Raw genomic sequence first — 112,207 nt, 5'->3', positions numbered from 1 at the left:
GTCGGCCGTGCAATCGACACAAATGAGCGTACTCAACGCGGGGCACTCGGCACGCACCGAGGTCAGCGTCTCAATGCCGCGCGCATCGACAATCGCCGCAACCGAATCGCTGTCTTGCAGGCGATAGGCCATGGCCTCCGGGCCGAACAATGTTGACAAGGGCATGGCCACCGCACCGAGCTGAAACAGGGCGATCAAGGACACCGCGGCCTCAAAGCGCTGCGGCATCACCATCGCCACCCGGTCACCGGCCTGAATGCCCCGCGCACGCAGGGCATTCGACAGCCGATTGGCCGCATGCATCAGGTCGATATAGCTGTAGCTGGCCTGATGCCCCTCCGCGTCTTCGGACAGAATCGCCGTGCGCTCGGGCGCATCGGCCCATCGCCGGCAGCAGGCGTCGGCAATGTTGAACGTCGGGGGAATTTTCCAGCGATGCGCAGCGTAGCGCTCGGCGTACTGATCATGGACCATGCGCAATCTCCCTCAAGAGCCCTGAACACGCGGCGATGAACCGCAGCGTATCACGCGCGCGCTACGCTAGCCGAGGGCCTCCAGCCGGGCCTTGAGCGCCGCATCGACGCCTTCGATGCGCACCCGCTTGGCGCGCGCGCTCTGACCGCTGACCAGTGTCACCGCACTTTTTGGCACAGCACAGAATTTCGCCAGAAACACAATCAGCGCCGCGTTGGCCTTGCCATCGACCGGCGGCGCAGCGAGACGCAATTTCATCGCCTCGCCATGCAAGCCGACAAACTCGGTGGTTTTGGCACCGGGCTGGATATGCAGGCTGAGCATCAACGTGCTGTCACCATCCGAGCGCAGCCACTCACGCATCAGGAGAACATCATCCCCGAGAAGCCGGCGGCAAAGTTCGACAACAGCATGAGCACCACCTGCAGCAGCAGCAACAGCACCATTGGCGAAATGTCGACATTGGCGATCGGCGGAATCACCTTGCGCAAGGGCCGCAGAAACGGCGCAGACAGGCTGTAGAACAGTGGCGCCATCGGTGCATGCGGATTGACCCACGAGAAAACCGCGGAGATCAGCACAATGCCGATCACCAAATACACCATCATCTTGAACAAGCCGACCAGCCCCACGCCACACGCGCCGAGCAGCAACGCCGCCGGGTTCCCGTCAAGGCTGGCGCCGAAAAGCATCAACTGCAACAAAACCAGCAGTGTCTGGATCGCCCAGGCCGGCACCAGGCTGGCCAGGTCCATGCCAAACAACCCGGGCAAGACCCGGCGCAAGGGCCGAACACACCAATCAGTGGTGGCCAGCACGAACTGGCCGAGCTGGTTGTGAAAACTCACCCGCTGCCACTGCATGAAAAAACGGGCGAGCAGCATCAGCGTCGCGAAACTGGCCACCGCTTCGATGAGAAAGAGAAAAAGATTGGACATCATGAGTTTGTGCTCCAGACCGACTCAGTCGGTGCCCAGGGCATCGCCCAGCGCCTTGCCACGGGCCTCTGCCGCGTCGACCGCACGACCGACCAGACCAAGCAGATCGCCCTCGGCCATCACGGCCAGTGCTGCCGCCGTCGTGCCGCCTTTGGAGGTCACCCGCTCACGCAGCACCGCCGGCCCTTCATCGCTGTCGGCCGCCAGCCGGGCCGCACCCAGCACGGTGCCGATCGCCAGCTTGCGCGCCGTATCGGCATCAAAGCCCTGAGACACGCCGGCCGCCTCCAGCGCCTCGATAAAGTGGAATACATAGGCCGGCCCGCTGCCCGACACCGCAGTCACCGCATCCATCTGGGCTTCCGTATCGATCCAGACAATCTCGCCGACCGAGGCCATGACCTGCCCGACCGCATGTCGCTCAGCCTCGCTCACCGACGCATCGGCAAACAAGCCGGTCACCCCCGCGCCAATCAGCGCCGGCGTATTCGGCATGCAGCGCACCAGTCGTGCATAGCCGCCCAGCCAGCGCGCCATATCGCCCAGACGCAGGCCAGCCGCGATGCTGACCACCACCTGATGCGCCAGCAAGCCAGCCACTGGCGTCAGTGCATCGCGCATCTGCTGCGGCTTGACGGCCAGCACCAGCATGTCGCAGGCCAGTGCCTCGGCATCGAGCGCCGCGTGCGTTTGTACACCGAAACGCTCGCGCAAGCGTGAGCGCGCGTCTTCCTGCAACTCAACCACCGCGATATCACCGGCCTCATATCCCTTGGCCAGCATGCCGCCAATCAAGGCCGCCGCCATGTTACCGCCGCCCAGAAAACAGATTTTCATAAGGAATTCCATGGTGTGAACAGCACAGAGGCCATTCGTTGTAGAAGCATCACGCACGCGCGCCGAAAATGGCGGTGCCGACACGCACCATCGTGGCACCCTCGGCAATCGCAGCTTCGAGATCATGGGACATGCCCATGGATAAAGTGTCCAGCGCCATACCCTCGCCATTGAGCGCATCGCGCAACGCGCGCACCTGGCCAAAACGCTGCTTCAGCACCGACAGGTCATCGGTCGGCTCGGGAATGGCCATCAAGCCACGCAGACGCAAACCCGGCAACACGCTGACCGCCTGCGCGAGCGCGGCAACCTCTTCCGGCGCAACCCCGCTCTTGCTCGCCTCGCCGCTCACATTCACCTGAAGACACACATTCAGCGGCGGCCGCCCCACATCACGCTGCGCCGACAGACGCTCGGCAATCTTGAGGCGATCAATGCTGTGCACCCAGTCAAACGCATTGGCCACGAGGCGTGTTTTATTACTTTGCAGCGGCCCGATGAAATGCCATGTCAATTGCCGCTCTGCCAGCGTTGCCGCCTTGTCCGAACCTTCCGGCACATAGTTTTCACCGAAAGCGCGTTGTCCGGCATCAGCCGCCTCGGCAACACATTCCGCCGGCCAGGTTTTGCTGACCGCGAGCAGCTGAATATCGCCTGGCATACGCCCGCAGGCCTTCGCCGCTGCGGCGATCCGCGCGTTCACGGCTTGCAAGTTGGTTGCGATTGATGTCATATAGAAATCGATTTGCCGTGGGGTCGCCGTAAATCTAAAGATCCCGCGAGAATGGCCGAAAAATTATAGCACCGCGCTTTTTTCGCCCGCGCTGCCCCTTTTTCCACGCTTCCTCGACTACGCCCCCCCATGGACATCACAGAACTCCTCGCTTTCTCCGTCAAGAATCAGGCGTCCGACCTTCACCTGTCGTCCGGCCTGCCCCCGATGATCCGTGTTCACGGTGACATCCGGCGCATCAACCTGCCGGCCATGGAGCACAAGGACGTGCACGCCATGGTGTACGACATCATGAACGACGGGCAACGCAAACACTACGAAGAGTTCCTCGAAGTCGACTTCTCGTTCTCGGTGCCGAACCTGGCCCGCTTCCGGGTCAACGCCTTCAACCAGGAGCGCGGCGCGGCCGCCGTGTTCCGGACCATTCCCTCCAAGGTGCTGTCGCTCGAAGAGCTGAACGCCCCGAAGATCTTCAAAGAAATCTCCGACCAGCCGCGCGGCATCGTGCTGGTCACCGGGCCAACGGGTTCAGGTAAATCAACCACGCTCGCCGCGATGGTCGACTACGTGAACATCAATCAGTACGGCCATATCCTGACGATTGAAGACCCGATCGAATTCGTCCACGAGGCCAAGCGCTGCCTGATCAACCAGCGCGAAGTCGCCCGCGACACGATCTCGTTCAACAACGCACTGCGCTCCGCCCTGCGTGAAGACCCCGACGTGATTCTGGTGGGCGAGTTGCGTGACCTTGAAACCATTCGCCTCGCGCTCACCGCCGCTGAAACCGGCCACCTGGTGTTCGGCACGCTGCACACCTCCTCGGCCGCCAAGACCATCGACCGTATCGTCGACGTCTTCCCGGCCGAAGAAAAAGACATGGTGCGCGCCATGTTGTCCGAATCGCTGCGCGCCGTCATTGCCCAGACCCTGCTCAAGACCAAAGACGGTAAAGGCCGCGTCGCCGCCCACGAGATCATGATCGGCACACCCGCCATCCGCAACCTCATCCGCGAAAACAAGATCGCGCAAATGTACTCTGCCATCCAGACCGGCCAGAATGTGGGCATGCAGACGCTCGACCAGTGTCTTGCCGATCTCGTCCGGCGCAATCTGGTGTCCACCGCCGAAGCGCGCGTACGCGCCCAGAACAAAGACAACTTCGCCGGCTAATCGCCTCGGCAGGCCAAACCACTACTGACCGGAACGCACGATGGAACGCGATCAAGCCCTCAAATTCATGCAGGACCTGCTGCGCCTGATGGTGCAGAAAAAAGGCTCTGACCTGTTCATCACCTCCGGCTTTCCGCCGGCGATCAAGATCGACGGGCGCATCGTCCCGCAGTCGAACCAGATCCTCACGCCGCAACACACCACCGAACTGGCGCGCGCGATCATGAACGACCGCCAGGCCGCCGATTTTGAATCCACCAAGGAATGCAACTTCGCCATCTCGCCGGCAGGCATCGGCCGTTTCCGCGCCAATGCCTTCGTCCAGCAAGGCCGCGTCGGCTGCGTCCTGCGGACCATCGCCCTGACCATCCCGACCATCGACGAGCTCGGCCTGCCCGCCGTCATCAAGGACATCGGCATGGCCAAGCGCGGTCTGGTGATCTTCGTCGGCGGCACCGGCACCGGTAAAACCACCTCGCTGGCCGCACTGGTGGACTTCCGCAACGAGCACAGTTACGGCCACATCATCACGGTCGAAGATCCAATCGAATATGTGCACCAACACAAGAACTGCATCGTCACCCAGCGCGAAGTCGGCATCGACACCGATGACTGGACCGCCGCACTGAAAAACACCCTGCGTCAGGCGCCCGACGTGATCCTGATGGGCGAGATCCGTGACCGCGAAACCATGGACCACGCCATCGCCTTCGCTGAAACCGGCCACCTCTGCCTGGCCACCCTGCACGCCAACAGCGCCAACCAGGCGATTGACCGGATCATCAACTTCTTCCCCGAAGAGCGCCGCCAGCAACTGCTGATGGACCTGTCGCTGAACCTGCGCGCGATGGTATCCCAGCGCCTGCTGCCCATGGTCGGCCGCAAGGGCCGCGTGCCGGCCGTCGAGATCCTGCTCAACTCACCGCTGATTTCCGATCTGATCTTCAAGGGCGAAGTGTCCGAGATCAAAGAGATCATGAAACGCTCGACCGAGTTGGGCATGCAAACTTTCGACCAGGCCTTGTTCCGCCTCTACGAAGACGAGCTGATCAGCTACGAAGACGCGCTACGCAACGCCGACTCGGTCAACGACCTGCGCCTGCAGATCAAGCTCAACAGCAAGCATGGCGACAAGGACCTCAACGCGGGGATTCAGAACCTCGATATTGTGTAAGTGTGAGCCCCCACGCTCGCTGCCCCCCGAGGGGGCGGCGCCTCGCCTTGGGACGGCCCGGCGGCGAGGCGGAGCCCCCACGCTCTCATGGCTTGTCGCCACAACGCCACGCACGAGGCACAGGGCGGCCGTCCAGGCACCTCTCGCGATCAGCGCTCGCTCAGCGCCAGATTCACGCCCAGCCCCGCAAAAGCCGCCGAGAATCCATAGCGCAAATACCGCTGCACCCGCGTCGACTCAATGACTTTTGCGCGAAATGCGTGTGCCACAAAACCATAGGCCACGAACACGGCAAAAGTCATTGCCATGAACACGCCACTGAGCAACAGCAGTTGAGCCAACGGCTGTGCCGCACCTGGTTCAATGAACTGCGGCAAAAAGGCCAAAAAGAAGATCGTCAGCTTCGGATTCAGGACATTCAGCAACACTGCTTTCATCACCAGCGCCCGTGCGCTGGTGCGCGACACGGCGCCGTCCACGGCAAAAGCCGTAGTGTTGCGCCACATCGAATACGCCAGGTAGAGCAGATACACCCCGCCCGCGAACTTCAACACCTGAAACGCCAGCGCCCCGGCATGCATCACCGCGGCCAGCCCGAGAACGGTCGCCAGCGAGTGCGGCACGATGCCCGCCGTGCAGCCCAGCGCCGCGTACAGGCTCGCCGCGCGGCCCTGAAGCAGCCCTGTCGACACGGTGAAGATCACCCCCGTGCCGGGAATGAGCACGACGATCAGGGCGGTGACAAGAAATTCAGCGGTAATCATCCTTGCCGTCCTCGTAAATAGCGTTTACGCCGAAGAAACATCTGGCCGGCGTATCGCCCGCCCTACTGTCGTCGAGCGCCCGACACATGCGCAGCGAACCCCTCGCGGGCATCCTGAGTCAGCGGATCAAACGTACTTCTGCGCTCGGGGCACACCACAATCCCCATGGCCTTTGCCACGCCAGTCAGTTCAACAAGCCGACACGGGTCATCAACATACAAGCGCTGCGGCCGTTGCCCGGCATCCGATTCCGAAGACGCGAGCAAGCGCCTCGCCTCCAGCGCCGACGGCTCGACATCCAGCACGCTGATGAAGGCGTTTCCGTGGATTCGGCCGGTCGCCGCATCCATGATCGCCAACACGTTGAAATCGCCGTCCACGGCGGTTTCGATCGGCACGTCGTTGAGTTGAAACAACACCCATGCCTCGTGCGGTGCAAAGTCTTGATGGGTCATCGGAATCACCTGTTGGCTGGACCTGAGCGTGGCTGACGGGTTGGCGCCCGCCCTACGCTTTCTCTCGCCGATTACTCCCGGCGATCACCTTGTACTCAAACACCCGGCACTCCAGCGCGCCGTTGAACATCGGCGTGCGCTTGGTGGCCTTCAGCTTGATCAGCTTGGGCAGGTCCGGGTCGGCGCTGAGGAAGTAGCAGCGCCAGCCGGCCCAGCGCGCCTTGAGGGCATCGCCAAGCTTCGGGTAGAACTCGGCCAGCTCCGAGGACTCGCCAATGCGTACGCCATAGGGCGGGTTGGCAACCATCACGCCTTCAGCCGCCGGCGGCATGCGCTCGGTCAGCTCGGCCTGCTCCAGCGTGACCTGGTCGGCCAGACCGGCCGCTTCAAGGTTGATACGCGCGCGCTTGACCTGCACGCCCTCACTGTCGGAACCGTAAATCGGCAGCTTGGCCACATGCCGACGACGCCCTTCGGCCGCCTTGCGCATACGGCGCCACACACTCTCATCCAGCGTTTTGAGCGCTTCGAAGCCGAAGCGACGGCCAAGGCCGGGCGCGATGTCGAGCGCAATCTGCGCGGCTTCGATCAAGAAGGTGCCGCTGCCGCACATCGGGTCGAGCAGCGTCTCACCGGGCTGCCAGCCGCTCACCCGCAAAATGCCGGCCGCGAGGTTTTCCTTGAGCGGCGCTTCGACGGCCGCCTGCTTGAAGCCGCGCTTGTAGAGCGGCTCACCCGAGGTGTCGACATACAGCATGGCCTCATCCGTGCTGAGGAAAGCATGGATGCGCACATCGGGATTGGCCGTATCGATGCTCGGCCGAACGCCCTTGATGGTACGAAAGTGATCGCATACCGCATCCTTGATGCGCAGCGTGATGAACTCCAGACTCTTGAGTGGGGAGCGCCGTGCGATGACATACACACGCATGGTCTGCTCCGGCGTAAACCACTTGGCCCAGGTCACACCATAGGCCAGTTTGTAGATGTCCTGCTCGCCGTGATAGCGGCCGTGCGCCACCTGCCACAACACCCGCGTGGCCAGCCGGCTCTCGAGGTTGACAGCATAGGCCAGCGCCCAGTCACCGGTAAACGAGACACCACCGGGCACCTGGCGGATCTTGCCGGCGCCCAGTGCGCTCAGTTCGTCCTGCAAACCGGGTTCGAGTCCCCGCGGACACGGAGCAAAAAACTGTTCAGACATGAGAAATCGACTCAAAAAGGTTTGAGAACAACGAGAAACACCACCACAAACAGCACCAGCACCGGCATTTCATTGAAGACGCGGAACCACACATGGCTGCGCGCATTGCGCCCCGCCACGAAGTGCTTGAGCAAGGTGCCGCAATACACGTGGTAGCCGATCAGCACGAGCACCAGCGTGGTCTTGGCATGCAACCAGCCGCCGCCAAAGCCATAACCAAACCACAACCACAGACCAAACACCACCGCCAATACGGCCAGCGGCGTCATGAAGCGCAGCAGCTTGCGCGCCATCAGCAGCAGGCGCTCGCGCTCGGCAACGCTGTCGGCCGGCACCATGGCCAGATTGACGAAAATGCGCGGCAGGTAGAACAAGCCAGCGAACCAGCTGATGACAAAAATAATGTGCAGGGCTTTAACAACGAGCATGGTGAATCTCAGTGAATGGCGGGTGACACGGCGGCCAGCCCGGATTGGATATCGGGATACATCAGCGGGGCGCGCAGCTCGCGCTTGATGCGCGCATTGTCGATCTGCCGCGACTCCTGCATGAAGGTAAGCGTCAACGGCGAGACACGCTCGGCAATCTGCGTCCGGCTGAGCGGCTCGGGGCGCGGCAGGCCGAAGTGATCGGCCACCGCATTGAAATAGCCACCCATGGTCAAGCGGGTGTTGTCGCAGGCATTCCACACCCGCCCCGCGCCGCCGCGAAACACGGCGATGGCGCACCAGCGTGCCAGGTCTTCGGCATGGATGTGGTTGGTGTGGACGTCGTCTTCGGGTCGCAGGATCGGGTCGCCGCGCTCCAGGCGCGCCAGCGGCAAGCGGTCAGCCGCATAAATGCCCGGCGCTCGCAGGATACCCACCGACACCCCGCATCGGCGTCCGAAAGCGCGCAGCCGTTGCTCGGCATCGACGCGTCGTCCGGCGCGGTCGGAGTCCGGCGACACGGGGCGGGTCTCGCTCACCCAGGCTCCGTGGCAGTCGCCATACACGCCGGTGGTGCTGATATACACCAGCCGGCGCGGCACCGTGGCGCCCTGCGCCAGCGCCGCCACCAGATGCCGGGTGCGCGAATCGTCCGCCCCCTTGCGTGGCGGCGGGGCGGCATGCAGCACCACATCGGCGATACCGGACAGGCGCCGCAGCGTGCGGCGATCATCCAGATCGGCCACCAACACGCGGGCGCCCAGCGCCCGCAAGGCGGCACGATGGCTGTCATCGCGTATCATCGCGATAACGCGAAAGCGCCCGGCCAGCCATGGAATGGCGCGCCGGGCGACATCGCCGCAGCCCACAATCAGAATCGTTCTCATCGCTCCATTATCTCACGCCAGATTTCGTCATGTCCTTTCAGCTCAACATCCTCCCGGGCGATCACGTTGTCGCCATCGCCGAAGACCAGACCCTCCTCGACGCCGCCGCCGCGGCCGGCCTGCTACTGCCCCACAGTTGCCGCGACGGTGTATGTGGCGCCTGCAAGGGCAAAATCCTGGAAGGCACCGTGGACTACGGCCAGCACGGTCCGCAGACCCTGACTGACGAAGAAAAGGCCGCCGGCCTGGCCTTGTTCTGCTGCGCAACCCCCCGCAGCGACCTGAGCATCGAGTGCCGCACGGTCAATCGCGCCGACGACATCCCGATCAAGAAACTGCCTTGCCGCGTGCAGGAGATGACGCTGGCCGCGCCGGACGTGATGGTGCTCAAGGTCAAACTGCCCGCCACCGAGGCCTTTGCCTTTCGCGCGGGGCAATACATCGACTTCCTGCTGCCCGGCGGCAAGCGACGCAGCTTTTCGATTGCCAACCCGCCGAGCAACGCAGACCACCTCGAACTGCATATCCGCCATGTGCCGGACGGCGCCTTCACCGGCCAGGTTTTTTCGACCATGAAAGTGCGTGACATCCTTCGCTTCGAAGGCCCGCTGGGCAGCTTCTTCCTGCGCGAAGACAGCACCAAACCGATCGTCTTGCTGGCCGGCGGCACCGGCTTCGCGCCCATCAAGGGCCTCATCGAGCACGCCATCGCCACCGGGCTGACCCGCCCCATGACACTTTACTGGGGTGCCCGCGACCGCGCCGGCCTGTATCTTCACGACATGGCGTCGGCATGGGCCGAAGCGCATTCCTGGTTCAAGTTTGTGCCCGTGCTGTCCGATAACATTCCAAGTGAGCCATGGACGGGGCGAACCGGACTGGTGCATCAAGCGGTCATGGCCGATTTGCCCGATCTTTCTGGCCACCAGGTTTATGCTTGCGGTGCGCCGGTCATGATTGACGCCGCTCATCAAGACTTCACCCAGCAATGCGGCCTGCCCGACGACGAATTTTTTGCCGACGCTTTTACCTACGCCCTGGAATCGCAAGCCTGACATCATGAGCCAATCCCTGCTGCTGACCCGCGAACCCGTCGTCAACCGCAACCGCGCGATCACCGCCAACCGCCTGATCGCGCATGCGCCGTCGGTAGCCGAGATCGTCGAAGGCCTGCAGCAGTTCGAAGAAGAATGGCCGCGACACCACTCGGTGTTTCTCTCGCTGGGCAAACTTGTTCCGACGGTCGATCTGCTCGACTGGGAGATGCCCGAAAACCTGACCATCGAGATCCCGGCGCCCACGCTGGCTCACCCGAAAGTGCAAGCGCTGCTCCCCGAACTGAAAGCGGCGGGCGTGGGCACCTGCCTGTCCTGGTACACCGCTGACACGGTCTTGCCGCCGGACCTCGACTGGCGCTTTGTGATCATGGACCAGCGCAAACAGCCCAGCCCGCACAACAGCCCCGGCCTGAGCCTGGCCTGGGGCCTCAAGGACACGCCGGCCTTTGACGACGCAGCACACCGCGGTTTCGACGGCGCAGCCGGCTGGTTCTTTCTGCATGGCAACGCCCCGGGCAAGCAGCTGTCGCCCTCCCACGCCCAGCTCGTCCGCCTGCTCAATCTCGTCCGCCACAACGCCGACATCAAGGAGATCGAAGCCGTCCTCAAGCAAGACGTCGCGCTCTCCTACAAGCTGCTGCGCTACATCAACTCGGTCGGTTTCGGCCTGCGCTGCGAGATCCAGTCCTTCCGCCACGCAGTCACCATCCTGGGCTACAACAATCTCAACAAATGGCTGTCGCTGCTGCTGGTCACCGCCAGTCGCGACCCGGCGGCCCCGGCGCTGATGCAAACCTCGATCGCCCGCGGCCGGCTGATGGAGCGTGTCGGCGCGCCCTTCTTCGACAAGGCCGATCACGACAACCTGTTCATTACCGGCGCCTTCTCCCTGCTGCCGGCCCTGCTCGGCACGTCGTTGGGCGATCTGCTGGGCGAAATGAGCCTGCCCGAGTCCATTACCGAAGCCCTGATCAATGACGAAGGCGCGTTCGCGCCCTTCCTCAATCTGGCGCGCGCCTGCGAGCGTTTTGACCCCTCGCGGCTGCAAACGCAAGTCAGCGTGCTCGCCATCGACAACGAGAGCGTCAACCGCGCCCTGCTCGCCGGCCTGCAGTTCGCCGACAGCCTGCAAGCCTGACCACAGCCCGACCACTCGCCAGGCCGCCCCCTCCTTATGGCGAAAGACGGGCCCGTGCGCGCCCGGTGGGCACAGCAACGCCCCGAGACCGCCTCTGGACGCCGCCGCATATCCCATCGTCCCCTGCGACACCTATCACGTCCGGATGAGCGTTCCGCCGTTAGAATTCGGTCTGCTCTATCTTTCACGGTTTTCGCTTCTTGATGTCACCGCCCGTCCTGCCCTTCCGCATGCATCGCCCGAGCCCGCACCCAAACGCGGCCGAAGCCTTGTTGCGCCTGATGGAAGCGGCGGACATCCCGTGGGACACGGTGGCCGAGCATGCCAGCCGCGACGCCGCCCTGTGCTTCGCCCTGCTCTGGCTGCAACCGCTCGACAGCGCCGACACCCGACCGCTGCAAGCCCTGCTTGCCGATCGCCTGCGTCGCGTTGGCGCCCCCCTGCTGCGCGCCTGGCTGCTGCATGCGAGCGCCCACCCAGGCGACATTGCGGTCATGAAAGGGCTGCACCAGCAGGCCTTGCTCACCGCCGAAAGTGCCTTGCACCTGGCCATCGAGAAACGCTACCCACGCCCTGAAGAGGCCTTTCTAGCCGGTCTGTGGTCACACTTGGGGCAGATGAGCCTGCATGCCTCCTCGCCCGACTACGCGCAATTATGTGCGCAATGCGCCACACCCGAAGCCCTCCGCGCCCGTGAGCGCCAACGCTTCGACACCGACCACATCGCACTGAGCGCCAATCTGGCCCATCACTGCCAGCTGCCGCGCCCCATCGTCGACGCGCTGGCCTTGGTCGGCGCCACCGAAGAGCAGCTGCAAAGCGCACATCCGCTGGCCGCCATTCTTCGTGCGGCGCAGTGCCTGAGCGATGACTCACAGCGGATCGACGAAGCGCAGCGCCTCAGTGGCCTTTCCAAAGAGGCCCTGCTCAGCCTGCAAACCGACGTGGACTACCTGTCCAGCCAGGGACTGCAATCGCTCGGCATCGGGCAACCGGCAGGCAGCAACGCTGTGGCGCCGACCAGCGCCTCGCCCGACACCCCCCGCCTGCCGGCCCACTGGCGACGGGTTACCATCGACGGACTGATCCAGGCCGCATTCAACGCCGCCTCTGCCGAGACCGCCGTGCGCCAACTGCAGGACGCATTTCGACTGCTGTTCGGCAAACGCCCGCCGATGTTGTTGCGCGCCAACAGCGAAGTGCTGCTCGCACTCGACGCCACCCATGAGGCCGCGCGTGCGAGCGCAGTCGCCGAGCTCGACTTGCGCCTGTCAGATGAAACCAGCGTGATTGCCCTGGCCATGCGCACCCAGACCAGCACCAGTCACTTCCCTGGCCGAGACGCACCCGGCAGAAGCACCCGCGACTGGCATATCGCCCGCTGGCTCGATAGCGCGGGCATTCTGTGTCTGCCGTGGCACGCCGGCGGCGAACGCGGCGTGGGCGTGCTGGGTATCGATGAGAGTCTCGACATCGCGCCAGACGAACAAAGCCTGATGCTGTCGCTGGTCGCGCACGCGGCGGCCAGCCAGGTGCGCCATGCGCAGCGCCAGGCAGCAGAGGCGCAGCTTCTGGCGACCGCGCGCGCCGAACACCTGGCCAAAGCCCGCCGCATCACGCACGAGGTCAATAGTCCGCTCACCGTCATCAAGAGCTATCTGGGCATCATCAGCCAGCGCGACACCGCTGACACCGCGCTGACCGGCGAACTCGCCCAGGTCAGCAAGGAAATCGACCGCATTGGCGCGCTGCTGCGACGCATGAGTGATCCCGACACGGCCGAGCCAGTCACCACCACCGCCGACCTCGGCGACGTCGTACGCCAGCTCCAGCAAGTCTATGCAGATACCTTGTTCAGCAGCCGCAAGCGCGAACTCGACGTGCGAATCCCCCGCGGTCTGCCCACCGTGGCGATGCCGGCCAGCGCACTCAAGCAAGTCATCCTCAACCTGATGCGCAATGCCGCCGAGGCCTTGCCCGAGGGCGGCCGCCTGAGCATCTCTTCGCCCGGTGTGCTGATGGCCGATGGCGTCCCTAGCCTCGAACTGCGACTCGTCGACAACGGCCCCGGACTACCCGACGTTCGCCTCGGCCGACTGTTTTCGCCGCAGCCGAGCCAAAAAGGCGAGGACCACCAAGGCATTGGGCTGTCGATCGTCAATGACTTACTCCGGCAATCTGGTGCCTATACCCTCTGTCGTAGTCAAAAAAGCACTGGCACGAGCTTCCAGATTTTCATTCCACTAGCCCGCAACGTCTGAATCGGGCATCATCCGACGGGTTACGCTGTCGCCTGGCGACGACGGGGAGATCATGGTCATACCCGGTGAGGCCCCTTTCTTTAGTCATACCCTGTCCGATCGTACGGCGACGCACGAGCGTCCCAGCCGTATTCTGCTGGTCGACGATGACGCCCCCTTGCGTCGCACCCTGCCACATGTCCTCGCCCATGCCGGCCGCCACTTTGAAGAGTGCGGCACGGTGTCCGACGCCATCCGCCGCCTTGAAAACAATCGCTACGACCTGATTCTGCTCGACTACCGGCTGCCCGACGGTTCCGGCCTCGACGTGCTCGACTGGCTTGCCAACGCGGGCCGCACGGAATCGGTGGTGATGATCAGCGGCGAAGACGCCATCGACGCCGCCATTGGTGCCCTGCGCCGCGGCGCCGACGACTATGTGCGCAAGCCCTACCATGTGGCCCAGCTGCAACGCGCAGTGCAAAACGTCTTGCACAAAGCCCTGCTGGAGCAAGCCAACGGCGTCATGAGCCAGCGCCTGAAAAGCTCCGAGCGCCTGCATCGCTATCTGGTCGAAAGCTCACCCGATTTCATCTTCACCCTCAACCCCAGCGGCGCGTTCAACTATGTGAACCCGCGCGTTCAGACCATGCTGGGCTACACCCGCGAGCAGTTGCTCGGCAAAGCCTTCAGCACACTATTGCTCGACGATGACGCCATTCGCGTCGAGGCCTTGCTGCGCGACGCAGCCCGCGGAAAACGGATGCACCCGGTGCTGGAGCTGCGCCTGCGACGGTTGGATGCACAATCGGGCCAACCCGGCACCAGAACCGTCACGGTCACACTCAATGCAGTCCCGATTTCGAATCGTAGCGGCGAGGACGCCAGCCAGGCCCCGGTCGGCATTTACGGGGTGGCCCGCGATATTTCGGAGCGCAAGCGGGCCGAAGAAATCATCACCTTTCAGGCCTACCACGACCAGCTCACCCACCTGCCCAACCGGATTCTGTTCAAGGACCGCCTCGAACTGGCGATCGCCCAGGCGCAGCGCCGCGGCGGACTGCTGGCGGTCATGTTCATCGATGTCGACCGTTTCAAACGGGTCAACGATACCTACGGACACAGCGAAGGCGACCGCCTGCTGCGCGGTCTCGCCGCCCGGCTGAAAGAGACCCTGCGCAAAGGTGACACGCTCGCCCGCCTGGGCGGTGACGAGTTCATCATTCTGCTGCCCGACATCGCCCACGCCGAAGACGCCGAAACCATCGCGCAGAAAATCCACACCGCGCTGAAAACTCCGTTCCAGCTCGAACACGGCAGCTTTCACGCCACCGTCAGCATTGGCATCTCGGTCTTCCCGCGCGATGGCGACGTGGCAGAGCAACTCACCCAACATGCCGACATCGCGATGTACCAGATCAAGCGCGAAGGCAAGAACGGCTTCCGCTTCTACGACCCGGACCTCAACGCGCACTACCGCGAACGTATCGCGCTCGAAGACGACCTGCGCGGCGCCTTGGCCAGAAACGAGTTTTCGCTGCACTACCAGCCACAGATCAGCATGGACTCCGGCAAACTGGTGGGCGTCGAAGCCCTGCTGCGCTGGCAACACCCCACCCACGGGCTGGTCGGCCCCGCCGCCTTCATTCAGGTGGCCGAAGAGGTCGGTCTGATCCGCGACATCAGCCACTGGGTCGTCGATACCGCCACGCGACAACTCGCACGATGGCACGCCCGCGGGCATCAGGCCCTGCGCATGTCAATCAATCTGTCCTCCCACGATTTCGACCGCGACGACACCATCGACCAAGTCGCCGACTGCGTCTTGCGCTGCGGCCTCGCACATGATCGCTTCGAGGTGGAGATCACCGAGCGGGTCATGATGCGCGACACCGACGAGGTCATCGCCCGGATTCGCCGCTTGCGCGATTGCGGGGTCGGCATTTCGATTGACGACTTCGGCACCGGCTACTCCGCGCTCGCCTACTTGCAGAAATTCCCGGTCAGCAGCCTCAAGATCGACCGCAGCTTCGTCGACAATCTCAACGGCGAAGGCACCCAGCCGATCATCTCGGCGATTACCGGCATCGCACGAGGCTTTGGTCTGCACCTGGTCGCCGAAGGCGTAGAACGCCAAGAGCAGGCCCAGCGGCTGCAAGACATGGGCTGCGACATCATGCAGGGCTACCTGTTTTCCAAAGCCGTCACCGCGGGTGAGCTTGACCGCTGGCTCGAAGCGCCCCCCCAGCACATCGAGGCCGAACGGGCGCCACGACCACAATAAGCCGACCCCGACACCAGACAACAAAAAACCAGCCCGAAGGCTGGTTTTTTGTTGGAGCGCCGAATTACTTCAGGCTCAGTACCCAGTCAGCCAATGCCTTGGCTTCCTCGGGCTTCACTTGGGGGTTAGGCGGCATCGGGACCGGGCCCCAGGCGCCCTTGCCACCCTTCATGATTTTCTCTGCCAGCATGGCCGAGGCGTCTGCCTGACCTGCGTACTTGGCGGCCACATCCTTGTAAGCCGGGCCAACCAGCTTCTTGTCGACCGTGTGACAGGCCAGGCAGTTCTTAGCCTTGGCCAGTTCAGCGGAAGCAAAGGCCGGAGCTGCGCTCAGCAGACCCAGGGCGACGGTAGCAGCAACGAGTGCTTTCATCGGAATTTCCTTATCGTTAAGTGGAACCAACACCGGCGGATACTAAACCATGAATCTGGCTTTGCCTACCCGCCCAACTCGTCCGCAAGACGCACCCAGTCGTCTATTGGCGACAGACATTCAACGCCTGAACACACCCAGGCGTTGACATGATTTTCAATCGGCTTGGCCAGCACCGGGGGCAGATCGTCCCGCTCGCCGACCGACAGCACCAATGTCGCGGGATCGGCGAGACTGGCGGCCTGTCTGGCCCAGGCATCGCATTCGCGTTGTGGCCCGCGCAACACCACCACCCGCGGCGGTGTCAGCCATTCGGCCAGCGCCACATGGAGACTGCCATAACCCATCGCGGACTGGCACATGCCAACATAAAACGCCCGCAGGCAAGCTGTGCTCGCCGCCAGATAGCGCGGCTCACCCAGCAGATGTCCCAACTGCTGCAAAGCGCGCGCTGCCACCCCGTTGCCCGAGGGCGTCGCGCCATCGTGACCGGTTCGGGGTCGGTGCAGCAGCACTTCGTGATCAGCGCTGGTGAAATAGAAGCCGCCCGCATTCTCGTCGCCAAAACGCGCAAGCAGTGCATCGGCCAGCAGACGGGCAAAGGCCGCGTCCTCGCTGCGCCATTCAGCCTGCAGCAATTCGACCAGCGCGGCCAGCGCAAAGGCATAGTCGTCGAGATAGCCGTTGAGCCGCGGCTGAGCACCACTCCAGCTGGCATGCAGGCGCTCTCCGTCCCACAGCCGGGTGCGGATGAAGTCCATCGCTGTTTGTCCGGCAACGATCCAGTCGGGGCGATCCAGTAAGCGGCCGGCGCGTGCCAGCCCGTGGACCATCAACCCGTTCCAGGCGGTCAGGATCTTGTCGTCCAGGCCCGGCCGCACGCGCTGGTCGCGCGCCGCCAGCAGCGCAGCGCGCACGCGTGTCAGCGCGGCCGCCGCCAATTCCGGCGCCATGCCGACCTCGCCCGCGATCTCGTCGAGCGGTTTGCGCAAGGTGAGATGCCAGGCATGGCCTTCGAAGTTCGGCATGCCTTCCATGCCGAACACGGCAAGCGCGAACACCCGGTCTTCCGGCGCGACGGCGGCTTTCACCGCATCGCGCGTCCACACATAAAAGCGCCCCTCCTCGCCTTCGGAATCGGCGTCCAGCGCCGACCAGAAGGCGCCCTCGGGCGCACGCATTTCACGCAGCGCCCAGGCGGCCGTGTCTTCGGCGACCTGGCGGAAGCGCGGCTCATCCCAGCACACCGCCGCCTCGGCGTAGAGCGCCAGCAGGGGGCCGTTGTCGTAGAGCATCTTCTCGAAATGCGGAATCTCCCAGCGCTCATCGACGCTGTAGCGACAGAAGCCGCCGCCGAGCTGGTCGTAGATACCGCCTTCAGCCATGCGCTGAAGCGTCAGCCGCACCATCGCACCGGCGCTGGCATTGCCGGCACAACGGTAGCGGTGCAGCAACAGCGTCAGATCGGAGGGATGCGGAAACTTCGGCGCCTTGCCAAAGCCGCCGTTGTCCATGTCGAACGCCGCCTCCATGCCGTCGCAGGCATCGCGCACCGGGCGCTCATCAAACTGATCGGCATCGACGTTGCCCACCCGCGAGGTCTCGGCCAGCGCAGCGCGCAACTGCTGATTCTGCTTGCCAATCGCCTCGCGCTGCGTCGCCCAGCCGGCGGCGACACGTTCCATCAGATCGACAAAGCCGGGCAGACCGTGACGCGGGGAGGGTGGGAAATATGTACCGGTATAAAACGGCGTGCCTTCCGGCGTCAGAAACACCGTCAGCGGCCAGCCGCCGGCGTGGCCCGACAGCATCTGGTGCGCGCTCTGGTAGATGTGATCGAGGTCCGGCCGCTCTTCGCGATCGACCTTGATGTTGACGAACAGCCGGTTCATCACCTCGGCCGTTGCCGCTTCTTCGAAGGACTCATGCGCCATCACATGGCACCAGTGACAGGCCGAGTAACCAATCGACAACAGGATAGGCTTGTCTTCGGCGCGCGCCTGGGCCAAGGCGGCGTCGTCCCACGGCTGCCAGTGCACCGGGTTTTCGGCGTGCTGGCGAAGATACGGGGACAGCTCCTGGGCGAGACGATTGGTCATCGCGATCTCGGCAATAAGACAATGTGCGCCAGTTTACCAAGCGCGCACATTCCCGACAAATTTTGTCGGGAATACCCCTTCGCGGTGAAGGGGTGTGTCACTAAAAAGGGGCGTCCAGCGCCCCCTTCATTTATGTACCCCCCAAGGGCTCAGGTGCCAAGCAAGACCAGCCCAACCCCCGCCATCACTCCGCCCAGCACGCGCTTGACGGCCATCGCGACACGCGACGCCGGCATCCAGCCACCGAGCGCATAGCCCGCGCCGTGCAACACGGCCGTGGCCACGACGAATCCGACGACATAGCTCAGCAAACTCGCGCCGCCCATCTCGGCCACGTGTGCGTAGCCATGGAACAACGCGAACACCCCCACCAGGGGCAGCGCCACCGACGCCGGTAATTTGACGGCCAGCGCGATCAGCAGGCCCATCACCAGCACCGAGACACCGATTCCGCCTTCAACCGCCGGCAGCGCCACGCCCAGCGCGGCAAGCCCCGCGCCGCACAGCATCGCCACGAGAAATCCCAAGGGCAGCCCCCAGCGCGCGCGGCCGGACTGCCGGGTGGCATAGACGCCCACCGCCAGCATCGCCAACAGGTGATCCACACCGCCAAAGGGGTGCGCCAGGCCCGCCGCGAAGTGACCGCCGGCATGCCCGCCATGTGCCATGGCCGACCCGGCACCACCGGCCAGCACGAGAGCGAGAAGAACACGCGATGTCGCCATGACACACCTCCAGAGAGCAAGCAATAAACAAAAAACGTCGTGATACCGAATCAAGATACGTGCCAGACACCCGCGCGGCGCAAAATCAAGTGCTTGCGTCAATATTGCCCCCCGCATGCGGCAAGCGCGCTCCCGGCATTGGCAGGATGCCGAATACTGCGTAACCACCCGCGTCCACGTCAAACGCACCGGCTGCAAGCATCGCGACGACTCTGATACGCTCCCAATTGACGCCACCACAGCGGATGCTTACCGCGCGCAACCGGCGAAACCCAACTGTCGTCAGGAGACCTGATATGCCGACGCTTCACCATGCGCTCATTCTGGCCGGACTGTTCGCCCCGGCCGCCTTCGTCCAGGCCGCCGATCTGCCAGACGTCGACCTGACCCGCGCCACTCAGATTGTGGCCGAGCGTTGCTCGCTCTGTCACGGCATGGATGGCGAGAGCTCGACCGTCAATCACCCCAAGCTGGCAGGCCAGCACTACCAGTACATCGCCAAGCAGTTGGCCGACTTCCAGAGCGGCAAACGCGCCAGCGACACCATGGGCAGCATGGTGGCCGGCCTCACCGCCGACGACATGCTCGCCCTTGGCGTGTATTTCGAGAAGAAGCCCGCCCGCTCACGACGCGCGCTTGACGAAGGGCTGAGCGCCGTGGGCAAATTCATTTTTGATCGCGGCAATGAATACTCCGGCGTCGCGGCCTGTTCGTCCTGCCACGGCGACAAAGGCTATGGCACCGACAAGTTGCCGCGCCTGGCCGGGCAGAACGCGCGCTATCTGGAGACGCAGCTGGAGTCCTTCAACAGCCGCGCGCGGACCAACGACAACGCGATCATGCACACCATTGCCTCCAAGCTCACCGAACTCGAAACCAAGGCGGTGTCGGTCTATATCAGCACGCTGGAGTAAGCGGTGCCAGCGGCAGGCAAGCGGTAAACACCGCCCCGCCAGCGCTCGCGTTGGCGGCCGACAAACGCCCGCCGTGACGCTCGATGATGCCGTAGCTGATCGCCAGCCCCAGGCCCGTGCCCTGCCCCACCGGCTTGGTGGTAAAGAACGGGTCGAACACATGTGCCAGGTTGCCCGGGTCAATACCCGGCCCATTGTCCTCAAAACGCAGGCACACCTGGGCTGAAGCGACGTCCACTTCTGCCGAAATCTGCAAGGTCGGCTGGCCGAGCGTACTGGTCGCATCCCAGGCGTTCTGCACCAGATTCATCATCACCTGCTGCATCTGGCCGGCCGAGCCAATCATCATCAGCGGTGCGGGGATGTCCAGCCGCACCTTGAAATCCTTGCGCGCTGCCTGGCTCACCCAGCGCACCGCGCGCTCGACCACCTCGGCCAGGTCGAACTGCTGCTGCTCGTCCCGATCGATGGCGGAAAAGCGCTTGAGCCCATCCACGATCTGCCGGGTACGCTCGGCGCCTTCGATGGTGCCCTCGATCAGCGGATCGAGATCGTCAAGAATGCGGTCGATCCGCAAACGCGCCCGCTGCTCGGCCAGCTGCTTGGGCGACTGGCCGGCATGCACGGCACCCAGATAGGTCTCCAGGCGATTGGCGTAGCGACGCAGCGCGTGCACGTTGCCCAGAATGAAACTGATCGGGTTGTTCAGCTCGTGCGCCACGCCCGCCACCAGGCGACCGAGCGAGGCCATTTTTTCGGAATGCAGCAATTGCTGCTGTGTGCGTTTGAGGTCGTCATGCGCCTGACGCAGCGCCTGATACGCCTTGCGCAACTCGCCCACCGGGCGACCGGTAACGACCATGCCCATGGATTTGCCCACAGCGTTGAAACGCGGCGTGCAGTTGAAGGACACCGGCACGGCCGAGCCATCGTGCGCCCGCAGTTGCAGTTCGCAGTCGTGCACCTCACGCTCACCGAACACCGTCAGCAACTGGCGCGCCTGATCGCGGGCATCGTCGCCGACAAACAAATCGTAGATGGCGCTGCCGCGCAGGGATTCGGCGCTCTTGCCGGTAATCACCTCCAGCGCCGGATTCACATCTTCGATAGCGCCATCACGCCCGCACACCACCAGGATGTCCGACATCGCGGTGAGCACCGATAGAATGAACTGCTGCGACTCCTCGAGCTTGGCGTTTTTTTCCTCCAGCGCCACCTCGTACTGCAGCAGGTCGGAATAGACCTCGTCCATCTTGTGGATGACATCCATCCACACATCCTCGCCCACGCCAACCAGTTCGCCGGGGTGGCCGGTCTGGCCAACGTCGTGGTCCTTGTCGCCGGGTTTTGCCATGTGCTGATCCCCTGCGTCAATGCACCGTGCACACCATGCACGGGTCGAAAGAGCGCACCACATGCTGCACCGCCAGCGGCATGCCGGCGCCATCGCCCACTGGCGTGCCGATCAGGGCCTGCTCCAGCGCGCCCGGTGTGCCGGCCGCGTCACGCGGGGAGAAATTCCAGGTCGTCGGCGCGATAATCTGATAGTTCTGGATGTGCCCATTGCGCACCACCAGCCAGTGCCCGAGCGCGCCACGGGCCGCCTCGACCAGGCCGACACCGACGCCCTGATCGGGCAGCTCGAGTTCGACACAGAACGGATCGCCCGGCACCAGCTCGCGTACCCAGGCTTCCATCATCGGCACCACCCGCGCGATTTCAAGCATGCGCCCGACCACCCGGCTCATCACCGTGCCACCGCCCTGTGCGACCAGACTGCGCGCCAGTGGATGGCCGTCGACCACTTGCCGTGCCAGCGCGCCGCACTGCACCACCTTGTCGCGCCAACGCGGCGCCTTGCACCACGAGTAGGCATCCGTCTTGTCGGCGTCCGGATGGGTCTCGCCCACCAGCGGATGATGCTTGTCGGCCGAACCGGCCAGCCAGGCGTGCGAGATATCTTCGACGATATCGCGCGTATCCAGCGGGTGGACGGCGCCCACCGTGCTGTCCCAGATGCCCGGCGCAAAGCGGCGGGCGCCATCGATGGAGTAATTGCCATAACTCAGATAGCGCTCCGGCGCGCGACCGAGGCGATCCAGCCCCAGCGTTCTTGACAGGTCGAGAAAGCGCGCCAGATCACCCCGCGCCGGCCCCTTGGCGTCAAACCATGCCCACAGCGCATCTGCTGAATCGAGCGCCGACACCGCCTCCAGCGCATCGCCAAACAGATGCCGCTCCAGCCAGCCGCGGAACTCGCGCAGCAGGCTCAGCAGGCGCACCCGCTCGGCCGGCAGAATCGCCCGCGCCGAACCGCCCGGCTGCAGGCTCAGCGTATGCGGCCACTTGCCGGCCAGCGTGCCCATCAACTGCAGAAAACGCGCGCGCGCCGGCAGCGCCTCGGCCGCCGCCGAGCCTTCGACCGCCTTGAAGCGAGCACACACGGCGTCGAAACCGGGCGTACCGGCATAGGCGTCGCGCGCAAAGTCGGGCATGAAAAAGAGGTAAAAATGGGTGAAGTGATCCGCCATGTTCTCGGCCGACAGCATCAGATTGTTGGCCCGCGCGCCATTGGGCGGCGGCGTGACGCCCGCCAGATCCGCCAGCGCCGCGGCCGAGGCGGCCGACTGCGACACCGAGCAGATGCCGCAGATGCGCGGCACCAGGGTCAGCGCGTCCATGGGCGCTTTGCCCTGCATGATTTGCTCAAACCCGCGATACATCGGCGAATTGACCCAGGCCGCACTGACCCGGCCGTCGGCCTGTTCCAGCGTGACTTCCAGATCACCCTCGACCCGATTGAAGGGCCCCAGCACTTGCCGGCTCATTTGCGTCCCGTCCGGCGGATGGCCGGCGTCACCACGGTGTGATCGGCCGTCGCGTTGGCGCGCACCCGGCGCGGCGTGGCCGACTTGGACAGCGCGGCCAGCGCCACGAACCAGGCCTTGGGCATGTCGGTGGGCAGGCCGATCGGAATGCCGCCGACCTTGGGCGTCTGCGAAAACGGATGGCCGGGCTCCTCGAAGCCCGGCTCGGTACAGCTGATGCAGGCATAGCCGCCGTTGGTGCACGAGCCCTGCCCGTTCCATGGCCGCATATTGCAATCCGCATGGGCCTGGGTGCCTTTACAGCCCATGTGCTCCATCAAACACCCCAGATCCGAGGACTTCTCGGCGCTGGCCTTGAATTCGTAGAACTCGTTGCGCGAGCAGCCGTGATGCACGAGGTGGTCGGCATAGAAGCGCGGGCGGCCGATAGCATCCAGACTATGCTCGCTGACCTCGTCCATCGCCAAGGCGAGCAAGGTGTCGAGCACCCAGCCGGGATGCGTCGGGCAGCCGGCAACATTGATCACCGGCAGGCCGCTGCCGCTGCGGTAGTCTGCCCCCAGCAAGCCGCCACTGGCATCGCCGTCGTATTGCAGGCCGCAGGCATCGGTGGGATTGAACGCCGCCGCGGTCACGCCACCAAAAGCCGCGCAGGTGCCCACCGCGACGGTGTGATGCGCACGCGAGGCCAGCGACTGCACCCAGTCGATCATCGGCCGACCCGTGCCGGCCAGCATGTGGAACCGGCCCGTGCCTTTCGGGCCGCGCAGCAAGGCGCCCTCCACACACAACACGTCAAGCCGCTGCCGCCCTGCCTCGCAGGCTTCAAGCAAGGCGATGACATCGGCCCCACTGGCCTCCGACAAACTCGGGTGCCACAGCAACTCGATGCCACCATCGGCCAGCGTGGCCATCAGGTTGGGCGTATCGGCGCACAGCAAGGACATGGTGCAACCACCACAGCCGCCGGATTGGAGCCAGAGCACGTTCATGGCGCTATTGAATCACAAGGCAGGGGGCCGGACAGCCTTAGTCGGCCGTCTGCTCGCGCTTGAATTGATAGAGCAAGGCCTGGCAACTGGCGCAGGTGACGATGCGAACATTGTCTTCGCCGCCATTCAGGCCGTGCTCGGCGGTTTCGGTAGCGCCGCACTTCTTGCAAGCACGGTCATTACCCACCGCCGCCAGGTAATCGGACCGATCCGGCAGATTACGCTGGGCCTTCATGTGCGCCTGATGCTTGGTCAACACAATGAATGCGGAGATGAACAAGGTCAGGATCAGTACGATCGGAAACGCCATTTCCCATGCCATGGGGGGTCCTCTGAGATTGATTCGCGTGCGCACGATTGCGCTCGTGCACGGTGCAAGAACCACAGGTTACCGGCTTTCGCGCGCACGGGCTTTGCCACAGATCAGCGCGCGCTCACGCTATGACAAGCGCGACCAGCGGTCAGATCCTTGAAAAAATTGTGCAATCCGCCTTTGTGGCGCCTCATAAATCTGAAACAATTCGTTTTTTTCAAGTAAGCGGAAACCTCGTGGAACTCAAACACATCAGCGAACTTGAACGCGCCACCCAACGCGGCAGCGGCGAACTGTTCCGGCTCGGCATGGGATTGTTGTTCATCGTCGGGGTGATCCTGTTTGCAGCCACGCGCGGCATCGGTGGCGAAGTCAACGTGATGCTGGTGGTCGCTGCGGTGGTCGGCGGCTACATGGCCATGAACATCGGCGCCAACGACGTCGCCAACAACGTTGGGCCGGCGGTCGGCTCCAAAGCGATGAGCCTGGGCCTGGCACTGGTCATCGCGGCGGTGTTTGAAGCGGCCGGCGCCCTGATCGCCGGCGGCGAGGTGGTTGGCACCATCCGCAAGGGCATCATCGACGCCAGCCAGCTCCCCAGCGGTCAGGCCTTCGTGTGGGTCATGCTGGCGGCGCTATTGGCCGGCGCGCTGTGGCTGAACATCGCGACCGCAGTCGGCGCACCGGTGTCGACCACACACTCCATCGTCGGCGCGGTGCTGGGCGCGGGTATCGCCTCGGCCGGATTCGGTATCGCCAACTGGGGCACGGTCGGCGGCATCGTCGCCAGCTGGGTGATCTCACCGGTGATGGGCGGTCTGGTGGCAGCCGGCTTCTTGTACTTCGTGAAACACAGCGTCACCTACCACACCGACATGCGCGCCGCAGCCAAACGCTGGGTGCCGCTGATGTTGGCGCTGATGGTGTGGGCGACCACCTCCTACCTGCTGCTCAAAGGTGTCAAGGCCATCGTCAAGCTGAGCTTTGGCCAGGGCATTCTCATTGGCGCCGTCACCGCTGCGCTGAGCTTCTTCATCTTGCGCCCCGTCGTTGCGCGTCAGGCCGACAAACTCACCAACGACAAGGCCGGCATCAAGCAGTTGTTTACGGTGCCGCTGATCTTCGCCGCGGCCCTGCTGTCGTTTGCGCACGGCTCCAACGACGTGGCCAACGCGGTTGGCCCACTGGCCGCGATTGTCGATGTGCTGGGCAGCGCAACCGGTCAGGTTCAAGCCAAGGCGGCGATTCCGCTGTGGGTGATGATGGTCGGTGCCGTCGGCATCGCGCTGGGTCTGGCGCTGTACGGTCCCAAGGTGATTCGCACCGTCGGCTCTGAAATTACCGAACTTGATCAGATGCGCGCCTATTGTATTGCCATGGCGGCGACCATCACGGTGATTATCGCCAGCCAGCTGGGCCTGCCGGTCAGCTCAACCCACATCGCCGTCGGCGGCGTATTCGGTGTTGGCTTCCTGCGCGAGTGGATCAAGAACAAATACGCGCGCATGGAAGACGAGATCAAGGCGCACCACCCGGAAGACGATCAGGGCGCGATCGACGCCTTCATGGTCAAGTTCAACGCCGCACCGGTGGCCGAAAAAGGCCAGATGCTGACCGCGCTCAAGGAGCAGGCCAAAGCCCACCTCGACCCGGCACACTTCTCCAAGCAAGAGCGCAAAGCCCTGAAGCGCGTTTATCGCCAGGAACTGGTCAAGCGCTCGCAGCTCAAGCGCATTGCTGCGGCCTGGGTCATTACCGTGCCGGCCTCGGCGCTCATGGCGGCCATGCTGTTCTTCATGATCCGCGGCATGATGACGCCCTGAGCCACCCCGCCCTGCGCACCACGGGCAGCCCAGGCTGCCCGTTTTTATTTGCCCACGCCCGCCCCGGGCGATCTATCCGGCATACTCCCCTCTGACCTTTCTTGCAGGATCCTGCCCGTGTTCGACCTCGCCGTCATCTTTCTCGTCCTGACCGCCGCCATGGCCTATGTCAATGTGCGCTTCATCCGTCTGCCGTCCACCATTGGCGTGATGGCCATTGCGATGGGCCTGTCGCTGATCGTGCTGGGCCTCGACCGGGTCGGCATCAGCGCGCTGAAGGACTACGAAATCTCGCTGCTCTCCTCGCTCGATTTCTCCGACGTGCTGATGCAGGGCATGCTCTCGCTGCTGCTGTTTGCCGGCGCCATGCATGTCGACCTCAGCGAACTCAAAGCCTATCGCTGGCAGATCGGTGCGCTCGCCGTGTTTGGCACCTTGCTGTCGACTGCCCTCATCGGCGCATCGGTGTGGCTGTTGCTGCCCTGGATCGGGATCGAGCTGCCACTGATTTACTGCCTGCTGTTCGGCGCGCTGATCTCCCCCACCGATCCAATCGCGGTGATGGGCATCGTCAAGTCGGCCGGCGCGCCGAAAAATCTCGAACTGATGATCGCCGGTGAATCGCTGTTCAATGACGGTGTCGGCGTGGTGGTATTCACCGTGCTGCTCGCCGCCGCCACCAGCGGCCAGGCACCCGAGGCCGCCCAGGTCGGCCTTCTGGTGGCCGAGGAAGTCGGCGGCGGCATCCTCTTTGGCCTGCTGCTCGGCGCCATCACCTATCACATGCTCAAAAGCATCGACAGCTACGCTGAAGAGGTGCTGATCACCCTGGCGGCGGTTCTCGGCGGTTACGCCCTGGCCACCCACCTGCATGTTTCCGGCCCGCTGGCCATGGTGGTGGCCGGCCTGATCGTGGGCAATCACGGCCGCGCCATGGCCATGTCGCACAAGACGCGCGAATACCTCGACATGTTCTGGGATCTGATCGACGCCATGCTCAACGCCGTGCTGTTTGTGCTGATCGGGCTGGAGATCGTGCTGATCGAATACGCACCGGGTCTGGCGCTGGCCGTGGCCCTCGTCATCGCCGTCACCCTGCTCGCCCGCCTGGTCGCAGTGGGCGCGCCGGTGGCCTTGTTCCACCGACGCTTCCGCCTGCCCGACGGCGCCTGGAAAGTGCTCACCTGGGGCGGCCTGCGCGGCGGCATCTCGGTGGCCCTCGCCTTGTCGCTGCCGGCCGGCGCCGAGCGCGATCTGGTGCTGGCGCTCACCTACGCAGTGGTGGTGGCCTCAATCTTTGGTCAGGGCATGACCGTCGGCGCCGTGGTGCGCAAGGCCATCGGCCGTCCGGCCGACTGACCCGCGCCACCACTCAGGGCGCCGTGGCGGCCGCCGACAACGCCGACAAGGCCTTGGCAATGTTCGGCACCACCGGGCAGTCACCGGCCTGATGGCGCGCGGCGAGCCATACCGGATCGTTGTAACCGAGCCACACCTGGCCATCGGCGTCTTCCCAGACCAGCGCCTTGAGCGGCAGGTCGATGCCCGCGGTCTGCGCGCACTGCATGAGGGGCGTGCCGCCCTTCGGATTGCCAAAAATCAACAACTCGGTGGCGCGCAGCGTAGCGCCAATTTTCGCCGCGCCAGCGGCGTGGTCGATGCGGGCAAACACGTTCATGCCCTTCTGTTTGACGATGTTTTCCAATCGGTCCATGGTCTGGCGCGCACTGTGCGGGCTCTTCATCTGGATCAGGCCATCGGCTGCCGTGGCGGCAGTGCTGGCAAGGGCGAGGCACAACGGGGCGAGAAAGCGCAAGCGGGTCATGAGGTGGTTCCTGTCGGGGTTAACAGGAGCTTAGACCCGGCGCGACAACCAATCCTTACACCGATGGCATGACTCGCCTCAGCTTTTCTCCAATCCGTAGCGCGACAGCTTGTTGCGCAGCCCCACCCGCGACAGGCCCAGCTCCTTGGCCGCGCGCGTCTTGTTCCAGCGGTGGCGAATCAGGCTCTCCTTGACGATGCGCGCCTCCAGCGTCTCCAACCGCGCTTTCAGGTCCCCGTCCATGCCCGCCAGCAGATTGAGCTCTGCCTCATCATCGGCCTCGGCCGCACGCAACACCCGCGGGCTCAGATCCGACGCGCGCAGCCGAGCGTCGTCCGACAGCGCCGCCATGCGCAGAATCTCGTTGCGCAGTTCGCGCACATTGCCCGGCCAGCGGTAGGCACACAGGCAGGCCAGCACTTCCTTGTCCAGCGGCGCGAAGGCCTCACCGCCCACACTGCGCAGCTCGGCCGCGAAGGCGCTGGCAATCAGCGGAATGTCCATGGCCCGCTCACGCAGCGGTGGCACCCACACCGTGATCGCGGCGAGGCGGTAGAACAGGTCTTCACGGAAGCGCCCGGCCTGCATGTCGGCTTCCAGGTCGCGGTTGGTCGCCGTCACTACGCGCGCATCCACCGGCAGCGGCCGCGGCGCCCCCACCGGACGCACCTCGCCCTCCTGCAGCACACGTAGCAGTTTCACCTGAAAGGCCGGCGTGGTTTCGCCGATCTCATCGAGAAAAATCGAGCCGCCGTCGGCCTGTTTGAACAAGCCCACGCGGTCTTCATAGGCGCCGGTAAACGCCCCGCGCTTGTAACCGAACAGCTCCGATTCAAGTAGCTGGTCGGGCACCGCCCCGCAGTTCTCGGTGATGAACGCCGCCTCGGCCCGCGGGCTGGCCAGATGCAAACCACGCGCCAGCAACTCCTTGCCGGTGCCAGATTCACCCGTCAGCAACACCGGCACATCCAGGCGCGCCACCTTTTCCACCAATGTGCACACCGCGTTCATCGGCGAGTTGGGCGCCCGCAGCAGCGCCGACACCGCAAAGCGCTGCGCCACCGCTGCCCGCTTGCCCGCGACGCGCTCGCGCAACACCGGCTCGGCCACCTTCATGTCCAGCGACAGGCGCTGATTATCGCTTTGCAGGCGATACATCTCGGCCGCGCCATTGAGCGTCAGCAGCAACTGCTCGGGCTGCCAGGGCTTGAGCAGATATTGATAGATGCCCGCTTCGTTGATGCCGGCAATGATGTCTTCCGAGTCGGTGTAGCCCGAGATGATGATGCGCACCGCGTCCGGCCATTTCTCGCGCACCTCAGCCAGAAACTGCACCCCCGAGGCACCCGGCATGCGCTGGTCGCACAGCACGATCTGCACCCATTCGCGCGCCATGATCGCCGCCGCCGCTTCGGCGGAGGCGGCCGTGAACACGGTGAAGTCTTCCTCCAGCGTGCGACGCAGCGCTTCTTGCGAGCGCACCTCATCATCCACGACCAGCACGGTTGGTAAATTCTGACTCATGTCACAACACTCTCTTGTGTGGCCGGCGCCTGCCAGCCCAGATCCCGATGGCGCGCCAGATGGCGCGGCGTCCACGACTGCGGGCTCTTGATCACGAAGTGATAGCGCGCCACGTGATAGCTCGGGTCAAAGCCATAGAAATTGCGCTGCATGTGGCGCAGCTCCTCGGCGCGGTAGTCAGCCAGCGGCTTGGCCGCCTCGTCAACGGCACGGCGGGATTTCTTGTCGTCGATGCGCGCGGACAGCGCCGGATCAGTCGCCAGCGCCGTGGCACGCCTCACCACCTCGGCTTCAAACGCGGCTGGTGTGTCGCCAAAACAATCGTCAATCAGCCCCAACGCCACCGCCTTGCGCGCCAGCAGCGGCAAGCGATCGCCCATGATCTGCCGGCCCACCTCGGCGCCTACGCGACGCGGTAGCAGATAGCTCCAGTACTCCGAGCCAAACAGGTTGCCCATGTTCTTGTAGTGCGGGTTCATCACCACGCCCTCGCGCGCCCACACGACGTCGGCCGCGAGTGCCAGAAAACAACCGCCCGCGCCAGCATTGCCGCGCATCGCCGCGACAGTGAGTTTGTCCGTCAGCTGCAGCAGCGCGAGGCACACATCGTTCATCGCGTTGATGTTGGCCCAGGATTCATCGGCCGGCGATTCGGCCGCTTCGATCACGTTCAAGTGAATGCCGTTCGACCAGAAATCGCGCCCGCCTTCGAGCACCAGCACCCGCGTCCGCCGCTTGCCTGCCGCGCCAATGGCCTCGCGCAGGCGTTCGCACTGGTCGGTGCCCATCGCGCCGTTGGTGAAGTCGAAGCGCAGGAAGCCGACCCGGCCATCATCCGATTCCCGGTAGCCGATCTCGGCGGCGTCGGCATCGCCATGCAGCACCAGCAGCGCGGCGATCTCGTCGGCGAAGGCCAGCGTCACCGGCAACTTGAAGGGGTGATCGCTGCCGCCGCGTTTCACATGACCAATCCACACCGCGCCATCGACCGTCGCACGCAGGATCGCGCCATCGCGCCGCCCCACCACCGCGCCCGGCTGCGCACCAGCGGGCACCGTGCCGGCTTGCGCATCAAACAGATGACACGCCTCGCCAAACAGCGCATCGGCCACACCGGGAAAACCATCAGCCGCGCGGATCTTGGCCAACACCGTGGCGGTCGTGTCGGTCGACCAATCAATCTGCCGATCAGCCTGACGCATCAGCGCGCGCCACTGCCCGCGCGCGTTCGGCCAGTCGCCCAGCGGCACCGGCGACCACGTGCCGGCACGCCAGCCCGCCACCTGCGACAGCGCCTCGCGCACCGCCGCCAGCGCGCCTTCGCTCACTTCAGTGCGGTAAACACTCGCCTTGGGCGCTGCGCGCATCGGGAATTCCCGCGTCGCCCAGACCGGCCCGGCGTCCATCTCGGCCTCAGCCTGCAGTACCGTCACGCCCCACGTGGCCTCGCCATTCATGATCGCCCAATCGAGCGCCGACGGGCCACGGTCGCCGACGATGCCGGGGTGCACGATCAGCGTAAGGTGCTCGCACCAGATCGATTCGGGTACCGCCCGCTTGAGGAAAGGCGCGACGATCACCTCGGGCGCGAACAGCGCCACCGCCTCTTCGGCCACCGAGTCGGCGATATCAAACTCGACCGACACCTCGTGACCGTCCTCGCACAGCTCGGCGAAGAGGCGCTGGGTGAGGCTGTTGAAGCTATGGGTGAGCAGCAAAATGCGCATGGGTCAGGTCTCGAATCGATGTTGGCGGCTTGAAACCCGCCCTACGGGGGAGGTGACGCCCGGGCGCGCCCTTCCCCCTCTGCCGAGCCGAGCGCAGCGGGCCCGGGGCGGATCAAGCGGCTTCGCTGTCTGAGCCCCGGAAGGGCGAGTTTGCGAAGCTGCCCGCCACGGGCTCGCGGAGCGAGGGCAGCCCGAAGGGCCACGGCGGCGGGGGGCGCTTCTTTGCTTCCTTTCTTGTCGCCACAAGAAAGGAAGTCGCCCGCCGGGGCGAAACCCGGCCAACGTCCCTTCGAAGCGAGCACCGTCGCGGCATGCGTCCATCAGCAGATCCTCGGCAACTGCTCGCCCGACAGCCAGTCCACCATGCGCTTGCCGCCGAATCCGGTACGGATCTGGACGAAGCAGTTCGGGTCGATCGTCACCTCGCCGATGCGCGCCGCCTCGCGCCCCAGCGGATGATCGCGCAGCGCCGCCAGCGCCGCGTCGGCGGCCTCGGCCGGCACGATGACCACCAGCTTGCCCTCATTGGCCACATACAGCGGATCAAGTCCAAGCAGCTCGCAAGCGGCGTCCACCTGCTCGCGCACCGGAATCGCTTTTTCGTCCAGCGTCATGCCGACGCCGGACTGCGTGGCGATCTCGTTGAGAGTCGTCGCCAGCCCGCCACGCGTCGGGTCGCGCAACACACGCACGCTCGGCACCGCAGCCAGCAAATCGGCGATCAAACCGTGCAACGCGGCGGTATCGGAGGCAATTTCAGAATCAAAGGCCAGCGACTCGCGCTGCGCCATGATCGCCATGCCGTGATCGCCCAGCGTGCCGGAGACCAGAATCACATCGCCCGGCTGCGCATTCGCACCCGACAGCGACCGCCCCGCCGGCAAGGCACCCACCGCCGTGGTGCTGATGAACACCCCATCGCCCTTGCCCTGCTCCACCACCTTGGTGTCGCCAGTCACCACCGGCACCCTGGCCTCGCGGCTGGCGGCGGCCATGGAATCCACAATGCGCTTGAGCTCCGCCAGCGGAAAACCTTCTTCGAGGATGAAGCTCGCCGCCAGATACAGCGGCCGCGCCCCCATCACCGCCACATCGTTGATCGTGCCGTGCACCGACAGGCAGCCGATGTCGCCACCGGGGAAGAACAAGGGCGACACCACGTGCGCATCGGTGGCCATCACCAGCCGCTCGCCGGGTTCGGGGGCCGGCAGCACGGCGCCGTCGTCGCCCTGGGCGAGATAGTCGTTAGCGAAGGCTCGGGCGAAGATCTCGTCGATGAGCTGAGCCATCGCCTTGCCACCGGCGCCGTGGCCCATGTCGATACGGCCGGTCTTGAGGTCCAGGGGGCGGACGTAGCCCTTTTTGATTTCAGCCATAGGAGTAGGTGGGCGCGTTGCGCCGTGTCGTTGATTCTTGCCCGTAGAACGGGCTGTGCAATTCTTGAGGCGAGCGTTGGCCGGGTCTCGCCCCGGCGGGCGACTTACTTTCTTGCTCGTGCAAGAAAGGTAAGCAAAGAAGCACGCCCCACTGTCGTGGCCCTTCGGGCTTCCCTCCCTCCGCAAGCCCGGGGCGGGCGACTTCGCAAACTCGCCCTGCGGGCTCAGACAGCGAAGCCGCTTTTTCCGCCCCGCACTTGCTACGCTCGGCACGACAGAGGGGAACGGGGTGCCCGCCGGCAACAGCTGGAACAATCGGAGGTTTCGTAGGGCGGGTTGAAACCCGCCCTACGACGCGCCGCCCGAGCGGGCGATGGCGAAGCCGAGCCCGCGTACCCCAACCCCTTCTGTGCCGCCGAACGGAGTCCGGGGGCGGCGGGAATTGTCGTGTCGCTTGTCTGAGCCCGAAGGGCGAGTTTGCGACACGACCCGCCGGCGCCGGGCGCAGAGAGGGGACCGGCGAAGCCGGCGGTACAGCGGGGCGCCTTCTTTGCGTCCTTTCTTGCGCGTGCAAGAAAGGATGTCGCCCGCCGGGGCGAGACCCAGCCAACGTGAATCCGAAGCGAGCACCCAACCAAGCGCCCGGCACGGCTTAAGACACCGCCGCCGACGGCTCGGCCACCACCGGTATATCCCGAAACCGCCCATAGTTGTAGTGCGCCGCACAGGCGCCCTCACTCGACACCATGCACGAGCCCATCGGGTTCTCCGGCGTACACACCGTGCCAAAAATCTTGCAGTCGGTCGGTGTCTTCACGCCGCGCAGAATCGCCCCGCATTCACAGGCCTTGTTGTCTGGCACGGACTTAAAGGCCAGCCCGAACTTGCACTCGGCGTCCCAGTCGGCAAACGCGCGCCGAATGCGCAGGGCCGAGTACGGCACTTCGTGCAGGCCGCGCCATTCGAAGCTGCGACGCAGTTCGAACACTTCGCTGACCAGTGCCTGCGCCTTCAAATTGCCGTCCTCACTCACCGCACGGGTGAATTCGTTTTCGACCTCGGCGCGGCCTTCATTGACCTGCCGGATCAGCATGCGAATGGCCTGCATCACATCCAGCGGTTCGAAGCCTGCGATGACAACCGGCTTGCGATATTCCTCGGCAAAGAAGGCGTAGGGCCGACTACCGATGATGGTCGACACATGCGCCGGGCCAATGAATCCATCGAGCGGCACCGTGCCCAGGTCGCGCACTTCGGGCGACTCCAGAATCGTCATGATCGCCGACGGCGTGAGCACGTGGTTGCAGATCACGCTGAAGTTGGCCAGCCCAATCGCCTGTGCCTGCTTGATGACCAGCGCAGTCGGCGGGGTGGTGGTTTCGAAGCCGATGGCGAAGAACACCACCTCGCGCTCGGGGTGCTTGCTCGCCAGCGCCAGCGCATCGGCCGCGGAATACACCATGCGCACATCGCCACCGCGCGCCTTGGCCTTGAGCAGCGACAGCTGCTCAGAGGCCGGCACACGCAAGCAGTCGCCATAGGTGCACAGGATCACGTCGGGGCGCGACAACACCAGCCGGATGGCCATGTCGATGCGGCCGATGGGCAATACGCAGACCGGGCAGCCGGGGCCGTGGATCATGCGCACATTGACAGGCAGCAAGTCGGTCACGCCGTAGCGCGAGATGGCGTGCGTGTGGCCGCCGCAGAACTCCATGAAGGCGTAGTCACGGCCGGTGTCGGCCTCACGCGCGATGGCCGTGGCGAGCTTGGCGGCGACATCGCCGTCGCGGAATTCGTCGACGTATTTCATGCGCTGCCGGCGGCGATGGCTTGCAGGTCGAGCCCACTTTCCTCAAACAAGGCGAGCGTTTTGGCGGCTTCTTCAGGATCGAGTCTGGAGAGCGCATAGCCGACATGCACGATCACGTAGTCGCCCACTTCAGCGCCGTCAACCAGTGCGAGCGAGATCTCCTTGCGTACGCCACCGAGGTCAACACGGGCGGCGTCGCCGTCGAGCTTTTCAACAATGCGGGCGGGAATGGCGAGGCACATGGTGTGGTCTCCGGGCTCAGGCCATGGCCGTTTGAATGGCGACCCAGGCTTGTCCCAACGCGAGGCCACCGTCGTTGGTCGGTGCCTGCCGGGCACGCAGCACGGTCAGGCCACGCACGGCGAGCCGGCGGCTCAAGCCTTCGGTGAGCAAACGGTTCAGGAAGCAACCGCCGCCAAGCGCGACGATACGCACGCCCTCGCTACGCGCGGTGGTAATCACCCAGGCTTCCAGCGCCGCGATGAGCGTGGCATGGAACACCGCCGCGCCGCGGTGCGCCTCAGCGGTGTTGCGCAAGGCCAACAGCGTCGGCATGAGGTCGAGCGTGTTGTCATGATCGATCTGCCAGCCACCGGGCAGCGCCAGCGCCGGGCCGTATTCGGCCGCAAGGGATTCGAGCCGCATGGCCGCTTCGCCTTCGTAGTGCATCACATCGCACACGCCCAGCAGGCCGGCGGCAGCATCGAACCAGCGACCCATGCTTGTCGTGGGCGGGCAACGCGTGCCGGCGTCGAGCAAGGCGCCAATGCGATCGGCGCCGCGCAAATGGCCGAAGCGCTCGGCGATATGCTCGCTCAAGCCCATCACATGTAGCGCCGAGGCGGCCATGCGCCACGGCTCGCGGGCGGCGCGGTCGCCACCGGGCAAGGCCAGCGGTTGCAGGTGTCCGAGGCGGTCGCACTGCGCGCCATCCACACGCAACAATTCACCGCCCCAAGCGGTGCCGTCGTTGCCCAGGCCGACACCATCGAGCGCGAGCCCGAGCACCGGCTCGTCGACGCCATGCTCGGCCAGCACCGCACCGATATGCGCATGGTGGTGCTGCACGGCGATCAGCGGCAGATTGTGGGTTTCGGCATAGCGGTGCGCGGCCTGCGTGGCATACACGTCGGGGTGCCAGTCGCAGGCGACCCACTCGGGCCGACAGGCCAGCACGGTCATGAGATGCGCAACCGTCGCGTCCATCGCCGTGCAGGTGGCGGGGTTGGAGAGGTCGCCGACATGTGGCGACAAAAAGGCTTCGTCGCCGCGGGTGAGGCAAACGGTGTTTTTCAGGTAGCTGCCAAAGGCCAGCGTTGGCGGGCCTTTGTGTGCCAGGCGAATGGCGGTCGGGGTGTAGCCGCGTGCCCGGCGGATGAACGACGGCGCGCCCTGGGTGAACCGGGCGACACTGTCGTCGCAGCGCACCAGCACATCGCGGTCGTGCATCAGATACAGCTCGGCGATGCCACTCAAGCGGCTGAGGGCTTCGTCATTGTCGATCACCAGCGGCTCGCCGCCGGGGTTGGCCGAGGTCATCACCAGGGCCATCGGCTGCGCTTCGTCGAGCCAGTCGGTGCCAGTCGGCCGGCCGGCTTCGTCATGGAACAGCAGGTAATGCAGCGGCGAGTTGGGCAGCATGATGCCGATCTGGTCCAGATCGGGCGCCACGCCCCACAGGTGCATGTCGGCGTCGCTGTGTTTATCGAGCAGCACAATGGGGCGCTCGGGCGCGTCGAGCAGTTCGGCTTCTTCGGGATTCACGCGCGCATAAATTCGCGCAGAGGCGACACCGGCCACCATCACCGCAAAGGGTTTGTCGCCACGCGCCTTTCGGGCGCGCAGGCGTTCAACGGCCTCGGGGTTGCGTGCATCGCACACCAGATTGAAGCCGCCTACGCCTTTGATGGCGACGATGTGGCCGGTGAGCAGATGCAGCAATGTGTCGGCCACCGGGTCATGCGAGGCGACACGTACGCCATCGGCCTGCAGCAGTGACAGCTGCGGGCCGCAGTCCGGACAGGCGTTGGGTTCGGCGTGAAAACGACGGTGCGTCGGCGCCTCGTATTCGTCCTGACAGGTGTCGCACTGTACGAAGCCTGCCATGCTGGTGTTGGCACGGTCATAAGGGAGGCGGCCGGTGAGCGTGTAGCGCGGGCCGCAGTGGGTACAGTTGATCAGCGCATAGCGCCAGCGCCGATTGGCCGGGTCAAACAGCTCGCTCAGACAATCCGGGCACACCGTGCTGTCGTGGCCGATGGCGGTAGTGACTGCGCCGCCTTCGCTGGGGCGAATGGTAAAGCCGCGGTCCTCGGGCAACGAGACACAGTCAGCACGCTCGACGGTATCGACCCGCGCCAGCGACGGCGCCTCCTTGATCATGCGCGCAAGCAGCGCCGACACATTGCCGGGCGCACCCTGTACTTCCATCTCGACGCCTTCGCCGTCGTTGCGCACCCAGCCGGCCAGATCGAGTTGCTGCGCAAGCCGGAACACGAAGGGCCGAAAGCCCACCCCCTGCACCACGCCCCGCACCCGGATCCGACAGCGCTGGCTGCGATCCGTGAGTGCGTCGGTATTCATCTGTACGGCGCCTTCAATATCCTGCGACAAGCGCATTCTCCTTGTGGTCAGTCTCGTGCCCGCTCGCGGCGGCGGCCAGAAGCCCCGACTCAATCCAGGCCAGCCAGTCGTCAAAACCCTCGCCCGTGGTGGCCGATACGCGGAACACCTTGAGGCGCGGATTGACCCGCAGCGCAAACTCAACCGCCTTGTCGGCATCGAAACTCAGGTGCGGCAGCAGGTCAGTCTTGTTGAGCAGCATCACATCGGCGGCGGCGAACATGTCGGGGTACTTGAGCGGTTTGTCTTCGCCCTCGGTCACCGACAGAATCACCACCTTGTGCGCCTCACCCAGATCGAAAGCCGAGGGGCACACCAGGTTGCCGACATTCTCGATCAACAGCAGACTGTTGTCTGTCAGCGCCATCCGCGCCAGCGCCTGGCCAACCATTGCTGCGTCCAGGTGGCAACCCTTGCCGGTGTTGATTTGCAGCGCCGGTGCGCCGGTGGCGCGGATGCGCTCGGCGTCGAACTCGGTCTGCTGGTCGCCCTCGATCACTGCCACGGCGACACAACTCGACAAGATTTCGATGGTTTTACACAGCAGCGTTGTTTTGCCCGAGCCCGGGCTGGACACCAGGTTCAGCGCAAAAATGCCGCGCGCGGCGAGCCATCGACGATTGGCGTCGGCGAAGTGGTCGTTCTTGCCAAGGATGTCCTGCTCGATGCGTACCATCTCGTGTTGCGACAACCCGGGCGCATGCGCATGGGCCGGGCCATGGCCAAAGTGCATGTGACCATCGTGATCCTGGGTCGGCGTATGCGGTTCAGCCGGCGCGTCTTCTTGGGCCGGTTCGACCGAGACCATCTTCCAGCCCGTCGTCGGCGCACTCTTGCGCTGCGCGGTGCCGCTCGGCCGGCCGATCATCACTTCACCAACGCCACACCCACATACAGTACACATTATGTTCTCCTTGACTCACACGCCGCTGGGCGCGGTCTGCACATCCAGCGCCTTGACCCGCATCTCGGTGCCGCCAGTGGCCTGCACCTGATAGCTGCCACAATGCGGGCAGGGGTCATATAGCTGGGCGATCGCCACGCTTTTCGCGCAAGGCAAACACCACCCGATGCCGGCGATGGCATCAACCTCCATCTGCGCGCCTTCGGCGACGGTGCCTTTCATCACCACCTCGAAGCAAAAACGCAACGCCTCGATTTCCACCGATGACAATGCGCCCACTTCGAGCACCACCGCGTTGACCTTGGTAAAACCTTGAGCAATGGCCGCATCTTCGACAATGCCGCGAATGCCTTCGGCCAGCGACATCTCATGCATCGGCCGCGGTCTCCTCGGTCACGGCCACGTCGTAAAGCACGCAGGGGTCGAGCGCCAGCGCGAGCGCGCGCAGACGCCACTCGGCATAGGCCACGTCGGTCGCCGCCCAGCCGGCGCCTTCTTGCTCGAACACGCCGCCGGGGCGGAAATTCCACTCGGTGGGCGCGACAATGGCGTAGTCCGCCACCGTGTCACCGTCGAGGCGCAACGCATGCAAGAGCACGCCGCGCGCGGTCTCGATGCGGGCCAGTGCCCCGCCCCCCGCCAGCGGTGCGACATCCACCAAGGCCGGCATGTCGTCAGGCAGTGGATGACGCAACCGACTGGCGCAGTCGGACATTTCGACCACGCGCGCAAACAGCCGGGCCGCGATCCGATGCCGCTGCACCACCAGACGCGCCACCAGCGGGTTATTCACATGACGAGCCAACGGGCCGGTTTCGTACGCGTCGCCCGACAAGTGCGGCGCACGGCAATAGTCGGCATCGGGCCAGCCGCCGGGCAAGGCATCGGCAAATACACTGGCGGGCAGCGGTGCCAACAGGGGGACTGGATCTTCCAGCGGATCGCTGGCGCCGGCTTCGATCAGGCGGGCCAGCGCATCGCCGATGCTGCCGCTACGCCGACAGGCATCGGCCATCTCAGACAGATTGCGCGGCTCGCGCAGGGAATTCATGAAGCCGGCCAGCAGTTCGCGGGCGACCAGATCGAGCACCTCACCACCGGCGTCGTAGGCGCTGCGCGCGTCGGTCACCTTATCGAGCCGCTTGAGTACAAAGGCAAAACGGGCACGCTCGGGCTGGCGACCGAACAGCACCGGCCAGTCGAGCATCAGGCGCCACAGGTGCAGCTTGATGGCCTCGAGACTCAGGGCGCGTTCGATCTCGGCTGTCATGACAAAACTGCCGCCACCCGCCACATCGGCCGCCGCCTTGACCGCCACGCCTTGGGCCACGCCGCACAGGCTGAACACCACCGGTGCGAGGCGTGCAGCCTCGTCCACCGTTTTGCCCACCAGTAGTTGCGCCGCCAGCGGGCGGCTGTTTTCGGCGTGCACATCGGTCACACGGCCGCTGCTCAGCGTCGCAGCAAGATGCAATGGTGCGTTCATGCGCTCGCCCTCCGACCCAGTGCGGTGCGCAAGAACGCACGGCGATCAACCGGTGGCGGTGTCGCCTCGGGCGGCGCGGTCAGCAAACCGACGAGCGCAGCATCGGCGACGGCCTCGGCCTCGGCCTGATCGGCAAAGTGATTCACCGGCGAAAACAGCGAACAGAATTGATAGGCGCCCAGGCCGGGCTCCCGGCTCCCCATGAACGTGTAGTCGCCGGACGGAAACGCCCAGTCTTGCGTCTGCCCGACCGACAGCGCGCGAAAGGCGCCCCCGCCGGGCAGCATCAGCAAGTTGATGGTCCAGGGCGCCACCAGCGCCCCGACCCAGTCACCCTGCCAGCGCTGAAACCCGAGCGCCGCCACCGACAAGGCAGAATTACAGATGGGCAAACCGGCCATTCGCTCGTGGTGGATGCGACGAAACACCGCCTCGACCATCGCGGTCGGGTTTGAATCGCAGGCATCTTCCACACAGACCATGTTCACTCCTCGATCACCATGAACTTGTGCCGCGGCGCATCGCAGTTGGGGCAAGTCCAGTGCGCCGGCAGATCGGCAAACGGCGTGCCCGGCGGGATCTGCCACACCGGGTCGCCCTCTGCCGGATCATATACCTGCCAGCAGATGCCACACTCCAGTTTGGCCGCATCGGCAATGCGTTCATTGTCGCCCAGATAGCTGCCTTCAAACATGCTCATCTCCGCTCGCGTTCAATCTTCGCGCAGCGACTCGATCCACTCACCGAGTCGCACGATGCTGTCGGCGTAATCCTCGGCGGCGGCGGGCGCCACATCGGGCAACTCGGTCACCTCGATGGTGTTGAGGATCAGGCTGTCGCTGCTATTGAAGTATTGCACCCACCAGGTGTCGCGCAAGGCGGTGCTCGAAATGCGGCAGTTGCCATAGCCGCGCGAGAGAATCACCACCGGCCCCACGCCGAGGCTGGCCGACAGGTAGCCCAGGTCGTCGGGCGTCATCGGCAGCAGCGTGAGATTGACGATGTGCGCCGGATCGCCGTCGCGGCGGCGGGCGGCGGCATCGATCAACTCGCGCAGCACGGCGGGCGCGTTCATGGCGCCGGCCGGCGGCGGCTGCATCGGAATGCTGCGCGCCGCCGTGGCACGACACGCGGCCACCACGGCCTCGGGCATCGGGCCGGCTTCGACGCGGTCGACGCCGCCCTCGCCCAGCACGCGCCACAGCCCGGCGAACACGGTCTCCTGAATGCGCAGCGGCGCGCCACCGGCCACCGTGGCACTCACCTCGCCCTGACCGAGCGCCTCATTGACCACCGCGCGCACCGGCGCAGGCAGCGCACTCAGATCCACCGACAGGGGCGCACCGAAGCGGGAGGCCTTCATGCGATCACGCAGGGCTTCAAGTTGGGCGATCGCCGCGTCGCGACTGGCCGGGTCGGCCACCTCAGGCCTGCGTGGTGGCATGAAGGCATTCATCTCGCCCGGCGAACCAATGAAGTCGACCGCCTCGTCTTCGTCCTGAGAGCCGGGCCCAAAACTGATCACCGGGAGGGGAAAGTCTTTCATGCGGGCGAACCTCCACAACTGTCAGGGGTGCTGGCACGCACCGGAATGCCGATGCCCGGCGCGCGTTGCACAGGCGACTGGCGCATCCGGTCAATCGCCGGGCCAAAGCTGTCCCAGTCGCGCATGCCCTCAATCGTGCCGACAAACTCGGCGCCGCGGCGGAACAGCAGTGAGGGAAAACGACGAATGTCGTATCGCGCGGCCAAGGCGCGGCTGGCCGCCAGATCGGCCACGGCAGAGATGGGCGGGTTGCGCAGCGTCGCCAGCACCTCGGGTAGCACCACCGCCACGTCCCACACCTCGGGCGCGCGCTTGGGGTCATCGACCAGCAGCACCATGGTGGTGTCATCGGCTTCGATGGCAAACAGATCGGCCACGTCTTCGGTCAGGGTCGGCAGGCTGTGCTGGTCACCGAGTCGTAGCAGCAGTTGCGCCAGGCGGTCCAGATCGGGAGCGAGCGGTTGAGTCATTGTGATGATCCTCTCAAGAAGTCAGGCAATTGGGGTTCGTGATCGAGCAGGTCGGCAAAGGCGGCATCCAGATCAGCCGGCTCGCCGCGCATGACGGCGTCGAGTGCATCAAGCGCCCGCGTGACCGCCTCGGCGCGGTCGGCGTCGATCACCTCGCGCGCAGCGCCGAGAAAGGTCAGCAGCCAAGCGCCGACCGGTTGCGGACCGGTCAGCAGCAAGTCGATCTCGCACTCACGCCCGCGACGGTCGCGGCAACGTGCGCGGTGCTCGCCCGAGGCGACAATCTGCATGGGTTCGCCGATGCACATCTCAGTCCCGCCGGGCGTGAACGCCCCCCCGGGGGGGCTGCGAGCAAAGCGAGCGTGGGGGTCGTTCCATTTCAGTTTGTCTCCGGAAAGAAGCGCACGTCGCCGATGCGGCAAGCATCACGCTCGTCTGGACGGCCCTGCTCGTAAGCGACGCGCGACAGCGCAGAGTCGTCGGCCGATTTCTCACCGGGCTGACGCGCCCTTGGCGTCACACCTCGTGCCGAAAGCCATTCCAGAGCAATCTCTATGGCTTCGGGCACTTTCACGGAGACTTCGGGGCGCAAACTGCCGCCAAAGTCTTCCAGCTCGACGGGCTGCACACCGACCAACAAGAGCGACTCGGGAAAGCGATCAAGCATCCGCGCCGAGGCCAGCACCTCCTGAAAACCGGTCTGGTGCAGACTCATCTTCTTGGCGCCGAGAAACTGCGGTACCTCGTCGCCCTCCACCCGCTTCATGGTGCCAGGCGGCAAGCCATAGTCGACCGCGTCAAACACGAGAAGATGTTTGGCCTCGGTCACAAAGGGCAGCAGGTACAGGCCCTGCGTACCACCATCCAGCACGGTCACATTGGCTGGCAACGCCCACGCCGCGTTCAATGCCTCCACGCAGCGCACGCCGAAACCCTCATCGGCCCACAACAGGTTGCCAATACCGAGGATCAGAATGGAGTCCTGACTGGCCATCGTCTTGCCTCATCGAGTGTCACATGAAGCGTTACAACGCAGAGTTCGTGCCAGTCAGACGTCCATCAAAAAGGTGCAATAGAACAGTGACTTGAAGAAAATGTCGCCCAGACGGCAACGTGCCAATCGTCGCGCAATCGAACACTTAATTAACAAAACGACAAGCCTCTATCCGGTTCGAAATACGCCAGCAGGCGTGCTGTTCATGGGTTCGTGATGGGCGGCTTCTCGCGACACCCTGACCGCCACCACCGCTCAAATCCTGACGGATAGGCTGACCTGCAAAAATTGATCCGAATCAATAACCACACTAATCGAATGGTTACTATCCCGGTCATTCTTTGATGACGTGAAAGGGGATGTGATGCAAACCAAGATGATTGCGGCACTGGTAGCGATGACGGCCTGCGCGCCGCTGATGGCCGAGCAACCCGAGGGCAACTGGATGGTCCGGGCACGGGTCGTCAACATCGACACAGCCAACAAGTCGGATGCCATTCCCGCCCTCGGCGTGGCCGCAGACGAGATCCATGTCAGCGACAAGGCAATTCCGGAACTGGATATCAGCTACTTCTTCACCAAGAACATCGCGGCGGAATTGGTGCTCACCTATCCGCAGGAGCACAACATCTCGGTAGCCGGGACCAAGATCGGCACGGTCCGGGAACTGCCGCCGACGCTGCTGGTGCAGTACCACTTCATGCCTGATGCGAAGTTTCGCCCGTATGTTGGCGCCGGCATCAACTACACCCGCTTCTCCAGCGTCGACCTCAACGTCCCCGGCGTGGGCGACCTGGAGATCGACAAGGACAGCTTCGGTCTGGCGCTGCAAGTGGGCATGGATGTCCAACTGTCGAAGCAGTGGTTCTTCAACGTCGACCTGAAGAAAGTCAAGATGGGCACCGACGTGAAACTGGCTGGCGGCGGCAAGGTCAGCTCGATCGACATCGACCCTTGGCTGTTTGGCATCGGCATTGGCTATCGCTTCTAATCACTGGCACCGACTGACACAGGGGCGCTGCGGCGCCCCTGTTGCTTTGCGCACGTCACTGCGCGGCCAAAACCAATGGCAGCACGCCTTCGGTGCGTTGCGCCGCCAGGACATCGAAGTGCAGCACACGATTGTTGCCCTTCGACTCCGTCTGCGATGGAGGCAACCACTCAAGACGCGCGCGCACCGCCAGTTGCAGAAACGACCGCGCTTCAAAGTCGATAAACAGCAATCCGGCCCACGGGTTGAGTTCAAGATTGCCCAGCGTGTTGAAAAACCGATTGCCAGGATAGTCGGGCACGCTCAAGGTCGCATCCCTGATGCAAACGAAGCCCGCTTCGCCGCCCCGGTGCGACACATCCACCCCGTGCGCCGCCGCGGAGGCGTCTGCCGCCTCGGGGTGAGCGGTAGCAATGAAAAAAGTGTCGGCAGCCGCCACCATGCGTCTGGCATCGGCATCCCAGCCACTCACCACCCGTTTGACGCCTGCCACAATGGGCGCCCATTCGATTCGGCGCGGGTAGATATATTTGGGACAGTTACCGAAGCTCTGAGTAACGCGCACGCTCACGCGACCATCGAGCGCGTCGGCAACCAGACCATTCAACCGGTTACGCCGCCGAGTATGGGCCTCAATGCCGAGCAGACCGATCTGCGCGCCTGGCGTCAGCCGTTCGGCCACGCCCTCGCCAACCACTGCGCCCGCCTGAATATCAAGATGCCGATCGTCTGGCGAATTCATGAAGCCCGGCGCCCCTGCCAGCAGACCGGCACGCGCCTGGCCCTGGGCGTCAAGCACGCCGACCACCACAAATGGCAGTTGCGCGAAAAAAACCTGATGTTGCTCAGGCATGACGCCACGAATAAAGCGCTCGCCAACAGTCAGCGCCGCATCGCCAAAACCGGCGCGTTGCTGTATCGCGCGCTCACCCGCATGAAAGACTGACATGATCTTGAACACTCAAGCCAGCGGCGTGGCTGGCATGCCGACAAAGTGCGGCAAGGCCTCGATGCGCGCCAACCAGGCACACACATTCGGATAACCAGCCAGCCCAACCCCGCCTTCGGGGGCATGGGCGGTGTAGCTGTAGCAAGCGATGTCGGCAATGGTCGGTGCCTCACCCACCAGGAAGGGCGAATCGGCCAACGCTGCATCCATCACCGCCAGCAGCGCGTGGCTGCGCTCGACCAGTGCAGGGTCCGGCTGGTTCTTGCCGAACACGACGTGGATGCGCGCCATGGCTGGGCCCGACGCCAACGGACCGGCCGCCACCGACAACCAACGCTGCACCCTCGCCGCCCCCACGGAATCGGTGGGTAGCCACTGCGCGCCGCCGTAGCGCTTGGCGAGATACACCAGGATGGCGTTCGAATCCGGCAGCGTCAGCGCGCCGTCCTGCAACACGGGCACCTGCCCGAACGGATTCATGGCCAGGAACTCGGGGCGCTTGTGAGCGCCACCAGGCAAATCCACTTCGATATGCTCATGAGGCAGTTGCAGCAGCGACAGGAACAGACTAATTCGATGGCTATGACCGGAAAGCTGCAAACCGTGAAGGCGGATGTCGGTGGCGGCGATTGCGGCAGACATGGTGACGAGCTCCAGTGAACAGACGAACGTCATTGTCGCCGCACCACTCCATGAAATAAATCCTGAAACTTGAACTTGATTACTTCAATTTTCAAAGCAATCATTCGCTCATGGACCAACTCAAACACATGCGAATCCTTGTCGCCATCGCCGACGGCGGCAGCCTCACCGCGGCGGCGCGAACACTGGAGACTTCTCTTCCATCCATCGTGCGCGGCCTCGCCACGCTGGAATCCCATCTTGGCGTACGACTGTTCAACCGCAGCACCCGCCGCATCGCGCTCACCGACGAAGGTCGTCGCTATCTGGCCGACTGTCGCCAAGTGATTGGCGCGGTGCAGGACGCCGAGGCCTCAGTGCGCGCCGACGTCAGCGAACCCACCGGCCTGCTACGCATCACCGCACCAGTGCTGTTCGGCCAGATGTATGTCGCGCCAGCGGTCAATCGCTTTATTGCGCGCTACGACGATGTCAGCGTCGAGCTGATATTGCTAGACCGGGTGACGAACCTGGTCGAAGAAGGCTTCGACGCCGCCATTCGCATCGGAACACTCGCCGACTCCACGCTGGTGGCGCAAACGCTAGGCCTGGTGCGCCAAGCAGTCGTCGCCAGCCCCGACTATCTAGCACGCCACGGCCGTCCCGCCCATCCGCGCGAACTACGCCACGCCGAATGCATTCGCTTTACCGGCAGCCGCGGACCGCACTGGGTCTTCATGGAGGCGGGTCGCCGCCTCAATGTGACCATCGACGGACGACTCAGCTTCAACCTCGTGGCCCCCGGCATCGCGGCCTGCTGCGACGGTCTGGGCTTCGGCAGCTTTCTGTCCTATCAGATCGCACCGGACGTCGCGCGTGGCGCGCTGGAGATCGTCCTGGCCAACTACGAGCTGCCGCCCCGCCCGATCAGCGTGATCTACCCGCATGCCCGCCTGTTACCAGCGCGTACGCGTGCCTTCATCTCGACCATGCGCGAGACCTTGTCCGGGTTTTCAATATGAGCCATCCGCCCTTCGCCAGGCCTGATGCACATCCCACACGGACTGCATGACCATCCACAGTGCCGGGTCGGTGTGAAAGTAACGCCCCAGTCGCAGGGCAGTGTCGGGCGTAAAAGCGCGGCGACCGCGCACAAGCTCGTTCACCCGTCGGCGGGAAATACCGAGCGCACGGGCCAGTGCGTCTTGCGAAATCTGCGCGGGGCGCAGAAAGCGGGACTCAAGAAAATACCCCGGATGCAACGGCGTGCGTCCGGGGCGAAAGCGCCCCGGACGGGCTGCGTTTGCCACCACGCCGGGGTCGAGGGAGGAAAAAGCCGCCACGCAGGCGCTCGCTCAGTCCTTGAACATCCGCCAGCCGCTGATCATGGTGGAGATCAGGCTCTGCCGACTCATGATGTCTTCGCGGATCGCGGCATAAATATGCACCACGGCAAAGCTGACGGTGACCCACATGCCTAACCGGTGCCAGCTATGCACCTGCATGCTGTTGCCACCCACGGCCGTCATCACCCAGCCAAACATCTGCGACGCCCAGCTGCCCTCGCCGAGACCTTCGCCATACAACGCGAAGCCGGTACAGATCATGTACACCGCGCCAACAGTGAAGAACAGAAACATCATCAGCTGCGCGAGCGGGTTGTGGCCGACATACTTCTTGGGCTCTTTCACCAGGAACAGATACCAGCGCAGCTCGTAAAACACCTCGCTCCACCACTTCATGTTCCACACCGGCAGGATGAAAATTTGCCGCGCGTGGTGGTTGCCGACAAAGGCCCAGTAGATGCGGCCGATGAAGCCGATGGCAAAGATATAGGCGGCAGCAAAGTGGGCGAAGCGGATATAACCCATCAAAAAGCTGTTGCTGGCCTCCCCCGGCACCGAGGGCAGCGGCAGGCCGATGAAATAGCCGGTGATGGCGAGTACCGTGATGGCCAGGGCGTTGACCCAGTGCCACAGGCGCAGCGGCGCCTCGTACACATAGACCGCCTTGACCATGCGCGCACTGCGTTCGGCTTCGAATTGATCTTGTTCAGCGAGCATCTTTCTTCTCCTTGGGAGAAAGGTCCCGTAGGGCGGATAGGCAAAGCGCATCCACCAAAAACCGCATAGGTGGGGCACGGGCGGCGGATGCGCCTTTGGCTTATCCGCCCTACGCCCCATCACCCATCACAAATCACCGCACCTTCACCTGCGCCATTTCCTGCCCATCCGGACTCATCACATGCGTCGAGCACGCCAGGCAAGGATCGAAGGAATGCAGCGTGCGCAAGATCTCCAGCGGCTGATCGGCCACCGCCACCGGGGTGTTCATCAGCGAAGCCTCGAAGGCGCCGATCTGCCCCTTGCTGTCGCGCGGGCTGCCATTCCAGGTGGTAGGCACCACGGCCTGATAGTTTTCGATCTTGCCGTCGCGAATCTTGATCCAGTGCCCCAGCGCGCCACGCGGCGCCTCGGTAAAGCCGACGCCCTTGGCTTCCTTCGGCCAGCGGGACGGGTCCCACTTGTCGATGTTGGCGGTGTTGCTGTCGCCGGCCTTGATGTTGGCCATCAGCTTGTCGAAGAAGTAGCGCATTTTATGCGCCGCCCACGAGGCTTCCAGACCGCGTGCCGCGGTGCGGCCCAGCGTGGAGAACAGCGCTTCGAGCGGCAGGCCGAGATCGGTCAGCAGCTTGTCGGTCGGCTCCTTGAACTCTGGGTTGTTCTGCACATAGCCGATGATGTAGCGCGACAGCGGGCCAACCTCCATGGCGTGGCCCTTCCAGCGCGGCGCCTTGATCCAGGAGTACTTGCCCTCTTCGTCCAGCGACTTGATGTTGGTCTTGGTGCCCTGGGTTTTCGGGCCGAGCGCAAAGTTGGGCTCGGTCTCGCCATCCCAGGGGTGCAGGCCTTTGCTCTCGTCGGCGTACTTGTACCAGGAGTGATCGACAAACTCCTGGATCTCCGACGGGTCACGCAGATCGACCTCGTGGATCTTGCTCAGATCGCCATTGATGATCGCCCCGCGCGGCAGCATCAGATTGCTGGCCGAGAAGTCGTTGGCACGGTCGGGAATATCGCCGTACGACAGCACCGACATACTCGACAGGCCACCGCCGTAAGTCCAGTCCTTGTAGAAACTGGCAATGGCTTGCAGGTCGGGCACATACACCTGATCGACAAACTCGATCGTGCGGTCGATGATGCTCTTGACCAGGTTCAGCCGCTCCATGTTGATCGCGCCGACCGCACCGGTGCCATCCATGTTGATGGCGCAGGGCATGCCGCCGACCAGCCAGTTGGGGTGCGGGTTCTTACCGCCAAAAATGGTGTGGATCTTGACGATCTCTTTCTGGAAGTCCAGCGCCTCCAGGTAGTGCGTCACCGCCATCAGATTGGCTTCGGGCGGCAGCTTGTAAGCCGGGTTGCCCCAGTAACCGTTCATGAAGGGGCCGAGCTGGCCCGATTCGACAAACTTCTTCAACCGGTTCTGGATGTCGCGGAAATAGCCCGGCGAGGACAGCGGCCAGTTGGAGATGCTCTGCGCCAACGCCGAGGTCGCTTTCGGGTCCGCAGAGAGCGCGCTCACCACATCCACCCAGTCGAGCGCATGCAGGTGATAGAAGTGCACCAGGTGGTCATGCACCTGCAGCGTGAGCTGCATGAGGTTGCGGATCGAGTTCGCATTGTCGGGGATCTCGATGCCCAGCGCGTCTTCCACCGCGCGGCAGGAGGTGAGCGCGTGGGTGCCGGTACACACGCCGCAGATGCGCTCGGTAAAGGCCCAGGCGTCGCGCGGGTCGCGCCCTTTCAGAATCACCTCCAGCCCGCGCCACATGGTGCCGGTCGACACCGCGTTGCGAATCACGTTATTGTCGTCGAGGTTCACCTCGACCCGCATATGCCCTTCGATCCGAGTGACCGGATCGACCACCACCCGCTTGCCGGTGTTGTCGAGCTTGAAGCCCTGCGTCTCATACACACCCATGATCAGTCCTCTCCCTTCGGCGTATCGATGCCCGTCTTCTGACGAGCGCGGGCCAGCGCGGTGACGGCGGCGTGCGCGGCCACCGAGGCCCCCACCACCGCAGCGGCTGTGCCACCCACCTTGTCGGCATTGGCCTCAACGCCGAACTGCTTGATGTCAGTCACCCGGTCATAGAACGAGCCCTTGTCCCAGAAACCATCTTCCGAGCAACCAATACAGCCGTGGCCTGACTGGATGGGGAAGGACACGCCGTCATTCCAGCGCACCGTCGAACAGGCGTTGTAGGTGGTCGGGCCCTTGCAGCCCATCTTGTAGAGGCAGTAGCCCATGCGCGCCTGGTCGTCGTCCCATTCTTCAACGAACTGGCCGGCGTCGAAGTGCGGGCGGCGATAGCACTTGTCGTGGATGCGCTGGCCGTAGAACATCTTCGGCCGCCCCTGGCGATCCAGCTCAGGCAGCTTGTCGAAGGTCAGCATGTAGGTCACCACCGCCGTCATCACCTCGGCGATCGGCGGGCAACCCGGCACCTTGATGATCGGCTTATCGAAGATCACCTTGTGCACCGGCGTCGCCCGCGTCGGGTTCGGCTTGGCCGCCTGCACGCAGCCCCACGAAGCACACGACCCCCAGGAGATGATCGCCTTGCAATCGGCGGCGGTCTCCTTCAGCTTCTCGATGAAAGGCCGGCCACTCTGGATACAGAACATGCCGTCTTCATTGAGCGGCGGGTTGCCCTCCACCGCCAGGATGTAATTGCCCTTGTACTTGCGCTTCACCTCTTCGAGGATCGCCTCGGCCTGATGCCCCGCCGCCGCCATCAGCGTGTCGTCGTAATCGAGCGACAGCATCGACAAAACCACATCCTTGGTCAGCGGATGCGCCGAGCGGATGAATGACTCAGAGCAGCAAGTGCACTCCAGCCCATGCAGCCAGATCACCGGCGTGCGCGGCTTGGTCTCCAAGGCATGTGCGATCTTCGGCGCAAAGGCCGAACCCAGCCCAAGCGACGTAGCAGTCAGCGAACAGAACTTGAGAAAACTGCGGCGCGTAATACCCTGCCGGCGCAGTACCTCGTAAAAGGTGTCGGTCATCGGGGTGTCTCCCTCGTTGGTCTTCTTGACCCCGCCCGCGGGCGCGCGGCGGAACATCGGGAATCACCATCACAAGAAACATGCCAAAGGTGTCAAAACACAAAAAAGCCATATGTATCAAACACATTTCGCACACACCATGCGCCACACCTCCAGGCAAACTGGAAAGCCGGTTTCCACCCCTCACCAAACGGTGAGAACCCACCGCCCGCAAACAGAGCCATACCCTGTAGGACCGGATACATCCGGCCACCGACTGAATCGCCCCTCTCCCGGTAGACGCTTCGCAGCCTTAAACTCAGGCATGGAAAGGAGGTGTCATGAGCAACAAGCGGTATCCGGAAGAGTTCAAAATTGAAGCAGTCAAACAAAAAGGGGCGGCAAACACCTTGCCACCCCCTCCCCATCAAGCACGGTTGAGCGCAATCAATGCCTGGACGTCGCCGCCAGTAGTGCGCCCGCGGTCACAAACAAGCCCCCGAACACCCGGTTCTGCATGCGTTGCGCGCGCACGTCTGCGAGCCACGGACGAAACCGGGTAGCGAGCAGCGAATAGCACGACATGACAAATACATCGACCACCACGGTGGTGGCGCACAGGATGAAGAACTGCAGCCACTGGTTCCCGGCCGGGTCGATGAACTGTGGCACCAGCGCGGCCATGAAGATGATGGCTTTCGGGTTGGTGAGGTTGATCAGCACGGCGGTGCGGAACAGGTGCTTGACCTCGATCGCAGTGGTGGTCGACACCGGCTTGCCCGCGCTGCGCCATTTCTGAATACCCAGCCAGATCAGGTAGGCCGCGCCGCAGATTTTCAAAATCAGAAACGCCGTCGCCGAGGTGGCAAGCACCGCGCCCAGACCGGCTGCGACAATGGCCAACTGGATGACCAGCGCCACCTGCAGGCCGGCGATTGTCTGGAGTGACATCCGGTAGCCGTGGCGCAGGCCGACGCTCATGGTCACCACGGCGCCGGGGCCCGGGGTGACCGAGATGACGATCGATGCGACCAGAAAGGCCAGCCAGATGTGCCATGCCATGCGTGCTACTCCAAAATTTTCAGTTGCCGAATCGTCGGCTCGCCTTCAACAATGCACCGAAGCTCAATGGAGAACAAGATGCTGACTGTTTATGGTTGCCCCAACTCCCGTTCGCTGCGCGCCGTGTGGGCGCTTGAAGAAGCGGGAGCCGACTACGACTATGTGTTCGTCGATTTGTTCAAGGGGGCCGGGCGCGCGCCCGATTTTCTGGCCATCAACCCCGGCGGCAAGGTGCCCGCGCTTCGTCTGGAAGACGGCAGCATTGTCACCGAAACCGGCGCGATCGCGCTGTGGGCGGCCGAGCGTTTTCCTGCCTCCGGCCTGTTGCCGGCCGACGCATCCGAGCGGGCACAGGCTTACCGGTGGTTGTGCTTCGGCCTGACCGAGCTGGACCAGGCGCTGTGGACCATCGCCAAGCACCGTTTTGCGTTGCCCGAAAAACGCCGTGTGCCGGCCATCGAAGATACGGCGCGTTGGGAATTCGAGAAGGCAGCCGCCTTACTCTCGGCCCGCCTTGAAGCCTGGTCATGGCTGGCCGGCGCGCATTTCAGCATTGCTGACATCATTGCCAGCCACTGCCTGGCATGGGCGAAATCGGCCAAACTGTCTCTGGAGGGCACTACATTACCCGCCTATCTTGAACGGTGTCTGGCTCGCCCGGCGGCGCAGCGTGCGCTGGCGCGCGAAGCCGCTGCAAAAGGAAAAACTCAATGACACCGACCACCGCACTGGCCCTGGCGGGCGCAGTTTTCGTTCTGGCGGTCACGCCTGGCCCGGCCGTCGCCAGTATCACCGCGCGCACGCTGGGCGCGGGTCTGGGCGCGGCGCTGTGGCATGTGGCCGGCATCGCGATGGGCGACATCGTGCTCATCGCACTGGCCTGTCTGGGCATGAGCACGCTGGCGCAACACTACGGCGAGGTGTTTCTTGCGGTGAAATGGATCGGCGCGGCCTATCTGATCTGGCTCGGCATTGGTGCCTTTCGCAGCGACGACACGCCGCCGGCCGAATTGCCGATCCGCCCGCCGACCGGTCACCACAAGGACGCGCTTGCCGGATTGTTGACCACACTGGGCAACCCGAAGCCGATCCTGTTTTATGCGGCGTTTTTGCCGACGTTTGTAGATCTGGCCAACATCACCGCCGTCGACTTTGTGCTGGTGTGTGCCATCGCCTGCTCGATGGTCTTCATCGTGCTGGCTGGCTATGCCCTGCTGGCCGCGCGGGCGCGCCGCTTGTTGCGCGACCGCCGCACCGTGCGCGCCATGAACCGGGCCTCAGGCGCGGTGCTGGTCGGTACTGGCGTGGTCATTGCCAGCCGTAGCTAGTGCCGGTTCGGCTGGCGGCTCGTCCGACACACAGGGCTTGCCCCAAACAACGCTTTGGTAGTCAAAGCCCCCTTCGATCGTCGGCTTGATGATCGCAAAATAGGGGGAAATATCAAAGTCTCGCGGAGTGAACAGACTGTGGTGGCGCGCCCGCAGCACCTCGGTTTCGCAGGTGTTGCAATACGCCGGGTCGCCTGGGCGCGATGGCCGGGTATATACGGCGGGCAGAATCGGGTACCCGATGCTCTGAAAGGCCTGGGCAATCAAGGTGGAGCAAATCGCGCGGGTCGGCTCACCACTGCCCATTGACAGCAGATTGCGCCGAAAACGCGTCGGCACCGGCGGCGTTGGCAGCAGGTAACGCACCAGATCAAAAATGTTCTTGAGGTCGTACTGGTGGCCGATACGCGCCACCGCGAAGTCGATCAGCGCCAGTCGGTCGGTGTCTGTCAGCCCCACCGGGCGACAGATACGGGTGTGCATGCCATCGTATTTCGACAGCGACACTGCCACCACGCCGTGCTCGGTGTCGGCCTCAATCAAGACCCGCGGATCGCTGTCCGGGCCGGTCACCACGCCGGGGCCGATATACAGCGCCGCATGCGACCAGGTCGACTGGGTGAGGTACTTGATGGCGGCGCTGATGCGCCGGTTGCCTTCGACCAGCAGGATGTCGCCCGGCAACAGCGTTTGCTGCAAACGCGCACCTGAATGCGTGGCCAACGGCGTGTAGGACGGCAACTCGGCATTGAGATAGCCCGCCAGCAGTCGGCCGATGCCTCGCAGTATCCGGTTTGCCATCGACTCCCCTTTGGCTCAGGCGCACGCGGTCACATTACAACGGATCGCGCCACTCTGACGAACGCCGAGGCGCCGCTGCGACGGCGTCGCCCGGCGTGTCGCACCACCCGCAATCGGCGACGAACCGCGGGGTGGGCGAGCGCGGCGGTCACCGGCAGACGCAAACCGCCTCGCCAGCGCGCCTGCGGCAATTCCCCCTCTTGCTGTCGCACCCAAAGCTGACGATGCATCACCGCCATCAACACGGCCTGCACCGCCATCGCCACACCGGCGACGACAAACAGCACCCAGGCCTGGCTCTCGGCCAGCGCGGGATGCAATACATCGCCAAAGATGGCAATCAGCAAGGCGACCAGAAAATTGACTACAGCCACCAGGCCGGCGGCGGCAATCGCCAGCGGCCAGAGCTTCTCCAGCGTGGCTTTGGACGGCTGTTCAGTGGGTGGCATGGGCATGCTCCACGGTCATCGCTTGGTCTTTGTCAGAGGCCGCGCCGGGAGGTAGGTTCCCGCCGAAGCGGCAGGCACGCGATCAGTCGTGCGGGGATCCGCATTCAGGGCCGGAAAAGTCCGTCTCTACGAAGGGCCTTGAACGGTGGGGCCGGATTCATCCGGCCACAGCCGGTCAAACCCGATATCAATCCAAGGCACCGCCAAGCACCGAAAAGAACAAAGCCGCCCGAAGGCGGCCTTGTTGGTAAAGCGCAAACCCCGATCAGCGCTGGACTTGCGTCACATCGCGCACCGCGCCGGTATCAGCACTGGTGGTCAGCGCGGCATAGGCTTGCAGGGCCGCCGAGACCACGCGCTCGCGGCCGACCGGCTTCCAGGCGTCCGCGCCTTTGGCGTCCATCGCCGCACGGCGGGCCGCCAGCGTGGCGTCGTCAATCGCCAGCTTGATGCCACGATTCGGGATATCGATCTCGATGCTGTCGCCCTCTTCGATCAGGCCGATCGCGCCGCCACAGGCCGCTTCGGGGGAGGCGTGGCCGATCGACAGGCCGGAGGTGCCGCCCGAGAAGCGCCCGTCGGTCAGCAGCGCGCAGGCTTTGCCCAGCCCCTTCGACTTGAGATAGCTGGTCGGATAGAGCATTTCCTGCATGCCGGGGCCGCCCTTGGGCCCTTCGTAGCGGATGACGACCACGTCGCCGGCCACAATCTTGTCGGTCAGGATGGCGTGGACCGCGGCGTCCTGGCTCTCGAACACGCGGGCGCGCCCGGTGAAGGTCCAGATCGATTCGTCGACCCCAGCGGTTTTGACGATGCAGCCTTTTTCCGCGATGTTGCCGTAGAGCACGGCCAAGCCACCCTCCTGAGTGAAGGCGTTCGCCTTGTCGCGGATCACGCCGTGGCTGCGATCCATGTCGAGTTCATTCCAGCGGCGGTCCTGACTGAAGGCCACTTGTGTGGGCACCCCGCCGGGCGCGGCGCGGAAGAAGTCGAACACCTTGTTGTCGTGCGCCTGCATCACATCCCAGCGCGCCAGGGCATCCTTGAGCGTCTTGCTGTGCACCGTGTGGGCATTGCTATGGAGCAGACCGGCGCGATCGAGCTCGCCGAGAATGCCCATGATGCCGCCGGCGCGATGCACGTCTTCAATATGCACATCCGACACCGCCGGTGCCACTTTGGACAGACAAGGTACCTTGCGCGAGATGCGATCGATGTCCTTCATGGTGAAGTCGACCCCGGCCTCACGCGCCGCGGCCAGCAGGTGCAGCACGGTGTTGGTCGAGCCGCCCATGGCCACGTCGAGGGTGATCGCGTTTTCAAAAGCTTCGAAGGTGGCGATGTTGCGCGGCAGCGCGGTCTCGTCGTCCTGCTCGTAATAGCGGCGCGCCAACTCGACGATCTTGCGCCCCGCGGTCAGGAACAATTGCTTGCGGTCGGCGTGCGTCGCCACCACCGTGCCATTGCCGGGCAGCGACAGGCCCAGCGCCTCGGTCAGGCAGTTCATGGAGTTGGCGGTAAACATGCCCGAGCATGAACCGCAGGTCGGGCAGGCGGAACGCTCAACGGCCGCGACTTCTTCGTCCGACACACTCTCATCGGCCGCTTTGACCATGGCGTCCACCAGATCGAGCGAGACGACCTTGTTGTCCCACTTGACCTTGCCGGCCTCCATCGGACCGCCGGAGACGAAAATCACCGGAATATTGAGGCGTAGCGCCGCCATCAACATCCCCGGCGTGATCTTGTCGCAGTTCGAGATGCACACCATGGCGTCGGCCGTGTGGCCGTTCACCATGTATTCAACCGAGTCGGCGATCAGGTCGCGCGAGGGCAGGCTGTAGAGCATGCCGCCGTGACCCATGGCAATGCCGTCGTCGATGGCGATGGTGTTGAATTCCTTGGCCACGCCGCCGGCCGCTTCGATCTCGCGCGCCACCAACTGACCCATGTCTTTCAGGTGCACATGGCCCGGCACAAACTGGGTGAAGCTGTTGACCACCGCGATGATCGGTTTTTCGAAATCGCCGTCCTTCATGCCGGTCGCCCGCCACAGGGCGCGGGCGCCTGCCATGTTGCGGCCGGCGGTGGAAGTGCGTGAACGGTACTGGGGCATCGGATTGTCTCCTGAAACTGTGGCTATCGTGCGTAGCGGAACATTGTAGCGCGACGCCGGTACTTCCGGATGTTCTGCGTCGCGCACGGATTACCCCGCGCCGCCATCCCCATGACATAATGCCCGGTTGTGATCAACACTGCAGCGCGACAAGATGACGCTGTAACATCGCTCCACTACACTGTAGCCCAGCATGAACCGCCCTTCAGACTTCAGCGCCTCCACCGGGCGCACCGCCAATACCATGCCCGACGCCCGCGCCGAACGCTGGTCCCGACTGCAGCAGGCCGCCCACCAACAGGCCGGCCGCCATCTGCGCGAGCAGTTCGCCACCGACCCCGCCCGAGCCGAGCGCATGTGTGTGCGCAGCAACGGCATCTTCATCGACTACAGCAAGAACCGGCTCGACGACGCCGACCTGCAGCAGCTCTTCGCCCTGGCCGACGCCTGCGATCTGCGCGGCGCGATTCACGCCATGTTTGCCGGCGAGCGCATCAACAGCACCGAGCACCGCGCCGTGCTGCACACGGCCCTGCGCGCACCGGCCACGGCCGACATCCGGGTCGACGGTCACAACGTGGTGCCCGACATCCAAGCCGAACTTGCCCACATGGCCGGGTTTGCCGAGCAGGTGCGCAGCGGCCAGTGGCTCGGCCACACCGGCGAGCCCATCACCAATATCGTCAACATCGGCATCGGCGGCTCCGACCTCGGCCCGCGGCTGGTCTGCGACGCGCTGCGCCCGATCGGCCACCCGCGCCTGCGCACGCATTTTGTGGCCAACGTCGACGCCGGCCGACTCAACGGCCTTCTGCGCCAGCTTGACCGCCGCACCACACTGTTTGTCATCTGCTCAAAAAGCTTCACCACCCAGGAAACCCTCACCAACGCCAGCAGCGCGCGTGCCTGGTTTCTGGCGGGTGGCGCCACCGAGGCCGACATCCGCCGCCACTTTGTCGCGGTGTCGACCCACACCGAGGCGGTCCGCGCCTTCGGCGTCGACCCGGCCAACATGTTTGGTTTCTGGGACTGGGTCGGTGGGCGCTATTCGCTGTGGTCGGCGGTCGGACTGAGCATCATGCTGCAAGTCGGGCCCGAGGCCTTCGGCGAGCTGCTCGCTGGCGCGCATGCCATGGACGAGCACTTCCGCACCGCGCCCTGGTCGCAGAATCTGCCCGTACTGCTGGCACTGCTCGGCGTGTGGTACGTGAATGGTTTTGGCGCGGCAACACACATGGTCGCCCCTTACGATCACGGTCTGCGCCAGTTGCCGGGCTTCCTGCAGCAGCTCGACATGGAAAGCAACGGCAAGCAGACCACCCGCGACGGTCAGCCCGTGGGCCGGGCGACCGGGCCGGTGGTGTGGGGCAACAGCGGCATCAACGGCCAGCACGCCTTCTACCAATTGCTGCATCAGGGCTCGCAGCTGGTGCCGGCCGATTTTGTGGCCACCTTGCACAGCCCCGACAACACCCGGCCGCACCACGACATCGTGCTCGCCAACTGCATCGCCCAGGCGCAAGCCTTGATGATGGGCCGCACACCCGATGAAGCCCGCGCCGAGATGGAGGCCGAGGGCCTGTCGGCCGAGCGCATTGCCGAATTGCTGCCCCACCGCTGCTTCGACGGCAACCGCCCGACCAACGTGATCCTGCTCGACGCGCTCACCCCGCGCACCCTGGGCGCACTGCTGGCCATGTACGAACACAAGGTGTTCACCCAGGGCGTGCTCTGGAATGTGAACAGCTTCGACCAATGGGGCGTCGAACTGGGCAAGCAACTGGCCCGACGCATCGAGTCGGCCTTCGCCAGCGGGCAGTCACCGGCCGGCGCCGACAGCTCCACCTGCCAGCTCATCGACCTGGCACGCGCCGCCCTTGCCGCGCGAGACGACGACAGCGCCACGCGTTAGCCGCGAGCGATCCGCTATCATGGCAAGCTGCGCCATAGCCGGAACCGCTCCATGACCGATACCACCGAATCGACCGAAGGCTTTGACCTCAGCCAGAACGAAGCCCGCGTGCTCGCTGTGCTGATCGAGAAAAGCTTCACCACCCCCGATCAATACCCCTTGAGCATCAACGCCATCACCACCGGCGCCAACCAACTCACCGGGCGTGAACCGGTCATGCAGCTGGACGAATCCGAAGTCAGCGAGGCGATCAGCCAGTTGCTGGCGCGCGGACTGATCGGTCGCTACGAAGGGGCTCGCGTCGTCAAATACGAACACCGCATCCGCCTGCGCCACTCGCTGCCGCCCGCCGAGCAGGCGATCATGGCGCTGCTGATGCTGCGCGGCCCGCAAACCGCCGGCGAGTTGCGAAGCCGCAGCGAGCGCATGCACCGCTTCGAAGACATCCCCACCTTGCAGGCGGCGCTTGAGCACCTGGCCGAAAAATACCCGCCCATGGTGCTTGCCCTGCCGCGCGCGCCCGGCACCAAGGAAACCCGCTACGCCCACCTGATGTGTGGCGAAGTCGATGTCGCCAGCGTGATGGCCGCCACGGCCCACGCCGCGCCGGGCGGTCTCGCCGCACGGGTCGAAACACTCGAGTCCGAGGTCGCCGCCCTGCGCGCCGAACTCCATCAACTGAAGATCAGCCTGGGCGAAGCCGACTGAACGCATGCTGACGTATCCGAAAATCGATCCGGTCGCCTTCTCGGTCGGCCCGCTCTCTGTTCACTGGTATGGCCTGATGTACCTGATCGCCTTTGTCCTGTTCATCGGACTCGGGCGATGGCACATCAAGCGCCGCCCCGAGCTGGGCTGGACGGCGCAGCAACTCGACGACCTGCTGTTCTATGGCGTCATCGGCGTCGTCGTCGGCGGTCGACTGGGCGAAGTGCTGTTCTATCAACCGGGCTACTACTTCGACCATCCACTCGAAATTCTCGCCACCTGGAAAGGCGGCATGAGTTTCCACGGCGGCTTCCTCGGTGTGCTCGTCGCCATGTGGCTGTATGGCAAGCGCCACCAAAAAGGCTTCTGGCAGATCACCGACTTCATCGCGCCGCTGGTGCCCACCGGCCTGGCCGCCGGGCGGGTTGGCAACTTCATCAATGGCGAACTCTGGGGCCGGGCGGCCGACCCCTCGCTGCCGTGGGCCATGGTCTTCCCGCATGTCGACACGCTGCCCCGCCACCCCTCCCAGCTCTATCAGGCGGCCGGCGAAGGCCTGCTGCTGTTTGCGCTGCTGTGGTGGTATTCACGCGCACCGCGGCCGTTGCGCGCCACCTCTGCCGTTTTTCTGATGGGCTATGGCGTGCTGCGCTTCATCATGGAGTTTTTCCGCACACCCGACCCCGGCATCTTCAGCGCGCTCGGCGGCGGTTTGTCCACCGCACAATGGCTGTGCGTGCCGATGATCCTGATCGGCATCGCGATGATGATTCACGCCAAGCGCCAAACGGCCCACTGAACCGCCACGGCGCCGACCGGTCACACTGAACCTGCACCACTGAGTACGAGAGGAACGCATGGCTCCCAATATCGTCACGCGCAGTCTGGAGCGAATGCGCGACATCATCTCCTGGGGCGGCAAGTCCCAGGCGCATCTTGAAGCGCAGGATCTCGACCGCTTGCGCGCGCAAATGCGCGACTGCGCCGAAGGCACCGGCGGCGAAGTCTCCACCCGGCAGCGTGCCGCACGGCTGGCCCACACCTATCTCGAGCTCGACGACGACGGACGTCATGCCTTCTTGCGCCTGATCGCCCTCGAATTCGGCCCCGACCCGGCCCGCGTCGCGGAGGCCCACGCGGTATACCAGAGCAAGATCGGCACCGCCGAGCAGTGGGACGCCGAAGCCAAGCTGCGCGGCGCCATGCGCTCGCAGCGCATCCGCATCCTCACCCAGTTCAACGCCATCCCGGCCGGGGTCAAATTCCTGGTCGACCTGCGCGCCGATCTGCTGCGTTTTCTCAAGGACGATCCGGAACTCAAGGCGCTGGACCGCGAACTCGAAGCCCGCCTCAATGCCTGGTTCGACGTCGGCTTTCTCGAACTGCGCCGCATCACCTGGGAGAGCCCCGCCGCCCTGCTCGAAAAGCTGGTTCAGTACGAAGCAGTGCACGAGATCCGCTCCTGGACCGACCTCAAGAACCGCCTCGACACCGACCGCCGCTGCTACGCCTTCTTCCACCCGCGCATGCCGCTGGAACCGCTGATTTTTGTGGAAGTGGCGCTGGTGGACGACCTGGCCGACAACGTCCAGAAACTGCTCGACGAAATGGCGCCGGTGGCCGACAACGCGCGCGCCAACACCGCCATTTTCTATTCGATCAGCAACACCCAGGTGGGCTTGCGCGGCGTGTCCTTTGGCAACTTCCTGCTCAAGCGCGTGGTGGATGACCTCAAGCGTGACCTGCCCGGTCTCAAGCAATTTGCCACGCTGTCGCCCATCCCGCGCCTCAAGGACTGGGTACGCGCCCACCCCGAGGCCCTGACTGACGCCTTCACCGATGCCGACTGGAAGAAACTCGCCCCACTCGGCATCGAGGGGCCAGCCTCGGCCGGCTTCCAGACCCTGCTCGATGACAACTGCCCCTGGCTGGAGCAACCCGGTCTGGCCGCTGCGCTCAGCGCGCCGCTCACCCGGCTCGCCGCGCGCTACCTGTGCCATGCCAAATCGCGCGGTGCGCCTTTCGATCCAGTGGCCCGCTTCCACCTGGGTAACGGCGCACGTGTCGAACGCCTGAACTGGATGGCCGACTCCGCCGCCCGGGGCATGAGCCAGTCCTTTGGCTTGATGGTCAATTACCTCTACGACCCCGACCGCATCGAAAGCAATGTCGAAGCCTACGTGGCCGATGGCGCCATCGCGGCGTCCGGTGCGATCAAGCGTCTGGCCAAGCTGTGAGTCGGCGGGGCCTGATGCCCCGCCCGGCCATCAAACGATTTTGACCGCCAGCGTCGCCACCCCGGCGACGCCGCCGCTGAGCACATCGCCGCGTACCACCGCGCCCACACCGGCCGGTGTGCCGGTCATCAGCAAGTCACCCGGCTTCAGTTCAAAGTAGCGTGACAAGCCCGCCACTGCCTCCGCGACCGACCAGATCATGTCGGACAGATCGCCGGTCTGGCGCCGCACCCCGTTCACATCCAGCCAGATCTCGCCGGCCGCTGGATGCCCGGTGTCGCTCACCGGGCGCAAAGCGGAGATTGGCGCCGCGTGATCGAAAGCCTTGCCGATCTCCCAGCTGCGCCCCTGCGCTTTCATCTGGCCCTGCAGATCGCGGCGGGTCATGTCCAGCCCCACGCCATAACCCCACACATGATCGAGCGCATCCGCCACGTCAATGTCGCGTCCGCCACGGCCAATGGCAGCCACCAGTTCGATCTCGTGATGCAGGTCGGTCGTGATCGTCGGATACGGCCAATCGACCGGCGCCTCGCCCGTCACGGCAAAGGCCGCATCGGCCGGCTTGCAGAAAAAGAAGGGCGGCTCACGGTCGGGCGAACCACCCATCTCGCGCGCGTGGTCGGCGTAGTTTCGGCCGATGCAATAGATGCGGCGCACGGGAAAACGGTCGGCGCTGCCAGCGACCGGCAGGCTGGCTTGATCGGGGGCGGGAATCACGAAAGACATGACGGTTCCTGACGGCAATAAACGAAGGTTTCGACTATACCTGCCCGCTTGCTTGCCTGACACCACACGACGCGAGCGTCGAGAAATGCCCAACAGACTTGACGCCATCGAACGGAGATGGTGAAATGCGAATCGTTCTTGTTTGCATTGATACGCCATGACCGCCGCCCCTTCGTCCGTTCGTCCTGCCGACGCCCCTGATCAGCCCCGTGCTGACATACGCAACGCGCCGGCCATTGCCAGCGAGGCGCTGCTGAAGGGTCAAAGCGTCGTCACCATCGAACACAAGGGCATCCGCTATCGCCTGCAGGAAACACGCGCGGGCAAGCTGATTCTCACCAAATAGGCTATACCGGAAGGAGCCAGACAGCATGTACGTCTGCATTTGCAACGCAGTGACCGAAAAAGACATTCACCACGCCGCCGCCAATGGCGCACGCCGCGTTCGCGACCTGCGCGTGCTGGGCGTCACCGCCGATTGCGGAAAATGTGCCTGCGCGGCAAAGTGTTGTCTCGATCAGGCTGTCGCAAGCGCATCCCGTGCCGTACGCAGCCTGAGCCCGACCCCGACCCGACACCTGGAGGCCTTCGCATGAAAGGCGACAAGAATATCATCAAGCTTCTCAACCGCCAGCTCACCCATGAACTGACCGCCATCAACCAGTACTTTCTGCACGCCCGCATGTACAAGAACTGGGGCCTGGCCAAGCTTGGCAAGCACGAGTACGACGAATCCATCGAAGAAATGCACCACGCCGACTGGCTGATCGAACGCGTGCTGTTTCTCGAAGGCCTGCCCAATCTGCAGAACCTCGGCAAGCTGCTGATCGGCGAGAACGTGCCCGAGTGCCTCAAGGGCGATCTGACACTCGAGACCACCGCCCGCGGCGATCTGGTCGATGCCATCAGTCAGTGCGAATCCTGTAAGGACTATGTCTCCCGCGAGCTATTCGAGAAGATTCTCGAAGCCACGGAAGAGCATATTGACTATCTCGAAACCCAGCTCGAACTGATCGACCGGGTCACGCTACCCAACTACCTGCAGTCCCAAATGGACCCGGATCACTCGGCCAGCTGAGCGCAGCCCACGCCACTGGGCGCCCCCGTGGCGCCTCGCCAGCCAGTTCCAGCGGGACCAGCCAGCCAACACCTCTTTGCCTGGAGACCCGCATGAATCGCCCACCGCTGCACTTGTCGTCGACGCCACGTGCCGTCAGCACCTGCCTCATCCTGCTGGCCATGGGCTTCGCGCTCAACGCGCTGATTACCGCCAGCCTCGGCTCGCCTGTCTGATTCATGAATTTCAGTACGACCATGCGACCGGGTGTCGCGCTCCACCCGCCTGCGCGCGCGGTAAAATACGAGCCCATGCTTGCCATACCCCAAGCCCTCGTGCCGGCAACCCCACTGCCGCGGCGCGCGTCTGTGCGCGCACGCCTCGGCGCGGCTGCACGTCTGCTCGTGGTGCTCGCGGCCCATGCAGGCGCACTGGCGCTGGGCCTGAGTCAGATCGACACCCCCGTTCAAGCCCCGATCACCACCATTCAAGTCGCGCTCATCGCCCCGCCGGCGCCCGAGCCGGTGGCGCCGCCCCCGCCCGCGCCCGTACCGGAAGTCATTCCGCCCAAGCCGCCCACGCCCGCGCCCGAACTCAAGCCGCCGCCCAAGCCCGTGGTAGTGCGCAAGCCCACACCCAAGCCGGCGCCGAAGCCCACCCCCAAGCCCTCGCCCACCGCCATCAGCGAGCCCAAGGAAGAGGCCCCGCCGCCGCCCGAGAGCGCGTCGCCCCCGCCGCAGCCTGCGCAGGTCGCGGCCCCCACAACGCCGCCCAAAGCCGCGCCCGGCCCGGTCGCCGCGGCGCCACAGCCGATCATTGCCGCGCGCTTCGACGCCGCCTACCTGAACAACCCCAGCCCACGCTACCCGCGCCTGTCACGCCGCGTGGGCGAACAAGGCAAGGTGCTACTGCGTGTGCTGGTAAGCGAAAGCGGTGCGGCCAGCGATGTGCGCCTGCATCAGTCCTCCGGCCACAGCCGGCTGGACGAAGCCGCCCGCAGCGCGGTCAGCAAATGGACTTTCGAGCCCGCCCGCCAGGGCGACCGGCCCATCGCCAACTGGGTGATCGTGCCGATAGAATTCAAACTGGAGAACACCTGACATGGACACCCCCAACGCCTTCGGCCTGAGCGAACTCTGGGCACAGGCCGACCTCATCATCCGCAGCGTCGCCATCCTGCTGGTCGGCATGTCGGTCGTCAGCTGGTATCTGATCCTGAGCAAGGGCCTGCGCCTGCTCAGCACCCGCCGCCATGGCGATGCGGTTGAACAGTTCTGGCATGCTGCCTCGCTGGACGAGGGCCTGCGCCTGCTCAGCACCCGCGCCGCCGACACCCCCTGCGAGCGTCTCGCCCAGCAGGCCGCCGCCGCCCACACGCACTACACCCGCCACACCGCGGGCACCACGCTGGGCGGCACGCTCGATACCGGCGAGTTCGTCACCCGCGCGCTGCGCCGCTCCATCGCCGACGCCACGGCCCGGCTCGAAAGCGGCCTGACGGTGCTCGCCTCAATCGGGTCCACCGCACCGTTCGTGGGGCTGTTCGGCACGGTGTGGGGCATCTACCACGCGCTCACCAGCATCAGCCTCAGCGGCATGGCTTCCATCGACAAGGTCGCCGGCCCGGTCGGCGAAGCGCTGATCATGACCGCCTTCGGTCTGTTCGTGGCCATCCCCGCCGTGCTCGCCTACAACGGCTTCAATCGCGCCAATCGGGTCGAGTTGTCTGAACTCGACGGCTTTGCGCACGACCTGCACGCCTACTTCACCACCGGCTCACGCATTGCCGTTGCCGCGCCCGCCACGCAAGCGCGCAGCGCAGCCAAACCGGTTCGCCCGATCTCCGAGGTGGCATGATGGCCTTCGGCGGATTCGACAACTCGGGGCAGAGCGGCCCGATGAGCGAGATCAACACCACGCCCCTGGTCGACGTGATGCTGGTGTTGCTGATCATCTTCATGATCACCGCGCCGCTACTCACTCACTCGGTCAAGATCGACCTGCCCACGGCGAGCAGCGCACCCACAGTAGAAACGCCCGACGCCATCACGCTATCGCTCAACGCCGAAGGCCAGCTGTTCTGGAACAACGAGCCCATGCCCAAGGAAGCCCTGGCGCCGCGCATGGCGGATATCGCCGCGCTGGATCCGCAGCCGGAACTTCACCTGCGCGCTGACAAGGACACCCGCTACGAAGCCATCGCCGAGTTGATGGCCGCCGCCCGCGTGGCCGGCGTCCAGAAACTCGGCTTCGTCACCCTGCCCGCCAGCACCGAACAGTAACGCCGCTCAGCAGGCCGGCGCACGCAGCCCGCGTCGCCGGCGCCACTTCTCGGGTGCGCCGTACCAAGCCAGTGCGGCGAAGATCACCACGCTGCCGGCAACGGTGCCGCGGCCGGGCACCTCGCCCAGCACCAGCCACACCCAGAACGGACCGAGTACCGCTTCGAGCAGCAGGAACAGGCTGACGTCGGTGGCGCTAATGTAGCGCGGCGCCATCTGCAGCAACGTGAAGCCGATTGGCATCGAGAGCGCGGCGGTCAATGCCATGGCCCCCAGTTCCGCAAGCGCCGGAACAGGGCCCGGGCGGCCTTCGAGCAAGGCGAAGGCCGCCGCCAACAGACCGCCGAACACCAGGCCCGGCGTCAGATCGACGCTGCTTTTGAGCCGTGCCAGTGTGAAATTGATGGCCATGAAGATGGCCGTACCCACCGCAAACAGGTTACCCACCGTATCGTTCTGACCGCCTGCGTCGGCAGCGATGATGCCGATGCCGATCAGTGTCGCCATGATGGCGATCCCGGTCTTGCGACTGATCCGCTCGCCCAGCACAAACCAACTCACCAGCGCAGCGAAGACCGGCGCGGTACTGATGATCATCATCGCGGCGGTCGCGCTGGTGCGCTGCAGGGCCTGGGTGTAGCACGTGGTATTGAGCGCAAAGCACAGGCCGGTGGCCATACCGAGCCAACCGGCATGGGTCAGCGCGCGCAAGCAGTCGCGCCGATAGCGGAGCAGCACCACCGCGCCGAAGCCGACGGTGAGGAAGATCCCCCGCCACAGCAGAATGGTGGCGTGATCGAGTGCCAGCCAGCGCATCACCAGCACGTCGGGGGACAGCAAGGTCACCCCGGTGATGCACATCAGTGTTCCGGTCGTTCTGGGTTGCATCGTCTCTGCCCATCGTGGTCAAAAAATACAGGCGCCCGAAGGCGCCCTGGAAAGCCCGTTCTGGAGACGCTTCAGCCGATGACCGGCATCTGCGGCCAGGCTCGGCGGTGGAGCATCTCGCAACCGGACTCGGTGATCACGATGTTCTCCTCGTGCACCATCATGCGCCCCGGCGCGAACGTCATGCCCGGCTCCAGCGTCAGGATCATACCGCTCTGCAGCACCACGTCGCCGCCGGGGACGTTGGAGGGCCATTCGGTCAGTTGCATGCCCAGCCCGTGCCCCATCCGGCCGACATCGTTGCCCAACGCGCCGGCCTTCTCGAGCACCGACCACATGGCCTGCCACACCTCGCCGGTGGTCACGCCAGGAGCGGCCACACGCAGACCGGCCTCGGTCGATGCATACACCGCCTCGTAGGCCTGGTGCGTGTCCGCGCCGACTTCGCCGAAGGCGTAATTGCGGTCGAAGTCGCTGAAATAGCCGTCGAAGTTCGCGCCGGTATCGATGATCAGCACATCGCCGTCCTCGAGCCGACGGTCGGTCGGCCCCATGATGATGTTGTCGTAGCCACCAGGGCCGGAGGCCGAAATCAGGTAGGGACAGGCATCGGCGCCGAGGCGCAGCATTTCCAGGTGCATGGCCTTGCAGGCTTCGCGCTCGGTCATGCCAGTGCGTAGGTGGCTCCGCAGGTAGTCGAACCCGGCCGCCGTGACCTCGCAGGCGAAGCGGATCTTGGCGATCTCGGCCGCCGACTTGACGCTGCGCAGCTGGCGCACGATCAGCGACGCGTCGGTCATCTCATGCTGTGCCAGCCGGTCGCACAGCGCGGCGAAGTTGGCCGCCGGCATGCGCAGGTGGGTCTCCGGGCCGAGCATGGCGCCGATACGGCGATGGGTGCGCGAGACCTCGCTCAAGGTGTCGGCCAGCAAGGACACGCCGTCGTCCTCGGGGCGGGGCGAGGGCCAGCTGCGCACGTCGTCGATCCAGGTCTCGGCAAAACCGGCCGCACCGATCTGCGGGACCACCGCAATCGGACGCCCGCTCGCCGGCACCACCAGGAACCACGGTCGGGTCGGACTCTCCCAGAACTGCGACTTGAAGCCGCTGAAGTAGCGGAACTCCGGTTCAGTGCAGAAGAACACGGCATCGATCCGCTGCGCCGCCATGGCGTCTTGCAGCCTGGCGGTGCGTTGTTCGAATTCTGCGCGCTCGAAACCGCGCGCCGGGGCTGTGAGGGTTTGGGTCATGACGCTTCTCTCAATCGGGGCACCCGGCCGCGCTAGGATGACGCGGCCGAACGGAACATCACTTGAAGGCCAGATCGCGCAGCAACAGCGCGATGTCAGGGACAAAGATCAACAGTGCGGTCATCAGGGCCAGGATCAGGATGAACGGCAAGGTGCCGCGAATCACATCCATGTAGGGCCGGTTGAAGATCGCGATGGCGGTGAAGATGTCGCAGCCGAAGGGCGGCGTGGCGGAGCCGACGGCCATCTGTAGGGTGATCATCACACCGACCAGGATGGGATCGAGCCCCACCGCGGCCACCGCCGGCATGAAGATCGGGGTCAGGATCAGCAGCACCACCAGCGAGTCGACGAACATGCAGCCGACAAAGAAGGCCACGGCGATGACGAACAGCAGGAATTCAGGCGAGGCACTGGTCAGATCCAGCGGTTCGAGCAGGGCCTGGGGAATCTGCTCGAAGGAGATGTACCAGGAAAAGGCCTGCCCGATACCCACCAGCACGAACACCACGGCGGTGATCAGGCCGGTGCTGAGCGCAGACTCGAGCACATCGCGCAGCTTCAGTTCCCGGTAAATGACACACTCGACGAGGATCGCGTAGAGCACCGAAAACGAGGCCGCCTCGGTCGGCGTGACGACGCCGGAATAGATCCCGCCGACGATCAGCACCGGGAAGCCGAGCGGCCACAGGGCCTTCTTGATGGCCTGGAGCTTCTGCTTGATGTCGGTCTTTTCGACCACGGCAACACGTTCGCCCTGACGCACACTGTAGATGTAGCAGTACGCCGAAAACAGGAGGGCCAGCACGATGCCGGGGCCGATGCCGGCGATGAACAACTCACCCACACTGGCGTTGGCGAGCGTGCCGTACAGAATCAGGCCGATGCTCGGCGGAATCAGGAAGGCAATGTCGCTGGCGTTGATGATCAGCGCGATCACGAAGCTGTCGTTATAGCCCGCCTTGAGCAACTTGGGCCGCATGATCTGGCCGACCGAGACCACGGTCGCCTGGGTCGAGCCGGACACCGAGCCGAACAAGGTGCACGCCAGACAGGTGGTGATCGGCAATCCGCCGCGCATGTGACCGACAAAGGCTTCGATCAGCCCGAGCAGGTTCTGCGAGGTATGCCCTCGGGTCATGATGTCGGCCGCCAGAATGAACATTGGCACCGCGATCAGCGCATTGGGCGATATGCCGGTGACCATCTGCTGGATGATCACGCCGGTGTCCACATCCGAAAAGTGAATCATCCCGATCAGCGCCCCGGCCGCCAGCGGCACGACCATCGGAAAGCTGAGGAACAGCAGCACGACCATCACCGCAACCAGGGTGAAGGTGATCACGTAGACGTCCGGATCACCGGCAATCACGTCGGAGAAGAACTGCATCAGGCCGCTCATATCGACTCTCCGAGTCCGGGCGATGCCCCTTCGATGACGTCATAGGAAAGATAGATCTCCCGGTGCATCAGGTTCATCGCGAAGCTGATCAGGTACTGCAGGCCGGCCATCACGAAGCCGATCGGAATGATCGAGTAGATGATGTAGACGGGAAACTCGAGCGCGGGGCTCAGGCGGTTGATGTCCTTGAGCTCCACGACGTAGAAGTAGGCCTTGTAGGCCAGGTAGAACATCAGGGCAGCGGTGGTCACCGCGATGATCGTGGTGATCACTTTGCGCACGCCATGACCGAGCGAATCGTACAGCGCCGTCATGCGGATGTTCCGCCCCTTCCTGACCGCATAGGCAAAGCCGATGAAGGTCACGGAGACGATCAGAAACTGGTTGAGTTCCTCGGCGAAGAAGATGCTCTTGCCAAAGAAATAGCGGCCCATCGCATTGGCGGTGGAGTTCAACATGATCAGGACGATCGAGAAGCACACGATGAACTCCTCGATCCGCTCGCTGATGCCACTCACTTTCTTGAGTACGTTTTTCATGGCGGCGCCTCCTGCAGGCCACTGCCCGCGGGCAGTGGTGTCTGAGGTAAAAAAGGTATGGCCGGCGGGAATGCCGATTACTTGACGAGCTTGGCGGCGGCCTTCACTTCCTGCTCGAGGCCGGCCACGATGGCCTGGGCGCCCTTGCGCGCGGCGGCCTTTTCGCCATCCTTGGCTGCGTTTTCAACGATGTGGAAGTAGGTCTCATGCAGCTGGGCGCTCAGCGCCTTGAAGCGGGCACGCTCGTCATCGGTGAGGACCACCACCTGCATGTTGGGACGCTCCTTCAGGATCTTGGCCATGTTCTCCTTGTTGATCTTCAGGTTGTAGTCATAGGCGGCCTGCTCGGCTTCCTTGACCGCCTTCATGACCATCGCCTGCTTGTCGGCCGACAAGCCCTTGAACCACTTGCTGTTCGACGACACCGTGCCGACATACACCTGCTGGCCCGGGTACATCAGGTGGCTCTGCACCTCGTGCCACTTGGCGTTGTAGATGAAGTACGGCGGGTTCACCATGCCGTCGATGGTCTTGAGCTGCAGCGAGCCATACACCTCCCCCCAGGACAGCGGCGTCGGCGTCGCACCGAAGGCCTTATAGGTCTCGACCGGGATGGTCGAGGTGAAGGTGCGGATCTTCTGGTTGGCGAAATCTTCCGGCGAACGGATCGCCTTGTTCGCGCCCCATACCATCTCGCCTTCCGAGAACATGGTCAGCAGCTTGAGGTTGACCTTCTCGAACTTGCCGGCGAGATCCTTGTAGATGGTCTCGCTGCTGGTGAGCACTTCGCGCACCACCGGCTCGTTGGTGCCGAGCAGGTAGGGCAGGCTGATGGCCTGGACCTCGGGCACATAAGAGCCGAGGTGGCCGGTGCCGACCGAGACGAACTGCACCGTGCCCTTGGCCGTCAGTTCAACGATGTCGTTTTCGGTGCCGAGCTGGCCGTAGTAGTAGATCCGGACCTTGATGTCGCCACCGGACTCCTTCTTGATCACTTCGGCAAACTTCTGCGCGAAGATGTCCTGCACGTCGTTCTTGTCCTCTTCGGAGGCGAACTTCCAGGTCTCGGCCTGGGCGCCAAAAGCGATGCCCAGGGTCAGCAAGGTTGCGAGTACTTTTTTCATGGGATGTCTCCTGCTTGGTGTGTAAGGGTGGGAGTGGGAGCGATTCGGCTTAGCGCAACTGGTCACGTACCAGCTGGACCCAGTAGCGCGCGCCGCTTTCCAGAATGCCGTCATTGAAGTCGTAGCTCGGGTTGTGCAGGGCACAGCCGCCGACTGACTCGGTGCCATTGCCCAGCAGGGCGTAGCAGCCCGGCTTCACGCGCAACATGCTGGAAAAATCTTCGGAGATGGTGAAGGGGTCACAGCTGCCATTGACCTTGTCATCCCCCAGCGCGGCCCGCGCCGCGCGGATGACGTTTTCGGTGGCCGCCGGACTATTCACCGTCGGATAGAAGGTGTTGATGAACTCGAAGCGATAGGTCGCCCCCGCCGCCTGGCAGATCCCGGCGACCACCGCTTCCATCCGCGCTTCGATCCTGGCCAGCGTGGCCTCGGTGAAGCAACGGCAGTCGCCCTTGATGGTGACCTGGGACGGAATCACGTTGACCGTGCCGTTGGTGATGAACTCGGTGGCCGAGATCACCGCAGTCTCGTGGATGGCGCTGAGGTTGCGCGAGACGATGGTCTGCAGGCCGAGAATCACCTGGGCGCCGACCACGATCGGGTCGACCCCGGTATGCGGCATGGCCGCATGGCCGCCGATGCCTTCGATGACGATCTCGAAGCTGCTCTCGCTGGCCATCAGCGAACCGGGGCGCACGACCAGGCTACCGGCCGGCAGGCCCGGCAGGTTGTGCAGGCCATACACTGCATCCATCGGGAAGCGCTGGAACAGCCCGGCGTCGATCATCGCCTGGGCGCCCTTCCCGTGCTCCTCGTCCGGCTGGAAGATGAAATAGACCGTGCCGTTGAAATCCCGCGTACGCGCCAGCTCGCAGGCTGCGCCCAGCAGCATGGCGGAATGCCCGTCATGCCCGCAAGCATGCATCTGCCCTTCATGCCGAGAGCGATGGTCGAATGTGTTCTGTTCGTGGATGTGCAGCGCATCCATGTCGGCGCGCAGACCGATCGCCGCCGCGCCGTCGCCATTGCGCAGGATGCCGACCAGACCGGTCTGGCCGATGTTGCGCGCCACCTCGACACCGAAGCGCTCCAGCGTGTCGGCAATGAAGTCCGAGGTCTGCTGCACATCGAAGCCACATTCCGGAAAGCGATGGATGTGGTGCCGCCACTCGGTCATGTCGGCAATCAGTTCGGGGCTCAGCTGGGCCATGGTTGGTCCTCCAGATTTGAGTGTCAGGGGCGGCGAATCGGTCCGCCGACCTGCTGCATGAGGCGGCCAAAGCCCGGCACCGGGGCGCCGTAGTTGGCCAGTTGCAGGCTGTGCCAGGCCAGGGCCTGGTTGCTGCTCACCACCGGTTTGTCCAGCGCGCGCTCAATGCGCTCAATGACGCCGGCGGCGCGCAGGGCGGTACAGGACACGAACAACAGGTCGGCCGCCGGGTCGCAGCTCTGGATCGCCGCATCGACGATGTCGTCGGGGTCGATATAGGTCATCGCGGTGTCATCTTCGAAGCCGAAGCCGGCAATGTTCAGCACCTCGTAGCCCTGCTTGCCAAAGAACCCCGCCATTTCGGCATTGACCGGCGTGGTGTAGGGCGTGAGGATCGAGAGGCGACGCGCGCCCAAGGCATCGAAGGCCGACAAGGCCGCGCTGACCGGGTTGCTCACCGCCACACCCGGGCGACTCTGGCGCACCAGTTCGCTGATGCGGTCAACGCCGATTGCCACGGTGCCCGAGGTACAGGCATAGATCACCACGTCCAGATCGGTGCCCGGCAGGATCGCATCGGCCGCGGCGCTGATGCCCGGCGCCATCGAGCGCAGGTTCTCGATCGTCAGCGGATTGAAGTTACGCACCCGGCTGGTGAAAATTTCGACGTCGACCGGCAGGATGCGGCGCAGGTCCTGTTCAATATTGAAATCGGTCGCCAGCGTAATGACACCGATCCGCCCGCCCGGGGCGAGTTGCTGCAGGGGCTTTCGGTGGCAAATGGAATCAATGCGTGTCATCAAGACCTCTTGAATGGCAATGGACAGCGTCCAGGCGGGGTGGCAAGTCGGCATTTTCGACCGCCGACCCTTTGGTATAAGTTACGCTTTGGCAGGGATTTGATTCTTCAATATCCCTGCCCGGATTGCGGCGAATCTGCAGATTCCGCGTTTTCACCGCACGGATCACTCGTTTCGCGCGGTTTTTAGAGATATGTACCAATCGCCGGACGCCCGGCATCGGCACCACGACCTGTATTAAGGGAGGCCTCGCCATGACCGTTTCATCCCACACCCTGGACAACTTCGACCGGAAGATCCTCGACATCGTCCAGGTGGCCAATCGCACCACCTCGGAAGAGATCGCCGAGCAGGTCGCCCTGTCGCCGGCCGCCGTTCAACGCCGCCTCAAGCGCATGCGCGAACAACAGGTGATCCTGTCGGACGTGTCGGTGGTCAATCCGAAGGCCGTGGGCCGGGGTATGACCTTCGTGGTACAGGTCAGCCTGGAACGTGAGCGGGCAGACCTGATCGACACCTTCAAGGACGGGATGAGGAACAACCCGGCGGTGCAGCAGTGCTACTACGTCACCGGCAATTCCGATTTCATCCTGATCGTGACCGCCGCCGACATGGACGACTACGAACGCTTCACCCGTACCGCGTTTTTCGAGAACTCGAACGTACGCAGCTTTCAGACCAACGTGGTGATGGCGCCGGTCAAGGTCAGCCTGTGCATACCGGTCGGGACCGAAACGGCAGACCCCGACCCCGCATGACCCGAGGACCGGGTGCAGGCGGCGGATCGCCGCCCGCGGTCCGGACTCAACCCACCAGCTTCCGGTACAACTGCGGATCGGTGGCCCCTTCGGTGCCGATCACCAGCACCCGGCTGCTGGCGTCCAGCCCCAGCGCTTCGGACATCTCCGGCGACTGGCAGGCGATCACGGCCGCCGCCAGCCCCGGCACCGCCGATTCACCCGCCTCGATCGCCGGATCCTGCTCGAAGCCGCGGGCCAGCAAACGCATGGTGGCCGGCACCGCCTCTTCGCTCAGGGTCATGAAATCATCGGCACCGACCGACAGGATCTTCCAGGCCAGCAACGACACTTCGCCACACGCCAGGCCTGCCATCAGGGTCTCCAGATCGCCGCCCACCGCCACCGGCTTGCCGGCATCGGCGCTTAACTGCAGGCAGTTGGCCTGCTCGGGCTCGACAATCACCATCCGCGGGCGCTGCGTGCCCCACAGATCCCAGAAGTAGCCGCACACCGCGGAGCCCAAGCCGCCGACCCCACCCTGCACGAACACATGCGTCGGGATGACGCCGTCGAGTTGCACGACCAGTTCGTCGAGCATCACGGTGTAGCCCAGCGCGACATCCTTGGGGATCTCCATGTAGCCCTCGTAGCTGGTGTCGGAAACGATGATCCGACCGTGGGCCTTGGCATCCGCGTCGGCCTGGCGCACGGAGGCGTCGTAGTTGCCAGCGATACGGATCACTTCGGCACCAAAGGCTTCCATCGCCTGCTTGCGCCCCTCGGAGACATCGCGGTGGACGTAGATGACGCAGCCGCAGCCGAACATCTGCGCGCCCCAGGCCACCGAGCGGCCGTGGTTGCCGTCGGTGGCGCAGCTGACCACCAGCCCGGCGACGTCCGCCTTGCACTCGCCGGCCAGCAGCTCGGCAATGCTCGGCCGACGACCGGTGCGCGCCTCAACCGCGCGTTGCAACTGGCGGGCAACCGCATAGGCGCCGCCGAGCGCCTTGAAGCTCTTCAAGCTGAAGCGCTGCGACTCATCCTTGTAGTAGATGGCGCCCAACCCGGCGGCCCTGGCCATCGACTTCAGTTGGTGCAAGGGCGTGGCCGCGTAGCCGGGCCAGGTCTTGATGTCTGCGATGGCCTCTCCCGCCTTGGCCACGCAAATGACGTCCTTCAGCGCTTCAGGATAGGAGCGATTGGCGTCCGCGGCAGGGTTGGCGAAATGAGTCAGTGTTCCTTCGATCTTCAACATGGCAATCCGGATCCTTGGGTTGTTCATAAAAGATGACCGGAGTGAAGTGCGTCTGCGGGTCATCGACACCACGCAAGGCGTCGATGCCCCCCGCCGTGCTTCAGGGAAGACCGCCTCCCCACCGCATGCCCCGGCACGCTCCGCGCCAGGCCTCCCCCCGATTCCATGTCGGCGCCTTGCGCCGATGCCTGTGATGCCACAGCACAACCGCAGCTGCCGCCCACTCAACGATTACCCAGTCTACGGATTGCCAATGCGGCGTTTCGTCATAAAACGACATTTTTGTGCAGCCAAACGTCGATAAATAACGAGCATTCGTAGCTTACGAACACGCAAGATCAAAAGCCCACAGATCCGCCCGTTCCGCAACACATTTGCCGAGCACAGGCGCCGCAACAAGAAGCATCAACTCGTCGGGACAATCTCGCGAAATTCTTGATTGTTGGCAATGCGAGTCATTCGCATTCGCGATATCATTGCAGCACTTTTCTGAACTTCCGGAGCTAATTTGATGTCTTTCGCCCGCCACGCCATCGCTCTCGCCCTGCTGGCCGCCCCGCTGAGCAGCCAGGCCCTCGAGTATCCCATCGGTACGCCGCAGCATCTGCACGGTATGGAGATCGCCGCCGTTTATCTGCAGCCGGTGGAGATGGAACCGGCCGGCATGATGACGCCCGCCGCCCAGAGCGATGTGCACATGGAGGCCGACATCCGCGCCCTGGCCAGCAACCCCAACGGCTTTGCCGAAGGCGACTGGATCCCCTACCTCGTCATCAACTACGAAATCAGCAAGAAAGGCAGCACCGAGGTGCTCAAGGGCGACTTCATGCCCATGGTGGCCAGCGACGGCCCCCACTACGGCAACAACATCAAGCTGATGGGCGCGGGCAAGTACACCGTCAAGTACAACATCGCCCCGCCGAGCGCCAACGCCCACGCCCACTTCGGCCGCCACACCGACCGCGAGACCGGCGTGCGGCCCTGGTTCGCGCCGTTCACCGTCGAATACGAATTCACCTATGCCGGCATCGGCAAGAAGGGGGGCTATTGATGCGCCGCTTCGCCCTGCCCCTGAGCGCTGCGGCGCTCACCGTGCTGGTCGGCGTCACGCCGGCACAGGCGGCTGACGACCCCGGCCTGCGCGCCATCGTCAAACAACTGGCCGAGCGCATTGCCAAACTCGAAGCGCGCAACGCCAGCCTCGAAAGCCAGCTCAAGCAAGCGAGCAAACCGGCCGACCTCGAAGCCCGCGTCAAGACACTGGAGGCCGACAACCGCGCCCTGGCCACCGCGCTCGACAGCGAGCGCATCAGCGACACCGAGCCGGCCCTGGCCACCCGCCTGAAGGCGGTCGAACAAAAAGCCGTGGCCACCGGCCCGGCCAATGCCCTGGCCGAAGCGCTGGACGGCATCTCGGCCGAAGTCAGCGTCGGCGCCGTGGCGCAGCATCTGTCGAAAGACGGCCGCACCGACAACAAGAGCGAGACCGTGCTCGGCTGGCGTGGCGATGTCGGCGTGACCCTGCCGGCCGGCCGGGTCGGCGATGGCGAAGGCCAGTTCTTCTTCCAGGCCCGCTTCGGCCAGGATGGCAGCCACAGCGACACCCGCCCCTTCTTCAACGGCGCCACCAACAGCATGGGCTTCGCGCAGGAGAGCGTGCCGAGCGAGAACACCAACGCGGTGCTCGCGCAGGCTTGGTATCAGCTCGATACGCCGATCGGCGCGGACCAGCTCGACGGCGCACCGGCACGCATGGAATTCACCATCGGCAAGATGGACCCCTTCGTGTTCTTCGACCAGAACGGCGCGGCGGACGATGAATCGACCCGCTTCCTGAACAATGTGTTCGTGCACAACCCGCTTCTCGACTCGGGTGGCCAGGTCGGCGCCGACAGCTACGGGTTCACGCCCGGCGTGCGCTTGGCCTATGTGAACGAGGAGAGCGGCTGGGGCGCATCCATCGGCCTGTTCGGCGCGGGCGATTCGAGCACCTTCGGCAAGAGCTTCACCCAGCCCTTCGTGATCGCCCAGGTCGAAAAAAATGTGCGCGCCTTTGGTGGTTTCGACGGCACCTACCGCGCCTATGCCTGGAACAACCCGCAGGCCGAAGGCTATGACGGCATCGAGCGTGCCCACGCCGGCTGGGGCATCAGTGCCGACCAGCAGGTGAGTGAATCGCTGACGCTGTTCACCCGCTACGGCCACGGCATGCGAGGCCGCGCCGCGTTTGACCGCGCGCTGACCGTCGGCGGCGAGCTGACCGGCAATGCCTGGAAGCGCGGCAACGACGGCCTCGGCTTTGCCTGGGCCTGGCTGCGTAGTTCGAAAGGCTTCCGCGCCAATTCGGCCGGTCTGACCGACTGGGGCTACGACGCCAGCGGCGCCGAGCAAGTAGCAGAAATCTATTACCGCTACCAACTCAACGATCACCTCGCCCTCACGCCAGACCTACAGTTCATCCGCCGAGCCGGCGCCAATGGTGACGCCGACCTGGTCACCGCCGCCGGCGTGCGCGCCCTGTATGCCTTCTAAGTTCGTCTTTTGAAGCCAGCCCCGTCGCCCCCGCGCGACGGGGCGTCACCGTTTCTGGAGTCTGTATGCGCCGCACCGCTCTCGCCCTCTGTCTGACCGCCCTCGCCAGCCCCGCCGCGTGGGCCGACAAGCCCACCTTCACCCTCGTCGCCGAGAACGGCCGCTTCACGCCCGAGGTGGTCGAAGTGCCCGCCAATACCCGCTTCCGTCTCGAGATCACCAACAAGAACGCCGGGCCGGAAGAGTTCGAGAGCCTGGAGCTGCGCAAGGAAACCGTACTCGCCCCGGGCGTGACGCGAACCATCGTGTTCGCTCCGCTCAAGCCGGGCCGCTACCCGTTCTTTGGTGAATTTCACCCCGACACGGCCAAGGGCGAGATCGTCGCCAAATAAGGAGCGCAGCCATGGGTAACGCGACTTTCATTGTCTGGCGCGAGAGCGTCGAGGCGATCCTGATCATCGCCATTCTGTATTCGTGGATCCAGGCCCGCGGCGACGGCCGCATCCGGCTGCGTCACCTGTGGCTGGGGGTGGCTGGCGGCATCGGGCTGGCACTGGCGCTGGCAGCGGCGATGCTCGGCTTCCACTCGCAACTGGCGGGCACCACGCTGGAGGCCTTCCAGGCCGGCATCATGATCGTCGCCGCGCTGCTGGTGACCCACATGGTGGTGTGGATGCGCCACCACGGCCGCACGCTCAAGCGCGATCTGGAATCTGGCCTGGCCCGCGCCGCCGAAGAGACCGGCGGGCTGTCGGCGGCGCTGCTGGCGGCCATCGCGGTCGGCCGCGAAGGCGCGGAGACCGTGCTGTTTCTCTACGGCATCGTGGCCGAGAACCCGGCCGGCGGCTGGCTCGATCTGATGCTCGGCGCGGCCCTCGGCGCCGGACTGGCCGCCGCCACGGCAGTGCTGTTCATGAAGGGCTCGCGCCTCTTGCCACAGCGCGTGTTCTTCCGCATTAGCGAGGTGCTGTTGCTGCTGCTCGCCTCGGGGCTGCTGGTGTCGGGCCTGGAGGGATTCCTCAACCTCGAATGGCTGCCACCGCTGGTCGAACCGGTGTGGGATAGCGGCGCGCTGCTCGAAGGCAACGGCCTGCTCGGCACCTTTGCCGGCTATCGCGCCCGCCCGGCACTGAGCGTGCTCGCGCTGTGGTTGCTGTACTGGGTCGCCACGCTGTGGTTGCTCCGCCCAAAACCTGCCGCTAAAGGCGGGCGCTGGAGCGCCGCATGAGCTGCGCCCTTCCCGCCGCGCCGCCGACGCGACTCGCCGCCTTCGGGCGATGGATGCAGCGTAATCGCACACTCGTGCTCGGGCTGCAGTGGGTAACGCTGTTTGCCTATCTGTTTCTGGTCGCCGTGCCCGCCTTTTTACCGCTGCCCGACAACCAGGCACACCTCTGGGACGACCTCACGCGCTTCGCCCAGTTTGTGTTCTGGGGCATCTGGTGGCCCTTCGTGCTGGTCAGCATGATGCTGATGGGGCGGGCCTGGTGCGGCGTGCTGTGCCCCGAGGGCTTCGTCACCGAACAAGTCAGCCGCGTCGGGCTCGGCCGGCCGGTGCCGCGCTGGATCAAGTGGGGCGGCTGGCCCTTCGTGGCCTTTCTGGGCACCACGGTGTATGGCCAGCTGGTGAGCGTGTATGAATACCCCAAGGCGGTGCTGCTGGTGCTGGGCGGCTCGACCGTCGCCGCCATCGCCTTCGGTCTGGTGTATGGCCGCAACAAGCGAGTGTGGTGCCGGCACCTGTGCCCGGTCAATGGCGTGTTCGGCCTGCTCTCACGTCTGGCGCCGGTGCATTTCCGCACCGACCGCGATCGCTGGGACCACGCCGAGCCAGCCCGCGTCATCCCGGTCAACTGTGCGCCGCTGGTCGACATCCGTCGCATGGAGACCAGCGCCGGCTGCCATATGTGCGGCCGCTGCGCCGGACATCGCGATGCGGTCGAGCTGGCCGGCCGGGCTCCCGGCAGTGAGGTCGCGCAGCTCGAGATCGACGACGCCAACCCGTGGGAGGTCCGCCTGCTGGTGTATGGCCTGATCGGCACCGCGATTGGCGCGTTTCAGTGGTCGGCCTCGCCCTGGTTCGTGCAGGCCAAGATCGCCGCCGCCGAATGGCTGATCGAACACGACAGCTATGCGCTGCTCGGCGACAACGCGCCGTGGTGGTTGCTCACCCACTACCCGGAAGCCAGCGATGTGTTCACCTGGCTCGACGGCCTGATGATCCTCGGCTACATCGGCGCAGCCGCGCTGCTCATTGGCGGCTGGATCTCGCTGTGGCTGCGCCTGACCGGCTATCTCACCGGCCGCGCCCGCGCCCATCTGCAACTGGCCTATGCGCTGATCCCGATCGGTGGCGCCGGGGTGTTCCTCGGCTTGTCGGCGCTGACCGTGTCGCTGCTCGCCGCCGAGGGCATCAACATCGCGCATCTGCCACTCATCCGCGGCCTGCTGCTCGGCGCGGCGAGCCTGGCCAGTCTGGCGCTCGCCGGGCGGATGGTGTCGCGCATGACGCTGGGCGCTGCACGCGCCGGTCTGGTGCTGGCAACATTTGCGATCGCCAGCGCCGGCGCCGTGCTGCCCTGGGTCGTGATGTACTACGTGTGGTAAGTCTCTCGCAATTGCGAATGCTTCGCATTTGCGATAGTATCGCGCTCCGGTGGTGACCTCGCGGCGCCACCGCTTCAGCCCGCCACCCGCCAGCACCGGGAAGCCAGCCACGCCCTCACGGGAGATCGGCCCGCTTCCCGCCGCGCAGCACGCGACATGCCGACTCCCCAACAGCCTGACCACAGGCTAAGCCACCAAGGAGATGTCATGTCCCGCTTCACCGGCCCCCGTCTCAAAGTCATGCGCGCCCTGGGCACCGAATTGCCCGGCCTGTCGCGCAAATCCATCAGCGACCGCCCCCACCCGCCGGGCCAGCACGGCGCGCGCAACAAACACCGCAAGTCCGACTACGGTCTGCAGCTGATCGAAAAGCAGAAGCTGCGCTTCAACTACGGCCTGACCGAAACCCAGATCCGCCGCCTGTTCCGCGAAGCCAAGCGCGACAAGGGCCCGACCGGCGACAAGCTGCTCGAATTGCTCGAATGCCGAATCGACAACGCCGTCTTCCGTGCCGGCTTCGCGCCCACCGGCATCGCTGCCCGCCAACTGGTACGCCACCGCCATGTGCTGCTCAACGGGCGCTCGGTGAACATTCCGTCGATCCGCGTGCGTGTTGGCGATGTCATCACCCTCACCGCCAAGGCGCGCCAGATCGGCATCGTAAGCGCCAGCCTCGCCGAGCCCGCACTCACCCGACCCGAGTGGCTGGGCTGGAACGACAAGGACACCACGGCCACCGTGATGCGCCTGCCCGAACCCGACGAAGTGCCCTTCCCGGTGAACGTGCAGGACGTGGTCGAGTACTACGCGGTGCGCATGTGAGCGCGGCGGACCACCACGCCGACGGCCCACCGGCTTACGCAAGCCAGCCCGAACTGGCCCTGGTGGCCGCGCTCGAACTGGTCACCCGGTATTCGAGCACCGGCAACCCGCGTCTGGCCGAAGCGGTGGTCGGGCAGTTGCGCGCCATCGCCGCCGACCCGCGCCTGCCCGCCGCGGTACAACGCTGCGCCGCCGGCATTCTTGGCGATTGGCTGCAACTGGCCGTCGACACGCCGCCTCAATCCCTGCACCACTGAGCAGCACCCGCCGCCGCGCGAAGGCACAGCCACCGAAAACCGCCTAAAATGCCGGCCAACACTCTCTTGGATGCATGGCATGGAAAAGTTTTTCGAACGCACGATGTACGCCTCGCGCTGGCTGCTCGCCCCCATCTACCTGGGCCTGAGCCTGGCGCTGCTCGCGCTCGGACTGAAGTTCTTCCAGGAGGTCTTTCACGTCCTGCCGCATGTCTTCAGCACGCCCGAGACCGATCTCATTCTGCTGGTGCTGTCGCTGATCGACATGGCGCTGGTGGGCGGCCTGCTGGTGATGGTGATGTTCTCCGGCTACGAAAACTTCGTCTCACAGCTCGACATTGGCGACGAGGCCGAGAAGCTCAACTGGCTGGGCAAGATGGACTCCTCAAGCCTCAAGAACAAGGTGGCGGCGTCGATCGTGGCAATTTCGTCGATCCACTTGCTCAAGGTGTTCATGAACGCCAGCAACCTCGATTCCGACAAGCTGCTGTGGTACGTCATCATCCACTTGACCTTTGTCGTGTCGGCCTTTGCCATGGGCTATCTCGACAAGATCACCCGGCACTAAGCGCGGGTCGATGTTGCCGACTGCCAGCCTCCGCCAAGCGCCCCTGCGCCACGTCGATGACGCGCAGGCGCTGGTGGTGGCGGTCAGCGGCGAACTCGGCACCCGCCAACTCAGCCTGCGCCCCCCGCCGCCCATCCCCGATACCTGCTGCGGCCGCGGCTGCAACGGCTGTGTGTGGGAAGGCTATTTCAACGCCCTGGTGTATTGGCGCGACGACGCCTGCACCCTGATCGAGAGCCACGCCTGATGTCCCACCCGAACGCCTCACTGACCGACGCCGACGCCGCCGCCGAGCGCGGCGACCACACCACCGCGCTACGCCTGCTCAAGGCGGCCGCCACCGAGGCGCCGAACGATACGGCCGTGGCCTATCGACTGGGTGCCGAATACGCGCACCTTGAACTCTTCGATGCCGCCGAAACCGAAATGGCTCGCGCGCTGGCCGACGAACAGGATCATCCTGTTGCACGTTTTCATCTGGGCTTGCTGCAAATTACGCGCGGACGTTTCGAAGACGCGCTACAGACCTGGCAGCCACTGGATGCGCTCCCCGACACCCACGCGCTGCGCCGCTACAAGCAGGGCTTCGAACACCTGGCGAATGACGCCTTTGCCCCGGCGCGTGAACGTCTGGAAGCCGGTCTGGCCGCCTCGGGCAGCGCCCCCGCGCTCGACCGCGACATGCGCCGTTTGCTCGCCAGCCTGCCGCCGGATTGATCCCCGCGGCAGGCCCGTGCATCAGGCCGGATCGAAAATCCGACCCGGATTGAGCAACTGTTTGGGATCAAGCGCCTGCTTGAGCGCGCGCATCACCGCGATCTCGCCCTCGCTGCGGCAATAGCCCAGCCAGGCGCGTTTTTCGGCACCGATGCCATGCTCGGCCGAGACCGAGCCATGACGACTTTTCAGTGGCGCATACACGGCCTCGTCGCACACCGCATGCTCGGCGCCGTCCACGCCGGGCTGAACGAACAGGTGCAGATTGCCGTCCGCCATGTGCCCAAAAACAATGCAACGCGCGTCCGGCCACTCAGCCGCGATGTTGGCGCGCATTTCGGTCACATAGCTCGTCATTTCCCGGATCGGCAGGCTCACGTCGTACAGGAACGTGGTACGCCCATGCAGCATCGCTTCGAAGTCCTCACGCACCTCCCATAGCGCCCGGCGCTCGCTCTCCGACTTGGGTATCACGGCGTCGACGATCAATCCCGCCTCAAACGCGTTTTCCAGTAGCGTCTCGAAACGCGCCGCATCCGCCGCGGCGTCAGCGCCTTCAGCCTGCAGCATCACGTAAAAAGGGTAATCCCGATCCATCGGGGCGCGATGGCCGCCCGGCTCGGTGGCCGCACGGTAGTAGTCGTTCCACATCACCTCAAACGCACTCAGCGTACCGGCCAGATCGCGCTGCATACGCGACAGCAATTCGGTCACCCGATCGAAGCTTTCCAGTGCCACCAGCGCCGCATTGCAACTGGTGGGCAGCGGATGCAGGCGCAGCACCACGCGGGTCACGATGCCCAGCGTGCCCTCGGTGCCGATCATGAGTTGTTTGAGATCGTAGCCGGCGTTGTTCTTGAGCATCTGGTTCATGCTCGACAGCACCGTGCCGTCGGCCAGCACCGCCTCCAGCCCAAGCACCAGCGCACGCATCATGCCGTAGCGCAGCACATTGATACCGCCGGCGTTGGTCGCCACATTACCGCCGATGGTGCAACTGCCGCGCGCGCCCAGATCCAGCGCAAACAGCAGATCCTGCGCCCGCGCCGCCTCCTGCATGGCCTGCAGCGTCACGCCGGCCTGCACCGTGGCCGTGCCACCGACCGGGTCGATGGACTCGATCGCGCTCATCCGTTCGAGCGACAGAATCAGCTCTTTCTCCGACGCCACCGCACCCTGCACACAGCCCGTCAGGCCGCCCTGCGTCACCACGGGCTGATCAAAGCGGTGGCAGATCGCCAGCGCGACGCTCACCTCTTCTGTCGTCCGCGGGCGCAGCACCGCCATCGCACGGGTCGGCGAAGCATCCCAGTAACTGGTCGCGCGCGCCGCGACTGCCTCACCATGCACAACCACGTCTTCACCGAGCGCGTCGATCAAGGCTCGCAATACATCACCCATTGCCCACTTCCTCCACTTCCCGCGCCCGCCGGCCACACCGCGAGCTGGAAATAACTTGTATGATAGGTCGATTGCGACTTATAACATCAACTATGCACGAACGCCAAGCACCGATCACACCGGCACAGCCGACCGAAACGCCACCCCCCCAGACCCGGGTCGACAATGCCATCAGGGCGATCACCGACCACATTCATGGTCAGTCACTCAAGGTTGGCGACAAGCTGCCCAGCGAAGCGCGCTTCGCCGAATGGCTCGGCGTCAGCCGAACCGTCATCCGCGAAGCCTTCAAGTCGCTCTCGGCGATGCGGATCATCGAGATGCGCGCGGGCCGACGCGCCCAAGTGTGCGGTTTTGACGGATCGGTCATTGCGCTGTCACTGACCCATGCGCTGCGCACCGAGCAGATTAATCCGCAACAGATGTGGGATGCCCGTCGCGCGGTCGAGACGCGCACCGTCACCCTGGCCGCCATCCGCCGCAGCGATGCCGAAGCCCGCAGGCTACTTGCCCTGGTGGCACAGATGCATGACTGCGTGGACGATCTGGCGCGAATGACCGAACACGACATCGCCTTTCATGTCGCCATCGCCGAGGCCAGTCGAAATCCGCTCTTCCCGGTCCTGGTCGCCGCGCTGACCAGCGCCATGCGCGAAACCAACCCGATGGTCTGGCGTCAGCGCCGCGACGATGAATCTCGACAGGAGGTGGTGCGTGCCCATGAGGCCATCGCCCAGGCCATTGCCGCCGGCGACCCGGAAGCCGCCTGCAACGCACTGGCACGACACTTTGACCTGGCGTCGCAAGGCCTGGTCATGGCCGGGTTCAACTAAAGACATCCTGGGCCAAGTGTCACGCCGATGTCTCACCCAAGAAACACGGGGTCCGAAAACACCAGGGTGCCATCGGCCCGCACCAACAAATTGCCCTCGCTGAGAATGTCAGGCAGCACCTGATACGCTTCGACAAACGCTGCCAGCGCAAGCAGGGCATCAAGCAGCGAACCAGAAATGTCCGGCGGCGGCGACTGAAGCAGCGAGAAAAACGCCATCCGCCCCATGTCCGCGCCGAGATTGGCCCACTGCCGACACGATGCCCAATAAGCATCAGTCAGAGCGGCGGCGGCACATGCCGCAGGTGTCTCCGGGCGGATCGGATACAAGCGCTCCATTTCGATCAGATGCAGCAGATTTCCGGTGGAGGCGCGACCGATGACGCCATGATCGGCAAACACGATCGGGAAGTGCAGGCCGGTCGGGCGGTCATCGGCGGTGTAGTAGAAATGATCCGCCGGTGAGCTGACGACTTTCAACACCCGCTCGCCATCGCATTTGGCGAGCACGATGCTGTACTCACCGCGACCAATTTCGATAAGACCATCGAGCATGGGGTGCGGCGGCACCGGGTCGGCAAAGAGCATGTCGGCACGGCCGAAGCGCTCACGCGCGCTGACCATACCCGATTCGCAGGACATGCGAAAAGTCTAGCCGACGATGTTGTATCCCGCGTCGACAAAGTGAATGCCACCGGTAATCAGGCGCCCTGCGTCCGACACCAGAAAGGCGGTCAGCGCGCCAATGTCCTCGGGCGTGACCAGCGAGTGCATCGGCGCGCGCTCGATGGCCGAGGCCATCAGGTCATCGAAGCGCGCGATGCCCGAAGCGGCGCGGGTCATCAGCGGGCCGGGTGACACGGCATTCACGCGGATGTTCTTCGGCCCCAGTTCGCATGCCATGTAGCGGGTGGCCGCTTCGAGCGCCGCCTTGCACAAGCCCATCACGCCGTAGTTGGCGATAACCTTTTCCGAACCGAGATAGGTCATGGTGATCAGCGATCCACCGCCCGCCTTTTCCATCAAGGGCTCGACCATCTTGGCCATGCGCACGAAGGAATGGGTGGACACATCCATGGCCATCGCGAAACCGTCGGCAGACGTATCCACCACCCGGCCATGCAAGTCATCACGCTTGGCAAAGGCCATGCTGTGGATCGCGAAATCGAGTTTGCCAAAATGCTCAAGAATCTTCGCCTGCACATCCGCCATGGTCTCCGGGCGGGTCACATCAAGCGCGTAAACGTGCTCCACCCCCAGACGATGCACCACCGGCTCGATGAACGCCCGGGTCTTGTCATTCTGATAGGTCACGATCAGCTTGGCCCCCGCCTCGACGCAGGATTCGGCCACGCCGGTCGAGATCGACTTCTCGTTTGCGATACCGGTAATCAGTCCGACTTTTCCACTCAGATCGACAATTGCTTGCATGATTCAACCTCTCCATTGAGTCAATATTCCGCGTTGCACCAAATGCGAACGCCCACTCAATTAGACGACCAGTAGGTACAAAACCTGAAGAACTTTTTGTGACAAACGCCCTAAATTTTTGCACCGCAGCAACCGTAGACTAGAATGCATCCCACAAGGAGGCGGGAATGAACCGATCCGAGATTTACGTCTTTCTGGACTTCGATGGCGTCACCCATCCGCTGCGCGAGGTCGAAGACTTCCGCTGCCTGCCGCGCATCGAAGCCGTGCTGCGCGAATTCGACGAATGCCGCGTGGTCATCACCTCCGACTGGCGCACGCTGTTTTCCCTGCGCCGACTGCAGGCCCATTTCTCCGACGACATCCGGTCTCGTGTCATCGGCGTCACGCCGTTCCGACTGCCAGGGCACAACAGCGACTTCTACGGCCTGCGCGAAGCCGAAGCCCGCCAGTGGCTCGCCGACCACCACGCCACCGACACCCCGTGGCTGGCCATCGATGATGCACCCGGCAACTGGCCGACCCGCGCCCGGCTGATTCTCACCGACTTCAAATCCGGCTTCATGGACGATGACGCCCAGCGGATGCGTTCCGTCCTCAAAGCGTTTCGCGCAGGCCTTGTCCATGACGATGCCCCACGCCACAACCCATATTGGGGCCAATCCGGGCTCGCGCCGAGCACTTGACCCAACCCGCAGCGACGCAACACTCCGTTCGCACAGCGGCCAATGGCGGCACACCGGAGCCCCCAGACCAACGCCCCGGCTGACGCGACAAACTCACGGGCTCAATGCCCAGCGCGTTTTACCGGCACCCTCCGCCCGTAAGCGACCCTCCCTGAAGCGTCGCACTTTTTTACACTTCCAAAAGCGCTTCTCATGAAGTGGTTTCAGGAGCAGGCAAAAACTCCAGCAGACTATTTAAATATCAATTACTTACGGAAGAATTTTAGAATCTGGCCTGATTTGTGCTCTGCAACAACAGAACAATTTGTTACCAAACTTCTTCCACCGAAGAACGGTATTTACGCAACACAAAGGGGTTCAACATGAAGATCAAGAAAAACATCGCCGTTGTCTGCGCGGCAGTCAGCCTGATGAGTGCCGGTGCAGCTAACGCGGGTGTTGCCGCAATCTGGAGCGACGCGTACAGCCCCTCCACGCTGAACAACTTCTACAACGGTCTGGCAGGTCACAGCTCATCCATCGTGACGGGCCAACTCGACACCATCAACCTGACCGGTGTTAACCTGTTGTGGGCAATCCAGCCGACAAACGACTACACCGCAGCTGAAATCAGCGCCATGAGCTCGTTCCTGTCCGGTGGTGGCCGCATCGCCTTCATGGGCGAGCACGGGACATTCGTTCCGGCCTACAACACGCGCATCAACTTTGCGCTGGCCGCACTTGGCGCAAACATCCAGGTGGTCAATACCGTGTCTGATTCGGGCTTCCGCTCCGCATCGGTGGCTGACGGCCAAATCCTGACCCACCCGCTGACCGACGGTGTGAACACCTACGAATACGCCGCGTTTGCGCCGCTGCTGGTGTCCGGTTCCGCACAAGTCCTGATGGTCGGCGAAGAAAACCCGAACGACATCATGATGGCCTACCAGAACATCGGCCCGGGCAGTGTGTTCCTGATCACCGACCAGAACGTCTGGGACAACGCCCCCAACTGGGGCGCCTTCGACAACGAGCGCATGTTCGAGAACCTGCTCTCTGGCGACACCGGCGCACCGCCAGTCAATCAGGTTCCGGAACCCGCCTCGCTGGCACTGCTCGGCATGGGCCTGCTGGGTCTGAACCTGGCTCGCCGCCGCAAGGCTGCCTGATCACTGCAAGTAATTGCAGCTGAAACGACAAAAGCGACCGCGAGGTCGCTTTTGTCGTTAACACGGGGCTATACCATTACACCGTTGACGCGGCCTCGTGCGGCACCGAACTGCGAATCAAGTGATCGAAGGCCGACAGCGCGGCCTTTGAGCCCTCGCCCATGGCGATGATGATCTGCTTGTAGGGCACGGTGGTCGCGTCGCCGGCGGCAAACACGCCAGGCACGCTGGTTTCACCACGCGCATTCACTTCGATCTCGCCATGCTTGCTCAAATCGACCACACCCTTGAGCCAATCGGTGTTGGGCAACAGACCGATCTGCACGAAAACGCCTTCTAGCGCCACCGTGTGTGACTGGCCAGTGGTCCGGTCGGTGTAGACCAGGGCATTGACCTTGCCGTCCGCGCCGGTCACTTCGGTGGTTTGCGCGTCAGTATGGATGGTGACATTCGGCAGGCTCTTGAGCTTGGCCTGCAGCACCGCATCAGCACGCAGCTCGCTACCGAACTCAAGCAAGGTGACCTGCGCCACGATGCCGGCCAGGTCAATCGCCGCCTCGACGCCCGAGTTGCCGCCACCAACCACCGCCACGCGCTTGCCTTTGAACAAGGGGCCGTCGCAGTGCGGGCAGTAGGCCACGCCGCGACCGCGGTATTCGCGCTCGCCAGGCACGTTCATTTCGCGCCAGCGGGCACCGGTGGCGAGGATGATGGCTTTCGCCTTCACGGTGGCGCCGCTGGCCAGCCGGACTTCATTGAGTTCACCGGGAATCAGCGCCTCGGCGCGTTGACCGTCCATCACATCCACTTCGTACTGCTTCACATGTTGCTCGAGCGCGGCCGCCAGCTTCGGCCCCTCGGTTTCCTTCACCGAAATGAAATTCTCGATCGCCATGGTGTCCATCACCTGCCCGCCAAAGCGCTCCGACACCACGCCGGTACGCACGCCCTTGCGCGCGGCGTAAATGGCCGCCGCCGCGCCAGCCGGGCCACCGCCGACGATGAGCACGTCGAACGCGTCCTTGTCGGCGATCTTGGCCGCGTCACGTGCTGCGGCGCCGGTGTCGAGCTTGGCGACGATCTCCTTGAGGCTGGTACGCCCCTGGCCGAAGACCTCGCCATTCAAATAGACGCTCGGCACAGCAAGGATCTTGTTGCGCTCGACCTCGTCCTGGAACAGCGCACCATCGACCATGGTGTGGCGGACGTTGGGGTTGAGGGTCGCCATCAGGTTCAGTGCCTGCACCACCTCCGGGCAGTTCTGGCAAGACAGCGAGATGTAGGTGACGAAGTCGAATTGCCCTTCAATCGCCTTGATCTGCGCGATCACATCGGCCTCGACCTTGGGTGGATGGCCGCCGACCTGCAGCAGCGCCAGCACCAGCGAGGTGAATTCATGGCCCATCGGGATGCCGGCGAAGCGCACGCCCATGCTGGCACCCTTCCGGTTGATCGCAAAGGACGGCACGCGCACCTCGGCGTCACGCGTCTCAAAAACGGTGATCTTGTCGGTCAGGCTGGCAATGTCATTCAGCAAGGTCCGCATTTCGGCGGACTTGGCGCCGTCGTCGACATTCGCCGTGATCTCGATCGGCTGGGTGACGTTCTGCAGGTAAGTCGAAAGCTGTTGTTTGAGATTGGCGTCGAGCATGGCGGGCCTCCTGAGTCAGATTTTTGGCGCAAAAAATGCCCGGCGGCCCCGGGCATGGGAACGTAGGGTCAGCTTCAGCCGACCATGGCGGGTTGAAACCCGCCCTACAAAAACCGGCCGCCACGCAAGCGGCGGCCGTGGGGGGCTACTTAGATTTTGCCGACGAGATCCAGCGACGGGGCCAGGGTTTGCTCACCCGGGGTCCACTTGGCCGGGCACACTTCACCCGGGTGGGCGGCCACGTACTGCGCAGCCTGGATCTTGCGAACCAGCTCTTTCGCGTCACGGCCGATACCCAGATCGTGAATCTCGGCAACCTTGATCTCGCCTTCCGGGTTGATCACGAAGGTGCCGCGCAGGGCCAGGCCTTCTTCCTCGATCATCACCTCGAAGTTGCGCGAGATGGTGCCGGTCGGGTCGCCGATCATGGCGTAGTTGATCTTCTTGATCGTCTCGGAGGCGTCATGCCAGGCCTTGTGGGTGAAGTGGGTGTCGGTCGAGACCGAGAACACTTCCACGCCCATGTCCTTGAGCTGCTCGTAGTAGTCGGCCAGGTCGCCCAGTTCGGTCGGACACACAAAGGTAAAGTCGGCCGGGTAAAAGAACACCACCGACCACTTGCCCAGCAGCGACTGCTCGGTCACTTCCTTGAATTCGCCGTTTTTGTAGGCAGTGGCTTTGAAAGGCTTGATCTTGCTGTTGATGAGGTTCGACATGTGATTTTCTCCAGGTGGTTGAGGGTGTTGTTGAAGCACTGGAGCCATCCTATTGCGCCGCACTATATTGATCCAATTGAACGTACAAATTTTCCTGATAGGCGTCACCTATAGGTCAGCGATTGCGCGCCGCGCTTTGCCGAAAACCGCCAATGCGGTAACGTTCAGCCCCATCCGGGGCATGCGCCCCGCCCTCCTGTTTTTCAGGCACTGCACATGAAATTCGATCTGGTCATCGTCGGCGCCGGCCTCGCGGGCGCCAGTCTCGCCGCCGCCTTGCGCGGCAGCCGGCTGAAGATCGCGGTGGTGGAATCCCAGCCGCCCGCCCGCGCCGAAGGCTGGGACAGCCGCATCTACGCCATCAGCCCCGGCAATGTGGACTTCCTCACCCAGATCGGTGTCTGGCCGCACCTCGACAGCGCCCGCCTCACCCCGGTCTACGACATGGCCATCCACGGCGACGCCGGCGGCCAGCTCGACTTCTCGGCCTACGACTGCGGCCTGCGTGAGCTGGCCTGGATCGTCGAATCCGGTCTGATGCAGCGCGAGCTGTGGGAGACCATCAAGCGCCAGCACAATCTCACTTTGCTGTGCCCGGCGCGGCCGGTGAGCCTGGCCGTCGATGAGGACGCCGCCACGCTCGCCCTCGACAACGGCAAGACCCTGACCGCCTCGCTGGTGGTCGCCGCCGACGGCGCGCGCTCCTGGGTGCGCGAGCAGGTCGGCATTGCCGCCACCACCACGCCCTACGACGAAAAAGGCGTGGTCGCCAATTTCCACTGCGAAAAGCCGCACCGCAACACGGCCTATCAATGGTTCCGCGAGGACGGCATCCTCGCTTACCTGCCGCTGCCCGACAACATGATCTCCATCGTCTGGTCCGCGCCCGACGACGTGGCCGACGCACTGGTCGCCCTGTCACCCGAGGCGCTTTGCCAGCGCGTCGCCGAGGCCGGTCAGCACACACTCGGCAAGCTCACGCCCGAAACGCCGGCCGCCGCTTTCCCGCTGCGCCTGATGCGCGTCTCGCAACCGACCGCGCCGCGTGTCGCACTGATCGGCGACGCCGCGCACGCCATCCATCCGCTCTCAGGCCACGGCATCAATCTTGGCTATCAGGACGCCAAGGCGCTGGCCGAGCTGCTCGGCCCGCTACCCGCCTGGCGCGACCCCGGCGAAGCCGCGCTGCTGGCCAGCTACGCCCGCGCCCGCGCCGAAGAAACCACCTTGCTGCAGTCCACCACCCATGCGCTCAACCGCCTGTTCAAACCCGACAACGGACTTTTATCGGGTTTGCGCAACATCGGACTGAACCTCACCAACCAAATCCCTGTCGTACGCAACGCACTGGTGCGATACGCCATCAGCGGACATTTTTGATTCCTGGAGAACCGGATGAACCACCCCCGACTGCGCACCGCGCTGGCCACCCTGACCCTGGCCGCAGGTGTCGCCCATGCCGGCGAAGCCGATGTGCAGAAAAAGGTCGAAGCCTTCATCGGCGCCCCGGCCGTCAGCAGCGTCAAGGCCACGCCCTACAACAAGCTCTATGAAGTGGTGCTCAAGTCCGGTGAGCTGGTCTACACCAACGAGGCGGTGAGCTTCATCATCGACGGCCAGGTGATCGACACCAAGACCCGCAACAACGTCACCCAGGCCCGCCTCAACGCCCTGTCAGCCATCGACTTTGCCAGCCTGCCGCTCAAGGATGCGGTCAAGCATGTGCGTGGCAAGGGCGAGCGCGTCATCGCCACCTTCGAAGACCCCAACTGCGGCTTCTGCAAGCGCCTCGCCGGCGAACTGCAAAGCATGGACAACGTCACCGTCTACACCTTCCTCTACCCCATCCTCAGCCCCGATTCGCTCGACAAATCCAAGCGCATCTGGTGTGCCGACAACCAGGGCACGGCCTGGATGGACTGGGTCGGCGCCGGCAAGGCACCGCCCGCCTCGGCCGACTGCGACACCTCGGCCATCGAGCGCAACGTCGCGCTCGGCCAGCAACTGCGCATCAGCGGCACCCCCACCATCTTCCTCGCCGACGGCAGCCGCATCGGCGGCTTCCTGCCGGCCGCACAGTTGAACCCGGCCATCGACGAAGCGCAGGGCAAGGCCAAGACGAAGTAGGCATCCGCCACGCTTCGATCTGCCCACGGGGCCGCGCATAGCGGCCCTTTTTTGCGCGCGCCCACCGCACGAGGGGCGCGTGCGGCCAAGATCCCGCCCGGTCGACGCTGGCGCCGGCGTCACCGACGGCGAGGTGTTCCCGCCGTGTGCGCTGGGGCTGCGGCCCGGTCAAGCATGGCACCGTCCCCGCCACACGCGTAGCATGGCGGGACGCCCTTTCGATCCCTTCGGCCCTGGCCGTTGCGCCACGAATAACGCGCAGCCCTCGGCGCAGGGACGACGCAGCCAGAGGAGGCGCCGCCATGGAACGCGCACACCCGACCAAGTCGCCCGCGCCATCGACCCCGCCGCAGGCGAACCGCCGCGACACATGCCTGCTGATCCTCGCCTTGCTGGTGGTTGGCACCGGCATCCCGCACGCGCACGCAGACGACCCGCCGACGGGCGCCACGCCCGAGGTCCGGCTCGCCGAACGCGTCGACGTCCGGCCGGACAGCGGCGATCAGGCGATCGACCAACGCCTCACCGGCATTCTCGAGAGTACCGGCTGGTATTCGGCCATCGCGGTCGATGTGCGTCATGGCGTGGTGTTTCTCGACGGCCAGGCCACCACCGAGGAGCGCCGCGCGTGGGCGGGCACGCTGGCCGCGAAGACTGCCGACGTCGTCGCCGTGGTCAACCGCATCGAGATCCTCGAGCCGGCAGGCTGGGACCTGGCCCCGGCCTGGCGCGAATTTCAGCGCCTGTGGTCGCAGGGTGTGCAGCGACTGCCGCGCCTGCTTCTCGGCGCGGGGGTGCTGGCGCTGGCCCTGCTGGCCGCATGGCTGGCGGCCGGTACCACCCGCCGGGCGCTGGACGGCAGGCTCAAGCCCCTGTTGCGCGATGTTGCCGCGCGCCTGCTGAGCATTCTGGTCTTCCTGATCGGCTTCTATCTTGTACTGCAGCTCGCCGGCCTGTCGGGCTTGGCAGCGACCATCCTCGGTGGCACCGGCCTGGCCGGACTGGTGGCCGGCTTCGCCTTGCGCGACATTCTCGAAAACTATCTGGCAAGCATTCTGATCAGCACCCGCAACCCGTTCCGCATCGGCGACCTGGTCGACATCGCCGGCCACACCGGCATCGTGCTGCGCGTGACCACCCGCGGCACGGTATTGATGAGCCAGGACGGCAATCACGTGCAGATCCCGAACGCCACGGTCTACAAGAGCATCATCCTCAACTACACCGCCAATCCGAACCGCCGCGAGGTATTCGAGGTCGGCATCGGGTTCGACAACGAGCTCCGTGCCACCCAGGAACTCGCGCTGGCGGTACTCAACCGCCATCCGGCGGTCCTCGAGACGCCCGAGGCGCTGGTGCTGGTCGACCAGCTGGGTGCGGCCACCGTGAATCTGAAGCTGTATTTCTGGTACGACGGGACGGTCTACAACGGCTTCAAGCTCCGCTCCGCGCTGATCCGGCAGGTCAAGAACGCTTTCGAGACGCACGGCATCTCGATGCCTGACGAGAACCGCGAAATCCTCTTCCCCGAAGGTGTGCCGGTGCGCATGCTGGACCAGACTCCCGCCCCGACGGCAGCGCCGACGGTTGCCGACACGCAGCCCGTCGCGGACGACACAACCGGCAGCGAAGCCGAAGGCGGCCTGGTGAGCGAAGACGAGCAGTTGCGTGCTCAGGCGCGCAAGGCCCGTCTGCCCGAAGAAGGTGCCGATCTGCTGTGAGCGCCGGCGCCACGCCCCTACCGCCCGCGAGCCTCAGCGCCGGCGCCGGGCCTCGAAGCGCTCGCGTGCTGCGCGCACAAGCACTTCAAGTCGATCGAGCGCTCGGGCCACGATCCGGGACTCCGATCCGAGCAAAGCGGCACCGGCCGCCATGAACACCAGCCCGGGCCCCGGCGTGAACAGCATCACCAGACCGAGCAGCGCGACGACCGTACCGCCGGCCAGGCGCAGCAACACGCTCAGCCCGGGGCGCCCGTCGCGCCGCGACTGGTGATGGTGGTAGCGGTCCTGGAAGCGTTCTCCCGGTTCGCTTTTCTTCAGCGAATGCCAGCTTTCCTTGATGCGCTCGAACATGCCGATGGCCGGCCTCGGCTCACGCCGGGTGGGCCGCCAGGCCGGCGCCCCGTTCCGAAGCCGGGGCCGGTCGACGCTTGATCGGTTCGGGCACCGGTGGCTCGGGGACCGGCGGGACGGGCTGGGGCTCACCGGGCGGCACGGGCGGTGGTCCCGGCTGCGGGGGCGCCGGCGGGGGCGCGGGCGGCAGCGGGCCGGGGCCATGCGGCGGGCGTTCGGGTTCGGGCGACAAGGGCGGCTCGCCGGGCCTCGGGGCGGCGGCACGAAACGGCGCGTTGCAAGCGGTCATCGGGTCTCCTCCGTCGAGCCATCGGCCCGACATCTGCCGTGCCCGGCGCGCCGGCCAACCGCCGGGCACGCTGCACAGGCACTTGAATTTCCGACCCGTCATGCCCGCACCGGTTCCAGCATGCTTGCATCGCCAGATGCCACCACGCCGACCGAACCCTTGGCCGGCGCACCGGTCACACCGGACAGACGGCCGCCCGACAGGCGGTCACCCCGCGAGGAGGACAAGCCGATGCTCAACCACGAACTCGACGACGCCAACGGCATTCTCTTTCTCAGCCTGGATCGGCGTCCCGACGGCGGCACGCATTAGACGCACGTCTGCCGGCCACCAGTGCCGGTGCCAGCCCGCCGATCAGCCACAGCGCCGCGGCGACCGTCACCCCGCGCAGGATCTACTCGGCCACCGGCGCATCCCCACCCTCGCGATGGTGATGATCTGCCGCGCCACCACAGCACACCGAGGAACGCCAAAGCGGCGAGAAACACCAGCTTGAGGACAAAGCCGGTGTTGACGGTAAAGAACGGGGCGGGCGTCATTGCCGACAGACGACCACATCACGTATCTTGGCCGCATCCGTGGCCCGGCCTCAGCGTCCGCGGACGCCCCGGCCGCAGACCGTACAGACACCTCCGGGAGGTTCATGACGATCGACAAACCGGCACTCGAACGCACCATCGACAGGCTGCGCGAGCCCTTCGCCAGCTTCATCAAGGCGCAGACCACGACCAGCGGCTTCCTGCTGCTGGCGCTGTTCGCCGCCCTGGCGCTGGCCAATTCGCCGCTGGCCGATCACTACGAGGCGATCCGCCATTTCCGCATTGGCATGGTATTCGGATCGCAGGAGGTGTCGTGGTCTGCGCTGCACCTGGTCAATGACGGCTTGATCGCCCTTTTTTTCGTGCTGCTCGGCCTGGAGGTCAAGCGCGAATTGCTCGCCGGCGAGTTGAAGGACCGGCAGCGCGTGCGCCTGCTCCTTGCCGCGGCGCTGGGCGGCATGGTGGTGCCGGCCAGCCTGTATGTGCTGATTCACCTTGGCATGGGCGGCGACCAGGTGCAAGGCTGGGGCATCCCGATGGCCACCGACACGGCGCTGGCCATCGCCGTGCTGGCCGCCCTCGGCGCACGCGTGCCGCGCACGGCGGTGGCCTTCCTGGTCGGGGTGGCGATCATCGACGACATCGGCGCCATCATCGTCATCGCCGTGGTGTATACCGAGCAGGTCTCGCTGCCGGCCCTGGCCGCCTCTGCCCTGCTGTTTTCGGTGCTGATGACATTCAACCGCGCCGGCCTGCGCCATCCGGTCATCTATGCGCTGGCCGGCGTCATGCTGTGGATCGCCATCGTACGCTCGGGCGTGCACGCCAGCATCGCCGGGGTGGTGGTGGCCATCACCGTGCCTGCCCGGCCGCGCATCGCGCCCGAATCGCTCAAGCGCAAGGTGCACGGCGCGGTCGATGACATGCCCGACGACGCGCCGCCCGAAGCGGTGCTCGGCGAAGGCAAGACGCACCGCAAGATCGCCAAGCTCGAGTCGCTGGCGCAGGTGGCCACCACCCCGCTGCGCCGCTGGGAGGACGGGCTGGAACTGCCGGTGGCGCTGATCGTGCTGCCGCTGTTCGTGTTCATGAACGCCGGGCTGCCGGTCGACAGCGACGGTCTGGCGCAGATCCTCACCGATCCGGTCGGCCTCGGCGTGGTGGTGGCCCTGATCGTCGGCAAGCCCGCGGGCCTGCTCACCGGCATCTTCATCGCCGAGCGCTGCGGCTGGGCGACACGCCCCGAGGCGCTGAGCTGGCGGCGCCTGTTCGGCATCGGCGCGCTGGCCGGCATCGGTTTCACCATGTCCACCTTCATCGCCAACCTGGCCTTCGACCCCGCCTCACCGGCGCTGGCAGTGGCCAAGCTGTCGATCATGGCCGCCTCGACGATCGCCGCCATTGCCGGCTATTGCGCCTTGCGCTTCGACCGGTCCGATGCCGACGCCGATACGGCCTGAGCTCCGCGCCCAGCCTGCCGCAACACCCACAGACCACTTCCGGCGCTTACACCTCGACGCAAAAAACAGGCGGAACCCTCCCGGACCGATGCAGTCGACCCTGACACGTGACCCGTGGCGGACGGCATGTCTATGTCATTTGACGAGCATTATCCGGCAGCCCGCCGAGGTCATGTCGTCGAACGTCTGACATGCCCGTCACAGATCATTTCAATCACGAAATTACGGAGGATCAGCATGAGCATGAAAGCGGCTTACGAAAAGAAACTCAGGGCCCATCTGGACGAGTGGAACGCCGAGATCAACAAGCTCAAGGCCAAGGCCGAGCGCACCGAGGCGGACGCCCAGCTGCAGTACAACGAAGAAATCGCCAAGCTCCAATCGATGCGCGACGGCGCCGCCGCCAAGCTGTCCGAGCTTGAAGCGGCCGGTGACGATGCTTGGGAGGATCTGAAAGCCGGTATCGAAAACGCTTGGGATTCGATGGCCGTGGCGGTCAAGTCGGCCACCTCGCGATTCAAGTAATCGCGCTTCCAACCACCGCGTGCCCACCGAGGCGATCCGCGTCGCCCCTTTGACGCGTCGCCACGCCCTGCGCGTGGCCGAGCCCGGTGGACCGAAAACACCAACAACCAACACGCACAGGAGGTCCCCATGAAGCTCGCCAAACGCTTCTTCATCCCACTGCCGCCGGTCTTGCTGGCCATCGCACTGGGCGTCGGCCAGCCCGCCCTGGCCGCCAACCCGCCCGCGGACGACAAGGCCTCGGTGGAGCACATCAGCCAGGAGTCCGAAGACCTGATGAAGGCGCTCAAGGCCTATACCGTCAAGCAGCGCAACGAAGCGCTCAAGAAGAGCCAGGCCGCGCTGGACACGCTCGACCGCCGCATCGAGGCCCTCGAAGCCCAGGTCGACCAGCGTTGGGACAAGATGGACCAGGCCGCCCGCGACAAGGCGCGCGCCAGCCTGAAGGCCCTGCGTGAACAGCGCCGCGAAGTGGCCACCTGGTTCGGCAGCATGCGCGACGGGTCGGTCGAAGCCTGGGAGGAAGTCAAGGACGGCTTTACCGGCGCCTACCAGGCACTGCAGGACGCCTGGAAGAACACCGAGAAGGATGTCGCGGCCGGTGACAAGAAAAAGCCTTGAGGCGTGAACCGTCCCCGGGGCGGCATTGCCCGAGGACGCATGTGAGGAATATTCCATGACAGAACTTGCGCTGGAACAAGGGCCTCAACTGACCGGCGCCCTGTCGCGCCTCGACGAGGCTTTCTCCCATCTGGACGTCGCCGACGACGTGCGCGCCCGCCTGTCCCAGCCCCGGCTGGCGCTGCAGGTGGCGGTGCCGCTGCGCATGGACGACGGCCGGCTGCAGGTGTTCACCGGCTGGCGGGTGCAGTTCGGCACCCTGCGCGGCCCGGCCAAGGGCGGAGTGCGCTTTCACCCGGCCGTGTGCCAGGACGAGGTGGCCACCCTGAGCTTCTGGATGGCCATCAAATGTGCCGTCGCCGACCTGCCCTTCGGCGGCGGCAAAGGCGGCGTGCGCGTCGACCCGAAGGGCCTCTCGCGCGGCGAACTGGAACGCCTCGCCCGCAGCTACATGCGCGCGGTGGCCGATGTGGTCGGCCCCGACCGCGACATCCTCGCCCCGGACGTCAATACCAACCCCACCCTCATGGGCTGGATGGCCGACGAGTATGAAACCATCCAGCGCCGGCATGCGCCGGCTGTCATCACCGGCAAGCCGCTCGAGTTGGGCGGCTCGCCCGGGCGCATCGAGGCCACCGGTCGCGGCGCGCTTCAGGTGCTCAACCAGTGGGTCGAGCGCGAGGGCCGGAATCCATCCGACCTCACCGTGGCGGTCCAGGGCTTCGGCAACGCGGGCTATCACTTCGCCCGCCTGGCGCATGAGGCTGGCTACCGGATCGTCGCCGTGTCCGACTCGCAGGGGGCCATCCACCGCCCCGAGGGCCTCGACCCCGAACCGATCTGGCGGCACAAGCACGAGAGCCGCGAACGCAAGGGGCTGGTGTACTGCGAGAGCTCGGCCAGCTGCGAGGCCGACGGCGTGGAGGCGATCAGCAACGCCGATCTGCTCACGCTCGATGTCGACGTGCTGGTGCTGGCGGCCCTGGAAGACCAGATCGACACCGACAACGCAGCCGACGTACGCGCCGACCTGATCCTCGAAATCGCAAACGGGCCGGTCACCTGCGAGGCCGAAGCGATCCTGGAAAAAGCCGGCATCCCGATCCTGCCCGACGTGCTGGCCAACGCCGGCGGCGTGATCGTGAGCTACTACGAATGGATCCAGAACCGCAGCGGCGACCACTGGGACGAGCACACGGTCAACCAGCGCCTGGCCGATCGCCTCACGCGCGAGGCCACCGCCGTCATGGATCTGGCACTGCAGGACGGCGTCACGCTGCGTTGCGCGGCCTACCGCCATGGCGTCGGCCGCATTGCCGCCGCCCAGGCCCAGCGCGGCACCTGCCGCGACTTCTCGGCCCCCTGAGGGCCGCGGCGCTCAGCGCCGACAGATCGGCCTTGTGCGGCGGATGCATGAAGGCATACGAGCCGCCACCGGCGCGTCGGCCGTCAACATCGACCAGGCGCTGAGCTTCTCGACCGCCGCCTCGGGCAACTGGACTGCCCAGGTGCTGGGCGGCCATGCCAAGGCCGACGGCAGCGTGTTGTCGGCCCATGCCGAAGTTGTCATCCCGTCGGTGGCCACCACGGCGCATTTCGACCTGCAGTCGCTGTCGATGAGCCTGTGGCTCGACGCCGACCAGTCCGGCTCGCTGACCGGCGGCGATCTGCTCAGTCAGGCTTTCGGCAGTGGCCGGACCATCGACGGCAGCATCGCCCTGGCGCAGGGCGCGTATTTCCTCGAAGTGAGCGGCGCGGTGTCGAGCACGGCGCGTGTGGGTGGCGCGTATATGCTGAACCTCAGCATGCCGGTCGCCGCCGTGCCCGAGCCGGGCCAGTACGCCATGCTGCTGGCCGGCCTCGGCCTCGTCGCCCTCATCAGCCACCGCCGCCGCTGACACCCGGCCGCCGGCGCTCTGCCGCGCGGCCCCTCACCCCCGATCGGCGCTCGCCCCGGCGCTGGCACCGATCAGATCCACCCCCTCGCTCTGCAGAAAGTTCATCAGCGTCGTCACCGCCAGGCTCAACGGCTGGTCGTTGCGCACCACGATGTTCCATTCGCGCTCGACCGGGGTGTCCTGCACGTCGAGGCGCACCAGGTGCCCGGCGGCCTCTTCCATGCTGAAGGTGTGATGCGACAGAAAGGCGATGCCCATGCCGGCCATCGCCGCCTGTTTGAGCGTCTCGTTGCTGCCCAGCTCGTCGGCGCGCAGGGCATTGACGCCATGGCGCTTGAGATAGCGCTCGATATGGTCGCGCGTGCCCGAGCCGCGCTCGCGTAGCAGCAGGCGCTCTTCGGTCAGGCTGGCCGGCGGGATGTTGCGCTTCTTCGCCAGCGGATGGTCGGGCGCGGCCACGAAGCTGAGCAGATGCGGCGCGAAGGGGATGCGCCGCACCGCCATGCCCGACGGCGGTTTGCCCATGATGGCCACCGCGGCGCGGCGCTCGTCGAGCATGGCGTACACCTCGGCGCGGTTCACCACCGACAGGCGAAAGCGGATGTCCGGGTAGCGCCTACCGAATTCGGCGAGCAGGCGCGGCACGAAGTATTCGGCCGTGGTGATCGCCACGATGTCGATGGTGCCCGCCGCCACCCCGCGCCCGGCAAGGATCTCGATGCCCGCCAGCTCGATCGCCGACAAGGCCTCCTTGGCGCGCCGCACCAGCGTCTCGCCGGCCAGCGTCAGACGGATCTCGCGGCGCCCGTCCACCAGCACCTCGCCGACGATGGCTTCGAGCTCGCGCAGCTGCATCGATACCGCCGGCTGGGTGATGTGCAGGCGCCGTGCGGCCAGCGTAAAGCTGCCGGTGTCGGCCACCGCCACCAGGGCACGCAACTGCTTGAGGCTGACCCGCTGCTCGAGCTTCATCAGAAAACCTTATCTCAAATCTAAAAATTTAAGATTCGACCTTATACAAAGCCGCCCGTATTGTCGAGCCATCACATCGAGGAGACGACACATGGGTGCCAACGAACACGTCGCGATCGACACCAAGAAACGCTACCAGGCCGGCGTGCTCAAGTACGCGCAAATGGGCTACTGGGATCCGGACTACGAGGTCAAGGACACCGACGTGCTGGCGGTGTTTCGCATCACGCCGCAGGAAGGGGTCGACCCCATCGAAGCCGCCGCCGCGGTGGCCGGCGAGTCGTCCACCGCCACCTGGACGGTGGTGTGGACCGACCGCCTCACCGCCTGCGACAAGTACCGCGCCAAGGCCTACCGCATCGACCCGGTGCCGGGGCAGGCGGGCCAGTACTTCTGCCAGGTGGCCTACGACCTCGACCTGTTCGAGGAAGGCTCCATCGCCAATCTCACCGCCTCGATCATCGGCAACGTGTTCAGCTTTAAGCCGCTGCTCGCCTGCCGGCTCGAAGACATGCGCCTGCCGGTGGCCTATGTGAAGACCTTCCGCGGCCCGCCGACCGGCATCGTGGTCGAGCGCGAACGGCTCGACAAGTTCGGCCGCCCGCTGCTCGGCGCCACCATGAAGCCCAAGCTCGGCCTGTCCGGCAAGAACTACGGCCGCGTGGTGTACGAAGCGCTCACCGGCGGGCTGGACTTCACCAAGGACGACGAGAACATCAACTCGCAGAACTTCATGCACTGGCGCGACCGCTTCCTGTACTGCATGGAGGGGGTCAATCAGGCTGCCGCGCAGACCGGCGAGATCAAGGGCCACTACCTGAACATCACCGCCGGCACCATGGAGGAGATGGTCAAGCGCGCCGAGTTCGCCCGCGACCTGGGCTCGTGCATCGTGATGGTGGACCTCATCGTCGGCTGGACGGCGATCCAGTCGATCAGCCACTGGTGCCGCGAGAACGACATGATCCTGCACATGCACCGCGCCGGCCACGGCACCTACACCCGGCAGAAGAACCACGGCGTGAGCTTCCGCGTCATCGCCAAGTGGCTGCGCCTGGCCGGGGTCGACCACCTGCATGCCGGCACCGCGGTGGGCAAGCTCGAGGGCGACCCGATGACCGTGCAGGGCTTCTACAACGTGTGCCGCGACACCGTCACCCGCCAAGACCTGCCGCGCGGGCTGTTCTTCGACCAGGACTGGGCCGGCATCAAGCGTGTCATGCCGGTCGCCTCGGGCGGCATCCATGCCGGCCAGATGCACCAGCTGCTCGACCTCTTCGGCGACGAGGTGGTGCTGCAGTTCGGCGGCGGCACCATCGGCCACCCGATGGGCATCCAGGCCGGCGCCCAGGCCAACCGCGTGGCACTCGAAGCCATGGTGCTGGCGCGCAACGAAGGGCGCGACATCGTCAACGAAGGGCCCGACATCCTCAAGGCCGCCGCCGAGCACTGCCGCCCGCTGCGCGCCGCGCTCGATACCTGGGGCGAAGTCACCTTCGATTACACGTCGACGGACACCTCGGACTTCGTCGCCACGCCGACCGCCGCCTGACCGTCACCCGGATGCAGGCCGAAGGCTGGAATCCGGGTGCGATGTGCCCGATTGCCACGCCGACCCCGGATTCCGCTTCGCTGCATCCGGGCGACGCCGAGAACACGAACTTTGGAGACTCACCATGCGAATCACCCAAGGCGCCTTTTCCTTCCTGCCCGACCTCACCGACACGCAGATCGCCGCGCAGATCGAGTACTGCCTTCGCAACGACTGGGCGGTGGCCATCGAATTCACCGACGACCCGCACCCGCGCAACACCTATTGGTCGATGTGGGGCCACCCGATGTTCGACCTCGCCGACGCCGCCGGCGCCATGCAGGCGCTGCGCGAATGCCGCGAGGCGCGGCCCGGGCACTACATCCGCATCAACGCCTTCGACCCGAGCGCGGGCTGGGAGACGGTGCGCCTGTCCTTCATCGTCGGCCGCCCGGCGGTCGAGCCCGGCTTCCGCCTGGTGCGGCGCGAAGGCCCTGGCCGCACGCTGCACTACACGCTGGAGAGCTACGCCGTCGGCCACCGGCCCGAGGGCGAGCGCTACGCCACGTAGGTTGGGTTGAGCAAAGCGAAGCCCAACAACCACCGACTGAGCCGGCAACGCCGTAGTTTGGGTTTCGCCGCGCCCAAGCCAAGCTGCGCCGCCCCAAGCACACGCACCGGAGACCGACATGACCCAGCCCCTCGCCGCCCCGACCGACACCATCGACCTGGCCGCCGAATACTGCGAGGCCGGCGTGGCCGACGTGCTCGACCGCCTCGACGCCGAGCTGGTCGGTCTGGCGCCGGTCAAGCGCCGGGTGCGCGAGATCGCCGCCCTGCTGCTGGTCGACCGCGTGCGCGAGCGCCTCGGCCTGGCCAGCACCCCGCCCTCGCTGCACATGTGCTTCACCGGCAACCCCGGCACCGGCAAGACCACGCTGGCGCTGCGCATGGCCGAGATCCTCCAGCGCCTCGGCTATGTGCGCAAAGGCCATGTGGTGGCGGTCACGCGCGATGATCTGGTCGGCCAGTTCATCGGCCACACCGCACCCAAGACCAAGGACGTGCTCAAGCGCGCCATGGGCGGCGTGCTGTTCATCGACGAGGCCTACTACCTGTTCCGCCCCGAAAACGAAAAGGACTACGGCCAGGAGGCCATCGAGATCCTGCTGCAGGTGATGGAAAACCAGCGCGACGACCTGGTGGTGATCCTCGCCGGCTACGCCGATCGCATGGACCGCTTTTTCGAGTCCAACCCCGGCATGAAGTCGCGCATCGCCCACCATGTCGAGTTTCCCGACTACAGCAACGCCGAGCTGGCCCAGATCGCCGAGCGCATGCTGGCCGACTGGAACTACCGCTTCGACGCCGCCGGCCGCGCCGCCTTCGACGACTACCTGCACCACCGCCGCGCCAAGCCGCACTTCGCCAACGCCCGCAGCGTGCGCAACGCGCTCGACCGCATGCGCCTGCGCCAGGCGCTGCGCCTGTTCGACGGCGCGACGCCGGTCGCCGCCGACGACTTGCAGATCCTCACCGCCGCCGACGTGCGCGCCAGCCGCCACTTCCACCCGACGCCACCGACCCTGGTCGGCCAGGCGCCGCCGGACGCGGAGATCGACGCCTACGACCCCGACCGTATCCCGGAGCGCAGCGACTACTGATGGCCGGTTGAAACCCGCCAACACCCGGCCCGACGCACACCAAAAAAATGCGAGGAGACACGCATGTTCAGCCTGGAACGCACCACGCTCACCGAGTACCTGATCTCCCAGCGGCGCAGCCATCCCGGCGCCACCGGCGAGTTCAACGCCCTGATCCTGCAGGTCGCCCAGGCCTGCAAGGCCATCTCGCGGGCGGTCGCGCACGGCGCGCTGGGCGGCGTGCTCGGCGCCCTCGAAGCCACCAACGTGCAGGGCGAAACCCAGCAGACGCTCGACGTGCTGGCCGACGACATCTTCCGCCGCGCCACCCACTGGGGCGGCGCCCTGGCCGGCATGCTGTCGGAAGAGAACGAAGCGCCCATCCCGATTCCCGAGGGCCACAAGCGCGGCAAATACCTGCTGCTGTTCGACCCGCTCGACGGCTCGTCCAACATCGACGTGAATGTCTCGGTCGGCTCCATCTTCTCCATCCTGCGCAGCCCGCGCCCCGGCGAGGCCGCCACCGAGGCCGACTTCCTCCAGCCGGGCACGCGCCAGGTGGCCGCGGGCTATGCCATCTACGGCCCCTCGACGCTGCTGGTGCTCACCGTCGGGCGCGGCGTGGCGGCCTTCACCTTCGACCCCGTCCTGGGCGAGTTCTTCCTCACCCGTGACGACATCCGCATTCCACCGGCCACGCAGGAGTTCGCCATCAACGCCTCCAACTCGCGCTTCTGGGAGGCGCCGGTGGCGCGCTACGTGGCCGAATGCCTGGCCGGCAAGAGCGGCCCGCGCGGCAAGGACTTCAACATGCGCTGGGTCGCCTCGCTGGTGGCCGAGGCCCACCGCATCCTCACCCGCGGCGGCGTCTTCCTCTACCCGCGCGACCGCAAAGACCCAGCCAAACCCGGCCGGCTGCGACTGCTCTACGAGGCCAACCCCATCGGCTGGCTCATCGAACAAGCCGGCGGCCGCGCCTCCACCGGCGTGCGCCCGGTGCTCGAAGTGGCGCCCGAATCGACGCACCAGCGCATCGGCTTCGTCTTCGGCTCGCGCGAAGAAGTCGAGCGCATCGAGCGCTACCACGCCGAACCGGTACTCGGCGGCGACCACCACGACGCGCCGCTGTTCCACACCCGTGGTTTGTTCATGACGGCGTAGGCGGCTGCGTAGCCGGACAAGCGGCGTAGCCCGGACGAGGGCCGCAGGCCCGACTCCGGGACCGGTGGCGGTTCTACCACCGATGCCCCGGATTCCGCTGCGCTGCATCCGGGCTACGCCCCACCCCCGATTTCCCATCCGCACGAGGGCAACACCATGTCCGACCGTCATCCCATCATTGCCATCACCGGCTCCTCCGGCGCCGGCACCAGCACCGTGCAGCGCACCTTCGAGGAGATCTTCCGCCGCGAGGGCGTCACCGCCGCCACCATCGAGGGCGACAGCTTCCACGCCTTCGACCGCCTGCAGATGCGCGAAAAGATGGCCGAGCACGAAGCCGGCGGCGAGAACCGCTTGTCGCACTTCGGCCCCGAGGCCAACCTCTTCGGCGAGCTGGAAAACCTCTTCCGTCACTACAGCGAATGCGGCCGCGGCCAGCGGCGCAAATACCTGCACAACGCCGAAGAGGCCGCCCCCTACAAACAGGAGCCGGGCAGCTTCACCCCGTGGGAAGACCTGCCCACCGGCACCGACCTGCTGTTCTACGAAGGGCTGCACGGCGCGGTGGCCGACGGCGAGATCGACGTGGCGCGCTTCGTCGACCTGCTCATCGGCGTGGTGCCGGTGGTGAACCTGGAGTGGATCCAGAAGCTGCATCGCGACAAGTCCATGCGCGGCTACAGCACCGAGGCGGTCACCGACACCATCCTGCGGCGCATGCACGACTATGTGCACTACATCGTCCCGCAGTTCGCCCGCACCCATGTGAACTTCCAGCGCGTGCCGATGGTGGACACCTCCAACCCCTTCATCGCCCGCGCCATCCCCACCGCCGACGAATCGATGGTGGTGATCCGCTTCGCCAACCCCAAGGGCATCGACTTCCCCTACCTGCTGAACATGGTGCACGACAGCTTCATGAGCCGCGCCAACACCATCGTCGTGCCGGGCGGAAAGATGGAGCTGGCCATGCAGCTGATCTTCACCCCCTTCGTGTGGCGGCTGATGGAGCGGCGGAGGCAGTTGCTGTGACCGCGCATGGCATCGCATCGCCCGTAGCTTGGGCTGACGAAGGAAGCCCAAGGTGGAGCGTGCCGATTCGCAACGCCGTTTGTTGGGCTTCGCTGCGCTCAACCCAAGCTACGCCGTCCCCCTTCGCAGCGCGGGTTTCAACCCGCCAACACCGCATCGTCATGCCAACGGCGGGTTGAAACCCGCCACTTCGGAGACCGCTCATGACCGCCCGCCTCGCCACCGCCGCCCTCGACACCCTGCGCGCCAACGCGCTGCGCTTTCTGGCCATCGACGCCGTCGAGGCCGCCCGCTCCGGCCACCCCGGCATGCCGATGGGCATGGCCGAGATCGCCGTTGCGCTGTGGACGCGCCATCTTAAGCACGACCCGGCCGACCCCGCCTGGGCCGACCGCGACCGCTTCGTGCTCTCCAACGGCCATGGCTCGATGCTGCTCTACGCCCTGCTCCACCTCACCGGCTACGACCTGCCGCTCGACGAACTCAAGCGTTTCCGCCAACTCGACAGCCGCTGCCCCGGCCACCCCGAGGTCGGCCACACGCCCGGTGTCGAGACCACCACCGGGCCGCTCGGCCAGGGCCTGGCCAACGCGGTGGGCATGGCGCTGGCCGAGAAGCGGCTGGCGGCCGAATTCAACCGGCCCGGCCACGCCATCGTCGACCACCGCACCTGGGTCTTCCTCGGCGACGGCTGCCTGATGGAAGGCATCAGCCACGAGGCCGCCAGCTTTGCCGGCGTGCAGCGCCTGTCCAAACTCATCTGCCTGTGGGATGACAACCACATCTCCATCGACGGCGACGTGACCGGCTGGTTTGCCGACGACACCCCGGCGCGCTTCCGCGCCTATGGCTGGAACGTGGTCGAGCGTATCGACGGCCATGATGTCGAGGCGGTGGACCGCGCCATCCGCGAGGCGCTGGCCAATGCCGACAACGACATCGGCCCCACCCTCATCTGCTGCCGCACCACCATCGGCCACGGCAGCCCGGCGCGCGCCGGCACGGCGGGCGTGCATGGCGCGCCGCTCGGGGCCGACGAAATCGCCGCCACCCGCGCCGCGCTCGGCTGGCCGCACGCCCCCTTCGTGATACCCGACGAGATCCGCGAGAGCTTCGACGCCCGCGCCCACGGCGCCCGCCGCCAGGCCGAGTGGCAGACGGGCTTCGATGCCTACCGCACGGCCCACCCCGCGCTGGCCGCCGAGTTCCAGCGCCGCCAGCGCGGCGAGCTGCCGGTGAGCTGGCGGGTGCTCAGCACCGCGCTGCTACGCCGTGCGCACAACGACGCGGCCGCCATCGCCAGCCGCAAGGCCAGCCAGAACGCCATCGAACGCATCGCCCGCGCCTTGCCCGAACTGCTCGGCGGCTCGGCCGACCTGACCCACTCCAACCTCACCGACTGGCCCGGCTGTGGCGCCCTACATGCCAACCCCGAAGCCACCCGCCCCGGCCGCCACATCCACTGGGGCGTGCGCGAATTCGGCATGGCCGCTGCGCTCAACGGCATTGCCCTGCACGGCGGCCACCTGCCCTTCGGCGCCACCTTTCTGGTGTTCTCCGACTACGCCCGCAACGCCATCCGCATGAGCGCGCTGATGCGCCTGCGCGTGGTGTATGTGATGACGCACGACGCCATCCACCTCGGCGAAGACGGCCCCACTCACCAGCCGGTCGAGCACCTGCCCAGCCTGCGCCTGATCCCCGGCCTCGACGTGTGGCGCCCCTGCGACGCGGTCGAAACCCAGGCCGCGTGGAACGCCGCCGTCGCCCGCGCCGACGGCCCCAGCCTGCTCGCCCTGTCGCGCCAGGCCCTGCCCCATCAAAACCGCAGCGACGCCCAGCTCGACGCCATCGCCCGCGGCGGCTATGTGCTGGCCGACGCCGACGCGCCGCAGCTGGCCATCCTCGCCACCGGCGCCGAGGTCGCACTGGCCATGGCCGCGCGCGAGCGCCTGGCCGCCACCGGCATTGCCGCGCGCGTGGTGTCGATGCCCAGCACCAGCGTGTTCGATCGGCAGGACACCGCCTGGCGCAACGCCGTGCTACCGCCCGAGCTCCCCCGCCTCGCCGTCGAAGCCGCCCAGCCCGACCTGTGGTGGAAAACTCTCGCCGGCGCGCCGCGCAGCGCCGTGCTCGGCATCGACCGCTTCGGCGAATCGGCCCCCGCCGAGGCCCTGGCCGAACGCTTCGGCGTCACCGTCGAGGCAGTCGTGGCCGCGGCAACAGATCTCGTCACGTAGGGCGGAAAAGCGCAGCGCCTTCCGCCATCGCGGCAGCGTCTTTCGCCATCGCAGCTCACGCGAGGCATGGCGGATGACGCGCCTGCGGCGCTCTTCCGCCCTACGCCCTCCCGAATTCAAAACCACCGGAGACACCCATGAGCATCCGCATCGCCATCAACGGTTACGGTCGCATCGGCCGCAACGTGCTGCGCGCTTTCTACGAGGGCGGCAAGCGCCACCCGGTCGAGATCGTCGCCATCAACGACCTGGGCAACGCCGAGACCAACGCCCACCTCACCCGCCACGACAGCGTGCACGGCCGCTTCGGCCATGCGGTGGCAGTGGCCGACGGGCATCTGCTGGTCGACGACGACATGATCCATGTCAGCGCCGAGCGCGACCCGGCCAAACTGCCCTGGCGCGAGTTGGGCGTGGACGTGGTGCTCGAATGCACCGGCCTGTTCACCAGCAAGGCCAGCGCCGGCGCGCACCTGGCCGCCGGCGCCGGCAAGGTGCTGATCTCCGCCCCTGGCGCGGCGGATGTGGACGCCACCATCGTCTATGGCGTCAATCACCACACTCTGCGCGCCGACCACCAGGTGGTGTCCAACGCCAGCTGCACCACCAACTGCCTGGCGCCACTGGCCTGGGCGCTGCACGGCCCGCTCGGCATCGAGCGCGGGCTGATGACCACGGTGCACTCCTACACCAACGACCAGGTGCTCACCGATGTCTATCACACCGACCTGCGCCGCGCCCGCAGCGCCACCCAGTCGCTGATTCCCACCAAGACCGGCGCCGCCGCGGCCGTGGGGCTGGTGATACCCGAGCTGGCCGGCCGGCTCGACGGCTTCGCCATCCGCGTGCCCACGCCCAATGTGTCCTTTACCGACTTCACCTTCATCGCCCGCCGCCCCACCAGCGTCACCGAGGTGAACGACCTGGTGCGCGAAGCGGCGCACGGCCGGCTGGCCCGCATCCTCGCCATCAACGATGCGCCGCTGGTGAGCTGCGACTTCAACCACGACGCCCACTCCGCGATCTTCGACACCACGCTGACACGCGTGGATGAAAACCTGGTGAAAGTCACCGCCTGGTACGACAACGAATGGGGCTTTTCCAACCGCATGCTCGACACCACCGTGGCCATGATGGAGGCAGCGCAATGAACATCCTCAGACTCGAAGACCTCGCCCTGCGCGGCCAGCGCGTGTTCATTCGCGCCGACCTCAACGTGCCCATGACGCCCCACGGCGAAGTGGCCGACGACACCCGCCTGCGCGCCGTGCTGCCCGGCATCCGCCACTGCCTGGCCGCCGGCGCGGCGGTGATGATCACCTCGCACCTGGGCCGCCCGGTCGAAGGCGCGCTCACCCATGCCGACTCGCTCGCCCCGGTCGCCGTGCGCCTCTCCGAACTGCTCGGCCAGCCCGTGCCGCTGCTGGGCGACTGGACGCACGGGAAGTTCCGCCTCGACCCCGGCGAGATCGTGCTGCTCGAAAACTGCCGCGGCAATGTCGGCGAAATGGCCGACGACGCCGCGCTGGCCGGGCGCATCGCGCGCTGGATCGACATCTATGTGAACGACGCCTTCGCCGCCGCCCACCGCAGCCAGTGCACCACCCACGCGCTCGCCCTGGCCGCGCCCGTCGCCTGCGCCGGCCCGCTGCTGTGCGCCGAGCTCGACACCCTCGGCCGCGCCCTGGCCCAGCCGGCCCGCCCGCTGGTGGCGGTGGTCGGCGGCTCGAAGGTGTCCACCAAGCTCACCGTGCTCGAACGCCTCGCCGACCGGGTCGACACCCTCATCGTCGGCGGCGGCATCGCCAACACCTTCATCGCCGCGCGCGGCCACGGCGTGGGCAGCTCGCTGTATGAACCCGCCCTGCTCGACGCCGCCCGCCGCATCGCCGCCCGCATGGCCGAGCGCGGCAGCCGCCTGTGGCTGCCCGAAGATGTCATCACCGCCACCCGCTGCGCCGCCAACGCCACGCCCCACATCCGCGCCATCGACGCCGTGCCGCCCGGCGAGATGATCCTCGACGTCGGCCCCGCCAGCGACGCGGCCATCGAAGCCATCATGCTCGGCGCCGGCACCATCGTCTGGAACGGCCCGCTCGGCGTCTTCGAGCTTGCGCCCTTCGCCGCCGGCACCCGCGCCCTGGCCCGCGCCATCGCCGCCAGCCCCGGCCACAGCATCGCCGGCGGCGGCGACACCCTGGCCGCCATCGCCGCCTTCGGCGTTACCGACGCCATCGACACCATCTCCACCGGCGGCGGCGCCTTCCTCGAGTTTCTCGAAGGCCGCGAACTGCCCGCCGTCGCCGCCCTCAAGGCCCGCGCCGGCGGCCGGCAACGCCAGCCGACAACGATGGCCACGGCGTAGGTTGGGTTGAGCGGAGCGAAGCCCAACAAGCCACGCCAGAGATGGGCACACCGCCCGTTGGGCTTCGCTCCGCTCAACCCAACCTACGCCCCCAAAGGCGGGTTTCAACCCGCCACCCCACATCCCCAACCGGCGGGCACCAGCCTGCCAAAAATCGAAATTCCGGAGACCTCCCATGCCCATGATCGCCCTGCGCCAACTGCTCGACCACGCCGCCGAACACGGCTACGGCGTGCCCGCCTTCAACATCAACAACATGGAACAGATCCAGGCCATCATGGCCGCCGCCCACGCCACCGACAGCCCCGTCATCCTCCAGGCCAGTGCCGGCGCACGCGGCTACGCGGGCGAGGCCTACCTGCGCAAGATGGTCGAAGCCGCCGCCGAACAGCACCCCCACCTCCCCATCTGCCTGCACCAGGACCACGGCGCCAGCCCCGCCGTGTGCCAGCAATCCATCCGCTCCGGCTTCACCAGCGTGATGATGGACGGCTCGCTGCGCGACGACATGAAAACCCCCGCCAGCTACGCCTACAACGTCGAAGTCACCCAAAAGGTGGTCGAAATGGCCCACGCCGTCGGCGTCAGCGTCGAAGGCGAGCTGGGCTGCCTCGGCTCGCTCGAAACCGGCCAGGCCGGCGAGGAAGACGGCGTGGGCGCCGAAGGCACGCTCGCCCACGACCAGCTCCTCACCGACCCCGCCGAAGCCGCTGATTTCGTCGCCGCCACCGGCGTCGACGCGCTGGCCGTGGCCATCGGCACCAGCCACGGCGCCTACAAATTCACCCGCCCACCCACCGGCGACATCCTCGCCATCGACCGCATCCGCGCCATCCACCAGCGCATCCCCGACACCCACCTCGTCATGCACGGCGCCTCCAGCGTCCCGCAGGAATGGCTCGCCATCTTCCGCGAATACGGCGGCGACATCGGCGAGACCTACGGCGTACCGGTCGAAGCCATCGTCGAAGGCATCAAGAGCGGCGTGCGCAAGATCAACATCGACACCGATCTGCGCCTCGCCATGAGCAGCGCCATCCGCCGCCTCGCCGTCGAAAACACGCGCGAGTTCGACCCCCGCAAATTCTTCAAAGCCGCCCGCGACGCCGCCCGCCAGATCTGCGAGTCCCGCTTTGAGGCCTTCGGCACGGCGGGGCATGCGAGCCGGATTCGGGTGGTGCCGTTGGAGGAGATGGCGAGGGGGTATGCGAGGCGGTAGGCCCGGTGTTGCTTTGCGTCCAACCGCTGCCCCTGCTTCGGCAACAGCAAGCGTAGCCCGGCCGAGGGCCATCGGCCCGACGCCGGGAACATCGTGCTGGGCTGGCGACGCGGATCCCGGCTACGGGTGCTGAGCTTAAATCAAGCCATCGAGCGGGCTGACAACGCCGCGTCCGCCCCGGTTCAGCACATGGGTGTAGATCATCGTCGTCTTCACATCCGAGTGCCCCAACAACTCCTGGACAGTGCGAATATCGTAACCAGCCTCCAACAGGTGGGTCGCGAAGGAGTGGCGCAGCGTGTGCGGTGTGGCGGGTTTGTCGATGCCAGCCGCCGCACACGCCCGCTTGACGGCACGCTGCACCTGCTTTTCGTCGAGATGATGTCGCCCCGCCGTGCCGCTTCGCGGATCGATGGACAGACGCGCGGCGGGAAACACGTATTGCCAGCCAAATGCCGTGGCGGCGCCCGGATATTTTGTCGCAAGGGCATGAGGCAACCAAACCCGGCCCTGCCCGGCTTGCAGGTCGGCATTGTGCATCGACCGGGCGAACTCGATCTGCGCAACCACGGCGTCCTTGAGGCGCTCGGGCAGCATGGTGATCCTGTCCTTGCCGCCCTTGCCATCGCGAACAAGCAGTTCCCCGCGCTCCAACTCGACATCCTTGACCCGCAACCGTACCGCCTCCATCAACCTCAACCCGGCCCCATACAGCAGATCCACAATCAAGCTCAACTGCGGATCGCGGATCTGCGCCCTGAGTGCCGCCACCTCATGGCGTGTCAGCACCACCGGCAAGCGCGCGGGGCGTTTGGCCCGCACCACATCATCCAGCCAGGGCAGAGGAAGATCGAGCACCTCGCGATACAGAAACAGCAGCGCCGACAACGCCTGGTTCTGAGTCGCCGCCGCCACATCCCGATCCACCGCCAGCGAAGTCAAGAACGCTTCGATCTCGACTTTACCCATGTCACGGGGGTGGCGCTTGTCATGAAACTGGATGTATCTTCTTATCCACGCGAGGTATGACCTCTCCGTTCGTATGCTGTAGTGCTTGAGGCGAAGACGCTCGCGCGTCACGGAGAACAGGCCAGGCTGGGGGGCAGATGCAGAGGACGGGATGTTATTGGACATTTGGTGGTGTACACAGCGTAGTTGTACATGTCAAAGGCATCCTACCAGAGCGACGTCATGATATGCACCAGTCGTGTAAACGTTTACGACACCATTTGGTGTCTACTTATAGTTAGAAGGCATGTCAGTGGGTGAATCGAAACCCCTAGCCTGAATACACAAATCCTCCGCTCGCTTCAACAAGCGTTGTCCTTGCTCGTATCCGTGCGGGTTTCGATCATTCCCGTGCGTCGCCCTAGCTTCTCCGATCAGCGCCTGAAGTTCCGTTATTACACACAGCAAATCGCGCCGCGTTGGTTTCTTAGTGATGTGCACTTCTAACTCCACATTGCAGCGCGACGGCTTCGCCGCGCCTGA

Annotated in this window: 117 protein-coding genes (1 of these 117 cut by a window edge); 56 read left to right on the top strand and 61 right to left on the bottom strand. The window is 65.0% G+C overall.

Annotation, left to right across the window (positions count from 1 at the left end; genetic code table 11):
- The 5 genes from FHP91_RS01365 to FHP91_RS01345 all read right to left on the bottom strand — a co-directional run.
- On the bottom strand, positions 1-474 hold the start of the coding sequence (locus FHP91_RS01365; RefSeq protein ID WP_144307908.1) for an acyl-CoA synthetase. It extends 1,176 nt beyond the left edge of the window; 474 of the gene's 1,650 nt are visible here — the first part of the coding sequence; the start codon lies at positions 472-474; its stop codon lies beyond the left edge, outside the window.
- A 66-nt stretch (positions 475-540) separates the two neighbouring features.
- Positions 541-837, bottom strand: a complete 297-nt coding sequence (locus FHP91_RS01360; protein WP_144307907.1) for a DUF167 domain-containing protein — start codon at positions 835-837, stop codon at positions 541-543.
- Positions 837-1,415 carry a YggT family protein gene (locus FHP91_RS01355; protein ID WP_144307906.1) on the bottom strand — a complete coding sequence of 193 codons (579 nt, stop codon included), beginning with the start codon at positions 1,413-1,415 and terminating at the stop codon, positions 837-839. The genes FHP91_RS01360 and FHP91_RS01355 overlap by 1 nt, the downstream gene beginning before the upstream one ends.
- Positions 1,416-1,436: 21 nt before the next feature.
- The gene (proC, locus tag FHP91_RS01350) at positions 1,437-2,249 is read right to left on the bottom strand and encodes a pyrroline-5-carboxylate reductase (RefSeq protein ID WP_144307905.1); all 813 of its coding nucleotides are present in this window, start codon (positions 2,247-2,249) and stop codon (positions 1,437-1,439) included.
- A gap of 49 nt (positions 2,250-2,298) precedes the next feature.
- Positions 2,299-2,982, bottom strand: a complete 684-nt coding sequence (locus FHP91_RS01345; protein ID WP_144307904.1) for a YggS family pyridoxal phosphate-dependent enzyme — start codon at positions 2,980-2,982, stop codon at positions 2,299-2,301.
- A gap of 129 nt (positions 2,983-3,111) precedes the next feature.
- On the opposite strand from FHP91_RS01345, the gene FHP91_RS01340 reads away from it, so the two are divergent.
- Positions 3,112-4,155, top strand: coding sequence for a type IV pilus twitching motility protein PilT (locus FHP91_RS01340; protein WP_144307903.1), 1,044 nt, complete (start codon positions 3,112-3,114; stop codon positions 4,153-4,155).
- Between the two features lie 40 nt (positions 4,156-4,195).
- On the top strand, positions 4,196-5,329 hold the full coding sequence (locus FHP91_RS01335) for a PilT/PilU family type 4a pilus ATPase (RefSeq protein WP_144173861.1): 1,134 nt from the start codon (positions 4,196-4,198) through the stop codon (positions 5,327-5,329).
- A 149-nt stretch (positions 5,330-5,478) separates the two neighbouring features.
- Here FHP91_RS01335 and FHP91_RS01330 read toward each other — a convergent pair whose 3' ends face one another.
- The 5 genes from FHP91_RS01330 to FHP91_RS01310 form a co-directional block, all read right to left on the bottom strand.
- The gene (locus tag FHP91_RS01330) at positions 5,479-6,093 is read right to left on the bottom strand and encodes a LysE family translocator (RefSeq protein WP_144307902.1); all 615 of its coding nucleotides are present in this window, start codon (positions 6,091-6,093) and stop codon (positions 5,479-5,481) included.
- A gap of 62 nt (positions 6,094-6,155) precedes the next feature.
- Entirely contained in the window at positions 6,156-6,548 is a 393-nt protein-coding gene (locus FHP91_RS01325) for a hypothetical protein (RefSeq protein WP_144307901.1), read from the bottom strand.
- Positions 6,549-6,600: 52 nt separating this feature from the next.
- Positions 6,601-7,752: a THUMP domain-containing class I SAM-dependent RNA methyltransferase gene (locus FHP91_RS01320; RefSeq protein WP_144307900.1), complete on the bottom strand. Its 1,152-nt coding sequence runs from the start codon at positions 7,750-7,752 to the stop codon at positions 6,601-6,603.
- An 11-nt stretch (positions 7,753-7,763) separates the two neighbouring features.
- Positions 7,764-8,180 (bottom strand): CopD family protein, encoded by a 417-nt coding sequence (locus FHP91_RS01315; protein WP_144307899.1) that lies wholly within the window; start codon positions 8,178-8,180, stop codon positions 7,764-7,766.
- An 8-nt stretch (positions 8,181-8,188) separates the two neighbouring features.
- The gene (locus tag FHP91_RS01310) at positions 8,189-9,067 is read right to left on the bottom strand and encodes an NAD(P)H-binding protein (RefSeq protein WP_144307898.1); all 879 of its coding nucleotides are present in this window, start codon (positions 9,065-9,067) and stop codon (positions 8,189-8,191) included.
- 29 nt (positions 9,068-9,096) lie between these two features.
- Between FHP91_RS01310 and FHP91_RS01305 the strand changes: the two genes are divergently transcribed.
- The 4 genes from FHP91_RS01305 to FHP91_RS01290 all read left to right on the top strand — a co-directional run bounded on the left by FHP91_RS01305 (position 9,097) and on the right by FHP91_RS01290 (position 15,787).
- On the top strand, positions 9,097-10,122 hold the full coding sequence (locus FHP91_RS01305; protein WP_144307897.1) for a CDP-6-deoxy-delta-3,4-glucoseen reductase: 1,026 nt from the start codon (positions 9,097-9,099) through the stop codon (positions 10,120-10,122).
- 4 nt (positions 10,123-10,126) lie between these two features.
- Positions 10,127-11,263 carry an EAL and HDOD domain-containing protein gene (locus FHP91_RS01300; RefSeq protein ID WP_144307896.1) on the top strand — a complete coding sequence of 379 codons (1,137 nt, stop codon included), beginning with the start codon at positions 10,127-10,129 and terminating at the stop codon, positions 11,261-11,263.
- Between the two features lie 203 nt (positions 11,264-11,466).
- Positions 11,467-13,524, top strand: coding sequence for an ATP-binding protein (locus FHP91_RS01295; RefSeq protein WP_144307895.1), 2,058 nt, complete (start codon positions 11,467-11,469; stop codon positions 13,522-13,524).
- A 52-nt stretch (positions 13,525-13,576) separates the two neighbouring features.
- Entirely contained in the window at positions 13,577-15,787 is a 2,211-nt protein-coding gene (locus FHP91_RS01290; protein WP_144307894.1) for an EAL domain-containing response regulator, read from the top strand.
- Between the two features lie 64 nt (positions 15,788-15,851).
- On the opposite strand, the gene FHP91_RS01285 is transcribed toward FHP91_RS01290, so the two are convergent.
- From FHP91_RS01285 to FHP91_RS01275, 3 genes are all read right to left on the bottom strand, one after another.
- Positions 15,852-16,160, bottom strand: coding sequence for a c-type cytochrome (locus FHP91_RS01285; protein ID WP_144307893.1), 309 nt, complete (start codon positions 16,158-16,160; stop codon positions 15,852-15,854).
- A 65-nt stretch (positions 16,161-16,225) separates the two neighbouring features.
- Positions 16,226-18,259, bottom strand: coding sequence for a thioredoxin domain-containing protein (locus FHP91_RS01280; RefSeq protein ID WP_186301408.1), 2,034 nt, complete (start codon positions 18,257-18,259; stop codon positions 16,226-16,228).
- A 149-nt stretch (positions 18,260-18,408) separates the two neighbouring features.
- Positions 18,409-18,984, bottom strand: a complete 576-nt coding sequence (locus tag FHP91_RS01275) for a HupE/UreJ family protein (protein WP_144307891.1) — start codon at positions 18,982-18,984, stop codon at positions 18,409-18,411.
- A 296-nt stretch (positions 18,985-19,280) separates the two neighbouring features.
- Between FHP91_RS01275 and FHP91_RS01270 the strand changes: the two genes are divergently transcribed.
- Positions 19,281-19,898, top strand: coding sequence for a c-type cytochrome (locus tag FHP91_RS01270; protein WP_144307890.1), 618 nt, complete (start codon positions 19,281-19,283; stop codon positions 19,896-19,898).
- Here FHP91_RS01270 and FHP91_RS01265 read toward each other — a convergent pair.
- Genes FHP91_RS01265 through FHP91_RS01250 form a run of 4 tightly spaced genes read right to left on the bottom strand, consistent with a single transcriptional unit; the run spans position 19,882 to position 24,040 of the window.
- Positions 19,882-21,252 carry a sensor histidine kinase gene (locus FHP91_RS01265; protein ID WP_144307889.1) on the bottom strand — a complete coding sequence of 457 codons (1,371 nt, stop codon included), beginning with the start codon at positions 21,250-21,252 and terminating at the stop codon, positions 19,882-19,884. The genes FHP91_RS01270 and FHP91_RS01265 overlap by 17 nt on opposite strands.
- 16 nt (positions 21,253-21,268) lie before the next feature.
- Positions 21,269-22,726: a nickel-dependent hydrogenase large subunit gene (locus tag FHP91_RS01260; protein ID WP_144307888.1), complete on the bottom strand. Its 1,458-nt coding sequence runs from the start codon at positions 22,724-22,726 to the stop codon at positions 21,269-21,271.
- Positions 22,723-23,718: an NADH-quinone oxidoreductase subunit B family protein gene (locus FHP91_RS01255; protein WP_144307887.1), complete on the bottom strand. Its 996-nt coding sequence runs from the start codon at positions 23,716-23,718 to the stop codon at positions 22,723-22,725. The genes FHP91_RS01260 and FHP91_RS01255 overlap by 4 nt, the downstream gene beginning before the upstream one ends.
- 37 nt (positions 23,719-23,755) lie before the next feature.
- Entirely contained in the window at positions 23,756-24,040 is a 285-nt protein-coding gene (locus tag FHP91_RS01250; RefSeq protein ID WP_144307886.1) for a hypothetical protein, read from the bottom strand.
- Positions 24,041-24,267: 227 nt separating this feature from the next.
- On the opposite strand from FHP91_RS01250, the gene FHP91_RS01245 reads away from it, so the two are divergent.
- Positions 24,268-25,854 carry an inorganic phosphate transporter gene (locus tag FHP91_RS01245; protein ID WP_144307885.1) on the top strand — a complete coding sequence of 529 codons (1,587 nt, stop codon included), beginning with the start codon at positions 24,268-24,270 and terminating at the stop codon, positions 25,852-25,854.
- A gap of 117 nt (positions 25,855-25,971) precedes the next feature.
- Positions 25,972-27,213 (top strand): cation:proton antiporter, encoded by a 1,242-nt coding sequence (locus tag FHP91_RS01240; protein ID WP_144307884.1) that lies wholly within the window; start codon positions 25,972-25,974, stop codon positions 27,211-27,213.
- 13 nt (positions 27,214-27,226) lie between these two features.
- Here FHP91_RS01240 and FHP91_RS01235 read toward each other — a convergent pair whose 3' ends face one another.
- The 16 genes from FHP91_RS01235 to FHP91_RS01160 all read right to left on the bottom strand — a co-directional run bounded on the left by FHP91_RS01235 (position 27,227) and on the right by FHP91_RS01160 (position 42,141).
- Entirely contained in the window at positions 27,227-27,679 is a 453-nt protein-coding gene (locus FHP91_RS01235) for a DUF302 domain-containing protein (protein ID WP_144307883.1), read from the bottom strand.
- Between the two features lie 78 nt (positions 27,680-27,757).
- On the bottom strand, positions 27,758-29,203 hold the full coding sequence (locus FHP91_RS21580) for a sigma-54-dependent transcriptional regulator (RefSeq protein ID WP_144307882.1): 1,446 nt from the start codon (positions 29,201-29,203) through the stop codon (positions 27,758-27,760).
- Entirely contained in the window at positions 29,200-30,930 is a 1,731-nt protein-coding gene (locus tag FHP91_RS01225) for a hydrogenase maturation protein (RefSeq protein WP_144307881.1), read from the bottom strand. Before FHP91_RS01225 ends, FHP91_RS21580 begins: the two co-directional genes overlap by 4 nt.
- A 320-nt stretch (positions 30,931-31,250) precedes the next feature.
- On the bottom strand, positions 31,251-32,306 hold the full coding sequence (gene hypE, locus FHP91_RS01220; RefSeq protein WP_144307880.1) for a hydrogenase expression/formation protein HypE: 1,056 nt from the start codon (positions 32,304-32,306) through the stop codon (positions 31,251-31,253).
- Between the two features lie 652 nt (positions 32,307-32,958).
- Positions 32,959-34,119 carry a hydrogenase formation protein HypD gene (gene hypD / locus FHP91_RS01215; protein ID WP_144307879.1) on the bottom strand — a complete coding sequence of 387 codons (1,161 nt, stop codon included), beginning with the start codon at positions 34,117-34,119 and terminating at the stop codon, positions 32,959-32,961.
- Entirely contained in the window at positions 34,116-34,361 is a 246-nt protein-coding gene (locus FHP91_RS01210; protein WP_144307878.1) for a HypC/HybG/HupF family hydrogenase formation chaperone, read from the bottom strand. The genes hypD and FHP91_RS01210 overlap by 4 nt, the downstream gene beginning before the upstream one ends.
- A gap of 16 nt (positions 34,362-34,377) precedes the next feature.
- Positions 34,378-36,732: a carbamoyltransferase HypF gene (gene hypF / locus FHP91_RS01205; RefSeq protein ID WP_246116187.1), complete on the bottom strand. Its 2,355-nt coding sequence runs from the start codon at positions 36,730-36,732 to the stop codon at positions 34,378-34,380.
- On the bottom strand, positions 36,716-37,645 hold the full coding sequence (gene hypB, locus FHP91_RS01200; protein ID WP_144307877.1) for a hydrogenase nickel incorporation protein HypB: 930 nt from the start codon (positions 37,643-37,645) through the stop codon (positions 36,716-36,718). The genes hypF and hypB overlap by 17 nt, the downstream gene beginning before the upstream one ends.
- A gap of 15 nt (positions 37,646-37,660) precedes the next feature.
- Complete coding sequence (hypA, locus tag FHP91_RS01195) at positions 37,661-38,020, bottom strand: hydrogenase maturation nickel metallochaperone HypA (RefSeq protein ID WP_144307876.1); 360 nt, start codon at positions 38,018-38,020, stop codon at positions 37,661-37,663.
- Positions 38,013-39,131 carry a hypothetical protein gene (locus tag FHP91_RS01190; RefSeq protein WP_144307875.1) on the bottom strand — a complete coding sequence of 373 codons (1,119 nt, stop codon included), beginning with the start codon at positions 39,129-39,131 and terminating at the stop codon, positions 38,013-38,015. The genes hypA and FHP91_RS01190 overlap by 8 nt, the downstream gene beginning before the upstream one ends.
- Positions 39,128-39,613 (bottom strand): [NiFe]-hydrogenase assembly chaperone HybE, encoded by a 486-nt coding sequence (gene hybE / locus FHP91_RS01185; RefSeq protein WP_144307874.1) that lies wholly within the window; start codon positions 39,611-39,613, stop codon positions 39,128-39,130. The genes FHP91_RS01190 and hybE overlap by 4 nt, the downstream gene beginning before the upstream one ends.
- 2 nt (positions 39,614-39,615) lie before the next feature.
- Positions 39,616-39,825, bottom strand: coding sequence for a rubredoxin (locus tag FHP91_RS01180; protein ID WP_222105076.1), 210 nt, complete (start codon positions 39,823-39,825; stop codon positions 39,616-39,618).
- Positions 39,826-39,843: 18 nt separating this feature from the next.
- On the bottom strand, positions 39,844-40,677 hold the full coding sequence (locus FHP91_RS01175) for a hydrogenase expression/formation protein (protein ID WP_144307872.1): 834 nt from the start codon (positions 40,675-40,677) through the stop codon (positions 39,844-39,846).
- Positions 40,674-41,147: a hydrogenase gene (locus FHP91_RS01170; protein WP_144307871.1), complete on the bottom strand. Its 474-nt coding sequence runs from the start codon at positions 41,145-41,147 to the stop codon at positions 40,674-40,676. The genes FHP91_RS01175 and FHP91_RS01170 overlap by 4 nt, the downstream gene beginning before the upstream one ends.
- Positions 41,144-41,455, bottom strand: coding sequence for a HypC/HybG/HupF family hydrogenase formation chaperone (locus FHP91_RS01165; RefSeq protein ID WP_144307870.1), 312 nt, complete (start codon positions 41,453-41,455; stop codon positions 41,144-41,146). The genes FHP91_RS01170 and FHP91_RS01165 overlap by 4 nt, the downstream gene beginning before the upstream one ends.
- 71 nt (positions 41,456-41,526) lie before the next feature.
- Positions 41,527-42,141: a HyaD/HybD family hydrogenase maturation endopeptidase gene (locus FHP91_RS01160; RefSeq protein ID WP_144307869.1), complete on the bottom strand. Its 615-nt coding sequence runs from the start codon at positions 42,139-42,141 to the stop codon at positions 41,527-41,529.
- A 364-nt stretch (positions 42,142-42,505) separates the two neighbouring features.
- Between FHP91_RS01160 and FHP91_RS01155 the strand changes: the two genes are divergently transcribed.
- Complete coding sequence (locus FHP91_RS01155; protein WP_144307868.1) at positions 42,506-43,132, top strand: OmpW/AlkL family protein; 627 nt, start codon at positions 42,506-42,508, stop codon at positions 43,130-43,132.
- A 55-nt stretch (positions 43,133-43,187) separates the two neighbouring features.
- Here the strand turns inward: FHP91_RS01155 and FHP91_RS01150 are convergent, their stop codons facing one another.
- Positions 43,188-43,814: a pyridoxamine 5'-phosphate oxidase family protein gene (locus FHP91_RS01150; RefSeq protein ID WP_222105075.1), complete on the bottom strand. Its 627-nt coding sequence runs from the start codon at positions 43,812-43,814 to the stop codon at positions 43,188-43,190.
- Between the two features lie 36 nt (positions 43,815-43,850).
- On the opposite strand from FHP91_RS01150, the gene FHP91_RS21230 reads away from it, so the two are divergent.
- Complete coding sequence (locus tag FHP91_RS21230; protein ID WP_222105074.1) at positions 43,851-44,078, top strand: hypothetical protein; 228 nt, start codon at positions 43,851-43,853, stop codon at positions 44,076-44,078.
- Between the two features lie 15 nt (positions 44,079-44,093).
- Here FHP91_RS21230 and FHP91_RS01145 read toward each other — a convergent pair whose 3' ends face one another.
- Positions 44,094-44,723 (bottom strand): glutathione S-transferase family protein, encoded by a 630-nt coding sequence (locus FHP91_RS01145; protein WP_144307866.1) that lies wholly within the window; start codon positions 44,721-44,723, stop codon positions 44,094-44,096.
- 128 nt (positions 44,724-44,851) lie between these two features.
- On the opposite strand from FHP91_RS01145, the gene FHP91_RS01140 reads away from it, so the two are divergent.
- Positions 44,852-45,724 carry a LysR family transcriptional regulator gene (locus tag FHP91_RS01140; protein WP_246116185.1) on the top strand — a complete coding sequence of 291 codons (873 nt, stop codon included), beginning with the start codon at positions 44,852-44,854 and terminating at the stop codon, positions 45,722-45,724.
- Here the strand turns inward: FHP91_RS01140 and FHP91_RS01135 are convergent.
- From FHP91_RS01135 to rhtB, 5 genes are all read right to left on the bottom strand, one after another.
- Positions 45,716-46,045, bottom strand: coding sequence for a HigA family addiction module antitoxin (locus FHP91_RS01135; protein WP_144307864.1), 330 nt, complete (start codon positions 46,043-46,045; stop codon positions 45,716-45,718). The two genes, FHP91_RS01140 and FHP91_RS01135, sit on opposite strands and share 9 nt — an antisense overlap.
- Positions 46,046-46,057: 12 nt before the next feature.
- A complete protein-coding gene (gene cybH, locus FHP91_RS01130; protein WP_144307863.1) occupies positions 46,058-46,765 on the bottom strand; it encodes a Ni/Fe-hydrogenase, b-type cytochrome subunit in 708 nt (235 codons plus the stop codon).
- A 133-nt stretch (positions 46,766-46,898) separates the two neighbouring features.
- Positions 46,899-48,689 carry a nickel-dependent hydrogenase large subunit gene (locus FHP91_RS01125; RefSeq protein ID WP_144307862.1) on the bottom strand — a complete coding sequence of 597 codons (1,791 nt, stop codon included), beginning with the start codon at positions 48,687-48,689 and terminating at the stop codon, positions 46,899-46,901.
- 2 nt (positions 48,690-48,691) lie between these two features.
- Positions 48,692-49,780, bottom strand: coding sequence for a hydrogenase small subunit (locus FHP91_RS01120; protein ID WP_144307861.1), 1,089 nt, complete (start codon positions 49,778-49,780; stop codon positions 48,692-48,694).
- A gap of 426 nt (positions 49,781-50,206) precedes the next feature.
- Positions 50,207-50,821 (bottom strand): homoserine/homoserine lactone efflux protein, encoded by a 615-nt coding sequence (gene rhtB / locus FHP91_RS01115; protein ID WP_144307860.1) that lies wholly within the window; start codon positions 50,819-50,821, stop codon positions 50,207-50,209.
- A gap of 78 nt (positions 50,822-50,899) precedes the next feature.
- Here rhtB and FHP91_RS01110 point away from each other — a divergent pair, with 78 nt between their 5' ends.
- Both FHP91_RS01110 and FHP91_RS01105 read left to right on the top strand, forming a co-directional pair.
- Positions 50,900-51,535 carry a glutathione S-transferase family protein gene (locus FHP91_RS01110; protein ID WP_186301407.1) on the top strand — a complete coding sequence of 212 codons (636 nt, stop codon included), beginning with the start codon at positions 50,900-50,902 and terminating at the stop codon, positions 51,533-51,535.
- Positions 51,532-52,149 carry a LysE family translocator gene (locus FHP91_RS01105; protein WP_144307858.1) on the top strand — a complete coding sequence of 206 codons (618 nt, stop codon included), beginning with the start codon at positions 51,532-51,534 and terminating at the stop codon, positions 52,147-52,149. The genes FHP91_RS01110 and FHP91_RS01105 overlap by 4 nt, the downstream gene beginning before the upstream one ends.
- Here FHP91_RS01105 and FHP91_RS01100 read toward each other — a convergent pair.
- The 3 genes from FHP91_RS01100 to ilvD form a co-directional block, all read right to left on the bottom strand.
- Positions 52,099-52,950, bottom strand: coding sequence for a YiiX/YebB-like N1pC/P60 family cysteine hydrolase (locus FHP91_RS01100; RefSeq protein ID WP_144307857.1), 852 nt, complete (start codon positions 52,948-52,950; stop codon positions 52,099-52,101). The genes FHP91_RS01105 and FHP91_RS01100 overlap by 51 nt on opposite strands.
- Before the next feature lie 29 nt (positions 52,951-52,979).
- Positions 52,980-53,399 (bottom strand): hypothetical protein, encoded by a 420-nt coding sequence (locus FHP91_RS01095; protein WP_144307856.1) that lies wholly within the window; start codon positions 53,397-53,399, stop codon positions 52,980-52,982.
- A gap of 265 nt (positions 53,400-53,664) precedes the next feature.
- A complete protein-coding gene (gene ilvD / locus FHP91_RS01090) occupies positions 53,665-55,515 on the bottom strand; it encodes a dihydroxy-acid dehydratase (protein ID WP_144307855.1) in 1,851 nt (616 codons plus the stop codon).
- Between the two features lie 193 nt (positions 55,516-55,708).
- On the opposite strand from ilvD, the gene pgi reads away from it, so the two are divergent.
- From pgi to FHP91_RS01070, 4 genes are read left to right on the top strand one after another with little or no spacing between them, the layout of a single operon-like run.
- Complete coding sequence (pgi, locus tag FHP91_RS01085; protein WP_246116184.1) at positions 55,709-57,427, top strand: glucose-6-phosphate isomerase; 1,719 nt, start codon at positions 55,709-55,711, stop codon at positions 57,425-57,427.
- A 51-nt stretch (positions 57,428-57,478) separates the two neighbouring features.
- Entirely contained in the window at positions 57,479-58,135 is a 657-nt protein-coding gene (locus FHP91_RS01080) for a YceH family protein (protein WP_144173989.1), read from the top strand.
- A 4-nt stretch (positions 58,136-58,139) separates the two neighbouring features.
- Complete coding sequence (gene lgt / locus FHP91_RS01075) at positions 58,140-58,934, top strand: prolipoprotein diacylglyceryl transferase (protein WP_144307854.1); 795 nt, start codon at positions 58,140-58,142, stop codon at positions 58,932-58,934.
- Positions 58,935-58,992: 58 nt separating this feature from the next.
- Positions 58,993-60,372 carry a malonyl-CoA decarboxylase gene (locus FHP91_RS01070; RefSeq protein WP_144307853.1) on the top strand — a complete coding sequence of 460 codons (1,380 nt, stop codon included), beginning with the start codon at positions 58,993-58,995 and terminating at the stop codon, positions 60,370-60,372.
- 30 nt (positions 60,373-60,402) lie between these two features.
- Here FHP91_RS01070 and FHP91_RS01065 read toward each other — a convergent pair whose 3' ends face one another.
- A complete protein-coding gene (locus FHP91_RS01065) occupies positions 60,403-61,101 on the bottom strand; it encodes a fumarylacetoacetate hydrolase family protein (protein WP_144307852.1) in 699 nt (232 codons plus the stop codon).
- A 157-nt stretch (positions 61,102-61,258) separates the two neighbouring features.
- Between FHP91_RS01065 and hemP the strand changes: the two genes are divergently transcribed.
- The 7 genes from hemP to FHP91_RS01035 all read left to right on the top strand — a co-directional run bounded on the left by hemP (position 61,259) and on the right by FHP91_RS01035 (position 64,440).
- On the top strand, positions 61,259-61,447 hold the full coding sequence (hemP, locus tag FHP91_RS01060; RefSeq protein ID WP_144307851.1) for a hemin uptake protein HemP: 189 nt from the start codon (positions 61,259-61,261) through the stop codon (positions 61,445-61,447).
- 25 nt (positions 61,448-61,472) lie between these two features.
- Positions 61,473-61,697: a (2Fe-2S)-binding protein gene (locus FHP91_RS21225; protein ID WP_144307850.1), complete on the top strand. Its 225-nt coding sequence runs from the start codon at positions 61,473-61,475 to the stop codon at positions 61,695-61,697.
- Positions 61,694-62,179 carry a bacterioferritin gene (bfr, locus tag FHP91_RS01050; RefSeq protein WP_144307849.1) on the top strand — a complete coding sequence of 162 codons (486 nt, stop codon included), beginning with the start codon at positions 61,694-61,696 and terminating at the stop codon, positions 62,177-62,179. The genes FHP91_RS21225 and bfr overlap by 4 nt, the downstream gene beginning before the upstream one ends.
- A 92-nt stretch (positions 62,180-62,271) precedes the next feature.
- Positions 62,272-62,394, top strand: a complete 123-nt coding sequence (locus FHP91_RS21575) for a hypothetical protein (RefSeq protein WP_281281748.1) — start codon at positions 62,272-62,274, stop codon at positions 62,392-62,394.
- Positions 62,395-62,526: 132 nt separating this feature from the next.
- Entirely contained in the window at positions 62,527-63,258 is a 732-nt protein-coding gene (locus tag FHP91_RS01045; RefSeq protein WP_246116183.1) for an energy transducer TonB, read from the top strand.
- 1 nt (position 63,259) lies between these two features.
- Positions 63,260-64,015 carry a MotA/TolQ/ExbB proton channel family protein gene (locus tag FHP91_RS01040; RefSeq protein WP_144307847.1) on the top strand — a complete coding sequence of 252 codons (756 nt, stop codon included), beginning with the start codon at positions 63,260-63,262 and terminating at the stop codon, positions 64,013-64,015.
- Positions 64,015-64,440 carry an ExbD/TolR family protein gene (locus FHP91_RS01035; RefSeq protein ID WP_144308008.1) on the top strand — a complete coding sequence of 142 codons (426 nt, stop codon included), beginning with the start codon at positions 64,015-64,017 and terminating at the stop codon, positions 64,438-64,440. The genes FHP91_RS01040 and FHP91_RS01035 overlap by 1 nt, the downstream gene beginning before the upstream one ends.
- A 6-nt stretch (positions 64,441-64,446) precedes the next feature.
- Here FHP91_RS01035 and FHP91_RS01030 read toward each other — a convergent pair whose 3' ends face one another.
- The 7 genes from FHP91_RS01030 to FHP91_RS01000 form a co-directional block, all read right to left on the bottom strand.
- The gene (locus tag FHP91_RS01030) at positions 64,447-65,328 is read right to left on the bottom strand and encodes a DMT family transporter (RefSeq protein WP_144307846.1); all 882 of its coding nucleotides are present in this window, start codon (positions 65,326-65,328) and stop codon (positions 64,447-64,449) included.
- 71 nt (positions 65,329-65,399) lie between these two features.
- On the bottom strand, positions 65,400-66,578 hold the full coding sequence (locus tag FHP91_RS01025) for a M24 family metallopeptidase (RefSeq protein ID WP_144307845.1): 1,179 nt from the start codon (positions 66,576-66,578) through the stop codon (positions 65,400-65,402).
- A gap of 58 nt (positions 66,579-66,636) precedes the next feature.
- On the bottom strand, positions 66,637-67,980 hold the full coding sequence (locus FHP91_RS01020) for a TRAP transporter large permease (protein WP_144307844.1): 1,344 nt from the start codon (positions 67,978-67,980) through the stop codon (positions 66,637-66,639).
- Positions 67,977-68,519 carry a TRAP transporter small permease gene (locus tag FHP91_RS01015; protein ID WP_144307843.1) on the bottom strand — a complete coding sequence of 181 codons (543 nt, stop codon included), beginning with the start codon at positions 68,517-68,519 and terminating at the stop codon, positions 67,977-67,979. The genes FHP91_RS01020 and FHP91_RS01015 overlap by 4 nt, the downstream gene beginning before the upstream one ends.
- Positions 68,520-68,596: 77 nt before the next feature.
- On the bottom strand, positions 68,597-69,643 hold the full coding sequence (locus FHP91_RS01010; protein WP_144307842.1) for a TRAP transporter substrate-binding protein: 1,047 nt from the start codon (positions 69,641-69,643) through the stop codon (positions 68,597-68,599).
- A gap of 49 nt (positions 69,644-69,692) precedes the next feature.
- Positions 69,693-70,856, bottom strand: a complete 1,164-nt coding sequence (locus FHP91_RS01005; protein WP_144307841.1) for a M20 aminoacylase family protein — start codon at positions 70,854-70,856, stop codon at positions 69,693-69,695.
- A gap of 23 nt (positions 70,857-70,879) precedes the next feature.
- Positions 70,880-71,656: a maleate cis-trans isomerase family protein gene (locus tag FHP91_RS01000; protein ID WP_144307840.1), complete on the bottom strand. Its 777-nt coding sequence runs from the start codon at positions 71,654-71,656 to the stop codon at positions 70,880-70,882.
- A gap of 254 nt (positions 71,657-71,910) precedes the next feature.
- On the opposite strand from FHP91_RS01000, the gene FHP91_RS00995 reads away from it, so the two are divergent.
- Complete coding sequence (locus tag FHP91_RS00995; protein WP_144307839.1) at positions 71,911-72,414, top strand: Lrp/AsnC family transcriptional regulator; 504 nt, start codon at positions 71,911-71,913, stop codon at positions 72,412-72,414.
- 46 nt (positions 72,415-72,460) lie between these two features.
- On the opposite strand, the gene FHP91_RS00990 is transcribed toward FHP91_RS00995, so the two are convergent.
- Complete coding sequence (locus FHP91_RS00990; protein ID WP_144307838.1) at positions 72,461-73,651, bottom strand: diaminopropionate ammonia-lyase; 1,191 nt, start codon at positions 73,649-73,651, stop codon at positions 72,461-72,463.
- Between the two features lie 511 nt (positions 73,652-74,162).
- Here FHP91_RS00990 and FHP91_RS00985 point away from each other — a divergent pair.
- The 10 genes from FHP91_RS00985 to FHP91_RS00940 all read left to right on the top strand — a co-directional run bounded on the left by FHP91_RS00985 (position 74,163) and on the right by FHP91_RS00940 (position 81,154).
- On the top strand, positions 74,163-74,702 hold the full coding sequence (locus tag FHP91_RS00985; protein ID WP_144307837.1) for an iron transporter: 540 nt from the start codon (positions 74,163-74,165) through the stop codon (positions 74,700-74,702).
- The gene (locus tag FHP91_RS00980; protein WP_144307836.1) at positions 74,702-76,183 is read left to right on the top strand and encodes a carbohydrate porin; all 1,482 of its coding nucleotides are present in this window, start codon (positions 74,702-74,704) and stop codon (positions 76,181-76,183) included. The genes FHP91_RS00985 and FHP91_RS00980 overlap by 1 nt, the downstream gene beginning before the upstream one ends.
- Before the next feature lie 65 nt (positions 76,184-76,248).
- Entirely contained in the window at positions 76,249-76,575 is a 327-nt protein-coding gene (locus tag FHP91_RS00975; protein WP_144307835.1) for a cupredoxin domain-containing protein, read from the top strand.
- An 11-nt stretch (positions 76,576-76,586) separates the two neighbouring features.
- A complete protein-coding gene (locus FHP91_RS00970) occupies positions 76,587-77,411 on the top strand; it encodes an FTR1 family iron permease (protein ID WP_144307834.1) in 825 nt (274 codons plus the stop codon).
- The gene (locus FHP91_RS00965; protein ID WP_144307833.1) at positions 77,408-78,790 is read left to right on the top strand and encodes a 4Fe-4S binding protein; all 1,383 of its coding nucleotides are present in this window, start codon (positions 77,408-77,410) and stop codon (positions 78,788-78,790) included. Before FHP91_RS00970 ends, FHP91_RS00965 begins: the two co-directional genes overlap by 4 nt.
- Before the next feature lie 207 nt (positions 78,791-78,997).
- A complete protein-coding gene (rpsD, locus tag FHP91_RS00960) occupies positions 78,998-79,612 on the top strand; it encodes a 30S ribosomal protein S4 (protein WP_144174044.1) in 615 nt (204 codons plus the stop codon).
- Positions 79,609-79,869, top strand: coding sequence for a hypothetical protein (locus tag FHP91_RS00955; protein ID WP_144174052.1), 261 nt, complete (start codon positions 79,609-79,611; stop codon positions 79,867-79,869). The genes rpsD and FHP91_RS00955 overlap by 4 nt, the downstream gene beginning before the upstream one ends.
- Before the next feature lie 79 nt (positions 79,870-79,948).
- Complete coding sequence (locus FHP91_RS00950) at positions 79,949-80,437, top strand: TIGR00645 family protein (RefSeq protein WP_144307832.1); 489 nt, start codon at positions 79,949-79,951, stop codon at positions 80,435-80,437.
- 10 nt (positions 80,438-80,447) lie between these two features.
- Entirely contained in the window at positions 80,448-80,684 is a 237-nt protein-coding gene (locus FHP91_RS00945; RefSeq protein ID WP_144307831.1) for an oxidoreductase-like domain-containing protein, read from the top strand.
- Positions 80,684-81,154, top strand: a complete 471-nt coding sequence (locus tag FHP91_RS00940; protein ID WP_144307830.1) for a tetratricopeptide repeat protein — start codon at positions 80,684-80,686, stop codon at positions 81,152-81,154. The genes FHP91_RS00945 and FHP91_RS00940 overlap by 1 nt, the downstream gene beginning before the upstream one ends.
- Positions 81,155-81,175: 21 nt before the next feature.
- Here the strand turns inward: FHP91_RS00940 and FHP91_RS00935 are convergent, their stop codons facing one another.
- The gene (locus FHP91_RS00935) at positions 81,176-82,555 is read right to left on the bottom strand and encodes an FAD-binding oxidoreductase (protein ID WP_144307829.1); all 1,380 of its coding nucleotides are present in this window, start codon (positions 82,553-82,555) and stop codon (positions 81,176-81,178) included.
- Positions 82,556-82,647: 92 nt separating this feature from the next.
- Between FHP91_RS00935 and FHP91_RS00930 the strand changes: the two genes are divergently transcribed.
- Positions 82,648-83,388 carry a FadR/GntR family transcriptional regulator gene (locus tag FHP91_RS00930; protein WP_144307828.1) on the top strand — a complete coding sequence of 247 codons (741 nt, stop codon included), beginning with the start codon at positions 82,648-82,650 and terminating at the stop codon, positions 83,386-83,388.
- A gap of 32 nt (positions 83,389-83,420) precedes the next feature.
- Here FHP91_RS00930 and FHP91_RS00925 read toward each other — a convergent pair whose 3' ends face one another.
- Complete coding sequence (locus FHP91_RS00925; RefSeq protein ID WP_186301406.1) at positions 83,421-84,029, bottom strand: hypothetical protein; 609 nt, start codon at positions 84,027-84,029, stop codon at positions 83,421-83,423.
- Positions 84,030-84,038: 9 nt separating this feature from the next.
- Positions 84,039-84,818 (bottom strand): enoyl-ACP reductase FabI, encoded by a 780-nt coding sequence (fabI, locus tag FHP91_RS00920; RefSeq protein WP_144307827.1) that lies wholly within the window; start codon positions 84,816-84,818, stop codon positions 84,039-84,041.
- 167 nt (positions 84,819-84,985) lie between these two features.
- Between fabI and FHP91_RS00915 the strand changes: the two genes are divergently transcribed.
- Positions 84,986-85,504, top strand: coding sequence for an HAD domain-containing protein (locus tag FHP91_RS00915; protein WP_186301405.1), 519 nt, complete (start codon positions 84,986-84,988; stop codon positions 85,502-85,504).
- 362 nt (positions 85,505-85,866) lie between these two features.
- Positions 85,867-86,652 carry a PEP-CTERM sorting domain-containing protein gene (locus FHP91_RS21220; protein ID WP_246116182.1) on the top strand — a complete coding sequence of 262 codons (786 nt, stop codon included), beginning with the start codon at positions 85,867-85,869 and terminating at the stop codon, positions 86,650-86,652.
- 76 nt (positions 86,653-86,728) lie between these two features.
- On the opposite strand, the gene ahpF is transcribed toward FHP91_RS21220, so the two are convergent.
- Positions 86,729-88,303 carry an alkyl hydroperoxide reductase subunit F gene (gene ahpF, locus FHP91_RS00905; RefSeq protein ID WP_144307826.1) on the bottom strand — a complete coding sequence of 525 codons (1,575 nt, stop codon included), beginning with the start codon at positions 88,301-88,303 and terminating at the stop codon, positions 86,729-86,731.
- A 149-nt stretch (positions 88,304-88,452) separates the two neighbouring features.
- A complete protein-coding gene (ahpC, locus tag FHP91_RS00900; protein ID WP_144307825.1) occupies positions 88,453-89,019 on the bottom strand; it encodes an alkyl hydroperoxide reductase subunit C in 567 nt (188 codons plus the stop codon).
- A 216-nt stretch (positions 89,020-89,235) separates the two neighbouring features.
- Between ahpC and FHP91_RS00895 the strand changes: the two genes are divergently transcribed.
- The 3 genes from FHP91_RS00895 (at position 89,236) to FHP91_RS00885 (ending at position 92,867) form a co-directional block, all read left to right on the top strand.
- Positions 89,236-90,399, top strand: coding sequence for a UbiH/UbiF family hydroxylase (locus FHP91_RS00895; RefSeq protein ID WP_144307824.1), 1,164 nt, complete (start codon positions 89,236-89,238; stop codon positions 90,397-90,399).
- Between the two features lie 15 nt (positions 90,400-90,414).
- On the top strand, positions 90,415-91,146 hold the full coding sequence (locus FHP91_RS00890) for a DsbC family protein (RefSeq protein WP_144307823.1): 732 nt from the start codon (positions 90,415-90,417) through the stop codon (positions 91,144-91,146).
- 302 nt (positions 91,147-91,448) lie between these two features.
- A complete protein-coding gene (locus FHP91_RS00885; protein WP_144307822.1) occupies positions 91,449-92,867 on the top strand; it encodes a mechanosensitive ion channel family protein in 1,419 nt (472 codons plus the stop codon).
- 33 nt (positions 92,868-92,900) lie between these two features.
- On the opposite strand, the gene FHP91_RS00880 is transcribed toward FHP91_RS00885, so the two are convergent.
- A complete protein-coding gene (locus tag FHP91_RS00880) occupies positions 92,901-93,221 on the bottom strand; it encodes a PGPGW domain-containing protein (RefSeq protein ID WP_144307821.1) in 321 nt (106 codons plus the stop codon).
- Positions 93,222-93,608: 387 nt separating this feature from the next.
- Complete coding sequence (locus FHP91_RS21055) at positions 93,609-93,776, bottom strand: hypothetical protein (protein ID WP_186301404.1); 168 nt, start codon at positions 93,774-93,776, stop codon at positions 93,609-93,611.
- Positions 93,777-94,153: 377 nt separating this feature from the next.
- Here FHP91_RS21055 and nhaA point away from each other — a divergent pair, with 377 nt between their 5' ends.
- The 5 genes from nhaA (at position 94,154) to FHP91_RS00850 (ending at position 98,553) form a co-directional block, all read left to right on the top strand.
- The gene (nhaA, locus tag FHP91_RS00870; protein WP_144307819.1) at positions 94,154-95,509 is read left to right on the top strand and encodes a Na+/H+ antiporter NhaA; all 1,356 of its coding nucleotides are present in this window, start codon (positions 94,154-94,156) and stop codon (positions 95,507-95,509) included.
- Between the two features lie 237 nt (positions 95,510-95,746).
- A complete protein-coding gene (locus FHP91_RS00865; RefSeq protein WP_144307818.1) occupies positions 95,747-96,034 on the top strand; it encodes a coiled coil domain-containing protein in 288 nt (95 codons plus the stop codon).
- Positions 96,035-96,163: 129 nt separating this feature from the next.
- Positions 96,164-96,655, top strand: coding sequence for a hypothetical protein (locus FHP91_RS00860; protein WP_144307817.1), 492 nt, complete (start codon positions 96,164-96,166; stop codon positions 96,653-96,655).
- 55 nt (positions 96,656-96,710) lie between these two features.
- A complete protein-coding gene (locus FHP91_RS00855; protein ID WP_144307816.1) occupies positions 96,711-98,021 on the top strand; it encodes a Glu/Leu/Phe/Val family dehydrogenase in 1,311 nt (436 codons plus the stop codon).
- Between the two features lie 43 nt (positions 98,022-98,064).
- Positions 98,065-98,553 (top strand): FxDxF family PEP-CTERM protein, encoded by a 489-nt coding sequence (locus tag FHP91_RS00850; RefSeq protein ID WP_186301403.1) that lies wholly within the window; start codon positions 98,065-98,067, stop codon positions 98,551-98,553.
- A gap of 33 nt (positions 98,554-98,586) precedes the next feature.
- Here the strand turns inward: FHP91_RS00850 and FHP91_RS00845 are convergent, their stop codons facing one another.
- Positions 98,587-99,525 (bottom strand): LysR family transcriptional regulator, encoded by a 939-nt coding sequence (locus FHP91_RS00845; protein WP_144307814.1) that lies wholly within the window; start codon positions 99,523-99,525, stop codon positions 98,587-98,589.
- A 91-nt stretch (positions 99,526-99,616) separates the two neighbouring features.
- On the opposite strand from FHP91_RS00845, the gene FHP91_RS00840 reads away from it, so the two are divergent.
- The 9 genes from FHP91_RS00840 (at position 99,617) to fba (ending at position 110,716) form a co-directional block, all read left to right on the top strand.
- On the top strand, positions 99,617-101,077 hold the full coding sequence (locus tag FHP91_RS00840; RefSeq protein WP_144307813.1) for a form I ribulose bisphosphate carboxylase large subunit: 1,461 nt from the start codon (positions 99,617-99,619) through the stop codon (positions 101,075-101,077).
- A 124-nt stretch (positions 101,078-101,201) separates the two neighbouring features.
- Complete coding sequence (locus tag FHP91_RS00835; RefSeq protein WP_144307812.1) at positions 101,202-101,627, top strand: ribulose bisphosphate carboxylase small subunit; 426 nt, start codon at positions 101,202-101,204, stop codon at positions 101,625-101,627.
- Between the two features lie 118 nt (positions 101,628-101,745).
- Positions 101,746-102,720, top strand: coding sequence for a CbbX protein (gene cbbX, locus FHP91_RS00830; RefSeq protein WP_144307811.1), 975 nt, complete (start codon positions 101,746-101,748; stop codon positions 102,718-102,720).
- Positions 102,721-102,783: 63 nt separating this feature from the next.
- The gene (locus tag FHP91_RS00825; protein WP_144307810.1) at positions 102,784-103,860 is read left to right on the top strand and encodes a class 1 fructose-bisphosphatase; all 1,077 of its coding nucleotides are present in this window, start codon (positions 102,784-102,786) and stop codon (positions 103,858-103,860) included.
- Positions 103,861-104,016: 156 nt separating this feature from the next.
- Positions 104,017-104,892 carry a phosphoribulokinase gene (locus tag FHP91_RS00820; protein ID WP_144307809.1) on the top strand — a complete coding sequence of 292 codons (876 nt, stop codon included), beginning with the start codon at positions 104,017-104,019 and terminating at the stop codon, positions 104,890-104,892.
- A gap of 203 nt (positions 104,893-105,095) precedes the next feature.
- Entirely contained in the window at positions 105,096-107,132 is a 2,037-nt protein-coding gene (gene tkt / locus FHP91_RS00815) for a transketolase (RefSeq protein WP_144307808.1), read from the top strand.
- A 137-nt stretch (positions 107,133-107,269) separates the two neighbouring features.
- Entirely contained in the window at positions 107,270-108,283 is a 1,014-nt protein-coding gene (gap, locus tag FHP91_RS00810) for a type I glyceraldehyde-3-phosphate dehydrogenase (protein WP_144307807.1), read from the top strand.
- Complete coding sequence (locus FHP91_RS00805; protein WP_144307806.1) at positions 108,280-109,497, top strand: phosphoglycerate kinase; 1,218 nt, start codon at positions 108,280-108,282, stop codon at positions 109,495-109,497. The genes gap and FHP91_RS00805 overlap by 4 nt, the downstream gene beginning before the upstream one ends.
- Positions 109,498-109,672: 175 nt before the next feature.
- Positions 109,673-110,716, top strand: coding sequence for a class II fructose-bisphosphate aldolase (gene fba / locus FHP91_RS00800; protein WP_144307805.1), 1,044 nt, complete (start codon positions 109,673-109,675; stop codon positions 110,714-110,716).
- Positions 110,717-110,851: 135 nt separating this feature from the next.
- Here the strand turns inward: fba and FHP91_RS00795 are convergent, their stop codons facing one another.
- Positions 110,852-111,850, bottom strand: a complete 999-nt coding sequence (locus FHP91_RS00795) for an integron integrase (RefSeq protein ID WP_144307804.1) — start codon at positions 111,848-111,850, stop codon at positions 110,852-110,854.
- Positions 111,851-112,207 lie beyond the last annotated feature (357 nt).

The organism is Denitromonas halophila (genome assembly GCF_007625155.1).
Classification (GTDB): domain Bacteria; phylum Pseudomonadota; class Gammaproteobacteria; order Burkholderiales; family Rhodocyclaceae; genus Nitrogeniibacter; species Nitrogeniibacter halophilus.
Note: the sequence above shows the minus strand (reverse complement) of the source record. Positions and strands in the feature narration are given on the sequence as shown.

Coding starts and splice junctions, on each gene's coding strand:
- FHP91_RS01360 (WP_144307907.1), bottom strand. CDS start 837: ATGCGTGAGTGGCTGCGCTCGGATGGTGACAGCACGTTGATGCTCAGC.
- FHP91_RS01355 (WP_144307906.1), bottom strand. CDS start 1,415: ATGATGTCCAATCTTTTTCTCTTTCTCATCGAAGCGGTGGCCAGTTTC.
- proC (WP_144307905.1), bottom strand. CDS start 2,249: ATGAAAATCTGTTTTCTGGGCGGCGGTAACATGGCGGCGGCCTTGATT.
- FHP91_RS01345 (WP_144307904.1), bottom strand. CDS start 2,982: ATGACATCAATCGCAACCAACTTGCAAGCCGTGAACGCGCGGATCGCC.
- FHP91_RS01340 (WP_144307903.1), top strand. CDS start 3,112: ATGGACATCACAGAACTCCTCGCTTTCTCCGTCAAGAATCAGGCGTCC.
- FHP91_RS01335 (WP_144173861.1), top strand. CDS start 4,196: ATGGAACGCGATCAAGCCCTCAAATTCATGCAGGACCTGCTGCGCCTG.
- FHP91_RS01330 (WP_144307902.1), bottom strand. CDS start 6,093: ATGATTACCGCTGAATTTCTTGTCACCGCCCTGATCGTCGTGCTCATT.
- FHP91_RS01325 (WP_144307901.1), bottom strand. CDS start 6,548: ATGACCCATCAAGACTTTGCACCGCACGAGGCATGGGTGTTGTTTCAA.
- FHP91_RS01320 (WP_144307900.1), bottom strand. CDS start 7,752: ATGTCTGAACAGTTTTTTGCTCCGTGTCCGCGGGGACTCGAACCCGGT.
- FHP91_RS01315 (WP_144307899.1), bottom strand. CDS start 8,180: ATGCTCGTTGTTAAAGCCCTGCACATTATTTTTGTCATCAGCTGGTTC.
- FHP91_RS01310 (WP_144307898.1), bottom strand. CDS start 9,067: ATGAGAACGATTCTGATTGTGGGCTGCGGCGATGTCGCCCGGCGCGCC.
- FHP91_RS01305 (WP_144307897.1), top strand. CDS start 9,097: ATGTCCTTTCAGCTCAACATCCTCCCGGGCGATCACGTTGTCGCCATC.
- FHP91_RS01300 (WP_144307896.1), top strand. CDS start 10,127: ATGAGCCAATCCCTGCTGCTGACCCGCGAACCCGTCGTCAACCGCAAC.
- FHP91_RS01295 (WP_144307895.1), top strand. CDS start 11,467: ATGTCACCGCCCGTCCTGCCCTTCCGCATGCATCGCCCGAGCCCGCAC.
- FHP91_RS01290 (WP_144307894.1), top strand. CDS start 13,577: ATGGTCATACCCGGTGAGGCCCCTTTCTTTAGTCATACCCTGTCCGAT.
- FHP91_RS01285 (WP_144307893.1), bottom strand. CDS start 16,160: ATGAAAGCACTCGTTGCTGCTACCGTCGCCCTGGGTCTGCTGAGCGCA.
- FHP91_RS01280 (WP_186301408.1), bottom strand. CDS start 18,259: ATGACCAATCGTCTCGCCCAGGAGCTGTCCCCGTATCTTCGCCAGCAC.
- FHP91_RS01275 (WP_144307891.1), bottom strand. CDS start 18,984: ATGGCGACATCGCGTGTTCTTCTCGCTCTCGTGCTGGCCGGTGGTGCC.
- FHP91_RS01270 (WP_144307890.1), top strand. CDS start 19,281: ATGCCGACGCTTCACCATGCGCTCATTCTGGCCGGACTGTTCGCCCCG.
- FHP91_RS01265 (WP_144307889.1), bottom strand. CDS start 21,252: ATGGCAAAACCCGGCGACAAGGACCACGACGTTGGCCAGACCGGCCAC.
- FHP91_RS01260 (WP_144307888.1), bottom strand. CDS start 22,726: ATGAGCCGGCAAGTGCTGGGGCCCTTCAATCGGGTCGAGGGTGATCTG.
- FHP91_RS01255 (WP_144307887.1), bottom strand. CDS start 23,718: ATGAACGTGCTCTGGCTCCAATCCGGCGGCTGTGGTGGTTGCACCATG.
- FHP91_RS01250 (WP_144307886.1), bottom strand. CDS start 24,040: ATGGCATGGGAAATGGCGTTTCCGATCGTACTGATCCTGACCTTGTTC.
- FHP91_RS01235 (WP_144307883.1), bottom strand. CDS start 27,679: ATGACCCGCTTGCGCTTTCTCGCCCCGTTGTGCCTCGCCCTTGCCAGC.
- FHP91_RS21580 (WP_144307882.1), bottom strand. CDS start 29,203: ATGAGTCAGAATTTACCAACCGTGCTGGTCGTGGATGATGAGGTGCGC.
- FHP91_RS01225 (WP_144307881.1), bottom strand. CDS start 30,930: ATGCGCATTTTGCTGCTCACCCATAGCTTCAACAGCCTCACCCAGCGC.
- hypE (WP_144307880.1), bottom strand. CDS start 32,306: ATGGCTGAAATCAAAAAGGGCTACGTCCGCCCCCTGGACCTCAAGACC.
- hypD (WP_144307879.1), bottom strand. CDS start 34,119: ATGAAATACGTCGACGAATTCCGCGACGGCGATGTCGCCGCCAAGCTC.
- FHP91_RS01210 (WP_144307878.1), bottom strand. CDS start 34,361: ATGTGCCTCGCCATTCCCGCCCGCATTGTTGAAAAGCTCGACGGCGAC.
- hypB (WP_144307877.1), bottom strand. CDS start 37,645: ATGTGTACTGTATGTGGGTGTGGCGTTGGTGAAGTGATGATCGGCCGG.
- hypA (WP_144307876.1), bottom strand. CDS start 38,020: ATGCATGAGATGTCGCTGGCCGAAGGCATTCGCGGCATTGTCGAAGAT.
- FHP91_RS01190 (WP_144307875.1), bottom strand. CDS start 39,131: ATGAACGCACCATTGCATCTTGCTGCGACGCTGAGCAGCGGCCGTGTG.
- hybE (WP_144307874.1), bottom strand. CDS start 39,613: ATGGTCTGTGTGGAAGATGCCTGCGATTCAAACCCGACCGCGATGGTC.
- FHP91_RS01180 (WP_222105076.1), bottom strand. CDS start 39,825: ATGTTTGAAGGCAGCTATCTGGGCGACAATGAACGCATTGCCGATGCG.
- FHP91_RS01175 (WP_144307872.1), bottom strand. CDS start 40,677: ATGAAAGACTTTCCCCTCCCGGTGATCAGTTTTGGGCCCGGCTCTCAG.
- FHP91_RS01170 (WP_144307871.1), bottom strand. CDS start 41,147: ATGACTCAACCGCTCGCTCCCGATCTGGACCGCCTGGCGCAACTGCTG.
- FHP91_RS01165 (WP_144307870.1), bottom strand. CDS start 41,455: ATGTGCATCGGCGAACCCATGCAGATTGTCGCCTCGGGCGAGCACCGC.
- FHP91_RS01160 (WP_144307869.1), bottom strand. CDS start 42,141: ATGGCCAGTCAGGACTCCATTCTGATCCTCGGTATTGGCAACCTGTTG.
- FHP91_RS01155 (WP_144307868.1), top strand. CDS start 42,506: ATGCAAACCAAGATGATTGCGGCACTGGTAGCGATGACGGCCTGCGCG.
- FHP91_RS21230 (WP_222105074.1), top strand. CDS start 43,851: ATGCCGATCGTCTGGCGAATTCATGAAGCCCGGCGCCCCTGCCAGCAG.
- FHP91_RS01145 (WP_144307866.1), bottom strand. CDS start 44,723: ATGTCTGCCGCAATCGCCGCCACCGACATCCGCCTTCACGGTTTGCAG.
- FHP91_RS01140 (WP_246116185.1), top strand. CDS start 44,852: ATGCGAATCCTTGTCGCCATCGCCGACGGCGGCAGCCTCACCGCGGCG.
- cybH (WP_144307863.1), bottom strand. CDS start 46,765: ATGCTCGCTGAACAAGATCAATTCGAAGCCGAACGCAGTGCGCGCATG.
- FHP91_RS01125 (WP_144307862.1), bottom strand. CDS start 48,689: ATGGGTGTGTATGAGACGCAGGGCTTCAAGCTCGACAACACCGGCAAG.
- FHP91_RS01120 (WP_144307861.1), bottom strand. CDS start 49,780: ATGACCGACACCTTTTACGAGGTACTGCGCCGGCAGGGTATTACGCGC.
- rhtB (WP_144307860.1), bottom strand. CDS start 50,821: ATGGCATGGCACATCTGGCTGGCCTTTCTGGTCGCATCGATCGTCATC.
- FHP91_RS01110 (WP_186301407.1), top strand. CDS start 50,900: ATGCTGACTGTTTATGGTTGCCCCAACTCCCGTTCGCTGCGCGCCGTG.
- FHP91_RS01105 (WP_144307858.1), top strand. CDS start 51,532: ATGACACCGACCACCGCACTGGCCCTGGCGGGCGCAGTTTTCGTTCTG.
- FHP91_RS01100 (WP_144307857.1), bottom strand. CDS start 52,950: ATGGCAAACCGGATACTGCGAGGCATCGGCCGACTGCTGGCGGGCTAT.
- FHP91_RS01095 (WP_144307856.1), bottom strand. CDS start 53,399: ATGCCACCCACTGAACAGCCGTCCAAAGCCACGCTGGAGAAGCTCTGG.
- ilvD (WP_144307855.1), bottom strand. CDS start 55,515: ATGCCCCAGTACCGTTCACGCACTTCCACCGCCGGCCGCAACATGGCA.
- pgi (WP_246116184.1), top strand. CDS start 55,709: ATGAACCGCCCTTCAGACTTCAGCGCCTCCACCGGGCGCACCGCCAAT.
- FHP91_RS01080 (WP_144173989.1), top strand. CDS start 57,479: ATGACCGATACCACCGAATCGACCGAAGGCTTTGACCTCAGCCAGAAC.
- lgt (WP_144307854.1), top strand. CDS start 58,140: ATGCTGACGTATCCGAAAATCGATCCGGTCGCCTTCTCGGTCGGCCCG.
- FHP91_RS01070 (WP_144307853.1), top strand. CDS start 58,993: ATGGCTCCCAATATCGTCACGCGCAGTCTGGAGCGAATGCGCGACATC.
- FHP91_RS01065 (WP_144307852.1), bottom strand. CDS start 61,101: ATGTCTTTCGTGATTCCCGCCCCCGATCAAGCCAGCCTGCCGGTCGCT.
- hemP (WP_144307851.1), top strand. CDS start 61,259: ATGACCGCCGCCCCTTCGTCCGTTCGTCCTGCCGACGCCCCTGATCAG.
- FHP91_RS21225 (WP_144307850.1), top strand. CDS start 61,473: ATGTACGTCTGCATTTGCAACGCAGTGACCGAAAAAGACATTCACCAC.
- bfr (WP_144307849.1), top strand. CDS start 61,694: ATGAAAGGCGACAAGAATATCATCAAGCTTCTCAACCGCCAGCTCACC.
- FHP91_RS21575 (WP_281281748.1), top strand. CDS start 62,272: ATGAATCGCCCACCGCTGCACTTGTCGTCGACGCCACGTGCCGTCAGC.
- FHP91_RS01040 (WP_144307847.1), top strand. CDS start 63,260: ATGGACACCCCCAACGCCTTCGGCCTGAGCGAACTCTGGGCACAGGCC.
- FHP91_RS01035 (WP_144308008.1), top strand. CDS start 64,015: ATGGCCTTCGGCGGATTCGACAACTCGGGGCAGAGCGGCCCGATGAGC.
- FHP91_RS01030 (WP_144307846.1), bottom strand. CDS start 65,328: ATGCAACCCAGAACGACCGGAACACTGATGTGCATCACCGGGGTGACC.
- FHP91_RS01025 (WP_144307845.1), bottom strand. CDS start 66,578: ATGACCCAAACCCTCACAGCCCCGGCGCGCGGTTTCGAGCGCGCAGAA.
- FHP91_RS01020 (WP_144307844.1), bottom strand. CDS start 67,980: ATGAGCGGCCTGATGCAGTTCTTCTCCGACGTGATTGCCGGTGATCCG.
- FHP91_RS01015 (WP_144307843.1), bottom strand. CDS start 68,519: ATGAAAAACGTACTCAAGAAAGTGAGTGGCATCAGCGAGCGGATCGAG.
- FHP91_RS01010 (WP_144307842.1), bottom strand. CDS start 69,643: ATGAAAAAAGTACTCGCAACCTTGCTGACCCTGGGCATCGCTTTTGGC.
- FHP91_RS01005 (WP_144307841.1), bottom strand. CDS start 70,856: ATGGCCCAGCTGAGCCCCGAACTGATTGCCGACATGACCGAGTGGCGG.
- FHP91_RS01000 (WP_144307840.1), bottom strand. CDS start 71,656: ATGACACGCATTGATTCCATTTGCCACCGAAAGCCCCTGCAGCAACTC.
- FHP91_RS00995 (WP_144307839.1), top strand. CDS start 71,911: ATGACCGTTTCATCCCACACCCTGGACAACTTCGACCGGAAGATCCTC.
- FHP91_RS00990 (WP_144307838.1), bottom strand. CDS start 73,651: ATGTTGAAGATCGAAGGAACACTGACTCATTTCGCCAACCCTGCCGCG.
- FHP91_RS00985 (WP_144307837.1), top strand. CDS start 74,163: ATGTCTTTCGCCCGCCACGCCATCGCTCTCGCCCTGCTGGCCGCCCCG.
- FHP91_RS00980 (WP_144307836.1), top strand. CDS start 74,702: ATGCGCCGCTTCGCCCTGCCCCTGAGCGCTGCGGCGCTCACCGTGCTG.
- FHP91_RS00975 (WP_144307835.1), top strand. CDS start 76,249: ATGCGCCGCACCGCTCTCGCCCTCTGTCTGACCGCCCTCGCCAGCCCC.
- FHP91_RS00970 (WP_144307834.1), top strand. CDS start 76,587: ATGGGTAACGCGACTTTCATTGTCTGGCGCGAGAGCGTCGAGGCGATC.
- FHP91_RS00965 (WP_144307833.1), top strand. CDS start 77,408: ATGAGCTGCGCCCTTCCCGCCGCGCCGCCGACGCGACTCGCCGCCTTC.
- rpsD (WP_144174044.1), top strand. CDS start 78,998: ATGTCCCGCTTCACCGGCCCCCGTCTCAAAGTCATGCGCGCCCTGGGC.
- FHP91_RS00950 (WP_144307832.1), top strand. CDS start 79,949: ATGGAAAAGTTTTTCGAACGCACGATGTACGCCTCGCGCTGGCTGCTC.
- FHP91_RS00945 (WP_144307831.1), top strand. CDS start 80,448: ATGTTGCCGACTGCCAGCCTCCGCCAAGCGCCCCTGCGCCACGTCGAT.
- FHP91_RS00940 (WP_144307830.1), top strand. CDS start 80,684: ATGTCCCACCCGAACGCCTCACTGACCGACGCCGACGCCGCCGCCGAG.
- FHP91_RS00935 (WP_144307829.1), bottom strand. CDS start 82,555: ATGGGTGATGTATTGCGAGCCTTGATCGACGCGCTCGGTGAAGACGTG.
- FHP91_RS00930 (WP_144307828.1), top strand. CDS start 82,648: ATGCACGAACGCCAAGCACCGATCACACCGGCACAGCCGACCGAAACG.
- FHP91_RS00925 (WP_186301406.1), bottom strand. CDS start 84,029: ATGTCCTGCGAATCGGGTATGGTCAGCGCGCGTGAGCGCTTCGGCCGT.
- fabI (WP_144307827.1), bottom strand. CDS start 84,818: ATGCAAGCAATTGTCGATCTGAGTGGAAAAGTCGGACTGATTACCGGT.
- FHP91_RS00915 (WP_186301405.1), top strand. CDS start 84,986: ATGAACCGATCCGAGATTTACGTCTTTCTGGACTTCGATGGCGTCACC.
- FHP91_RS21220 (WP_246116182.1), top strand. CDS start 85,867: ATGAAGATCAAGAAAAACATCGCCGTTGTCTGCGCGGCAGTCAGCCTG.
- ahpF (WP_144307826.1), bottom strand. CDS start 88,303: ATGCTCGACGCCAATCTCAAACAACAGCTTTCGACTTACCTGCAGAAC.
- ahpC (WP_144307825.1), bottom strand. CDS start 89,019: ATGTCGAACCTCATCAACAGCAAGATCAAGCCTTTCAAAGCCACTGCC.
- FHP91_RS00895 (WP_144307824.1), top strand. CDS start 89,236: ATGAAATTCGATCTGGTCATCGTCGGCGCCGGCCTCGCGGGCGCCAGT.
- FHP91_RS00890 (WP_144307823.1), top strand. CDS start 90,415: ATGAACCACCCCCGACTGCGCACCGCGCTGGCCACCCTGACCCTGGCC.
- FHP91_RS00885 (WP_144307822.1), top strand. CDS start 91,449: ATGGAACGCGCACACCCGACCAAGTCGCCCGCGCCATCGACCCCGCCG.
- FHP91_RS00880 (WP_144307821.1), bottom strand. CDS start 93,221: ATGTTCGAGCGCATCAAGGAAAGCTGGCATTCGCTGAAGAAAAGCGAA.
- FHP91_RS21055 (WP_186301404.1), bottom strand. CDS start 93,776: ATGCCGTTGGCGTCGTCGAGTTCGTGGTTGAGCATCGGCTTGTCCTCC.
- nhaA (WP_144307819.1), top strand. CDS start 94,154: ATGACGATCGACAAACCGGCACTCGAACGCACCATCGACAGGCTGCGC.
- FHP91_RS00865 (WP_144307818.1), top strand. CDS start 95,747: ATGAGCATGAAAGCGGCTTACGAAAAGAAACTCAGGGCCCATCTGGAC.
- FHP91_RS00860 (WP_144307817.1), top strand. CDS start 96,164: ATGAAGCTCGCCAAACGCTTCTTCATCCCACTGCCGCCGGTCTTGCTG.
- FHP91_RS00855 (WP_144307816.1), top strand. CDS start 96,711: ATGACAGAACTTGCGCTGGAACAAGGGCCTCAACTGACCGGCGCCCTG.
- FHP91_RS00850 (WP_186301403.1), top strand. CDS start 98,065: ATGCATGAAGGCATACGAGCCGCCACCGGCGCGTCGGCCGTCAACATC.
- FHP91_RS00845 (WP_144307814.1), bottom strand. CDS start 99,525: ATGAAGCTCGAGCAGCGGGTCAGCCTCAAGCAGTTGCGTGCCCTGGTG.
- FHP91_RS00840 (WP_144307813.1), top strand. CDS start 99,617: ATGGGTGCCAACGAACACGTCGCGATCGACACCAAGAAACGCTACCAG.
- FHP91_RS00835 (WP_144307812.1), top strand. CDS start 101,202: ATGCGAATCACCCAAGGCGCCTTTTCCTTCCTGCCCGACCTCACCGAC.
- cbbX (WP_144307811.1), top strand. CDS start 101,746: ATGACCCAGCCCCTCGCCGCCCCGACCGACACCATCGACCTGGCCGCC.
- FHP91_RS00825 (WP_144307810.1), top strand. CDS start 102,784: ATGTTCAGCCTGGAACGCACCACGCTCACCGAGTACCTGATCTCCCAG.
- FHP91_RS00820 (WP_144307809.1), top strand. CDS start 104,017: ATGTCCGACCGTCATCCCATCATTGCCATCACCGGCTCCTCCGGCGCC.
- tkt (WP_144307808.1), top strand. CDS start 105,096: ATGACCGCCCGCCTCGCCACCGCCGCCCTCGACACCCTGCGCGCCAAC.
- gap (WP_144307807.1), top strand. CDS start 107,270: ATGAGCATCCGCATCGCCATCAACGGTTACGGTCGCATCGGCCGCAAC.
- FHP91_RS00805 (WP_144307806.1), top strand. CDS start 108,280: ATGAACATCCTCAGACTCGAAGACCTCGCCCTGCGCGGCCAGCGCGTG.
- fba (WP_144307805.1), top strand. CDS start 109,673: ATGCCCATGATCGCCCTGCGCCAACTGCTCGACCACGCCGCCGAACAC.
- FHP91_RS00795 (WP_144307804.1), bottom strand. CDS start 111,850: ATGTCCAATAACATCCCGTCCTCTGCATCTGCCCCCCAGCCTGGCCTG.